Source organism: Citrobacter sp. wls829 (genome assembly GCF_005280825.1).
GTDB lineage: Bacteria > Pseudomonadota > Gammaproteobacteria > Enterobacterales > Enterobacteriaceae > Citrobacter > Citrobacter gillenii.
Genome location: NZ_SZWP01000066.1, coordinates 172,794 through 254,320, shown reverse-complemented (window position 1 = coordinate 254,320; position 81,527 = coordinate 172,794). Strand labels below are relative to the sequence as shown.

General features: G+C 52.9%; 78 protein-coding genes, 1 tRNA gene and 1 other annotated feature (1 of these 80 only partly in view). Of the genes, 42 read left to right on the top strand and 37 right to left on the bottom strand.

The window, feature by feature from the left end:
* The 3 genes from FDW88_RS13955 to FDW88_RS13945 form a co-directional block, all read right to left on the bottom strand.
* Positions 1-310, bottom strand: a 310-nt coding sequence (locus FDW88_RS13955) for a heavy metal-binding domain-containing protein (RefSeq protein WP_305764103.1), incomplete at its 3' end; no start/stop codon positions are given.
* A 75-nt stretch (positions 311-385) separates the two neighbouring features.
* Complete coding sequence (gene cusF / locus FDW88_RS13950; protein ID WP_137362776.1) at positions 386-733, bottom strand: cation efflux system protein CusF; 348 nt, start codon at positions 731-733, stop codon at positions 386-388.
* Between the two features lie 32 nt (positions 734-765).
* On the bottom strand, positions 766-2,148 hold the full coding sequence (locus FDW88_RS13945) for an efflux transporter outer membrane subunit (protein WP_137362775.1): 1,383 nt from the start codon (positions 2,146-2,148) through the stop codon (positions 766-768).
* A 181-nt stretch (positions 2,149-2,329) separates the two neighbouring features.
* Between FDW88_RS13945 and cusR the strand changes: the two genes are divergently transcribed.
* The 7 genes from cusR to FDW88_RS13910 all read left to right on the top strand — a co-directional run bounded on the left by cusR (position 2,330) and on the right by FDW88_RS13910 (position 7,350).
* Entirely contained in the window at positions 2,330-3,013 is a 684-nt protein-coding gene (gene cusR / locus FDW88_RS13940) for a copper response regulator transcription factor CusR (RefSeq protein WP_137362774.1), read from the top strand.
* Complete coding sequence (locus FDW88_RS13935; RefSeq protein ID WP_137362773.1) at positions 3,003-4,454, top strand: Cu(+)/Ag(+) sensor histidine kinase; 1,452 nt, start codon at positions 3,003-3,005, stop codon at positions 4,452-4,454. The genes cusR and FDW88_RS13935 overlap by 11 nt, the downstream gene beginning before the upstream one ends.
* A 144-nt stretch (positions 4,455-4,598) precedes the next feature.
* Complete coding sequence (locus tag FDW88_RS13930) at positions 4,599-4,925, top strand: copper-binding protein (RefSeq protein ID WP_137362784.1); 327 nt, start codon at positions 4,599-4,601, stop codon at positions 4,923-4,925.
* Positions 4,926-4,980: 55 nt separating this feature from the next.
* A complete protein-coding gene (locus FDW88_RS13925; protein WP_117342171.1) occupies positions 4,981-5,358 on the top strand; it encodes a DUF302 domain-containing protein in 378 nt (125 codons plus the stop codon).
* Between the two features lie 335 nt (positions 5,359-5,693).
* Positions 5,694-6,200, top strand: a complete 507-nt coding sequence (locus FDW88_RS13920) for a hypothetical protein (RefSeq protein WP_137362772.1) — start codon at positions 5,694-5,696, stop codon at positions 6,198-6,200.
* Between the two features lie 14 nt (positions 6,201-6,214).
* Positions 6,215-6,466 (top strand): membrane lipoprotein lipid attachment site-containing protein, encoded by a 252-nt coding sequence (locus tag FDW88_RS13915; protein WP_096757980.1) that lies wholly within the window; start codon positions 6,215-6,217, stop codon positions 6,464-6,466.
* An 80-nt stretch (positions 6,467-6,546) separates the two neighbouring features.
* On the top strand, positions 6,547-7,350 hold the full coding sequence (locus tag FDW88_RS13910) for an MBL fold metallo-hydrolase (RefSeq protein ID WP_137362771.1): 804 nt from the start codon (positions 6,547-6,549) through the stop codon (positions 7,348-7,350).
* 78 nt (positions 7,351-7,428) lie between these two features.
* Here FDW88_RS13910 and FDW88_RS13905 read toward each other — a convergent pair whose 3' ends face one another.
* Positions 7,429-9,873, bottom strand: coding sequence for a trimethylamine-N-oxide reductase 2 (locus FDW88_RS13905; RefSeq protein WP_096757982.1), 2,445 nt, complete (start codon positions 9,871-9,873; stop codon positions 7,429-7,431).
* Positions 9,874-9,894: 21 nt separating this feature from the next.
* Positions 9,895-10,989, bottom strand: a complete 1,095-nt coding sequence (locus FDW88_RS13900; RefSeq protein WP_137362770.1) for a NapC/NirT family cytochrome c — start codon at positions 10,987-10,989, stop codon at positions 9,895-9,897.
* A gap of 445 nt (positions 10,990-11,434) precedes the next feature.
* Here FDW88_RS13900 and uspF point away from each other — a divergent pair, with 445 nt between their 5' ends.
* Positions 11,435-11,863 (top strand): universal stress protein UspF, encoded by a 429-nt coding sequence (uspF, locus tag FDW88_RS13895; protein ID WP_096757984.1) that lies wholly within the window; start codon positions 11,435-11,437, stop codon positions 11,861-11,863.
* A gap of 158 nt (positions 11,864-12,021) precedes the next feature.
* On the opposite strand, the gene FDW88_RS13890 is transcribed toward uspF, so the two are convergent.
* A tRNA-Arg gene (locus FDW88_RS13890) sits at positions 12,022-12,098 on the bottom strand.
* A 39-nt stretch (positions 12,099-12,137) separates the two neighbouring features.
* Positions 12,138-12,317 carry a hypothetical protein gene (locus FDW88_RS13885; RefSeq protein WP_115259164.1) on the bottom strand — a complete coding sequence of 60 codons (180 nt, stop codon included), beginning with the start codon at positions 12,315-12,317 and terminating at the stop codon, positions 12,138-12,140.
* 37 nt (positions 12,318-12,354) lie between these two features.
* Between FDW88_RS13885 and fimW the strand changes: the two genes are divergently transcribed.
* From fimW to fimZ, 4 genes are all read left to right on the top strand, one after another.
* A complete protein-coding gene (gene fimW / locus FDW88_RS13880) occupies positions 12,355-12,948 on the top strand; it encodes a fimbria biosynthesis transcriptional regulator FimW (protein WP_115259165.1) in 594 nt (197 codons plus the stop codon).
* Positions 12,949-13,112: 164 nt separating this feature from the next.
* Positions 13,113-13,838, top strand: a complete 726-nt coding sequence (locus FDW88_RS13875; protein ID WP_137362769.1) for an EAL domain-containing protein — start codon at positions 13,113-13,115, stop codon at positions 13,836-13,838.
* A 22-nt stretch (positions 13,839-13,860) separates the two neighbouring features.
* Positions 13,861-14,583: a fimbriae Y protein gene (locus FDW88_RS13870; protein WP_117342166.1), complete on the top strand. Its 723-nt coding sequence runs from the start codon at positions 13,861-13,863 to the stop codon at positions 14,581-14,583.
* Positions 14,584-15,173: 590 nt separating this feature from the next.
* Complete coding sequence (gene fimZ, locus FDW88_RS13865; RefSeq protein ID WP_117342165.1) at positions 15,174-15,806, top strand: fimbria biosynthesis transcriptional regulator FimZ; 633 nt, start codon at positions 15,174-15,176, stop codon at positions 15,804-15,806.
* Between the two features lie 37 nt (positions 15,807-15,843).
* On the opposite strand, the gene sfmF is transcribed toward fimZ, so the two are convergent.
* The 6 genes from sfmF to fimA all read right to left on the bottom strand — a co-directional run bounded on the left by sfmF (position 15,844) and on the right by fimA (position 21,912).
* The gene (gene sfmF / locus FDW88_RS13860; RefSeq protein WP_137362768.1) at positions 15,844-16,362 is read right to left on the bottom strand and encodes a fimbria assembly protein; all 519 of its coding nucleotides are present in this window, start codon (positions 16,360-16,362) and stop codon (positions 15,844-15,846) included.
* Between the two features lie 10 nt (positions 16,363-16,372).
* Entirely contained in the window at positions 16,373-17,380 is a 1,008-nt protein-coding gene (gene fimH / locus FDW88_RS13855; RefSeq protein ID WP_137362767.1) for a type 1 fimbria D-mannose specific adhesin FimH, read from the bottom strand.
* Between the two features lie 13 nt (positions 17,381-17,393).
* On the bottom strand, positions 17,394-20,006 hold the full coding sequence (locus FDW88_RS13850) for a fimbrial biogenesis usher protein (protein ID WP_137362766.1): 2,613 nt from the start codon (positions 20,004-20,006) through the stop codon (positions 17,394-17,396).
* Positions 20,007-20,012: 6 nt separating this feature from the next.
* The gene (fimC, locus tag FDW88_RS13845) at positions 20,013-20,705 is read right to left on the bottom strand and encodes a type 1 fimbria chaperone FimC (RefSeq protein ID WP_137362765.1); all 693 of its coding nucleotides are present in this window, start codon (positions 20,703-20,705) and stop codon (positions 20,013-20,015) included.
* Positions 20,706-20,746: 41 nt separating this feature from the next.
* On the bottom strand, positions 20,747-21,265 hold the full coding sequence (gene fimI / locus FDW88_RS13840; protein ID WP_242461273.1) for a type 1 fimbrial protein subunit FimI: 519 nt from the start codon (positions 21,263-21,265) through the stop codon (positions 20,747-20,749).
* Positions 21,266-21,357: 92 nt separating this feature from the next.
* Positions 21,358-21,912, bottom strand: coding sequence for a type 1 fimbrial major subunit FimA (fimA, locus tag FDW88_RS13835; RefSeq protein ID WP_115259167.1), 555 nt, complete (start codon positions 21,910-21,912; stop codon positions 21,358-21,360).
* 574 nt (positions 21,913-22,486) lie between these two features.
* Between fimA and folD the strand changes: the two genes are divergently transcribed.
* The 3 genes from folD (at position 22,487) to FDW88_RS13820 (ending at position 24,216) form a co-directional block, all read left to right on the top strand.
* The gene (folD, locus tag FDW88_RS13830; protein ID WP_096757996.1) at positions 22,487-23,353 is read left to right on the top strand and encodes a bifunctional methylenetetrahydrofolate dehydrogenase/methenyltetrahydrofolate cyclohydrolase FolD; all 867 of its coding nucleotides are present in this window, start codon (positions 22,487-22,489) and stop codon (positions 23,351-23,353) included.
* A gap of 1 nt (position 23,354) precedes the next feature.
* Positions 23,355-23,567, top strand: coding sequence for a ribosome-associated protein YbcJ (ybcJ, locus tag FDW88_RS13825; protein ID WP_096757997.1), 213 nt, complete (start codon positions 23,355-23,357; stop codon positions 23,565-23,567).
* A gap of 124 nt (positions 23,568-23,691) precedes the next feature.
* The gene (locus FDW88_RS13820; RefSeq protein WP_096757998.1) at positions 23,692-24,216 is read left to right on the top strand and encodes a metal-dependent hydrolase; all 525 of its coding nucleotides are present in this window, start codon (positions 23,692-23,694) and stop codon (positions 24,214-24,216) included.
* 91 nt (positions 24,217-24,307) lie between these two features.
* Here the strand turns inward: FDW88_RS13820 and cysS are convergent, their stop codons facing one another.
* Complete coding sequence (gene cysS, locus FDW88_RS13815; RefSeq protein WP_115259170.1) at positions 24,308-25,693, bottom strand: cysteine--tRNA ligase; 1,386 nt, start codon at positions 25,691-25,693, stop codon at positions 24,308-24,310.
* A 259-nt stretch (positions 25,694-25,952) separates the two neighbouring features.
* Between cysS and FDW88_RS13810 the strand changes: the two genes are divergently transcribed.
* The 8 genes from FDW88_RS13810 (at position 25,953) to mnmH (ending at position 32,497) form a co-directional block, all read left to right on the top strand.
* Positions 25,953-26,420 carry a DUF6795 domain-containing protein gene (locus tag FDW88_RS13810; RefSeq protein WP_137362764.1) on the top strand — a complete coding sequence of 156 codons (468 nt, stop codon included), beginning with the start codon at positions 25,953-25,955 and terminating at the stop codon, positions 26,418-26,420.
* A gap of 119 nt (positions 26,421-26,539) precedes the next feature.
* A complete protein-coding gene (gene ppiB / locus FDW88_RS13805; protein ID WP_115259171.1) occupies positions 26,540-27,034 on the top strand; it encodes a peptidylprolyl isomerase B in 495 nt (164 codons plus the stop codon).
* Between the two features lie 2 nt (positions 27,035-27,036).
* Complete coding sequence (gene lpxH / locus FDW88_RS13800) at positions 27,037-27,759, top strand: UDP-2,3-diacylglucosamine diphosphatase (protein ID WP_137362763.1); 723 nt, start codon at positions 27,037-27,039, stop codon at positions 27,757-27,759.
* Between the two features lie 91 nt (positions 27,760-27,850).
* Positions 27,851-28,687, top strand: a complete 837-nt coding sequence (locus FDW88_RS13795; RefSeq protein ID WP_137362762.1) for a hypothetical protein — start codon at positions 27,851-27,853, stop codon at positions 28,685-28,687.
* Positions 28,684-29,625 carry a DUF1848 domain-containing protein gene (locus FDW88_RS13790; protein ID WP_137362761.1) on the top strand — a complete coding sequence of 314 codons (942 nt, stop codon included), beginning with the start codon at positions 28,684-28,686 and terminating at the stop codon, positions 29,623-29,625. The genes FDW88_RS13795 and FDW88_RS13790 overlap by 4 nt, the downstream gene beginning before the upstream one ends.
* Positions 29,626-29,740: 115 nt before the next feature.
* The gene (purE, locus tag FDW88_RS13785; protein WP_096758002.1) at positions 29,741-30,250 is read left to right on the top strand and encodes a 5-(carboxyamino)imidazole ribonucleotide mutase; all 510 of its coding nucleotides are present in this window, start codon (positions 29,741-29,743) and stop codon (positions 30,248-30,250) included.
* Complete coding sequence (gene purK / locus FDW88_RS13780; RefSeq protein ID WP_137362760.1) at positions 30,247-31,314, top strand: 5-(carboxyamino)imidazole ribonucleotide synthase; 1,068 nt, start codon at positions 30,247-30,249, stop codon at positions 31,312-31,314. Before purE ends, purK begins: the two co-directional genes overlap by 4 nt.
* Positions 31,315-31,411: 97 nt before the next feature.
* Positions 31,412-32,497 carry a tRNA 2-selenouridine(34) synthase MnmH gene (gene mnmH / locus FDW88_RS13775; RefSeq protein ID WP_137362759.1) on the top strand — a complete coding sequence of 362 codons (1,086 nt, stop codon included), beginning with the start codon at positions 31,412-31,414 and terminating at the stop codon, positions 32,495-32,497.
* Here the strand turns inward: mnmH and FDW88_RS13770 are convergent.
* The 6 genes from FDW88_RS13770 to ybbA all read right to left on the bottom strand — a co-directional run bounded on the left by FDW88_RS13770 (position 32,494) and on the right by ybbA (position 39,760).
* Entirely contained in the window at positions 32,494-33,153 is a 660-nt protein-coding gene (locus tag FDW88_RS13770; protein WP_137362758.1) for a methionine ABC transporter permease, read from the bottom strand. The genes mnmH and FDW88_RS13770 overlap by 4 nt on opposite strands.
* Positions 33,146-34,162, bottom strand: a complete 1,017-nt coding sequence (gene sfbB, locus FDW88_RS13765) for a virulence-associated ABC transporter ATP-binding protein SfbB (RefSeq protein ID WP_137362757.1) — start codon at positions 34,160-34,162, stop codon at positions 33,146-33,148. Before sfbB ends, FDW88_RS13770 begins: the two co-directional genes overlap by 8 nt.
* Before the next feature lie 62 nt (positions 34,163-34,224).
* Positions 34,225-35,055, bottom strand: coding sequence for a MetQ/NlpA family ABC transporter substrate-binding protein (locus FDW88_RS13760; protein ID WP_117342153.1), 831 nt, complete (start codon positions 35,053-35,055; stop codon positions 34,225-34,227).
* Positions 35,056-35,338: 283 nt separating this feature from the next.
* Entirely contained in the window at positions 35,339-36,472 is a 1,134-nt protein-coding gene (locus tag FDW88_RS13755; protein ID WP_135912438.1) for a porin, read from the bottom strand.
* A 190-nt stretch (positions 36,473-36,662) separates the two neighbouring features.
* Positions 36,663-39,077 carry a putative ABC transporter permease subunit YbbP gene (gene ybbP, locus FDW88_RS13750; protein WP_137362756.1) on the bottom strand — a complete coding sequence of 805 codons (2,415 nt, stop codon included), beginning with the start codon at positions 39,075-39,077 and terminating at the stop codon, positions 36,663-36,665.
* Entirely contained in the window at positions 39,074-39,760 is a 687-nt protein-coding gene (ybbA, locus tag FDW88_RS13745) for a putative ABC transporter ATP-binding protein YbbA (RefSeq protein ID WP_137362755.1), read from the bottom strand. Before ybbA ends, ybbP begins: the two co-directional genes overlap by 4 nt.
* Here ybbA and tesA point away from each other — a divergent pair.
* From tesA to FDW88_RS13730, 3 genes are read left to right on the top strand one after another with little or no spacing between them, the layout of a single operon-like run.
* On the top strand, positions 39,728-40,354 hold the full coding sequence (gene tesA, locus FDW88_RS13740) for a multifunctional acyl-CoA thioesterase I/protease I/lysophospholipase L1 (protein ID WP_212732608.1): 627 nt from the start codon (positions 39,728-39,730) through the stop codon (positions 40,352-40,354). The genes ybbA and tesA overlap by 33 nt on opposite strands.
* 28 nt (positions 40,355-40,382) lie before the next feature.
* Positions 40,383-41,153 (top strand): SDR family oxidoreductase, encoded by a 771-nt coding sequence (locus FDW88_RS13735; protein ID WP_115259179.1) that lies wholly within the window; start codon positions 40,383-40,385, stop codon positions 41,151-41,153.
* A gap of 59 nt (positions 41,154-41,212) precedes the next feature.
* Positions 41,213-42,067: a co-chaperone YbbN gene (locus FDW88_RS13730; RefSeq protein ID WP_115259180.1), complete on the top strand. Its 855-nt coding sequence runs from the start codon at positions 41,213-41,215 to the stop codon at positions 42,065-42,067.
* Between the two features lie 105 nt (positions 42,068-42,172).
* On the opposite strand, the gene fetB is transcribed toward FDW88_RS13730, so the two are convergent.
* Positions 42,173-42,952 carry an iron export ABC transporter permease subunit FetB gene (fetB, locus tag FDW88_RS13725; RefSeq protein WP_137362754.1) on the bottom strand — a complete coding sequence of 260 codons (780 nt, stop codon included), beginning with the start codon at positions 42,950-42,952 and terminating at the stop codon, positions 42,173-42,175.
* Complete coding sequence (gene fetA, locus FDW88_RS13720) at positions 42,939-43,616, bottom strand: iron ABC transporter ATP-binding protein FetA (protein ID WP_137362753.1); 678 nt, start codon at positions 43,614-43,616, stop codon at positions 42,939-42,941. The genes fetB and fetA overlap by 14 nt, the downstream gene beginning before the upstream one ends.
* Positions 43,617-43,748: 132 nt before the next feature.
* Here fetA and FDW88_RS13715 point away from each other — a divergent pair, with 132 nt between their 5' ends.
* Genes FDW88_RS13715 through FDW88_RS13700 form a run of 4 tightly spaced genes read left to right on the top strand, consistent with a single transcriptional unit; the run spans position 43,749 to position 47,972 of the window.
* On the top strand, positions 43,749-44,666 hold the full coding sequence (locus FDW88_RS13715; protein ID WP_096758014.1) for an SPFH domain-containing protein: 918 nt from the start codon (positions 43,749-43,751) through the stop codon (positions 44,664-44,666).
* Positions 44,663-45,115: an NfeD family protein gene (locus FDW88_RS13710; RefSeq protein ID WP_117342146.1), complete on the top strand. Its 453-nt coding sequence runs from the start codon at positions 44,663-44,665 to the stop codon at positions 45,113-45,115. The genes FDW88_RS13715 and FDW88_RS13710 overlap by 4 nt, the downstream gene beginning before the upstream one ends.
* A gap of 26 nt (positions 45,116-45,141) precedes the next feature.
* Positions 45,142-47,286 carry a hypothetical protein gene (locus FDW88_RS13705; protein ID WP_137362752.1) on the top strand — a complete coding sequence of 715 codons (2,145 nt, stop codon included), beginning with the start codon at positions 45,142-45,144 and terminating at the stop codon, positions 47,284-47,286.
* Positions 47,256-47,972 (top strand): DUF3142 domain-containing protein, encoded by a 717-nt coding sequence (locus FDW88_RS13700; RefSeq protein WP_137362751.1) that lies wholly within the window; start codon positions 47,256-47,258, stop codon positions 47,970-47,972. The genes FDW88_RS13705 and FDW88_RS13700 overlap by 31 nt, the downstream gene beginning before the upstream one ends.
* Here FDW88_RS13700 and cueR read toward each other — a convergent pair.
* Entirely contained in the window at positions 47,969-48,379 is a 411-nt protein-coding gene (cueR, locus tag FDW88_RS13695) for a Cu(I)-responsive transcriptional regulator (RefSeq protein WP_137362750.1), read from the bottom strand. The genes FDW88_RS13700 and cueR overlap by 4 nt on opposite strands.
* A 109-nt stretch (positions 48,380-48,488) precedes the next feature.
* Here cueR and copA point away from each other — a divergent pair, with 109 nt between their 5' ends.
* From copA to ybaK, 3 genes are all read left to right on the top strand, one after another.
* The gene (gene copA, locus FDW88_RS13690) at positions 48,489-50,990 is read left to right on the top strand and encodes a copper-exporting P-type ATPase CopA (protein WP_137362749.1); all 2,502 of its coding nucleotides are present in this window, start codon (positions 48,489-48,491) and stop codon (positions 50,988-50,990) included.
* Positions 50,991-51,143: 153 nt separating this feature from the next.
* Entirely contained in the window at positions 51,144-51,938 is a 795-nt protein-coding gene (locus FDW88_RS13685; protein ID WP_137362748.1) for a TraB/GumN family protein, read from the top strand.
* A gap of 201 nt (positions 51,939-52,139) precedes the next feature.
* The gene (ybaK, locus tag FDW88_RS13680; protein ID WP_137362747.1) at positions 52,140-52,619 is read left to right on the top strand and encodes a Cys-tRNA(Pro)/Cys-tRNA(Cys) deacylase YbaK; all 480 of its coding nucleotides are present in this window, start codon (positions 52,140-52,142) and stop codon (positions 52,617-52,619) included.
* A gap of 180 nt (positions 52,620-52,799) precedes the next feature.
* Here the strand turns inward: ybaK and ushA are convergent, their stop codons facing one another.
* Positions 52,800-54,452: a bifunctional UDP-sugar hydrolase/5'-nucleotidase UshA gene (ushA, locus tag FDW88_RS13675; RefSeq protein WP_135912446.1), complete on the bottom strand. Its 1,653-nt coding sequence runs from the start codon at positions 54,450-54,452 to the stop codon at positions 52,800-52,802.
* A 162-nt stretch (positions 54,453-54,614) separates the two neighbouring features.
* Here ushA and FDW88_RS13670 point away from each other — a divergent pair, with 162 nt between their 5' ends.
* A complete protein-coding gene (locus tag FDW88_RS13670; protein ID WP_115259189.1) occupies positions 54,615-55,835 on the top strand; it encodes an MFS transporter in 1,221 nt (406 codons plus the stop codon).
* A 225-nt stretch (positions 55,836-56,060) separates the two neighbouring features.
* Positions 56,061-57,740 carry a YbaL family putative K(+) efflux transporter gene (gene ybaL, locus FDW88_RS13665; RefSeq protein ID WP_115259190.1) on the top strand — a complete coding sequence of 560 codons (1,680 nt, stop codon included), beginning with the start codon at positions 56,061-56,063 and terminating at the stop codon, positions 57,738-57,740.
* A 104-nt stretch (positions 57,741-57,844) separates the two neighbouring features.
* Here ybaL and FDW88_RS13660 read toward each other — a convergent pair whose 3' ends face one another.
* Positions 57,845-59,149: an inosine/guanosine kinase gene (locus FDW88_RS13660; protein WP_096758024.1), complete on the bottom strand. Its 1,305-nt coding sequence runs from the start codon at positions 59,147-59,149 to the stop codon at positions 57,845-57,847.
* 153 nt (positions 59,150-59,302) lie between these two features.
* Here FDW88_RS13660 and aes point away from each other — a divergent pair, with 153 nt between their 5' ends.
* The gene (gene aes / locus FDW88_RS13655; protein ID WP_137362746.1) at positions 59,303-60,262 is read left to right on the top strand and encodes an acetyl esterase; all 960 of its coding nucleotides are present in this window, start codon (positions 59,303-59,305) and stop codon (positions 60,260-60,262) included.
* On the opposite strand, the gene hemH is transcribed toward aes, so the two are convergent.
* The 4 genes from hemH to FDW88_RS13635 form a co-directional block, all read right to left on the bottom strand.
* Entirely contained in the window at positions 60,259-61,221 is a 963-nt protein-coding gene (gene hemH / locus FDW88_RS13650; protein ID WP_137362745.1) for a ferrochelatase, read from the bottom strand. The two genes, aes and hemH, sit on opposite strands and share 4 nt — an antisense overlap.
* A gap of 222 nt (positions 61,222-61,443) precedes the next feature.
* A complete protein-coding gene (gene adk / locus FDW88_RS13645) occupies positions 61,444-62,088 on the bottom strand; it encodes an adenylate kinase (RefSeq protein ID WP_115259192.1) in 645 nt (214 codons plus the stop codon).
* Positions 62,089-62,253: 165 nt separating this feature from the next.
* A complete protein-coding gene (locus tag FDW88_RS13640; RefSeq protein ID WP_249354886.1) occupies positions 62,254-63,162 on the bottom strand; it encodes a glycyl-radical enzyme activating protein in 909 nt (302 codons plus the stop codon).
* 5 nt (positions 63,163-63,167) lie between these two features.
* Positions 63,168-65,459, bottom strand: a complete 2,292-nt coding sequence (locus FDW88_RS13635; RefSeq protein ID WP_137362744.1) for a pyruvate formate lyase family protein — start codon at positions 65,457-65,459, stop codon at positions 63,168-63,170.
* A 241-nt stretch (positions 65,460-65,700) separates the two neighbouring features.
* Between FDW88_RS13635 and FDW88_RS13630 the strand changes: the two genes are divergently transcribed.
* Together FDW88_RS13630 and FDW88_RS13625 are read left to right on the top strand one after the other, a co-directional pair.
* Positions 65,701-67,611 (top strand): fructose-specific PTS transporter subunit EIIC, encoded by a 1,911-nt coding sequence (locus FDW88_RS13630; protein ID WP_137362743.1) that lies wholly within the window; start codon positions 65,701-65,703, stop codon positions 67,609-67,611.
* Positions 67,612-67,648: 37 nt separating this feature from the next.
* Positions 67,649-68,335, top strand: coding sequence for a GntR family transcriptional regulator (locus FDW88_RS13625; RefSeq protein WP_137362742.1), 687 nt, complete (start codon positions 67,649-67,651; stop codon positions 68,333-68,335).
* Positions 68,336-68,393: 58 nt separating this feature from the next.
* On the opposite strand, the gene htpG is transcribed toward FDW88_RS13625, so the two are convergent.
* From htpG to FDW88_RS13595, 6 genes are all read right to left on the bottom strand, one after another.
* Complete coding sequence (gene htpG, locus FDW88_RS13620; RefSeq protein ID WP_117342134.1) at positions 68,394-70,268, bottom strand: molecular chaperone HtpG; 1,875 nt, start codon at positions 70,266-70,268, stop codon at positions 68,394-68,396.
* A 110-nt stretch (positions 70,269-70,378) separates the two neighbouring features.
* Positions 70,379-70,984, bottom strand: coding sequence for a recombination mediator RecR (gene recR, locus FDW88_RS13615; protein ID WP_096758029.1), 606 nt, complete (start codon positions 70,982-70,984; stop codon positions 70,379-70,381).
* Positions 70,984-71,313 (bottom strand): YbaB/EbfC family nucleoid-associated protein, encoded by a 330-nt coding sequence (locus FDW88_RS13610; protein WP_046276079.1) that lies wholly within the window; start codon positions 71,311-71,313, stop codon positions 70,984-70,986. The genes recR and FDW88_RS13610 overlap by 1 nt, the downstream gene beginning before the upstream one ends.
* A gap of 62 nt (positions 71,314-71,375) precedes the next feature.
* Positions 71,376-73,301, bottom strand: coding sequence for a DNA polymerase III subunit gamma/tau (gene dnaX, locus FDW88_RS13605; RefSeq protein WP_137362741.1), 1,926 nt, complete (start codon positions 73,299-73,301; stop codon positions 71,376-71,378).
* Positions 71,979-72,043: a sequence feature (DnaX frameshifting element), on the bottom strand. It overlaps the preceding gene by 65 nt.
* A 209-nt stretch (positions 73,302-73,510) precedes the next feature.
* Positions 73,511-74,062, bottom strand: coding sequence for an adenine phosphoribosyltransferase (gene apt, locus FDW88_RS13600; protein WP_096758032.1), 552 nt, complete (start codon positions 74,060-74,062; stop codon positions 73,511-73,513).
* A 194-nt stretch (positions 74,063-74,256) separates the two neighbouring features.
* Positions 74,257-74,634 (bottom strand): DUF454 family protein, encoded by a 378-nt coding sequence (locus tag FDW88_RS13595; protein WP_096759456.1) that lies wholly within the window; start codon positions 74,632-74,634, stop codon positions 74,257-74,259.
* Between the two features lie 69 nt (positions 74,635-74,703).
* On the opposite strand from FDW88_RS13595, the gene priC reads away from it, so the two are divergent.
* Both priC and rsmS read left to right on the top strand, forming a co-directional pair.
* A complete protein-coding gene (gene priC / locus FDW88_RS13590) occupies positions 74,704-75,231 on the top strand; it encodes a primosomal replication protein N'' (RefSeq protein WP_096758033.1) in 528 nt (175 codons plus the stop codon).
* Between the two features lie 14 nt (positions 75,232-75,245).
* A complete protein-coding gene (rsmS, locus tag FDW88_RS13585) occupies positions 75,246-75,407 on the top strand; it encodes a pleiotropic regulatory protein RsmS (protein WP_137362740.1) in 162 nt (53 codons plus the stop codon).
* A 46-nt stretch (positions 75,408-75,453) separates the two neighbouring features.
* On the opposite strand, the gene mscK is transcribed toward rsmS, so the two are convergent.
* Positions 75,454-78,819 (bottom strand): mechanosensitive channel MscK, encoded by a 3,366-nt coding sequence (gene mscK, locus FDW88_RS13580; protein ID WP_115259200.1) that lies wholly within the window; start codon positions 78,817-78,819, stop codon positions 75,454-75,456.
* 126 nt (positions 78,820-78,945) lie between these two features.
* Positions 78,946-79,590: a multidrug efflux transporter transcriptional repressor AcrR gene (gene acrR / locus FDW88_RS13575; protein WP_096758037.1), complete on the bottom strand. Its 645-nt coding sequence runs from the start codon at positions 79,588-79,590 to the stop codon at positions 78,946-78,948.
* Between the two features lie 141 nt (positions 79,591-79,731).
* On the opposite strand from acrR, the gene acrA reads away from it, so the two are divergent.
* Positions 79,732-80,925 carry a multidrug efflux RND transporter periplasmic adaptor subunit AcrA gene (acrA, locus tag FDW88_RS13570; RefSeq protein WP_096758038.1) on the top strand — a complete coding sequence of 398 codons (1,194 nt, stop codon included), beginning with the start codon at positions 79,732-79,734 and terminating at the stop codon, positions 80,923-80,925.
* A gap of 22 nt (positions 80,926-80,947) precedes the next feature.
* Positions 80,948-81,527: the beginning of an efflux RND transporter permease AcrB gene (gene acrB / locus FDW88_RS13565; protein ID WP_096758039.1), read on the top strand. 2,570 nt of this gene lie beyond the right edge of the window; only the first 580 of its 3,150 coding nucleotides appear in the window; its start codon is at positions 80,948-80,950; its stop codon lies off the right edge, out of view.

The window sequence follows — 81,527 nt, the reverse complement described above, 5'->3', positions numbered from 1 at the left end:
TATCACCACCGACTATTTGCAACAGTGCCCGCACCCCTGCGGCGGCGTCGCTCGCGGTCTCTTCATCGGCATATTTCGGGATCAGATCCATATCCATAAACGGCGATTTACCCGGCTTATCAAAACGGGTATTCGGATACATCGGGTCATACCAGAACAGGACTTTACGCGCTTCTTTTTGCGCATCGGGGCCACTGTCGGTCGGGACGTTTGCTGATGACAAATAAGGATAGATACCGACGGCAATAACCCCACCGACAATCATGCTGGCAAGAATAAGCGCGGTATTTTTAATATTTAAAGACGCCATAGTGATTTCCATTGCGCGAGTGTCTCACCCGCGTTCAGAGAAAACGGGTGAGAATAAAAGAGACCTGCGACTGCGTTATTGACTGACGTGAATATCACGTAATACAGAGAGATTTCCCTGTTGAACAAAGGTAAAGGCGACCTTATCGCCGGGCTTAATATCATCAGCCTTCGTTTCCGGGACCAGCGTAAATCGCATGGTCATCGCAGGCCAGTTCACCGCCGGAATAGGTTCGTGCTTGATGGTGATTTTTTTGCTCGCCATATCAATAGATTCAATCACGCCCGTGGCGCTGATGACTTGCTCCTGCTGGGTAGCGGGCTGCATATTCATCATCTCGCCATGCTGATGCTCATTGGCCTGAGCGTTAAACATGACCACAGACAACACAGTAAACAAAGCGGCGTTAGCGGTACTTTTCATGTCATATACTCCTGATAATTTATAATTAAATATCATTCAACCCAGCCGCCGCCTAAGGCAGCAAACAGCTTAATTTCATTAACCTGCTGGGCGTAATTAAGATCGAGCAGTGATTGCCGGGTAGCGAATAAAGAACGCTCTGCGTCCAGTACTTCGATATAACTCACTGCACCATGTTGATAGAGCGCTCTGGCGCGTTGCAGCGTGATTTGCAAAGAGTCCAGATAGCGCTGTTGAGCAGTAATTTGATCTGCCAGGCTTTGGCGCAACACCAGCGCATCCGCCACTTCTTTAAACGCGTTCTGGATTTTTTGTTCGTAATTCACCACCGACTGCTGCTGACGAATTTCGGCCAAATCGAGGTTTGACTGATTACGTCCGGCGTTAAAAATCGGAATATCGATTTTGGGTACGAAATTCCACATGCCGCTGGCGGCATTAAATAAGCTGGAGAGGTCACTGCTGCTACCCGATAGCGAACTGGTGAGGGTAATGGACGGGAAAAAGGCCGCCCGCGCAGCACCGATGTTGGCATTTGCCGCCATTAATGCATGCTCGGCTTCTAAAATATCCGGTCGCTGAAGCAGTATTTGCGATGGCAGCGATGGCGGCAGCGTCACCGCGTTGATATCACCGTGGCTGCGTGCCCGGTCATCCGGTAATTTCCCGTAGGTGCCAAGCAACAGTTGCAGCGCATTATTCGCCTGCGCCAGTTCGCCTTTACGTTTGGCGATATCGGCGCGCGTGCTTTCAATTACGCCCCGCGCCTGTTCCAGCGCCAGCACGTTGGTGCTACCGGTTAACAGTTGTTTCTCAACAAAAGCGTATGAACGCTGATAGTTTTGCAGCGTCTCTTCGGCAATTTTCAGCTGCGCGTAAGCCAGTCGCTGGTTGAAATAACTTTGCGAGACATTGGAAATTAATAAGATATGCACCGCCCGACGCGCTTCTTCACTGGCAAAGAAATTCTGTCGTTCGGCTTCACTCATATTTTTCAGGCGACCGAAGAAATCCAAATCGAAACTGAGATTCAGTCCGGCCTCAAATTCTTTCTGCGTGCTAGTTTCGCCTTTAAATTTGCCGCTATAGGTACCGCTGGAGCCAGCATTAAGCTGCGGATAGCGGTCTGCGTCCGTCACCCCATATTGTGCTCGCGCTTCCTGAACCTTGAGGGTGGCCATGCGCAGATCACGGTTATTCAGCAATGCCTCGCCAATCAGCGCTTTCACCTGATCATCAACGAAAAAGGTGCGCCAGCCCGTATCCTGGTATCCCTGTGGTGCCGGTACCAGCGCATTCTGGCTCAACGAAAATTGCTGCGGTATCGGCATTGCCGGACGCTGATACTCCGGCGCCAGCGAACAACCGGCCAGAATAAAAACAACGCTGAGAGTAAGAAGCTTAAATTTGCACATAGTTCTTTTCGTCCAAACCGGACTGGAATGTGAATTTATTACCGTGCACCTTACCGAATCGACTCTGTTTAAGCGGTGACAGGAAAATGACAAAGCTGTCATTTTCCCAATAACTCATTGCTATCCGATCCCGCTTCTCTAGAATTGAAACCCGCACAGCCAGTGGGTGAAGGAGAATGTGATGAAGATTTTGGTCGTCGAAGATGAGAAAAAAACCGGCGAATACCTGACGAAGGGCCTGACGGAAGCCGGTTTTGTTGTCGATTTGGCGGATAACGGCCTGAACGGGTATCACCTGGCCATGACCGGCGATTATGACCTGATCATCCTCGACATCATGCTGCCTGACGTGAACGGTTGGGATATCGTGCGTATGTTGCGCAGCGCTAACAAAGGCATGCCGATTCTTCTCCTCACCGCGCTGGGCACGATTGAACACCGGGTCAAAGGCCTGGAACTGGGGGCGGATGATTATCTGGTGAAACCCTTCGCCTTTGCCGAACTGCTGGCTCGGGTCAGAACGCTGCTGCGCCGTGGCGCGGCAGTGATTGTCGAAAGTCAGTTTCAGGTTGCGGATTTAATGGTTGATCTGGTCAGCCGAAAAGTCACCCGCAGTGGCACCCGCATTCCCCTTACCAGCAAAGAATTTACGCTGCTCGAGTTTTTCCTGCGCCATCAAGGGGAAGTATTACCCCGCTCGCTGATTGCCTCACAGGTCTGGGACATGAATTTTGACAGCGACACCAATGCGATTGACGTCGCCGTAAAGCGCCTGCGTGCCAAAATTGATAATGACTTTGAACCGAAGCTGATTCAGACCGTACGCGGTGTGGGGTATATGCTTGAGGTACCGGATGGCTATTAAACGCCTGCAGCGCCCTTTTTCGCTGGCCACGCGACTGACCTTTTTTATCAGCCTGGCAACCATCGCTTCGTTTTTCGCCTTCGCCTGGATAATGATCCACTCGGTAAAAGTCCATTTTGCCGAGCAGGATATCAACGATTTAAGAGAGATCAGCACCACGCTGGAACGGATCCTTAATCAACCCAACGAACCGGAATCCCGGCGGCTGGAAATCTTAAAAAACGTGGTTTCCGGTTACTCTAACGTTATTATTTCACTTGAAGATGCTAACCAAAAAGCCATTTTCCATTCACCTGGTGCGCCGGATCTGCGTCAGTTTATTGCCCATGCGAAACCGGATAAAAACGCCGGTAATAATAATGTCTTTTTAATCTCCGGCCCCATGCTACGCACGCAAAATCACGATCACGGAGAAAACACGCCCTCCAACTGGCGCATGATTCGTTTGCCGGTAGGCCAGTTAGCGGACGGCAAACCGGCCTGGACGCTGTATATGGCGTTATCAATAGACTTTCATCTGCACTATATTAACGATCTGAAAAACAAGCTAATTATGACGGCGTCGCTGATCAGCATGATGATTATTTTCATCGTATTGTTCGCCGTCTATAAAGGTCATGAACCGATCCGTAACGTCAGTCGCCGTATCCAGAACATTACCTCCAAGAATCTCGATGTCCGCCTCGATCCCCAGGCCGTACCGATAGAGCTGGAGCAGCTGGTCGGGTCGTTTAACCATATGATCGAACGTATCGAGGATGTGTTTAAACGCCAGTCTAATTTCTCAGCGGATATTGCCCATGAGATCCGCACCCCCATCACCAATCTGGTCACCCAAACGGAAATCGCACTTAGCCAGCCCCGTAGCCAGAAAGAGCTGGAAGATGTGCTCTATTCCAATCTCGAAGAGTTTGGCCGAATGTCGAAGATGGTGAGCGACATGCTGTTCCTGGCACAGGCGGACAATAATCAATTGATCCCGGAAAAGACGGCACTCAACCTGGCGGATGAGGTCGGTAAGGTGTTTGACTTCTTCGAGGCGTGGGCAGAAGAGCGCGAGGTAAGTTTACGCTTTGAGGGCCGCGCATGCTGGGTGTCTGGCGATCCGTTAATGCTGCGCAGAGCCCTGAGCAATTTGCTGTCGAACGCCATGCGTTACACTCCCAAGGGCCAGTCGGTGACCGTACGGGTAAAAGAGGCGGACGAACAGGTGCACATCATTGTCGAGAATCCCGGCACGCCCATCGCCGCGGAGCATCTGCCGCGACTGTTCGACCGTTTCTATCGCGTAGACCCATCACGACAGCGTAAAGGTGAAGGGAGCGGTATTGGCCTGGCGATTGTGAAATCAATTGTCGCGGCCCATCAGGGAAAGGTGGCGGTCACCTCTGACACCCGCGCCACCCGCTTTATTCTGACACTGCCAAAACACGCAAATTAGCCCTGCAGGGTGGCACGAATGTGCCATCCGCTGACCTGCTGGCATTTTTATTGATTCTCTGACGTAACCGTCATAATTCTGTCACCTCGCTGAGCGCGCCTGCTTATTATCATTTCTTCCGTAAACCCATACTGGAGAAATATGATGAACAAGATGTCTTCTTTTTTTGCTATTGCATTTTTTATCTCAGCTGGCGTGAATGCCGCAGAAAGTGTTGATACCCATCAACAGGCGGCGATGGCCCATGACATGATGAATAATAGCGATGCCTCTGCCCATCAGAAAATGGTGCAGGCACATCAGATACAAGTACGTAATAGTCAGTCCACTAAGGCCGTTGCGCCGTCATTTTCACAAATGGATGAGCATGAAAAAGCAATGGTTGTACATGAGTCAATGAATAACGGTCATGCGTTTTCACATCAGCAACAGGCAGAAAAACATCGCCAACAGATCCCCGCACAGGGATAACTCATGTACTATTCTGGATGAATAACACCACTCTCCCATTACGGATGGAAATTCCATGAATAAGCTATTCAGCGCCTTTGATTTTCAGCAAACACGTCAGCGCCTGCTGGCCAACATAAAATCACATGGCCTTGTTTTATTTGGCGAGTTTGATCATGCCAAAGCTGCTGCCGAGGTGGAATTAATACTTCCACCCACTACGGTACTTATTTTTGGTAACCCCAAAGGGGGTACAGCGCTAATGTTGCAGCATCCAGAATTAGCGCTCGACTTACCCTTCAGAGTATTAATTAGCCAGCAACCGGACGGGCTGGTTTGGGTCGGTTTTCATCCGGTCGAAACGCTGGAGAAATACGGGCTGGATACGCATGCTATTCAGGCACTAAAAAAACTGGAAAATCTTGTAGAACAAAGCATTGCCAGCATTGACTGAGTCACACACGCAGGCTTATTGTTCAATAAGTCTGCATTTCTCATTACCTCCTTCATTCTTTCTCTCCACGATTAATGTCAATATTAATATTCCATTAAATTGCACATCAAAAATTAAACAACCTCCAGAATAATAAATGAATTGTATACAATACGTAAAATACCTACGTATTATGTTGTATACCCCCATAATTTAACGCCCTCAGAAAATATAAATTAGGAATCCCCCTGGTATGCACCGTTAATATTTAATGGGAAACTTTCTTCGTCATAAACATGACAGCAATAAAATCAATATTCCTATAAATAAATTTAATGATGATAGTGAGTAACAGAATGAATAAACGTCTGCTGGCCATCTTTGTTCTGGGTCTGACAACCGCGACAACTGCATGCGCCATTACCCCAGCGATGCAGAAAAAATATGAACGCTCAGGCTGTACACAAATGAGTGAACTCAACGGTTGCGATGTGAATAAATCCTATGAGTGGAACCGCGATCACGGGTTTATCGACAATGCGGAAAACCATCATCGGCGCCATCATCGTCATGATGAAGACCGCCAGAACAGCGGTAATCAGGATAATCATGACCAGGCCGGTATCGACGGTAAGTTCACCGGTAATTACGTGGCTAAATTTGAAAACGGTCAACGCAGCGTTGATATTCACGTAGAAGATTCCGGCGTTTACATAAACGGCAATGAAGTACGCGATGTGAATACCTATAAAGATACGATGACCTTCCGCGTGGGGTATGCCACTTACACCCTGAAAGCGAACGGCCGCGGTAGCTGGAACGATAGCGACGCCGGTAACGCTGGCAAGATTGTGCGTGAATAACGGATGACACCACAATGAAAAAACTGATATCTGCACTGGTAATCATGGCCAGCCTGGCAGGCTGTGCTGAGCATCCGTACCTGTCTGCCGCAGCCGCAGGTGTAGGCGCTGCAGCGGTAGCCACGGCGATTGCTAACCACAAGAATCGTGAATCCAAACGCGATAAAGAGCATAAACGCCAGGAGCAGGAAGACAGAGAAAACCAGCACGCCTGGCGACATCACCACCGGCATGACGACGACAACGACCAGTACTATCGCCGCTGAGTAGCCCCGAAGAGCGCTGAGATCACAGCGCTCTTACCTTCTGTGCGTTACAGTATGATGCTTTAACGCCGGAGTCTGGTATGGCTTTAACCCTTACGGTATTGCTTGAAAACACGCGCGCTGCCGGTGCTGACAAATCATTGCAGGCAGCCCCTGGGTTAAGCCTGCTCGTCCAGGATGAAACAACCTCTGTTTTGTTTGATACCGGGCCGGATGACAGCTTTAAGCTGAATGCCGCGAGAATGGGCGTTGACCTGTCTCAACTTACCGCCGTGGTACTCTCGCACGGGCATTACGATCACTGTGGCGGCGTGCCGTGGCTGGCGGATAATACGCACGTCATCTGCCATCCGCACATTGCCTGCGAGCGTTATTCTGCAATCACCTTTGCCGGATATAGCCAAAAAATCAAAAAATTATCACGCGAGAATGATTACTCTCGCCTGCATATGACCTATACCCGCGAGCCATTCCCGATTAGTGAGCGCTTTCTGTGGTCCGGAGAAATAAACGTGTCGACGCCACAGGCTTACGGCGTTATTCAGGAGCAAACACCCCAACCGGATTACATCACCGACGAAGGCGTATTGATTTATCAGTCTGAGCGTGGACTGATCATTATTACCGGCTGCGGGCATCGAGGAATAGAGAACATCGTCCGCCATTGTCAAAACATTACGGGCACCACCAGGATCTACGCCCTGATCGGCGGCTTTCATTTACGCGCGGCGTCGCCGCAAAAATTGTGGAAAACGCGTCGGTTTCTCCGTCAACAAAAGCCCGAAAAGTTGCTCGGCTGTCATTGCACCGGTTCGTGGGGACGTTTTTGGCTGCCCGGAACAGACGCGCCAGCAACGGGAGATGTGATTGTTCTGGCTGAGTAAAAACGGCATACCCAATAAGGAAAACGGAAGCCTCGCGGCTCCCGTTTTATCTTCGTAACAGGAGTGAGTTAACTATCACTACATCGTAACGATAGCGGGCTCATCAAATACGGTCAGTTTTGGCGCTTCGCCGGTGTATTTTTCTGCATACACCAGACTGGTATTGCCTGCACAGCCATTCGCCAGTCTTGAGGTTGGAATATCTGCCGTCAATACGTTGGCGCCACCGTTTTTACAGATACCGTTTTCAATATCTGGCCAGGCCCCTTCATGAATACAGATGATCCCTGGTTTGATTCCATCGCTGACGTGCGCCCCAACCAGCACCTGTCCACGACCATTCCAGACGCGTACCAAATCCCCTTCGACGATACCTCTGGCTTTTGCATCGTCCGGGTGAATAGTCACCGGTTCGCGATTAGCAATCGCGTACTCTTTACGCAGCGCAGCGTAGTTCAGCTGGCTATGCAGACGATGCGCCGGATGCGCCGTCAGTAACTGCAGCTGATCCTTATCCGCAGAACCTTTCCACTCATCCGGTTCAATCCATGACGCATGCGGCGGACAGTCTTTGTATTTATAGCCCTCAATCGTTTTCGAGTAGATTTCAATCTTACCGCTCGGCGTACCGAGCGCGTTCATCACCGGATCGCTGCGGAAATCGGCGTAGCGCACATATTTGTTGTTCTTCTCATTTTCCCGCATTTCTATCAGTTTATTCTGCTGCCAGAATGCGTTGAACTGCGGCATAGCCACACGCTGGGCGCGGGCGGCTTTTTGCGCAACGTCGTAGAATTGCTTCAGCCACGCCATTTCGTCTTTGCCTTCGCTATAGACTGCTTTTCCGCCAGGCTTGAGCATTTCGGCCAGATCAGCAAATACGTCAAAGTCATTCCGCGCTTCAAATTGCGGCTCAATGACCTGCTTCATCGGCACCAGGTGCTGATTACTGTAATCACCGGTCATGGTCAGATCGTTACGCTCAAACGAGGTGGTGATCGGCAGGACAATATCGGCATGTTTGGCTGCGGCCGTCCAGTAACACTCCGAGATAACAACCAGTTCGGGCTTCTGCCAGGCTTTAATTAAGCGGTTGGTATCCTGATGATGGGTAAAGTTAGCGCCACCCGCCCACCAAATCATTTTGATCTCCGGGAAGGTCTGCTCTTTACCATTATGCTGATATTTTCCGCCCGGATTCTCCAGCGCTTCGACGATGCGCGCTACAGGCAGGTTCGTCACGGCATCAGAAACCGCCCAGTCATTTCCTGCTGACGAGCCGCCCTCAATTTTGGCCGAAATCGCCGGTAATACCCCGCCGGTACGCGTCGGGTTTCCACCGTTGGAGTAGTGATAAGAGAAACCAAAACCACCGCCTTCGGTACCAATTTGCCCGAGCATTGCCGCCAGCGTCACCAGCATCCAGTGTTTTTGCTCACCGTATTGCTGACGTTGGATCCCCCACCCAGCCATCAGCATGGTTTTGTTACTGGAGAAAATGTCTGCCAGTTTCTCCAGCTGTTCCGCAGGTACGCCACACACACCTGATGCCCATGCAGCGGTTTTCTCAATACTGTCGCTCTTGCCCAGCAGGTACTCTTCAAACTGCGGATATCCGGTGGTGTATTTTTCCAGGAACGCTTTGTCGTGGAGATTTTTCTTCACCAGAGTATGGGCAATGCCGAGCATCATCGCAACGTCAGTGCCCATGTTAGGCGCGATCCAGGTGGCATTATCCCCAAAGAATTCAATCGTTTCAGAACGCATCGGATCGATTGCGATGACGCTTTTCCCTGATTTCTTCAGCAGATTAAAATATTCGATACCTTGTTCGTCCGTACTGCTCCAGGCAATTTTTAATGTATTCAGCGGGTTCATACCCCACAGCACTACGACCTGGCTGTGTTCCAGCACCATAGGCCAGGTGGTTTGCTGTTCGTAGACTTCAACCGATCCTACAACGTAGGGCATGATGACCTGCGCGGCCCCGGTGGAATAATCCCCGGTATGCCCGGCATATCCACCCGCCATGCTCATATAACGTTGCAGCAACGTTTGTGCTTTATGCAAAACCCCGCTGGAGCGCCAACCGTAAGAGCCAGCAAACACCGCGGCTGGACCGTAACTACTGCGGATCCGGCTATGCTGTTCATGAATCAGTTTTAGCGCCTGCTCCCAACTTACCCGCACAAAAGGATCGCTGCCGCGTTTGCCGTCCGCTTTACCCGGATTTTCCAGATAGCTTTTGCGCACCATCGGATATTTTACGCGGATATTGGTGTGCACCTGGTCCGGCGCAGTTTGTTGTAATGAATTCGGTACTGTTTTCGGTAATGCACCTTTTGAAGAAACAACCTTGCCGTCTTTTACTTCCACATACACAGCTCCCCAACGTGCAGCCGTCAGGATTGCCCCGCCATTTTGGCCTTCCGCCCAGGCTGGCATCGGGATCACCGAAGAAATCGCCATAGTCCCGGTTGCCGCGCCAGCCGTCTTGATAAAGTCACGTCTTGTGAGTTTCATGATTTCTCCTGGTGTTATCGCTTATTTGTTCATGTCTTTCGCGTTGTACTGGAAGTAACGGCTCAGGATATCCAGTTCGTTTTCACTGATATTGGTGCGCGCGCCCATCCCCTTTGCCACTGAAGGCCAGGCGTTGAGCGTAAAGTGATTAGCAGGAATCGGTGCATGGCAACCTGCGCAATACACATTGTCGAGCTTGCGGGCGTAATCCCACATCGGTTCACGACTGGCGAGCGCGGAGCCACTCCATTCTCCTTGCAGAGCCACGTCCCGCCACGTATTGCCGTAGTCATCCTTTTTCCAGTCGGAGAGAACCTTGAGCGATTGCTGTCCTTTTTCACTGAGGCTTGCAAGGATCAAACGCTGCCCAGCCGCGTAGTAAATAACCTGTTCACTTCCCTGCATCTGGCTGCCGCGGATCTCCACCAGCCGTGAATTTTCCATTGATTTCAGTACCTGCATTTGGGTCGCCGGATAAACCGTTCCCAGATCACCGAGCGGGGTATTACTGACGGCATAAAGTTTTTCTGCCGTTGCAGGCGTGGAGGCAGACTGTGCCTTGAGCCCTTTTAGGGCACTGTCATCCATTTTTATTTCAGGAGGGAAATGAGCGACGCCTTTGTGGCAATCAATACAGGTTTGTTTTTCCGCAATCCCCATTTTGTGCATTTTCTGCGCATCGGCGCTTTGTGCAGCAAGATCCATCGCATCCATACTGTGGCAACTGCGACAAGTCGCCGAGTCGCTGGCTTTCAGTTGCGCCCACACGGTTTGCGCCATTTCCAGGCGATGTTCTTCAAACTTTTCTGGGGTATCAATTTTCTTAGTAACGAACTGATGATAAACATCTTTTGTTGCCCGGAGTTTGGCAACCAGGAAATCAAGTCCACCTTGTGGAATATGACAATCCGCACATTCAGCGCGAATACCTTTCTTATTTTGAAAATGGACCGAACCGGTATATTCCTCATAAGGCGCTTGCATCGTATGGCATGACAGACAAAATTCAGTACTCGACGTTTTATGTAATGTCCATTGCCCAGCCAAAACGATCACAGCCCCCAGAACAATGCACAGCAGCATTGTCCATAGAATAGTTTTATTTATTTTTCTCATTTTTCATTCCCACAGGCAACCTACCCTTTAATAGGTAGACAGTAATTACACTGGCTGGGTTACTTATTGATATTCATCAAGGCCAGAAGGAAATGAGAATCAGCAGATAGGCAAGTTTGAAGGCGATCGCATATTTATTACAACAGAGATTTTTCTTTAAAATTCAATATAAAAACAGAACAATAAACCTGGTGATAAGTTTAATAACCCATTATTAAATAAAATATCAGTGTAAAAAGTGGAAGACCCAGTCCAGGGGCATCTATCCCCCCCAAAAAACACTACGTTATATAAATAAATACATAATGGAAAGGAAAAAAATGAATCTCTTTCACCAGGTATGAGATCGAGAGATAAGCACCTATTCTTGATCTGGCTGCTTATTATACAGGTTATCAATTCGCTACACTCAGGATGGCGGTATAACAAACAAGAGGTGGTGAATATGTATCGTTCTATTCTGGTGCCGATTGATATCTCTGAAACCGATGTAACGCGTCAGGTGATCCCACAGGTCGAGGCGCACGCAAAAACCGCAAAGGTCCATTTTTTAGCCGTTATCCCTACTGTCCCATTCTACGCATCACTGGGATTGGCCTACTCCAATGAATTCCCGGACAGAAGTGGCATTCAAGCTAAGGCCACCGAAAAGCTGCAAGAGATTGTTAAACAATTCAACATTCCTGCCGGCAGGACGGAACTGCACGTCGTTTACGGCCCGCCTAAAGATCAGATCTTAAAGTTAGCGGAAGCGGTAGATGCAGAACTCGTCATCATCGGTTCGCATAAGCCGGGTTTTAGCACTTATCTGCTGGGTTCAACGGCCTCCGCCGTGGTGCGCCACGCAAAATGCCCGGTGCTTGTAGTGCGGTGACATGCCGACAAAAGACCATACATACGGGAGCGAATCAGCTCCCGTTCTTATTCGTTTCGGATTTCCTGAGTCTCGCAGAAAAAGTCAAATACGGAGCGAATGGCGGTTTGTTGCAATGGCGAATACGACAGGGATGATTAGAGAGGAATGCTGTAAAATGGTACGCCCTGTAGGATTCGAACCTACGACCTACGGCTTAGAAGGCCGTTGCTCTATCCAACTGAGCTAAGGGCGCATTGCGAAGTGAAAACTTCATGCGGATGAAACGCGTGAATTATACGGTCAGCGCCTGCTGAGTCAATGCCTTTTGTTCTGGTTGCTTGCGAAGTGTACGAATGGTGGTTTTTTCTGCTCGTCCACGGGTATCCAGGAAATCACCTGGTAACAACTGAGGCGCCGTAAAGCCCGGTTTAAGGTTAAATGTATTTAGAAAATTAATGATTTTGCTTAACATTCTCCTACACCCTTCCCTGCGGTTTAGGATCCCTTCAATGTTAAGTATCGCCATCAAAGACGAAAATAGTCACTTCGAACATGGTCTGAAAATCATCATTACTCGTCTGACGAATCAGTGGCGTCAGGAGATTTGCTTCTTGCCTGTCGACGATATCGATCGTGCAGACATCGCCTTTTTATCGCTGGATGAAGAGTGGCTCAGCGCGGGCTGTTACGAAATTCCCCGCCACACCCGTCACCAGCATCGGGTCATTATTTGCAGCAAATGCGATAAAGATAAGCTGATGTTCAGGCCCTGCCTGTACATGCTACCGCTGATTTATCGCGAAGATGATGTCGAAGAGATCGGCAAAAAAATGGTACTCATTTTGCAAAAACGCGCACTCCGTTCCAGCGTCCCTGCCACCATCTGTCACTACTGCACCACCCGCAACTTTTCCATTGCAGAGCGTCAGTTTTTAATGTTCCTCGCCAGCGGATATACCTCCGCCGAAACCGCACAGCTTCTTGCACTCAGTGAGGTAGAAGCGAAGGTAACGCGTCGGAGTATTATGAGAAAACTGCAGGTGAAAAATGAACAACAATTCTTAAGATACATCAGGGTTAACCTGAGTTTTCTACAAAATTGAACCGTTTCTTATGCGCTGGAAACTTTATGAGAAATGTCTCATGTGCAATTAAGTATATGCGCCTACTGCCCCCATTTCTATGCTGCCACAATAATGCCTATGTGTTATTTCCGGGGTAAAAATAAAACACTCTCGGTAATATTTGCTCCGCGTGGGAGAATATCATGATGCCGAGCCTGTTATTGTGCAACGATAAATATGAGTACGCACATCCTTCAATAAAAAATGATGCTAACGTTCTACTTTCAACACTGAAATTAGAACCCATTGTCGAGTTATCGACTTCGCACCGATACGGCTTTGAAGTCCTGACCCACCTCCCGCGAAAAATGAATAGCGAGAACTATTTTCGCCAGCTTTCTTTCGCACAACAACAAAGCCTGTTTTATCGCCAAATAGCCAACATCGTACATTATCAGCCCGGCTACGTTTATTCACTGAACCTGCCGATGAAGGCCTTTCTGAACTGGGCGTCATTTCATTGGCGTGATGTTACGTATCCACCTAACCTTGTCATCGAAATACAGGACCCTGCTACATTCCTTTTGCTCAATGTTGCTCAACGCCATGTGGCGTATAACGCTATGCAGCATGTTGAAGCGTCAGGCACCCCTATCTGGATGGATGACGTCAATGAAGAATTACTCATCGCATTCATTGAGGCTAATTGGCACCTGTCAGGCATTAAACTGGATAAAAATACCTTTTGGACACTGAGTAAAAAAACCAGCAGGCTCCAGCAGATCATTAAGAAAGGACAAGCAATCGCAAATCAGGTGATTGTCGAAGGGATTGAAACCCAAACGCACAAGGAAATTGCCCAGCGAGCCGGCGTAAAATTGGGGCAGGGGTATTTATGGCCCGCCATTTATCCAGGGCAGGAGAAATAAAACGGAAAGGAAAACAGGAAGGATGCGCAGCGTACTACGTCGGGAACGACATCGCCGTTTACAAAACACTCACTGTACCCATCAATATCATCACTGTGCGCCGCAGGTATTTGACCGGCTTGAGTATCTGGCACAAAAAATCAATTATACATTACCGGGAGACACTGTATCCCAGGCAATTATCACCACTGATTACTATCTCGCATTTACACTGAACCGCTATTTATTTTCAGGTACCCGTACGGCTGTTTTCCAGAATTTTGAGTCGGCGCTCGACAGTCTGCAATCCCCTGAATCCAGTCAGTTAGTGATTGATATGGAAGGATTGCCATTCTCGTATTTCGAGACGCTCCAACAGTTACGTCTGCTGGTTAAACAGCGTAATGACATACAGATTTTTTTATTACTCAACGATAATGACGAAAGTCTGGGTAAATTTATTGCCATGACCGGTCCTTTTTATGTTCTCCCCCGCCGTCAGCGCCTTGCAGACATACGTCACGCTTTATTATCGCCAAATCTAAATAATATTCATTCTTCGCGTTTAAACCTGGCTGACTGGGAGATGGTTTCATTACTATTGCAAGGTGAATCCTTAAAAAAGATTGCCTGCATACAAAACCGGCCTTACCACCGGGTTATCTATCGTCTGAATCAACTGATTACGTATCTCGGATTGCCACACCGCCAACGTTTTTTGCATCTGATACACCGTCTTAACGCTACCTCTCATCATTTAATTTAACACCATAAACCTTTGTGAAATAAGATTTTTTAGGAAATTACTTATTTATTACTGAGACGCCCCATGTAATTTTTACATAAATTTAATATTTACAACTAATCCTGGTATTATGCCTGCGGCGTGCAAAGCACTTAACCCTACGAACTCTGTGCATTACGTCGTAATGGCCATCTAAGACCTCCTTAACAAAACCTAAATAATCAGCCTGTTGTGTTGTTTTTAGTATTTTAAAAAAACTTTCAATCTGCCATAATTAAAACAGAAGGAAAATAATACTAACAATCGTAAGCATATTGGGTTCTTTCAGGATATCGTAACAGCCATTAAGAAGTTACTTACCGCAAGACTTTTCCGAATGAGTAGAGTAGGTATAATCCCTACTGTTTAATGATTAATTGTAAATTTTTTCTGGTGTGAAATGGATATTCCACACACTCATTGTTCTTACCAAGAACGGCTGAATAAACAAGGATGAAGTCTTATTTATTCGGTTCTTCTCGCAGAACAACCCTTGGCTATTTGACAATATTAATAACGCCTGATGTTTTATCAAAATCGCAAGATACACGAACAGTTTGAGGCATACAACAATGAAACCAGCATCCGTTATCATTATGGACGAACACCCTATTGTCAGAATGTCGATAGAAGTGCTGCTCGAAAAAAATAGTAATATCGAAGTGGTACTGAAAACTGACGACAGTCGTACAGCAATTGATCACCTGCGCACCTATCCTGTCGATCTCGTCATTCTGGACATTGAACTGCCTGGTGCCGATGGATTTACCCTACTCAAGAGAATTAAATCACTGCAGGAAAAGACGCGGGTTCTGTTTCTGTCCTCAAAATCTGAATCTTTTTACGCCGGACGCGCTATCCGGGCAGGTGCAAATGGTTTTGTCAGTAAACGCAAGGACCTGAATGATATCTACAATGCGGTGAAAATGATCTTATCCGGTTATTCTTTTTTCCCGTCAGATACGCTTAACTTTATTAATAACATTAATATACGTAAAGGAGAGCTGAATGACATGCCGCTTTCCAATCGCGAGGTCACGGTGCTACGTTATCTGGCAAATGGGTTATCCAATAAAGAAATTGCAGAGCAGCTATTACTCAGCAATAAAACGATCAGTGCGCACAAAGCCAATATCTACTCCAAACTTGGTTTGCATACCATTGTCGAGCTGATCGATTATGCGAAAATGCATGAATTAATGTAACACCACTCCCGACGAGATGACGTTCGGGAGTGAGTGGTCAGTTATAGTTGATCATAAACGTCGCATCAGCCCTGGCAAGTCCGGGCTGGACCCCATCCGCTAAGGCAATATAGTTGGCGAAAAAGGTCAGTGTGGCATTGCCATTTTCGTCAATACTCACCGTCTGGCTCGTCTGTTCGAGCGGCAACCGTGTACGATCGCTGTCATGCAGTTCAATCGCCACCTTTTGCGCCATCGCCGTATTATCCAGCGCCAGTAGCGTGGTACCCGCTGCCGGCGTACCGGAAAAGGTGATTGACGCCGACCCAGGCGGGCAGCCTTCCAGCTTTAGCGAAAAAGGAACCGGTTGGGTGGTATCACCACTGGTTTTTAACTGCTTTGTCGGCCAGGTACCGAGGTCCACGTATTTATTGCTGTCGCTGGCAATCACGGCACAGGTAAAGTCCACTACATTACCGCGCAACTCAATATTGATCTCACCCAACGACGTATCCGCCCGACTTAGCGAGGTAAACGACAGCAAGGCAGCAACCACCAACAGTATGCGGATGACCATTGCGCGCCTCTTAGTCATAATCTACTCGCAGATATCCACGGGCAGTAAATGGCCCTTCCGCCGGTTTATTGCCCGTCACGCTAACCGGCCACGCCCGGATACTGACGCTCGCCGCGGCGTTATCATCCAGGCGAAACGGAATGGTGCTGGACAGGTTGTTAGGTGTTAGCGGTACACCGCTGCTGTCGGCAACAATAAAGCCTAAATCGGCGTTGTCCGACACCATCATTTGCCCCGAAGATTTTTCAGCCTCCACGCGCATGGTCAGGTAGGCCTGCGCGGCAACATTGGTACATTTTATGGCCATCGTTTTAGTCTGCGGATTAACGCCTTCTGGCCGATTTCCAGCCCCAGCTTTGCTAAACAACGACGCGCCGATATCACCAAAATCAAACTCGACAACCTGTCCGGCATTCACTTCGCAGTTTTGCGGCACCTCGACCTTGCCGCTGTAGCTGATGGTGTATACCGGCACACTCAGGGCATCGCCGATGCTGGTCGTGACATAGACCCTAAACATCGTTTGGCGGGGGATTGGTACCATGTTAATAAATGAGCGGATCACTTTTAATTTGAATACCAGCTTTGAATCCATGACGCCAAAGGGTTTCTGCTTAGGTACGTTTGGGTGAGTTCCCATACGAATATCGTTACGTGGAGGATAAAACAGCCCGGCATAGCTGTCGGTGATACTCATAGCCCCCAACAGGTAATCATTCAGCTTCAAATACTGAAAGCCCCCTTCCGTACTTTGCACCGGGAGTTCCGTCACGTAGCTGCGGTAGGTGTAATTTACCGTCGTCCCCGCAGGACAGGTCGCATTAACCCCAACCCAACCGGACTTTTCCGGCAACGTCACGACCTGACCGGGGCGGTTATTACTGCTGTTAAAGACGTTCGACAGATCGTAAAACACATCCGTCGGCGTGCCATTCGAATTCTGGCAGATCGTGGCCCATGACGAATTTGCCAGCAGCAGTAAAGCGCTCCCGAGTAACCAACCAGTTTGTCGTTTCATCGTATTATTCCTTTCATGCCGACGGGCGTTCGCAGGTCACATTGGTGAGCGTTACCGCCTGTTTCAGGCTCTCCTCAGGCAAGGCATAGTGCGCCGTACAGCGCGCGTTCGCGCCTTCGCCCCACTGGATCAGCAACTCACCTTTTAGCGGCAAACCGCTCAGGTAGATTTGTCCATCGTCTCCCACCATGCTGGTTACGCCGCTGGCGGTTTCACGCACAATGGAGCCAAACGGCACCGGTTTACCCGCCTGTTGCGCCGTAATTAACGCGCGCACGCCGATACGTGTATCAAACGCCGCTCTTACCAGCGCCCCCTGTGTCGGTACTACGCTGCTGACGTTATTTTCCACATCGGTATGGTTGTTCATTGAATTGGTATCCAGCGCCACACGGTTATAGCGATAGACGGTGGCGTACGGCATGACCGCGTAGCCACGCCAGTCGGTCTGCACCCCGGTCTGGTTCTCTATCCTTACGCCCTCGGCGCCTGGTGCTTTGATCAGCACATTGGTATCGCCCAGCGGCTGGCTCAGGGTGATTCCGTCCGCATGCCCAATCACGCCGCCGGAGAGCTGCCAGTTATAGTCATGCTGGTCGCGGTCGTAGTTGTATCCCATACCCAGCGTGCCATAGGTCGCCTGCCAGTTTGCGCTGGCGCTACCGCTGTAACCGTTGGTGCTGCTGTGCCCCTGGTTTACGCTGTAGCTCAGGTTGCGCCCGTCAAGCAACGTCCCGCCAATCCCGCTCTGCCAGCTGTTTTGTCCGTTGCTATTGCGGTTAGCGTTGAAGGTGGCATAGGTGCGATCAAGCGCTTTATCGCGCGTGTAGCGTCGCCCGGTCAACAGGCTAAACGGCACCGACATATTGAAGGCCAGAATCCTGTCGGTGTCGGCAATCCCTACCGATTCGTTCCACGACCAGGAGAGCGAATAGCTAATCCCCTGCCAGCCGCTGGCGTAGCCGAGCTGATACCAGGTGTTGGTATCGGACGTATTCCAGTAAGTTTGCTGACTGCCTGAGACATACAGCGATCCGTAATCTCCGAGATTCTGCGAGATGTTGATCTGAAAACGGCCTTTTTTGCTGTAGCTCAGATTGTGATAGCTCTGGACCACCGGCACTTTATGGCGATTGCCTTCGCTGTCGTATTCGTACTCGTAACCTTCCATATTGCGATACGCCACGTCGTCGAGGGTATAAAACCCCCGGGTCGAATAGCGATATCCCAGTAACTGGAAGTTGGTGCCGACATTATTCAGTGATTTTGCGTACAGAAAACGCAGCGATTGCCCCTGGTGGGTGCTGTCATCCGCCAGTTGGCTGCGCGCATGGGTTAAATCGACGGAGACCGCACCCCAGTCGCCGAGGTTGCGCCCGGTACCGAACACCAGCGCGCGGTAACGAGAGGCCAACTGCGTGCCGCCATAGGCCGTATAGCCTTCAGGTAGCCCGGCGATTAACGTGCCCTGGACGAAAAACGGTGATGACTGCTGGCTGTTACCGCTGCGGAAATCCCCGGCCACCAGGTCGTATTTCAGTCGCCCTTCGCGCTGTAACAGTGGAACCGTGGAGTACGGGACGGTATAGCGCTGCTGGCTGCCATCTTTTTCATCTACCGTCACCTCCAGGTCACCGCTGGACGACGTCGGGTTAAGATCGGTAATCGAGAACGCCCCAGGCGACACATAGCTTTGGTAGATAACATAACCGTTCTGGCGAATGGTCAGTTTCGCCGCCGTACGGGCAATGCCGCGAACCGTTGGCGCGTACCCCTGCAAGCTATCCGGATACATGCTGTCTGACGAGTAGAGCCGCGCCCCGCGAAACCCGACGCTGTCAAAGACGTCGTTACCGGTGTTGCTGTCGCCCATCACCAGCTCACCTTTCAGCGGGATAATGGCGCGCTGAAGCCAGGTACCGATGTTTTTCCAGCTCTGCGAGTGATATCCGTCGCCTTTGGAATAGCTCCAGGCGCCGTTGTTTCTCAGCCGCCAGGGGCCATAGTTCAGGCCGCTCAACATGCTTAAGAAATAGCTGTCAGAATCGCTGCCACGACTGCCGGTAAAGCTGTAGTTCACCAGCGCAGCCGGGATCCCTTCATCCCATTCCTCAGGCGGAATATATCCCCGCGCGCTATTCAGCATACTGGCCTGCGGCAAGCTGATGTTCAGGCGCAGCGTAGAGAAATCGAAGGCGATTTCGCTGCCGGGGATAGCCTCGGGCAAATTAATACAGGTATTGTTCGGGTCCTGACTGAGCGCCGGAAACGCCGCCGTATTGACCCCCAGGCGCTTAACCCAATCGAGACCAAAACATGGCGTCAGCCCACCAGATTTCTCGCCGGTACTCGCCTTACTGGTGGCGAAATGAACATCCTGGGTGGCAATAAATTCATCATTACGCCAGATATCCACGCGGTAGACGCCCTCAGGCTGGTGATTCCCTTTTTCAAAACGCGACAAATCCGCCACGGACGCCGTATCCGCAGATAAAAATGCCGGGTTAAAATAGCTTTCCCCGTGGCCTGACAGCGGAAATAAGGCAGCCAGCGTGGACAACGCCACGCCCGCCAGCGGTGGCGTAATCCCCGGTAACCGGCCAGGTAAGTACGTTGTCTTATTCATCGTTTATCAACGCACGCTAACCGTTTTGGCAGGTGTCACTGCCCCGTAGTCATTAACCGTCTGGAACGTCACGCTGCCCTGAACGCCCGCAGGCAGCGGGATCTGCGCCGCGTTCTTCGGTGCCACCATGACGTTATCAACCTTCGTTTTTCCCACATTGAGGTTAACCAGCGTGACGTAATACGCTGACGGATTCGTAATTTTCAGCTGCGTGCCGGAACGGGAAAATTGCAACATGCCGGGCGCGTCTTCCGGTACCTGTGGCAGGTTATTTGGGCGGACAAAGAGTTTAATACGCGACAAAATCGCCAGTTGCAGAACGTTTTTACCCTCAAGGTTGTCTTTATTGACTGACGGGATCGCCTTCACGTTCATCCAGAACAGCGATTCGCGGTCTGTAGGCAGTGGCTGACCGGCATAGATAATGCGCAGCGTATTTTCACTTTTGGGCTCGCTGACAAACAGTGGAGGCGTCACCACAAAGGCTTTTTCTTTAACGCCTGCGCTATTCTCAATCCATGAATTAACCAGGAAACGTTCTTTAGTATCGCTATTGCTAATAGCCAGCGATGTTTGTTTAGCCTCGGCGGGATAAATAACGCGGGTAGCACCTAATGCAATTCCCCCAGCAGCCTGAGCACTGCAGGAAACAAATAAGGTGAGGAAAATAATAAAACCTGATTTAAGATAATTAAACATGGCTACAAATACCTTTGGTGTGATTATCGTTGGTAAATAAATCAGGGATAGACCAACGTAAACCACACGTCTGAACGAAGCGTTCCTGGCGTTATCTTTTCCGAGACAGCCCGATAGCGCGCGGTGAAGTGAAACGTCATTTCCTGCGTTAAAATTGGGGCGTAATGACGCGGCAGCGCATTCGGAATAATTTGTCGTTGCCCCTCATCAAATAATGCCAGGCCAATACCCGAGGCCGCAGACGCCTCACCGCTGGCCAGAAAGACCTGCGGATCTTCTGCAGGCGTGACGCCGGCAAACGCAATCCCAACATGGTCATAAACGTCGGCGCTGCAGGACGTTAAGCGCAGTGAAAACGGTACGCTGGTCGAGGCAAAGCTTCCCGGTTCGCCAAATGCGTTGGTGCGATACTGCCCCATCTGTACCCGCAAGTTCTGGCTATCGGTGGCCACCGTACAGGCCCCGTTGACCAGTTGCCCTCGCAGGTGAAGGCGACCGCTTTCCAGTATTACCGTGTGTGCAAGCGCAGGCATTACGCACAGCATTCCCGCCAGCGTCATGCCGTTGAAAATCAGTTGCCACATCCTTCGTCATCCCCGGATATTGCCTCATCCATTGAGGCTATCGTCTTCCTTGCGCCAATCAGAACGGCTTATTCGTACTTCATGATGAAGGTGGCGTCGGCGTTTGCCTGGCCTGGCGTGGCGCTTGCAGCGGTCGCTTTATAACGCGCGGAGAAACGCAGGGTGTTGGTGCCTTCTACCAGCGCCTGGGCAGTAGAGAAGGTGGCACCATCTGGCTTCAGCGCGGTAGACGCGTTGTCCAGAATTTCGATGCCTACACCGCCAGCCGTGGTGGTGTTATTCCCTGAAGATACCGCCAGCAGAGCTGAGTTGGAGGCATCCGCCTGACCCGAAAACGCCACAGCTGCCGTCGCGGCAACCGCAGGGTCGCAGTCGTTCAGCACGATGGAGAACGGAATCTGTGCCGTGGTATCGCCGATGGCTGCAAAGCTGGCAGTACGATATTGCCCTAATGTCACCACCTGATCGGCTGACTGTGTGCTTACCGCACAAGCTGCATTGACCAGTTCACCTTCAAAATGAACGGTACCGCCGCTCACGCTGACCGGATCGGCTGCGACTGCGGCCCCTGCAACTAACATCAGGCTGGCAATAACAGAAGTATTTATTAATTTACGTTTCATGGATTTCCCTTGAATTACACACATCCGGTTCCGGTATCCTGCCGGCTCCGTTTGAATCATTATCGACATAAAATGTCAGGCAAATTATCTCTGCATCCTGTAAAGATATATATCGAAAGAGAATTAATGATGCTTGACCCCAACTCTCCTGAGCGCGAGATTCACTAATTAATCTTTACGAATATGACAATTCGTCACAGGGATAAATTAAACATTTCAATTAATGAAAAATACCTGCAAATCCTTGTAATGGCCCTGGCTAATTCTTATTGGGATCTAAGAAATGTCTGGGTAAATATTACTTAAACACCACCACAATGGTACGTAACAGACTGGTTTATGACGCATTACCCATGAAAACAGAAGGGTGATGAGTTGTTTCACTAACGTTAAAATTAATTAGCGTACTCAGTAATTATTCCTGTCTTTACGATATTGACACCTCACCCGTTCGCACAGCGAGACGTTCCTAATCTCACCTAAAAATGCAAACGAAAACTGACAGCACGCCGCGCTTCTGACAAAATAGTGACATCCCCTTCGATTTAACGTAACAGACGGAATCCTCTCTCTGATGGCAGCAAAGATTATTGACGGTAAAACGATTGCGCAGCAGGTACGCTCTGAGGTGGCTCAAAAAGTTCAGGCGCGTTTAGCGGCTGGATTACGCGCCCCAGGCCTGGCTGTTGTGCTGGTAGGTAGCAACCCGGCTTCGCAAATTTACGTAGCAAGTAAACGCAAAGCCTGCGACGAAGTGGGGTTCGTCTCCCGCTCCTATGACCTGCCTGAAACCACCAGCGAGGCGGAACTTCTTGAGCTCATTGATACGCTCAATGCGGATGCCGCCATCGACGGTATTCTGGTCCAGCTGCCGTTACCGGCGGGGATCGACAACGTTAAGGTGCTGGAACGCATTGCACCGGATAAAGACGTCGACGGCTTCCACCCGTATAACGTCGGTCGCCTGTGCCAGCGTGCACCGCGCCTGCGTCCGTGTACGCCTCGCGGCATCGTGACCCTGCTTGAGCGTTACAACATCGATACCTACGGCCTGAATGCCGTGGTGATTGGCGCCTCAAACATTGTCGGTCGTCCGATGAGCATGGAGTTGCTGCTGGCGGGCTGTACCACCACGGTAACCCACCGCTTTACCAAAGATCTGCGTCGCCATGTAGAGCATGCTGACCTGCTGATTGTCGCCGTCGGCAAACCGGGTTTTATTCCCGGTGAATGGATCAAAGAAGGTGCGATTGTGATTGATGTCGGCATCAACCGTCTGGAGAATGGCAAGGTTGTTGGCGATGTGGTCTTTGAAGATGCCGCTGCGCGCGCCGGGTATATTACACCGGTGCCGGGTGGCGTTGGCCCGATGACGGTCGCCACACTTATCGAAAACACGCTTCAGGCGTGCGTTGAATACCATGATGTAAAGGACGTTTAAGATGGCCACATTTTCACTGGGTAAACACCCACACGTTGAACTCTGCGATCTGCTAAAGCTGGAAGGCTGGAGCGAAAGCGGCGCCCAGGCAAAAATTGCCATTGGCGAAGGGTTAGTGAAGGTCGATGGAGTAGTAGAAACACGAAAACGCTGCAAAATCGTTGCCGGACAGACCGTGAGCTTTGAAGGTCAAAGCATTAACGTCGTGGCATGATCCCAGGGCCGGATGGCGGTTCACACCACATCCGGTCCGTTCCCCCTGATTTTCAGATAATTAACTTCACCTTCACTTCACACCAGGCTGTTAGCCTATCGTTTTCTTATACGAAGCGACTATCATGCCAACCATCGTTACCCACGCAGCTGTACCTCTTTGTTTAGGATTGGGTCTGGGGCTCAAAGTCATTCCCCCACGCTTGTTGTTTGCCGGGGTTGTACTGGCAATGCTGCCTGACGCCGACGTCCTGTCGTTTAAGTTCGGTATTGCCTACGGCAACGTGTTCGGTCACCGCGGATTTACCCACTCGCTACTGTTCGCCTTCGCGGTGCCGTTACTGTGCATCATGATAGGTCGACGATGGTTTAAAGCCGGGCTGGTTCGCTGCTGGTTATTTTTGACGGTGTCGTTGCTGTCACACAGCCTGCTGGATTCGGTGACCACCGGAGGAAAAGGCGTTGGCTGGCTGTGGCCATGGTCAGATGAGCGCTTCTTTGCGCCGTGGCAGGTGATTAAGGTTGCGCCGTTCGCGCTGTCACGCTACGCCACGCCGTATGGGCATCAGGTGATTATCTCGGAATTAATGTGGGTGTGGCTGCCGGGAGCCGTCATGATGGGTGTGCTGTGGTGGTACAGACGTCACTAATAGTGCCTGATGGCGCTACGCTTATCAGGCCTACCGATCATTCCATCATAGGCCGGATGAGGCGTTAGCCGCCATCCGGCAATTGAGAGAATTACTTACGACGCCAGGTGGTGCCTTGTGGACCATCTTCCAGCACAATACCCATCTCGTTCAGACGGTCACGTGCCGCGTCGGCCGCCGCCCAGTCTTTCGCTTTACGGGCATCTAAACGCTGTTGGATAAGCGCTTCAATCTCAGCGACCTCACCGTCATCCGCCTGCGCACCGCTTTGCAGGAACGCTTCCGGATCCTGCTCCAGCAGGCCCAGCACGCCGGACAGCTTGCGCAGATGCGCGGCCATGGCGTTAGCCGCCGCCATATCTTCACCCTTCAGACGGTTGACCTCACGCGCCATATCAAACAGCACCGAGTAGGCTTCCGGCGTATTGAAATCATCGTTCATTGCTTCAATGAAACGCGCTTCAAAGGCATCACCACCGGCTGGCGCCACGGATTTGTCAGTACCGCGCAGCGCGGTGTACAGACGCTCCAGTGCAGAACGTGCCTGCTTCAGGTTCTCTTCGCTGTAGTTCAGCTGGCTACGATAGTGGCCGGACATCAGGAAGTAGCGAATGGTTTCGGCGTCGTAGTATTTCAGCACGTCGCGCACGGTAAAGAAGTTGCCCAGTGATTTGGACATTTTCTCACGATCAACCATCACCATCCCGGAGTGCATCCAGTAGTTGACGTATTCGCCGTCGTGCGCACAGGTGGACTGGGCAATTTCGTTTTCATGATGCGGGAACATCAGGTCAGAGCCGCCGCCGTGAATATCGAAATGGTTGCCCAGCTGTTTGCAGTTCATCGCCGAACATTCGATGTGCCAGCCCGGACGCCCTGCACCCCACGGGGACGGCCAGCTCGGCTCGCCCTCTTTGGACATCTTCCACAGCACGAAGTCCATCGGGTTACGTTTCACATCCACCACATCCACGCGGGCACCCGCCTGCAGCTGATCCAGATCCTGGCGCGACAGCTGACCGTAGTGCGGATCGGTCGGCACGTCGAACATCACGTCGCCGTTATCAGCCACGTAAGCGTGACCTTTGGCGATCAGCTGTTCGGTGATTTCAATAATTTCCGCAATATGATGCGTCGCACGTGGTTCGAGATCCGGGCGCAGGATATTCAGCGCGTCGAAGTCGTTGTGCATTTCCGCGATCATCCTGTCGACCAACGCCACAAAGCTTTCACCATTTTCATTAGCGCGCTTAATGATTTTGTCGTCGATATCGGTAATGTTACGCACGTACTTCAGCTTATAGCCGAGGAAGCGCAGATAGCGCGCAACCACGTCAAAAGAGACGAAGGTACGTCCGTGACCAATATGACAGAGATCATAAACAGTGATACCACACACGTACATGCCGACTTCCCCGGCATGAATAGGTTTGAATTCCTCTTTTTGGCGCGTCAGTGTATTAAAGATTTTTAACATCGAAGATTCCGTGTAGACGTGTGTGGATAACAAAGCCCTATAATACCTATAAATTGGCCCCGAAGCAGCACACTTTGCAAGGTGTTTGAGCACCAGACTGTATTGTCCCTTGGCTGATGGCCGAGTATCCGCAAACAATAAGATCGTCGCGAGTCAAGATAATGGGTACGCACCTGAATCCTGACTTTCGAAAACTTAGTGCCCGCGTATATTGTCCCCACGCAACAGAAAATTGCAGAACGCAAAAGGATTCGCGCCCATGTCAGTTACCCCATCCCGTATTGCACGCTGCGTTATCGCTACTCTCCCCTTTTTGCTCTGCGCCTGCGTTTACCATGATTATCCCGCCCCGCAAATTCAGGGCACGTTAACTCAGGCGGGCGAGCCGCTGGCCGGAATAGCGGTTTCGATAACTGAGTTCGACCACCAAATCGCCACAACACAGACCGACAGCAACGGGCATTTTTTACTCGTACCACAGGGTAACTGGCATGTGTTTATTCCCGTAGGACCACAGGATCGCCTGAGCAGTTGGACGCTGACCACAATCGACCACCAAGGACAAGAACTCAGCATTTACACCGGGCAGCGCTTTGGCGGGGTTTTCTCTGGCTATTCGGGGAATGACCGGGTGAAATTGAGCTGTAAGTTATCACCCGTGGGGGCGAAGAATAAACATCAGGAAGGTAATCCATTGTGCGAATCTATTCCCGGTAATGCCCCATGATTGCGGCGACTCACTCTCATTTTGCAAGGTGATCGAATCTTGCGGTTATGCTATAACACACCCCTAACTCTGACCCTGACCAGGGTCGAAGCACCACTCTATCGGAACAGGATGCAAAAATGGTTACTTTCCACACTAATCACGGCGATATCGTAATCAAAACGTTTGATGATAAAGCGCCTGAAACAGTTAAAAACTTCCTGGACTACTGCCGCGAAGGTTTCTATAACAACACCATTTTCCACCGTGTGATTAATGGTTTCATGATTCAGGGCGGCGGTTTTGAGCCTGGCATGAAGCAAAAAGAAACCAAAGAGGCTATCAAAAACGAAGCCAACAACGGTCTGAAAAACACCCGTGGTACGCTGGCGATGGCCCGTACTCAGGCTCCGCACTCCGCAACGGCGCAGTTCTTCATTAACGTTGCCGACAACGACTTCCTGAACTTCTCCGGCGAAAGCATGCAGGGCTGGGGTTACTGTGTATTTGCTGAAGTGGTTGAAGGCATGGACGTGGTTGATAAAATCAAAAACGTTTCTACCGGTCGCAGCGGCATGCACCAGGACGTACCGAAAGAAGACGTTATTATCGAAAACGTGACCGTCAGCGAGTAATCGTGGCGACACTGTTTATTGCAGATCTTCACCTCTGCACGGAAGAACCAGCGATTACCGCCGGTTTTCTGCGTTTTTTAGCCGGTGAAGCACGAACAGCCGATGCGCTGTATATTCTTGGCGATCTGTTCGAAGCCTGGATAGGTGACGATGACCCCACTCCGCTGCACCATGAAATCGCCGTCGCAATAAAATCGCTGGCTGATTCCGGCGTCCCCTGCTTCTTCATTCACGGCAACCGTGATTTTCTGCTCGGCAAGCGTTTTGCCCGCGAGAGCGGCATGGCCTTGTTACCCGAGGAAAAAGTGCTCGACCTGTATGGCCACAAGGTGCTGATCATGCATGGCGACACGCTGTGTACCGATGATGCCGGTTATCAGGCATTTCGCGCTAAAGTGCATCAGCCCTGGCTACAAACACTGTTTCTTGCTCTGCCGTTGTTTGTTCGCCAACGCATTGCCGCAAAGATGCGCGCCAATAGCAAAGCCGCCAACAGCAGCAAATCGCTGGAAATTATGGATGTGAATCCGCAGGCCGTGGTTACCGAGATGGAAAAACACCAGGTCCAGTGGTTAATTCACGGGCATACCCATCGCCCGGCGGTGCATGAACTGACAGCCAATAGACAACCTGCGTTCCGCGTAGTATTAGGTGCGTGGCACAGCGAAGGTTCGATGGTTAAGGTCACGCCCGACGACGTTGAGCTGATCGCGTTTGCGTTTTAATTCCCTTATTATCTATATTCTCATGATTTAGATCATCACTTCTACTATCTACAAAGTTATGCTGATTAAAATAAGTTAATAAGGGATTATTATGAAAATAGACCGTGATTTTATTCATGAGATAGTTAATAATTTTCATGGCAGCATTATGCTTGATGGAGATTTATGTGATTACTCTCATTTTTCACCTGACAATGAAAACTATGATGATAAAATACATCAGAAAATTTATGCTCTGAAATATATCCCTGCATATTATTTTGAATATTGCGTACTCGCATGGGAATTATCTGAGAGATTAATGAAAAATGACATCAAAAATATAAATATTTCTTCCTTTGGCTGTGGATTACATCCTGACTACTTCGCTCTTTTACATAATTTAAAGAATGTTAAATTTGATTACCATGGATATGATACCTGTCAGTGGACAACAAGAGAATTACTCCCCCCCTCCAATGACAACCTATATTTACATACAGTCTCGGCTTCAGCAATAACCCAAGACTCGATTAATAAAACAGATGTTTTCATTTTCCCTAAATCCCTCGGTGATATTGCCGAGAATATAGATATAAAAGATTTTTCTGCTAGAATTTCAAATTCAAAAAAAAACAGAGTTTTCTTTTTGAATTCTTTTATTACTGTAGACCATAAACTAAACAATCATCACACAGAAATATTCTCTCTTTTCCATAAAGAAATGTTAAAAAAAGGATTTATAACTTCAGACTCTAATGAAAGAACATATTACCGTGGTGACCATATATATCAAGGATTAAAAGGAATTGATTACTCGTTTGACTACCCGCAAAACATACAGCTTTGTGAAGATGTAGAAAAATACGATTGTAAATGTCGAGTTGTACACAACCCTGTACTAACAAATAGTTATATGAACTATCAAATCCTGGAATATTCGCGATGATCATCAGCGCCAGTCGCCGTACTGATATACCTGCATTCTATAGCGAATGGTTGATGAACCGTATTCGTACCGGTTTTTTACTCACCCGAAACCCATTCAATTATCATCAAGTATCTCGGGTATCCCTACGACCAGAAGACGTGGATGCTATTATATTCTGGACACGGAACCCAACGAAACTACTTCCCTACATTGACGAAATTATTGATATTGGGCATCGTTTCTACTTCCAGTTCACTATAACTGGCTATCCGCGCTTGCTTGAGACAAAAATGCTCAATCCACATAAAGCGATCGGTGTGTTCAAACAGCTTTCGGAAAAAATTGGGGCAGAGAAAATCATCTGGCGTTATGACCCTATCCTGCTTTCAAATATACTTCCTTTTGACGAACACCTTCGCCTGTTCAGCAAACTTGCGGATGAATTAGAAGGATATACTCGCCGCGTAGTAATTAGTTTCGCAGATATTTATCAAAAAACAGAAAGGAACCTTAAAACTATCGACTCGCTAATTTATAGCGATATTACACAAAACCATGAACTCTGCTTATCTCTTGCGCAACATTTTTCCGAAATTGCCCAGCAACATAGTCTATCTATTTATTCCTGCGCTGAAGAAATAGACCTTGTTAATCAAGGCATTCTACATGGAAAGTGTATTGATGAAGCGCTTATTAACGATTTATTTGGATTGTTATTACCCAATAACAAAGATCCCGGTCAGCGCGAAGCATGTGGTTGTATTAAAAGTATTGATATAGGGGATTATAATACCTGTATGCATGGCTGCAAATACTGCTATGCAACCTACAATCACAATCAAGCCAACAATAATTTCAAAAAACACAACCCCCAGAGCCCGTTTTTGCTGGGTAATGCTGACGATGTGGATCCCCATCTGTTAGAACCAGTGGCTTTTCAACAAAAATTGTTCTGACCTCTTTAAAATGCAGCTGCTCAGCACGCGCAATCGTTTTCCTTGTTTTTAAAACATGCTATTCTCTGTGGCCTCTAACGCAGTGTGAAGCACACCCACAGGAGTTTTCAGACGCATGTCTTCCCGCAATAATCCGGCGCGAGTCGCCATCGTGATGGGGTCCAAAAGCGACTGGGCTACCATGCAGTTCGCCGCCGAAATCTTCGAAATCCTGAATGTCCCGCACCACGTTGAAGTGGTCTCTGCCCACCGCACCCCCGACAGACTGTTTAGCTTCGCCGAAAGTGCTGAAGAGAACGGCTATCAGGTGATTATTGCAGGCGCAGGCGGTGCAGCACATCTGCCCGGTATGATTGCCGCCAAAACGCTGGTACCGGTATTAGGTGTTCCGGTGCAAAGCGCAGCGCTGAGCGGCGTAGACAGCCTGTACTCCATCGTGCAGATGCCGCGCGGTATTCCGGTGGGCACGCTGGCGATTGGTAAAGCGGGCGCGGCGAATGCGGCCCTGCTGGCGGCACAAATTCTGGCGACACACGATAAAGAACTGCATCAGCGTCTGCATGACTGGCGTAAAGCACAGACCGACGAAGTACTGGAGAACCCGGACCCGCGAGGTGCGGCATGAAGCAGGTTTGCGTACTCGGCAACGGTCAGCTAGGACTCATGTTGCGCCAGGCCGGTGAGCCGCTGGGGATTGCGGTCTGGCCCGTCGGGCTGGATGCCGAACCCGCTGCCGTTCCCTTTCAGCAAAGCGTGATTACCGCCGAGATTGAACGCTGGCCGGAAACTGCACTAACCCGCGAACTGGCGCGCCATCCGGCGTTCGTCAACCGTGATATTTTCCCGATTATTGCCGACCGTCTGACGCAAAAGCAGCTGTTTGACAAACTGAAGCTGGCTACCGCGCCGTGGCAGCTGTTGGCAGACAAAAGCGAATGGTCTGCGGTATTTGAAACGCTGGGAGAGCTGGCGATCGTCAAACGCCGCGTCGGCGGCTACGACGGTCGCGGGCAGTGGCGTTTACGCGCCCACGAAACAGAACAACTGCCGGATGACTGCTACGGCGAGTGTATCGTCGAGCAGGGTATTAACTTCTCCGGCGAAGTATCGCTGGTTGGCGCCCGCGCCCACGACGGCAGCACCGTCTTCTATCCGCTGACCCATAACCTGCATCAGGACGGCATTCTGCGCACCAGCGTCGCGTTCCCGCAGGCCAATGCCAAACAGCAGGATCAGGCCGAGGCGATGCTGTCTGCCATCATGCACGAGCTGGGCTATGTTGGCGTAATGGCGATGGAGTGTTTTATCACCCCGGAAGGCTTGCTGATCAACGAACTGGCCCCGCGCGTACACAACAGCGGACACTGGACACAGAACGGCGCCAGCATCAGCCAATTTGAACTGCACCTGCGCGCCATTACCGACCTGCCGTTACCTGTGCCGGTGGTGAACAGTCCGTCAGTGATGGTGAATTTAATTGGCAGCGACCTGAATTATGACTGGCTGAAACTGCCACTGGTGCATCTGCACTGGTATGACAAAGAGGTGCGCGCAGGTCGTAAGGTTGGTCACCTGAACCTGACCGACAACGATACCGCTCGCCTGAGCGCCACGATGGAAGCACTGATTCCCCTGCTACCGCCGGAATATGCCAGCGGCATTATCTGGGCACAGTCCAAACTGAAATAAGCCATTAATGCCGGGGGAATGGAATTTGTCCTTCCCCGGCCCCTCCTCTGGCGCGTAAAATCCCCTCCATTGCTGTTTTGTATTTTCAGGATTGAACATGAACGATGGAACGGACTATCGCGCGATTCTGCTCGCCGGTACGCCCTTAATCGATGTACGCGCCCCCGTTGAGTTTCAACAAGGCGCGATGCCGGGTGCAATCAACCTTCCCCTGATGAACGATGACGAACGTGCCGCGGTCGGGACCTGTTACAAACGTCAGGGACCGGACGCTGCGCTGGCACTGGGACATCAGCTTGTGAGCGGCGACACCCGCCAGCAGCGAATGAGTGCCTGGCAAGCGGCGTGTCGCCAACACCCTGAGGGAATTTTATGCTGCGCACGCGGCGGTCAGCGTTCACACATTGTGCAGCAATGGCTGCGTGAATCCGGCATTGACTACCCGCTGGTCAGCGGCGGTTATAAAGCCCTGCGTCAGGCTGCGATACAAATAACTGAAGAGTTGGTGCAAAAACCAATTGTCTTAATTGGCGGCTGTACCGGCAGCGGTAAAACGCAGTTGGTGCAATTGCAGCCAAACGGCGTGGATCTCGAAGGTCTGGCGCACCATCGCGGCTCTTCTTTTGGTCGCACGGTTGAGCCGCAACTGAGCCAGGCCAGTTTTGAAAACCTGCTGGCGGTCGAGATGCTGAAAACCGACAGCCGTCAGGACCTGCATCGCTGGGTGCTGGAAGATGAAGGCCGCATGATTGGCGCCAATCATTTGCCCGAGTGCTTGCGCGAGCGCATGAGCCAGGCCTCTATTGCGGTGGTTGACGATCCCTTTGAACTGCGCCTTGAGCGGCTGCGTGAAGAGTATTTTGTCCGCATGCACCACGATTTCACCCAAGCGTACGGGGAAACCCAGGGCTGGCAGGAATACAGCGAATACCTGCACCACGGTCTGTTCGCCATCCGCCGTCGTTTAGGATTACAACGTTTTGCGGAGCTGACCGAGCTGCTCGACGTCGCGTTGAACGAGCAACAGGCCAGCGGCAGCACCGACGGTCACATGGGCTGGCTGGTGCCGTTACTCAACGAATATTACGATCCGATGTATCGTTACCAGTTAGAGAAGAAAGCCGCGAAAATCGTCTTTCGCGGCACATGGCAGGAGGTGAATGACTGGGTTCAGACGCATTAATGCCGGTCGCGCTTATCCGCGCGTTTCGCCAGCCAGTCGCCCAGCACCTGAACAACCTGTACCAGAATAATCAGCGCCACCACGGTGACGATCATGACCTGGGTTTCGTAGCGGTAATAACCGAAGCGAATCGCCAGGTCACCAACGCCGCCGCCGCCAACAATCCCGGCCATCGCGGAATAGCCGATCAGGCTGACCAGCGTTATCGTCAATCCACGCAGCAGGCCGGCACTGGCTTCCGGTAACAGCACGGTACAAATGATGCGCATCGGGCTGGCGCCAAAGGCCTCCACCGCTTCAATAATGCCTTTATCGACCTCGCGCAGGGCGCTGTCCACCAGTCGGGCATAAAATGCAATCGCCGCTACCGACAGCGGTACCGATGCCGCAATCGGCCCGATGGTATTGCCGAGCAGAAACTGAGTTAACGGCAGCAGCAGCACCAGCAGGATCACAAACGGCACCGAACGGATGATATTCACCAGCACGGAGCTGAGCAGATACACAAAACGGTTCTGCCAGAATAAATGACGGTCGGTTACGAAGATTAAAAAACCCAGCGGCAGGCCGCCAACAATTGCCAGCACCGTTGAGATGCTCAGCATCTGGAAGGTTTCATTGAACGCCAGCGTCAAATCCGGCAATAAATCATCCACGAATCACCTCCACCTGTGCGGTACGTTGACGAATGTGCTCCACGGCGACATCGACCGCCGCAGGATTATGCGGCGCGGTCAGTTGCACCACCAAAATCCCCAGCGCCCGCTCGCCAATATATTCAATTTTGCCGTGCAGGATATTCACCGCCACGCCAAATTTCACTGCCACCTCGGACAGCACCGGCTGTTCTGCCGAATCGCCAATAAACAGAATTTTTAACAGCTGCCCCGGCAAATGTTGCCGCAGGCGATCCGGTAGCGTCAGGTTGAGCGTGTGTGATACCAGCTGTTGGGTAAACGCGTGCTGCGGATGGGCAAAAACATCAAACACCTCGCCGGACTCCACCACCTTGCCACCGGACATCACCGCCACGCGATCGCAGATAGATTTGATCACGTTCATCTCGTGGGTGATCAGGACGATCGTGATCCCCAGTTGGGCGTTGATCTGCTTGAGCAGTGCCAGAATGGTAGCGGAGGTTTCCAGATCCAGCGCCGAAGTCGGTTCATCGCAGAGCAGCACATCCGGGTGGTTGGCAATCGCACGGGCAATACCCACACGCTGCTTTTGCCCGCCGCTGAGCTGCACCGGATAACGGTTGGCCTTATCAGACAGTCCCACCAGGGCCAGGATCTCCGTCACGCGTGGGGCAATTTTACTGCCCTCCCAGCCTGCAGCCTTCAGGCTGAAGGCCACATTTTGCGCCACGGTGCGGGTATGCATCAGGTTAAAGTGCTGGAAGATCATGCCGATACGCTGACGCGCCTTGCGTAATTGACGTCCCTCAAGCGCGGAGATTTCCACGCCATTCACTTTTACGCTTCCCTCGCTCGGGCGCGTTAAGGCGTTCAGGGTACGCAGCAGGGTACTTTTTCCCGCGCCGCTGGTCCCAACAATACCGAATATCTCGCCTGCGCCGATCCGCAGGCTGACGTCATCAACCGCACGGGTTGACGGCCCACGGCCTGCGGCGAAGTCCACGCAAACCTTCTCTATCTCAATCATAGCCACCTCAGAAATGCGAAAAGGGCAGTCATCGCTGCCCTGTTAACCCATTGGCGCAGCGATTACTGGGCTGCCGACATCCATTCCGGTTTCTGGAAGGCGCTGTAAATATTTTTCGGGTCGTCAATCACCGCGCGATAAGCCGGTGATTTCACCGCCTCAACAATGTCTTTGGCGAACGGTTTATCCGCATCTTCACTGCGTACCGCGATGATATTTTTCAGGTTTTCATCCAGATTCTCTTGCTTCAACGCACTTGCGAGATCCAGTTTTGCGGCAACGGCGAAGTTACCGTTGACCAGCGCGCCGGTCACGCCGTCGAGCGTACGCGGCAACTGCGCAGCTTCCAGCGGTTTGAAAATCAGCCCTTTCGGGTTGCTGGCGATATCACGCTCGGAAGCTTTAGTGGGATCGATATTATCTTTAATGGTGATCAAATCGATAGATTGCAGGAAGCGCAGCCCGCGAGCCAGGTTGGTGGGATCGTTGGAAAGCGTAATCACGTCCCCTTTTTTCAGCTCATCCAGGCTTTTGATTTTATGTGAGTAGAACCCCATTCCGGCCGTCGGGACCACAATCAATTTGCTCAGCTTCAGGCCTTTGTCGGCAGTGAATTTGTCAAAGTACAGCGAGTGCTGGAACAGGTTAGCGTCAATGCTACCGTTGGAAAGCGCCATATTGGGCTGGACGTAGTCGCTGAATTCGCGCACCACCACCTTGTAGCCCTTTTCTTTCAGCGTCGGGGCAATAGCCTGTTTTACCATGTCACCATACGGACCCGGCGCGACGCCGAAAACGATAGTCTGTGGATCGCTATTGGCGTGAGCAAACTGTAAGCCGCAGGCCAGTAATAATGCTCCGGTCGCGATGCGTAAATTGTGGCGCAATCCCATAATCTCTCCATTTTAACGTTGTGATGTGGTATCTCACGCCGTTCATGCGGCGTTGTTGTTGTTGACCTGCCTAACAGGCTGATTGTTAACATGACACAGATCACAACCTGCTGTCCTTGAAATTATTTCATGATATTGCAGAGTGTGTAATTGAAGGGGAAGGCATGAAAAAAGCCGGATGGCGGCACAAGCACCTTATCCGGCCTACAAATAACTCGATTACGCTGCTCTCGTAGGCCCGATAGCACACGTGCATCGGGCATTCCGTTTGGCAGGTGTTCGATTAGAAATCGTAACGCAGACGCACCAGGTTCATGTCGCCCAGGTTGTCGGTGCTGGAGGTAAAGACGTGTTCGTAATCTACACGGAAGCCGTAGTCCAGCTGGAAGCTGATCCCCACGCCGTTGTCGGTGCGCAGGTAGTTACGGCCATTCACGTATTCAATACGATCGCCCATAAAGTAAGGCTGAACGGATTTCAGTGCATACTGGCCAACCGGGAAAGTGTAACCGGCAAAGTATTCCAGACCCCACGCGTCACCGGCAAAATAGTCGTTAACCGACACTTTCTTGGTGGTCATGAAGTTTTGATACCAGCCGCCACCCAGGGAGAAGGTCCAGTTGTCCGGTTTCCAGCTCAGCGCAGTACCCACGATGTTCTGATCGTACGTTTTGCTGCCATTGCCGCGCATTTCCGCACGGGTGTAGTTCCACGCCGTACCCCAGGTTAAGTCGTCGGTAATGTGGTAATCGGCACCCAGCGAGCCGCCGCCTTTACGTTTGTAGCGCAGACCGTTGTTCGGGTTGTAGTCATCGCTGAAAAGATAAGAGGCATAGAGATCTACATCGCCCACGGTTTTCTTATACTTCAGTGATTTACGCGTACGATATGAACCATCGTAGTCGCCATTAATCCCGTTACCTGGTGCCTGACCGATCATATCGTAGTCCCAGATATCTGTTTTCGCACCGACCACATCATAGTAAATGCTGTTCTGTTGACCGAAGGTCAGCGTACCCCAAGTCGCGCTCTTCAGCCCGGTGTACAACATACGACGCGTGGTGTCGTTGGCGCCGTCTGCATGGTGATTATCCCAGTCGAACATCGCCGGGAAGTTAACGCCCAGTTCGTAGTAGCTCACCCAACTGATGTCATCAAACAGATAGTAGTCTGCGGCAAAGCGGAAACGGGTACCGCCATCGAAACCGTTACGCTTGTAGCCATTCTTGCCATCGTCGCCCGCCATGTTCTGGAACTGGGGACGGATACTGCCACCGACGGTGAAGTTAAGACGGCTCAGCGGATTACCCGCCTGCGGATCTTGTTTCAGGACGGTGATTTCCGCCTGGGCGGCGAACGTCGTTAATGCCACTACTGCGCCGATCGATACCGCCAGCGCTGTTTTTTTTATAGTCATGGATTGTTTTACCTTGATAGATAGCCTGCCAATTATTCAGCACGCAAATATTAACGTTTATTAATACTCGCGTGTTGGCGGGTTTTTATTGTTCCGTGCGGTTAAATATCAAGGAGTTATCAATTTGTGCGGGATAACCGAAAAATACGCACCGGTGTAAAAACCGGTGCGTAATCATCACTAAAATGAATTAATTGTTAAACTGACGAAACAGGGCCTTGCCTTTTAGCAGACGTGCGCCGAGCCACCCACCGCATAATGAGAGCAGCAACGCCCCGCAAACCGGTAAGATGACCCACAGCCGCCAGTCAGGCTCCCACGGGAAATCAAACACGCGGGTTTGCAGAACCGCCAGCGCGGTTTCTGCGCCAATGGCCGCAACCAGCCCGGAGACCATCCCCAGCATGGCGAACTCGCACCAAAGCGTGGTGCGCAGCAATTTCTTGCCCGCCCCCAGCGTCCGCCAGACCACCAGTTCCTGATGCCGCTGACGCATGCCGACCTGCACCTGTGCCAGCAGCAGCAGCATGCCACAAGCGGTAACCAGCACCACCATCACCTCCAGCGCCCGGCTGACCTGTTCAAGCACCTGGCCAACCTGTTTGAGGATCGCGCCGATATCCAGCAGGCTGATGGTCGGAAACTCGCGGTTAAGCTGCGTCAGCATGCCGTTGCCATTTTCCCAACGGAAGCTGGTCAGCCAACTTTGCGGCTGCCCGTCCAACGCGCCCTGCGGGAAGATAAAGAAGAAGTTAGGCCGCAGGCTTTCCCAGTCCACCTTACGCAGGCTACTGACCGTAGCGCTGAAATCCTGGGTGTCACCCATAAAGGTCACGCGATCGCCAAGTTTGACGTTCAATCGCTCCGCCAGCCCTTCTTCCATCGACACTTCACCTGCTTTTGGCGGCCAACTTCCGGCGGTTAACGGGTTATGATCCGGACGGGTATCCTGCCAGGTCAGGTTCAGTTCGCGGTTTAGCGACTCATCCTGATTGCCTTCGGTTGCCTTGTCATTGATGGCGGTCAGACGCGCCCGCACAATCGGGTAGAACGACTCAGGGATCACCTGATGCTCGGACAGGAACGCCTTCAGCGGCCCCACTTGTTCAGTGGCAATATTGATGAGGAAATAGTTCGGGCTTTCCGGCGGCATTTGCTGCTGCCAGCGGTCGAGCAGATCGCCCCGTAACACCAGCAACAGCGCCAGTAGCATAAAAGAGAGCGAAAAGGCCGACAGCTGACTCAGCGTTGACCACGGCTGGCGCAGTAAACGACTGACCGCCAGACGCAGCGGCAGCGAGGTGAGCGTCAGGCCGCGCAGCAGGTTGAGCAGCATCCAGCCCAGCACGCCGCACAACAGCGCCAGCACCACCGCACCGGCCAGCACCGCCCACAGCAGCATGCTTCCGCCCATCAGCCCGGCCAGCAGCGCAACCACCACGATCGTCGCCACAGGCAAATAGATCTTCAGCGGCCAGACGTTGGCCACCACGTCGCGGCGCAGCACCCGCAGCGGCTGCGTGGCCAGCAGCAGACGATAGGGACGCAGCCCGACCAGCAGTGAAATGACGGTCATGGTGCCGAACGCCCACAGCCACGGCCACAGGCTGGCAGGCGGCAATTCACCCGGTAAAACGGGCCTGAGCAGCAGCACCAGTATGCGTTCAAACAGCAGACCACACGCCCCGCCGGTGATACCGGACAACGCCAACACCATCAGCCACTGGCCGACAATCAGCTTGCGTAGCTGCGCCCTGCCCGCGCCGAGCGTTTTTAGTATCGCCACCAGATCGTAGCGGCTGCGGCAGTAATGATTCATCGCCACGGCAACGGCGGCAACCGCCAGCAGCAACGTTAACAGTGCCGACAGCAGCAGGAACTGTTGCGAGCGTTCGAGAGATTTCCCCAACGCGCCTTCATCTTGTTCCAGCCCGTACCAACGCTGCTCCGGTTTTAACTGCGGCAACAGCCACTTTTCATAATCTTCCAACTGCTGCGGCGTGCCGCCAAATTTATAACGCCAGGTCACACGGCTTCCAGGCTGGACGGCCCCCGTTTTTTCGACATCGGCAAGATTCATCATCAGACGCGGTGCTATCTGAAACGGGTTAAACCCGGAATCCGGCTCCTGTACCACCTCGCCAGCAATACGCAGCGTGGCGTCCCCGACATCAATGGCATCACCGATTTTCAAATTGAGCAGCGCCATCAGACGCGGGGCCAGCAGCACCGAACCGGGCTGCGGTTTCAGCCCTGGCGGGTTGGTTTGCAGCGCGCCATACAGGGGGTACACGTCATCCACCGCTTTGACGTTCGCCAGTTGCGGAGTATCGGCGGCAAAGGTCATGGTGGCGAAGGTCAGCTGTTCGCCCACCTTCAGGCCGCGCTGTCGCGCCTCGTCAATCCAGGCTTTCGGCACGTCCCGCGAGCTTTGCAGCGCCCGGTCGCCCGCCATAAATTCGCGGCTTTGCTGGCTCAGCCCTTTTTCCATGCGGTCACTGATATTCCCCAGCGCCAGCACGCAGGCCACCGCCAGGCTGAGCGCCAGCCAGACAATTAATAATGAGGGCGAGCGCCATTCGCGCCAGAACCAGCGTGCAATCATGCCTCCTCCTGTAGCAGCCCGTTAACCAGACGTAAACGCCGGTCGCAGCGCGCCGCCAGCTGCGGGTCATGCGTGACCAGAATCAGGGTGGTGCCGTGTTCACGGTTGAGAGAGAACAGCAGATCGGCAATTTTGTCTCCAGTTTGCCGGTCGAGGTTGCCCGTCGGCTCATCGGCAAACAGCACGTCCGGGCGTCCGTTAAACGCCCGCGCCAGCGCCACACGCTGCTGCTCCCCGCCGGACAGCTGGGCCGGAAGGTGGTCAAGGCGTTTGCCTAACCCCAATTGCTCCAGCAAAGCTTTGGCTCCAGCCTGACTGCTGCCACTGTTTTCCCCGCGCAATAACGCGGGTAGTTCGACGTTCTCGAGTGCGTTGAGGGTCGGAATGAGCATGAAGGACTGAAAGACAAAGCCGACATGCTGCGCGCGCAGCTGCGCCCGGGCTTCTTCGTCCATACTGTGCAACGGTTGCCCGACCAGGCTGACTTCGCCGCTTGTGCCATCGTCCAGCCCGGCGAGGATCGCCAGCAGCGTGGATTTCCCCGAACCCGACTCACCAATCAGCGCAATGGTCTCGGCGCGTTTGACAACCAGTTCAACTCCGGTAAGGATGGATAGCTCCTGATCACCCTGACCGACGGATTTCTTAAGATGATGAACTTCAACAATGTTTTCCGCTGGCATTTGCCCTTCCTGTTCCTGGTTCTGTTAACTTTCCGCGCCGCCGCGGCGGACACGTTATTAATTCTGGGTGACAGCCTGAGTGCCGGATACCGAATGTCGGCCAGCGCAGCGTGGCCAGCGCTGCTGCATGACAAATGGCAAAACAAAACATCGGTGGTGAATGCCAGCATTAGTGGCGACACCTCACAACAGGGCCTGGCGCGTCTGCCCGCATTACTGCAACAACACCAGCCACGCTGGGTGCTGGTCGAACTGGGCGGCAATGACGGCCTGCGCGGGTTTTCACCTGCGCAAACTGAACAAACCTTGCGTAAAATTTTACACGACGTCAAAGCGGCAAAGGCCGAACCGCTGCTGATGCAAATTCGTCTGCCAGCCAACTACGGTCGCCGGTATAATGAAACCTTTAGCGCAGTTTATCCAAAGCTCGCCAGCGAGTTTGATATTCCTCTGCTGCCCTTTTTTATGGAAGAGGTCTATCTGAAACCCCAATGGATGCAGGATGATGGTATCCACCCTAATCGTGACGCCCAGCCGTTTATCGCCGACTGGATGGTGAAACATCTCACACCTCTAGTAAATCACGACTCGTAAAACAACGGAGATCCTGACAGGTAAAGTTATGCAAAAATCGGTCTTAATAACAGGATGTTCCAGTGGAATCGGCCTGGAAAGCGCGCTTGAGCTGAAGCGCCAGGGTTTTCAAATTCTGGCAGGCTGCCGCAAACCCGACGATGTCACACGCATGAACGGCATGGGATTCACCGGCATCTTGCTGGATCTGGACTCTACAGAAAGCGTGGATCGCGCAGCCGATGAGGTGATCGCCCTGACCGATAATCGTTTGTATGGGATCTTTAATAACGCCGGATTCGGCGTGTATGGCCCGCTGCCGACCATCAGTCGTGAGCAGATGGAACAGCAGTTTTCCGCCAACTTCTTTGGTGCGCATCAGTTGACCATGCGCCTGCTGCCCGCCATGTTGCCCCACGGCGAAGGGCGTATTGTGATGACGTCATCGGTGATGGGCCTGATCTCCACGCCGGGGCGTGGGGCCTATGCCGCCAGCAAATACGCGCTGGAAGCCTGGTCCGATGCACTGCGTATGGAGTTACGCCACAGCGGCATCAAAGTCAGCTTGATTGAACCCGGCCCTATCCGCACCCGTTTCACTGAGAACGTTAACCAGACACAGAGCGATTCCCCGGTAGAAAACCCCGGTATTGCCGCACGGTTTACGTTAGGACCTGAGGCCGTGGTCGCCAAAGTGCGTCATGCTTTTGAGAGCGATAAACCGAAACTGCGCTACCCCGTCACCCTGGTGACTTGGGCAGTCATGCTGTTAAAGCGCCTGTTGCCAGGTCGCGTAATGGACAAAATTTTACAGGGCTGAGTTGAAGCCAGCGCGTCTGCCCCCATGTAAAAACAAATCGACGAATAGAGAGTGACTCCATGTCCGTACAAAATATTGTCAATATTAACGAATCTAACCTGCAGCAGACCCTTGAACTGTCGATGACCACGCCGGTCCTGTTCTATTTCTGGTCTGAACGCAGCCAGCACTGTCAGCAATTGACGCCGGTGCTGGAAAGCCTGGTCGCGCAGTACAACGGTCAGTTTATTCTCGCCAAGCTGGACTGCGACGCCGAGCAGATGATCGCCTCGCAGTTTGGCCTGCGTGCCATCCCAACGGTGTATCTATTCCAGAACGGTCAGCCGGTGGACGGTTTCCAGGGTCCGCAGCCGGAAGAGGTGATCCGTGCGCTGCTCGAGAAAGTCCTGCCAAGTGAAGAAGAGCTGAAAGCACGCCAGGCCATCGAATTCATTGAAGCTGGCAACCACGCTGACGCACTGCCGCTGCTGAAAGAAGCCTGGCAGATGTCCAACCAGAGCAGCGAAATTGGCCTGCTGCTGGCAGAAACGCAAATCGCCCTGAACCGCTCCGACGATGCCGAAGCGGTGCTGAAAACCATTCCGTTACAGGATCAGGACACCCGCTATCAGGGTCTGGTCGCCCAAATTGAACTGCTGAAGCAGGCAGCGGACACGCCGGAAATCCAACTGTTGCAGCAGCAGGTAGCAGACAACCCGCAGGATGCCGCACTGGCCACCCAACTGGCGATCCAACTGCATCAGGTCGGACGTAACGAAGAAGCGCTGGAGCTGCTGTTCAGCCACCTGAGAAAAGATCTTGCTGCCGCTGACGGCCAGGCGCGTAAGACCTTCCAGGAGATCCTCGCCGCATTGGGCACCGGCGATGCGCTGGCGTCGAAGTATCGTCGTCAGCTGTACGCGTTGTTGTACTAATCCGCGTGATGTTGCCCGATGGCGCTTGCGCCTATCGGGCCCACAAATTCTACAAATACCGATCCCGTAGGCCGGATAAGGCGGTAGCCGCCATCCGGCTTCACATTACGTCTTCTTCAGATGCGTTACGACTAATTGGTGACGCGAATTATAGAACTTCCGATAGGTTAAATAGCAGGCGATAATGGTCGACAGGCTGGCGGTAGAAAGCAGCATGAAGGTCACCATAATCTGATATTTGATCGCTTTTACCGGATCGATACCGGCAAAGATTAACCCCGACATCATCCCCGGCAAGCTCACCAGACCGACGGTTTTCGCTGAATCAATGGTTGGGATCAACGACGCACGAATACTGTCGCGAATTAACGGCGCGGAGGCAATCTTCGGCGTGGCGCCGAGACTCAACTTTTCCTGAATTTGCTGCTGTTCGCTGTTAAATCGCTGGCCCAGATTGTTATAACACAGCCCGACCGCCACCATCGCGTTGCCCGCAATCATGCCGGAAATCGGGATCACCTGCATCGGCGTGAACGCAATGGAGCCTGACAGCACCAGTACCGCCAACGTCAGTCCGGCCCCTGCCGTTATTGCAATAAACGACGAGATAAAGGCGTTGCCGATATATTTACTGCGTTTTTGCGCGTTATAGGCGGCGTTAAGACAGATAAACAGCACCATCAATAAGGTCAGAATACTGTGATTCACGCCAAAGATATATTTCAGCACGTAGCCGACGATAATAAGCTGGATAACCGCCCGACATACGCTCCAGAGAATATCTTTTTCCAGCGCCAGTTTTTCTTTATGGCTAATCAGAATAGACACCACCACCAGCATCATCGCTAATGCCAGCGACTCATTGGTAATATTATGCTCGTTCATTGCGTGTTTCCTGCATTTCTCCGGCATGCGGTTGGAGGGTTATGACATTATCCGCATGATTAATTTCATCTTTGTCGTGCGTCACCCACAACACCGCCATATTTTTCTCGCGAACGTAGCGATGTATAAGCTCGTTTACATTCCGCTTATTGGTTTCATCCAGCGCGCTGGTGATTTCATCGAGCAGCAGAATTTTGGGCAAAAACTGCAAATTACGAATGAGCGAGACGCGTTGCTTTTCACCGCCGGACAGTTCATTGATGCCTTTTTTGAGGATCGTCTCGGGCAGCTCAAAGCGCGCCAGATCGTCGAGAAACGCCTCTTCTTGTGGGTGTTTATGCCGAATTTGCCACGGAAAAATGAGATTGTCGTAAACGGTGTCGCCAAACAATGCGGGGGTTTGCGCACAATACGAGACCTGCTGTCGATACGCTTCGGGTTTGAGCGTGGATATCTCCTTTCCCTCAAAGAGGATCTCACCGTTGCTTGGGCTAATTAACGAGGCCACAATCTTCAGCAATGTGCTTTTACCGCAGCCGGATGGGCCTGTTATAAGCTTAAATTCCCCGGCGTGGAGATTAAAACAGATATTATTGAGAATCTTCGTGTTACCCGCCTGCCAGCCGACATCGTTGAGCTGGAGCAAAATACTGCTTTCTTCCATTATCATTCCCTTTTCACCGCTTTCGTGCAGACAGTCTATCCCTGTAATTTATTATTGGGGAGCCACCTTGATAAATCGGGTATAATTTGACTTATCAGGCAGTAAAGGACAGCGTAACAGGAGGTTTTATCGATGCTCATTTTCATCCCCATTCTCATTTTTGTCGCGCTGGTGATTGTTGGCGCAGGCGTCAAAATCGTCCCTCAGGGATACCAGTGGACGGTGGAACGCTTTGGTCGTTACACCAAAACCCTGCAGCCAGGCTTAAGCCTCGTGGTACCGTTCATGGACCGGATTGGTCGTAAGATCAATATGATGGAGCAGGTTCTCGATATTCCGTCGCAGGAAGTTATCTCCAAAGATAACGCCAACGTGTCCATCGATGCAGTGTGCTTTATTCAGGTGATTGATGCGCCAAAAGCGGCGTATGAAGTCAGCAATCTGGAACTGGCGATCATCAACCTGACGATGACCAACATCCGTACCGTTCTCGGCTCGATGGAGCTGGACGAGATGCTTTCCCAGCGCGACAACATCAATACGCGTTTGCTGCATATCGTTGATGAAGCCACCAACCCGTGGGGCATCAAAATTACCCGTATTGAAATCCGCGATGTGCGCCCACCGGCCGAGCTTATCGACGCCATGAACGCCCAGATGAAAGCCGAACGAACCAAGCGCGCCTATATTCTTGAGGCCGAAGGGATCCGCCAGGCCGAAATCGTCAAGGCCGAAGGTGAGAAGCAGTCGAAAATCCTGAAAGCGGAAGGTGAACGCCAGTCCGCGTTCTTGCAGGCCGAAGCGCGCGAACGTTCCGCCGAAGCTGAAGCCCGTGCAACGCAGATGGTGTCTGAGGCCATTGCCGCCGGGGATATTCAGGCCGTGAACTACTTCGTGGCACAGAAATACACCGAAGCGCTGCAACAAATCGGTTCGTCCAATAACAGCAAAGTGGTGATGATGCCGCTGGATGCCAGCAGCCTGATGGGCTCCATTGCCGGTATTAGCGAACTGATTAAGGACAGCGCCAGCGAGCGGAACAAATCATGATTGCGATGATTCTGGTTCATCCACACCTCTTCTGGCTCAGCCTCGGCGGTCTGTTACTGGCCGCTGAGATGTTGGGCGGCAACGGCTATCTGCTGTGGAGCGGTGTGGCGGCAGTCATCACCGGTCTGGTCGTCTGGCTATTGCCGCTCGACTGGGCATGGCAGGGCGCGATGTTCGCCGTCTTAACGCTGCTGGCAGCCTGGCTGTGGTGGAAGTGGTTGGCAAAGCGTGTGCAGGAACAAAAACCGGCAGACAGCCATCTCAACCAGCGCGGACAGCAACTGGTCGGCCGCCGGTTTGTGCTGGAAACGGCGCTGGTGAACGGGCGCGGACATATGCGCGTGGGAGACAGCTCCTGGCCGGTCAGCGCGCGTGACGATTTGAGTGCAGGAACACAGGTTGAGGTGATTGCCGTTGAAGGCATTACCCTGATTATCAGAGCCTTATAACCCACATAATGACAGGAATAAAGATTATGGTCAGGAAGACATCCCTCGCCTTTGCCGTGTGTACCTTGCTGGCGGGTGCCCCACAGGCATTCGCCTCTTTTGATATGGAAGATTGCAAATGGAGCGATGCGAGCTGTCTGCTGAAAGGCATCCCGGTACTCAGCCCGGAAAACGACACCCGTGATAACCTGCTGCGTCTGTTGAGTCAGGAAAAATCATTCACCCTGCCGGTGCAGTCACTGCCTGCGGATGTTACCCGCTCCCGCGATTACTATTTTGCATATCATCCACAGTGGGATGAAATATCTCCGCCGCCAGCCGACGCCCCAGTGCAAAGCAAAGATGATGCGCTTGCCCGCCAGATGGCCGAACTGCAGATTACCGTCGAAGAGACAAACGCCGACGACGCAGAGCATGAGAACCGCCATGTGTCGAATACGACAGCCAGCGTCAGCCAGTTCTTTGCCGCACTGCTGGCGGATACTACGTTAACAGCTGAACAACGCCAGGCGTTAGCCCGGGCACGCCTGGGACTACTGTCCGGCGCGAGCGCTGAGCAAATTACATCCTCGCTTGCCACCATCCCTGCCGACGCCTCTGCGCAACAATACAAAACCTATCTGATCGCCGCCGCCCGTTTCTATGAAGGCGACTACGTCACTGCCGAACAGGATTTCACGCAGCTAGCCACCAGCAGTAGTCCGTGGCTGGCAGAAACCGCGCAATACATGCTGATGCGCACCGCGTTGAACAAGAGCAGTCAGAACAGCATTGGCCAATTCGGCGATTTTGATATCGCAAAAATTAACCGCGAAGACGCTACTCAGGCTCAAACGCTGGCGCAGGCCTATCTGCAGCGATTTCCCCAAGGGCTCTACGCCGACTCCGCACGCGGCATGCTGCGCCGGATTAACTGGTATTTACAGGCGTGGCCGCAGTTGGTCGGGTTGTATGAGCAGACGCTCCAGCAGTCGGCTGACGCACAGAAACTGCGTGAAATCATCATCGAATACGATAATGTTTTCGGTATGCAATTCTTTGAAGGCCCCGTGGTGGAGGCCTTCCCCGACGCGCCGCTGGTCAGCTATATCGAGTTGCTGCGCGCGCTGCGTCTGAACAACGACAACAAACCGACGCTGACGCAGGCCCAGCTTGATGCCAGCAAACCGGTGTTTGAAAAGGGGGGCAAACTCGCCCTGTGGCAGGATCTACAGCTGAATCTGTGGATGGCAACGGGCAATTACGCGGCCATTGTGCAGGCGGTGACACCGGCGCAAAAACTCCCCGCACACGACATTCTCGCCTTCAGTGAGCAAGTGATGTACGGCGAAGCGCTGATGGGGCAACAGCAGTGGCCCGCCGCCCGCGCGTTCTGGCAGCAGCTACTGAAAATCAGTCAGGACCCCGAACAGCAGCAGTATGTACAGGCCAAGCTGGCGGCAACGCTGGTTTACAGCGGCGACATTGCGTCTATTTTCGCCCCGGACAGCGCGGTGACGAACCTGCGTTTTCGTTCGCAGGTGTTAAAAGCACAGGCAACACCAGAGCTGCTGCGCCAGCAGGCCACTCGCGGCCCCAACAACGAAGAACGCACCATCGCCCTGCATACATTGTTGGTACGCGATCTCACCGAGAATCGTTTTAGCGACTGGTTGAACGACAAAAAGCTGGCTGGCGCGATTACGCCACCGGTGATTGGCGAGTCGTTTGCTGATGTGAATCTGAGTACCTTTGACTGGAACGGCGACGCCGCCCAGGCCGGTTACACCTGCCGTAGCCTCGATGAAACGGTCACTGTGCTAAGCAAAAAAGCGGATGATGCCCACGCGCTGAACTGCCTGGGGGAATTCTTCCGCACTTCGCAAACCCATGTTGCTCTGCAGGCAGACCGCGCCGGTAACGACGTGCTGGGCACGGCCATCTCACGCAAAGAGCCGTTCGGGCAGTTTGACCGCCAGCGTTATTATCAGCAGGTGATCGCTTCCCCCAACGCAGAAGTCGAAGACAAAAGTTTTGCGCTGTACCGGGCCATCATGTGCTATGCACCATCGGGTTATAACGAATGCGGCGGTGAAGAGGTGGACAAGTCGCAGCGTAAAGACTGGTACACACAGTTGAAGACGCAGTATCCAGGAAGCCCGTGGGCGCAAAAACTCAAATACTACTGGTAATTGCGCTGCTGAGCGGACAGGCTCAGGCCGCAGAAACGGTAGCTGCCCGTGAACATCAGGCCTTTTGGTTATGGTCCGGGGTAAAAGCCAGCCACGAGCTGCGGGACGCGCAAACGGTGTATCTGCACCAGGGGGAAGTGCTGACCCGCTCGGGCCAGGTGGTCTTTCAGCGTCTGGGTCTGCCGGTCAGCCGCCTGACCTTTCCGTCAATTTGGCTGACCGTGCGTTTTACTACCCTCGACGTACCGGATGCGATCCCGGCACGTATCGTGCGGCTGTTGCAGCGCTGGCAGGCCGCAGGCAACCACGTGGTCGGTCTACAGGTTGATTTTGACGCGGCAACCCATCAGCTCGCCGATTACGCCCGATTTCTGCAACAGCTGCGCCAACAATTGCCGCCGGAGTTCGCTCTTGGGGTAACCGGACTGCTGGACTGGGCCAAGACCGGCGATGTCGCCACGCTGAATGCGCTACCGGTTGATGAACTGGTGGTGCAGAGCTATCAGGGACGTCACACGGTAGCCAATTATCAGGCGTATCTGCCCGCACTCACCCGGTTACGCATTCCATTTAAGCTCGGGCTGGTACAACACGGTAGTCGGGATGTGCAGGCGGAAGCGCAGTTGGAGACATCACCATGGTTTCGTGGCACGGTGGTCTTTATGCTGCAACCACCACGCCTTTAGGCCTTCGCTTTGTGGCGGCAGCAGCCGGAGAGATTATCAATGATCGGGCATTCGGCGCTGTCATCGCCGGGACAGCTGTCCGCCAGCGCCAGCAAATGCGTGCGCATCGCCTGGAGTTCGTTAATGTGCCGCTCAATGTCCGCCACTTTTTCCAGGGTGCGCTTTTTCACATCCGCGCTGTGGCGTGCCGGATCGTTAAACAGGTTTACCAGTTCACCGCACTCTTCAAGGTTAAAGCCAACCTGCCGCGCCTGACGCAGCAACGTCAGTTCGTTCAGATGTTGTTGCGTATAGGTGCGGTATCCGTTTTCGCTGCGCAGCGGCGGCGTCACCAGCCCTTTCTCTTCATAAAAGCGGATAGCTTTACTGGTTAAACCGGTTTTTTTAGCAACATCGGATATATTCACATCTTCCCCCTTGACCTTCCCCTTGATGGAAGGTTTAACCTTTATAACAGTTAGTCAAAACGATTGCCAAGGTCAATAAACCACCGACCAATCATAGAGGATTATTGTTATGTCTCAAACCATCGACCTGACCCTGGACGGATTGTCCTGTGGTCACTGCGTTAAACGCGTCAAAGAAAGTCTCGAACAACGTCCGGACGTTGAGCAAGCGGATGTCACTGTTACCGAAGCACACGTTACCGGTAGCGCCAGCGCTGAAGCGTTAATTGAAACCATCAAACAAGCTGGCTATGGCGCAGAGTTAAGCCACCCAAAGGCTAAACCGCTGGCGGAGTCATCAATCCCGTCGGAAGCGCTGACAGCGGTCTCTTCTGAGCTTCCGGTAGCGACGGCTGAAGATGACAGCCAACAGTTGTTGTTGAGTGGCATGAGCTGCGCCAGCTGTGTTTCCCGGGTACAAAATGCGTTGCAAAACGTACCGGGCGTCACGCAGGCACGGGTAAATCTGGCGGAGCGTACTGCGCTGGTAATGGGCAGCGCTTCCGCCGAAGAATTAGTCCAGGCCGTAGAGAAAGCTGGCTACGGCGCTGAAGCCATCGAAGACGATGTTAAACGTCGTGAACGCCAGCAGGAAACGGCCGTTGCCACCATGAAACGCTTTCGCTGGCAGGCAGCCGTTGCGCTGCTGCTGGGCGTACCGGTGATGGTGTGGGGCATGATGGGCGATAACATGATGGTCACCGCCGATAACCGTAGCCTGTGGCTGGTCATCGGTCTGGCGACGCTCGCCGTGATGGTCTTCGCAGGCGGTCACTTTTACCGCAGCGCATGGAAAAGCCTGATGAACGGCACCGCCACCATGGATACCCTGGTGGCGCTCGGAACCGGGGTGGCCTGGCTCTATTCAATGAGCGTTAACCTCTGGCCGCAGTGGTTCCCGATGGAAGCACGCCACCTCTATTATGAAGCCAGTGCGATGATTATCGGTCTGATTAACCTCGGACATATGCTGGAGGCGCGCGCCCGTCAACGCTCCTCCAAAGCACTGGAAAAACTGCTCGACCTCACGCCACCGACCGCGCGCGTGGTGACAGAAGAAGGCGAAAAAAACGTCCCGCTGGCCGATGTTCAGGCAGGCATGTTACTGCGCCTGACCACCGGTGACCGCGTCCCGGTGGACGGTGAAATCACCCAAGGCGAAGCCTGGCTGGATGAAGCCATGCTCACCGGCGAGCCAATCCCACAACAAAAAGGCGAAGGCGACAGCGTCCACGCCGGTACGGTAGTTCAGGATGGCAGCGTGCTGTTCCGCGCCAGCGCTGTCGGCAGCCATACCACCCTGTCGCGCATTATTCGCATGGTCCGTCAGGCGCAAAGCAGCAAGCCAGAGATTGGCAAGCTGGCTGACCGCATCTCCTCGGTGTTCGTTCCGGTGGTGGTAGTGATTGCGCTGGTCAGCGCCGCAATCTGGTATTTCTTTGGCCCGGCACCGCAGATTGTCTATACGCTGGTGATTGCCACCACCGTACTGATTATCGCCTGCCCGTGTGCGCTGGGTCTGGCAACACCGATGTCGATTATTTCCGGGGTCGGTCGTGCCGCAGAGTTTGGTGTTCTGGTCCGCGACGCCGATGCGCTGCAGCGTGCCAGTACGCTTGATACCGTGGTGTTTGATAAAACCGGGACGCTGACCGAAGGGAAACCGCAGGTTGTCGCCATCAAAACTTTCGGTGATATCGATGAAGCGCAGGCCATCCGTCTGGCCGCAGCCCTTGAACAGGGTTCCAGCCACCCGCTGGCCCGCGCGATTCTGGATAAAGCCGGCGATGCGGCCCTGCCGCAGGTCAATGGGTTCCGTACGCTGCGCGGCTTAGGCATTAGCGGTGAAGCGGAAGGTCATAGGCTGCTGCTGGGCAACCAGACGCTGCTCCATGAACAGCAGGTGGTCACCACAGAGATGGAAGCTGAAATCACCGCGCAGGCCACTCAGGGGTCGACTCCGGTGCTGCTGGCGATTGACGGCAAAGCGGCCGCACTGCTCGCGGTACGTGACCCGCTGCGCAGCGACAGCGTGGCGGCACTGCAGCGCTTGCACCGCGCCGGGTATCGTCTGGTGATGCTCACCGGGGACAACCCAACCACCGCTAACGCTATTGCCAAAGAAGCAGGCATCGACGAGGTGATCGCGGGCGTTCTGCCGGACGGAAAAGCAGAGGCGATTAAACGCCTGCAAAGCCAGGGACATCAGGTGGCGATGGTCGGTGATGGGATCAACGATGCGCCAGCACTTGCCCAGGCCGACGTAGGGATTGCCATGGGCGGTGGCAGCGATGTCGCCATTGAAACCGCGGCGATTACGCTGATGCGCCATAGCCTGATGGGCGTGGCGGATGCGCTGTCTATCTCGCGGGCCACCCTGCGGAACATGAAGCAAAATCTGCTCGGCGCATTTATCTATAACAGCATTGGTATTCCCGTTGCCGCCGGGATCCTGTGGCCGTTTACCGGTACCCTGCTTAACCCAGTGGTGGCTGGGGCGGCGATGGCGCTCTCTTCCATCACCGTGGTAAGCAACGCGAACCGACTGCTGCGCTTTAAACCCAAAGAGTAACCCTGTGCCGGATGACGCTAACGCTCATCCGGCCTACAAAATGCAAATGATATCGTAGGCCGGATAAGACGCTTTCGCGTCGCCATCCGGCGATTCACGCATTGCACCTTCCCGGACCACGCGCTAGCATGGGATTTTTCAACGGGAGGTCGTATGGATCTGTTATACCGGGTAAAAGCATTATGGTCTGCACTACGCGGTCACCATTATACCTGGCCTGCTATCGACATCTCGTTGCCCGGTAATCGCCATTTTCATCTGATTGGCAGTATTCATATGGGCAGCCGTGAAATGGCCCCTCTGCCCGCCAAACTCCTGAAAAAGCTCTACCGCGCCGACGCGCTGATCGTCGAAGCCGATGTCTCCGGTGACGATGCGCCGTTTGCTAACCTGCCCACGTTTGCCGCTCTGGAAGACCGCATCAGCGACGAACAGCTCCGCCACGTGCAAAAAGTCAGCGCTGAGTTGGGCATTTCCCCTTCCCTGTTTTCCACCCAACCTTTGTGGCAAATCGCCATGATATTGCAGGCAACCCAGGCGCAGCAGTTGGGGTTACGTGCGGAATACGGAATTGATTACCAACTGCTGAAACAGGCGAAGCAGGCGCAAAAGCCGGTCATCGAGCTGGAAGGTGCTGCCAGCCAAATCGATCTTTTATGTCAGCTACCGGATAACGGTCTGGCGTTGCTGGACGATACCCTGACACACTGGCATACCAATGCCCGTCTGCTGCAACAGATGATGGGTTGGTGGTTAAAAACACCGCCGCAGAATAACGATCTCACGTTACCCAATACGTTCAGTCAGTCGTTATATGACGTCCTGATGCACCAGCGAAATGAGGCATGGCGGGACAAGCTTAACGCGTTGCCCGCAGGCCATTATGTGGTGGCAGTGGGCGCACTGCATCTTTATGGGGAAGGGAATTTGCCGGAGATGTTGCGATAAAAAAATGGCCAATATTTCTATTGGCCCGTCAAAGAGGAATTTCATCATTATTATTATGCCGACGCTTAAAGCATCGGTGTAGGTCGATTGTCGCTCAAAGTCAGCATCCTGCCAATACTATTGCGCAAGATGGTACTATTTTTTCGACCGCCATCAGGCGTATGCTTTAGTCGTATTTTGTCTGAGCCAGGAAAAATTGCTATGACACCCGCCGTTAACTTACTCGAAAAAAACAACATTTCGTTCCAGATTCATACCTATGATCACGATCCGTCAGAGACTAATTTTGGTGATGAAGTGGTGCGTAAACTGGGTCTGAATGCGGATCAGGTCTATAAAACGCTGCTGGTTGCCGTGAATGGCGATATGAAACATCTGGCCGTCGCCGTCACGCCGGTAGCCGGACAGTTGGATCTGAAAAAGGTCGCCAAGGCGCTGGGCGCGAAAAAGGTCGACATGGCCGACCCGATGGTGGCGCAGCGTACCACCGGCTATCTGGTGGGCGGCATCAGCCCATTAGGGCAGAAAAAAAAATTGCCGACGCTTATCGACGCCCCCGCCCGGACGTTTGACACCATTTATGTTTCCGGCGGCAAACGCGGGCTGGATATTGAACTGGCGGCGGACGATTTGGCCAAAATTCTGGATGCGAAATTCGCCGATATCGCACGCCGCGATTAACCTGTTTTGGAATGATTGCCTGATGGCGCGCAGCTTTAAGGCCTACAACTGAATACTCTACAGGGCGTTATTGGTGAAGGCAGTTTGGACTCGGCCAGCGCGCAGGAACCGGAGCGTACATGTAGTACGTGAGGATTCCGAGCACTGCCCGCGTTCAAAATGGCGAACAAAATAGCCCTGTTATTGCCAGCTAACTTCACCCTTCGGCTCAAACGCACTGGCATCCAACGGTGAATTCTTCTGCACATACTCTTTCAATACTTCCGCATCGATAAACCCGGTATTCACATAACCCGGTTTGTTATCAATTCGCGGATAGCCATCACCGCCGGTGGCGTTGAAACTCAGCGTCGCCATGCGATAGGTTTTGGCCGGGTCGACGGGCTCGCCGTTGATTTTCAAATCGTTAAGCTTGCCGTCCTTCGCCACAAAGCTAACGTTGGCAAATTGCGGATAGGCACCCGAGTCCGGCTTCATTTGCGCGACGGCGGTCAGATAGTCAACCACCTCTTTACCACTCATATCGGCATAGACCACTATGTTGCCAAACGGCTGAACCTTGAGCACGCTTTTATAGGTAATATCGCCGCCTTCAATGGAGTCACGGACGCCACCACCGCTCATCACGCCAAAATCAGCACCGGTGCGCGCCATTTGCGCCGCCAGTAGCAGACGCCCCATATTGGTCTGAACAAAACGGACTTTGCTGCGGTCTCCTTCCAGACGCCCATTAACGCTACCAATTTTGACCTCCAGCTGCGCTTTGCCTTTATTCTGGAACGGCGTTAGCAGGGAAAGCATTTGCGGGTTTTCAGCGATTTCCGGGGTGAAAAGTACGCGCTCACTTTTGCCGTTATCCCAGGTCACTTTCTTCTTCAGGTTTACCGGAATGAGTTGGTAGTTGACCATTTTCATTTCGCCGTTGCGGAATTCAAAGTCCGCGCGGCCTACGTATTTTCCCCACTCGTGCGCTTGGACGATCCAGATACCATTTTGTTTATCTGGCGCACACGGGGTACCTGGTACGTAATCCACCTGCTTTTTGTTTTCCGATGCCATGCACACCGGATCCTGTGAGTGACCACCCACAATCATCGCCAGCGCGCCTGCGGGCAGGCTACGCGCCATTTCCACATCGCCTGGAGCGTTGGAGCCGTGGTTGCCGTTGTCGTAATGCCCCATGTGCGTGGTGGCAATAATGACATCGGGCTTTTCACCCATATTGAGTTCCTGAATCACCAGCTTGGCTTCATCCGCAGGTTTACGGAACTCGATGTCGGTGAAGAACTCCGGGTTGCCAATTTTCGCCGTGTCGTCGGTGGTTAAACCGATAACGGCAATTTTTAAATCCTGGCGCTTAAAGATGGCCCAGGGTTTGAATAAACGCTCACCGGTGCTTTTCTGGTAGATGTTGGCGGAGAGGAGCGGGAATTTGGCCCATTTTTCCTGCTGTCGCAACACGGTCAGCGGATTATCAAATTCGTGGTTTCCCACCGCCATCGCGTCATAGCCAATCAGGTTCATGCCGCGAAAATCCGGTTCAGCATCCTGAAGATCGGACTCCGGTACACCGGTATTAATGTCGCCGCCGGAAAGTAACAGGACGCTTCCGCCCTCGGCTGCCACCTCATGACGAATACCGTCCACCAGCGTTTTTTGCGCCGCCAGTCCGTATTCGCCGTATTCGCTGCGCCAGAAGTGGCCGTGATGATCGTTGGTATGCAGAATGGTTATTTTATAGGTTTTATCTTTTTCGTAAGCCTGAGCAGGCTGACCTGCCAGCGCAAAGGCGGCAAATAATGCCAGCGCCACGCCCCGTTTCAAAAATTTCATGCTTCTCTCCCTGACCCAATATCAACCGCTGAAATTACAATGATATGAAATAATAGCCGAAAATGTTTTCAGAAATGAGACTTCCTTCAAACACCTTCCGCAGGTATGTTAGTCGGATAATAATTACACCTGTTCCTGTCTCATCATTACTGAAGTGGACCTATGGCTACCAATCAAACCGCTCAACCGCTCCCCGGCTCTGCTGCGCCGTCGCAAAAAGCACGCACCTCGTTTGGCATTTTAGGGGCGATCAGCCTTTCTCACCTGCTCAACGATATGATCCAGTCGCTGATCCTGGCGATTTATCCGCTGTTGCAGTCAGAGTTCTCGCTGAGCTTTATGCAGATCGGGATGATTACCCTGACTTTCCAGCTTACCTCCTCGTTGCTTCAACCGGTGGTAGGTTACTGGACAGACAAATATCCGATGCCATGGTCACTGCCTATTGGCATGTGCTTCACGCTGAGTGGACTGGTATTGCTGGCAATGGCCGGTAATTTCCATATGGTGCTGCTCGCCGCCGCGCTGGTCGGCACAGGTTCATCGGTGTTTCACCCGGAATCGTCTCGCGTGGCACGGATGGCTTCCGGCGGTCGCCATGGTCTGGCCCAGTCTATTTTCCAGGTGGGCGGTAACTTCGGCAGTTCTCTGGGGCCATTGCTGGCGGCTGTCATCATCGCGCCATACGGTAAGGGTAATGTAGCGTGGTTCGTGCTGGCCGCGTTGTTAGCGATTGTGGTACTGGCGCAAATCAGCCGTTGGTATTCGGCCCAACATCGGATGAGTAAAGGTAAGCCGAAAGTCGCCATCGTTAACCCGCTACCGCGCAACAAGGTGGTGCTGGCGATTAGCATCCTGCTGGTGCTGATTTTCTCCAAATACTTCTATATGGCGAGCATCAGCAGCTATTACACCTTTTATCTGATGCAAAAATTCGGATTATCGGTACAAAATGCGCAGTTCCACCTGTTTGCGTTCCTGTTTGCCGTTGCGGCAGGGACGGTTATTGGCGGACCGCTAGGTGATAAAATCGGTAGAAAATATGTCATTTGGGGCTCTATCCTCGGCGTAGCGCCATTTACCCTCGTTTTACCCTATGCAACGCTGGAATGGACCGGGATTTTAACCGTGATCATTGGTTTTATCCTGGCATCGGCCTTTTCTGCCATTCTGGTATACGCTCAGGAGCTGCTTCCGGGGCGTATCGGCATGGTTTCTGGGCTGTTTTTCGGTTTTGCCTTTGGCATGGGCGGCTTAGGGGCCGCGGTGTTAGGGCTGGTTGCCGACCATACCAGTATTGATTTGGTCTATAAAATATGTGCTTTCCTGCCTCTTCTGGGGATACTGACCATATTCTTACCTGATAACCGACATAAAGCCTGATTTTATGGCGGCCAAAAGTAAACTTTGGCCGCCATCACTTACAGTGACCATCAGCGTTTGCTCTATGCTCCCCCCCGCAGTTATCCGATCCGTGCTTTTTTACGACTAAATTCCTGTTTTCATCAAATTTCAATAATTATTCATAAACATAAACATTAAAATTGTCATAAACTATTACTCGTAATTAGGGTTTTCAGGATCACCACAGCAATCAAAGGAGACGGAATGCATCACGCCACCCCGCTTATCACCACCATTGTTGGCGGCCTTGTGCTCGCTTTTATATTTGGCATGCTTGCCAATAAACTGCGTATTTCTCCTCTGGTGGGATATCTGTTAGCGGGCGTTCTGGCCGGTCCATTTACACCTGGTTTTGTTGCGGATACCAAGCTTGCGCCGGAACTGGCAGAACTTGGCGTGATCCTGCTGATGTTCGGCGTGGGGCTACACTTTTCGTTGAAGGATTTAATGGCGGTAAAGTCCATCGCCATTCCCGGTGCGATAGCCCAGATAGCCGTGGCGACGCTGCTGGGTATGGCGCTTTCAGCTGTGCTGGGCTGGTCGCTGATGGTCGGTATCGTCTTTGGATTATGTCTGTCTACCGCCAGTACCGTGGTGCTACTGCGCGCGCTTGAAGAACGACAGTTGATTGACAGCCAGCGCGGGCAGATCGCCATTGGCTGGCTGATTGTTGAAGACCTGATGATGGTGCTAACGCTGGTTCTCCTGCCAGCCATCGCCGGTATGCTGGAAAAAGACAACGTTGGCTTTGCGTCACTGGCCGTTGATATGGGCATCACCATCGGTAAAGTAATCGCGTTTATCGCCATTATGATGCTGGTCGGTCGTCGCCTGGTGCCGTGGATCATGGCCCGTAGCGCCGCCACGGGCTCGCGTGAACTGTTTACCCTGTCGGTACTGGCACTCGCATTAGGTATCGCGTTTGGTGCCGTAGAAGTATTCGATGTTTCCTTCGCACTGGGCGCGTTCTTCGCCGGTATGGTGCTGAACGAATCTGAACTGAGCCACCGTGCGGCGCATGACACCCTGCCGCTGCGTGATGCATTTGCGGTGCTGTTCTTTGTTTCCGTCGGCATGCTGTTCGACCCATTGGTCCTGATCCAGCAACCGCTGGCTGTGCTGGGCACGCTGGCAATTATCATCTTTGGTAAATCCCTCGCCGCCTATTTCCTGGTGCGCCTGTTCGGTCACTCTCAGCGCACAGCGCTCACCATTGCCACCAGCCTGGCGCAGATTGGCGAATTTGCTTTTATCCTCGCCGGCCTTGGCATGGCGCTTAACCTGTTACCACAGGCGGGACAAAACCTGGTGCTGGCCGGGGCCATCCTGTCCATCATGCTAAATCCAGTGCTGTTCGCCGTGCTGGAAAAATACCTCGCAAAAACCGAAACGCTGGAAGAGCAGACGCTGGAAGAAGCTATCGAAGAAGAGAAGCAAATCCCGGTCGATATCTGTAATCATGCCCTGCTGGTCGGTTTTGGCCGCGTCGGTAGCTTGTTAGGTGAAAAACTGATGGCTGCGGGTATCCCGCTGGTGGTTATCGAAACGTCGCGGACTCGCGTGGACGAGCTACGTGAACGTGGGATCCGCGCGGTACTGGGCAATGCAGCCAACGAAGAGATCATGAACCTGGCGCATCTGGACTGTGCGCGCTGGCTGCTGCTGACCATCCCGAATGGTTATGAAGCCGGTGAGATTGTGGCTTCCGCGCGTGAGAAGTGCCCGACGATTGAGATTATCGCCCGCGCGCATTATGACGATGAAGTGGAATACATTACCGAGCGTGGTGCTAATCAGGTGGTGATGGGTGAACGTGAAATCGCGCGCACCATGCTGGAACTGATTGAAACGCCACCAGCGGGTAACGTTGCTACCGCCAGTTAATGTTGTGTGCCGGATGGTGCTAGCGCTTATCCGGCCTGCGGGTACACCGCATTATGCAGGCCCGGTAAGCAATAACGCCACCGGGCAATGTCGCGCAATACCGCTTAACGCTCCCAGTAAGCCTCTTCGAGGCTGTCTTCCTTCTCCGGCAATCCGCGCGTCAGGCGCGGTGAATGCTGGTTCAGCACCTGATAACTCACGCGATTAGCATATTTACACACCTGCGCTAACGAGGAATAGGTCAGCCAGGTGTACTTGTGCTTGCTGGAGTTCGGCACATTGCCGCGATGGTAGCTGTTTGCCGTAATATCATGCAGCAAGGCCGCCAACGCACCGTCACCCGCGCCGTTGGTGTTCATGATTTTCTCAGGGCCACCCATGTACGGGGCAATGTGCGAATAAATGCGCAACGGGTTGATACAGTCTTTATGGCGCATCGCGCGGCTGAACTCGTACTGGTTGAATTCGGCAATGGCGCCCGGCAGCAGCGGATGCTGCGTTTTGCGTTTGACCTCATCTTCCGTAAACCCAGCCATATACAGGCCCACCGGACCGGCGGTACACAGCACCAAATCCACCCAATCCAGCGCTTTGTCAGATGCCAGCAGCGGGTCATTCAGGCCGGTCAGCGCTTCGGCTTCTTCTTCGTTCATCGCCAGAATGGAGACATTCTCTTTCAAGAATTCCTGCCACCACTGCGGGTTATCCGCAATAACGAATTTGGTTCCTAAGGTCAGCACCACCGGGACATTGTGCTTTTTGGCGAACTCAATGGCCTTCATGGTCGCTTCCGGCATCGGCTCGCCCGGTTCGCAGCGCACCAGATATGAGGTCAGCACCAGCGCAGAGGCACCGGCAATCACCGACTCGGGAATGCTGTCCGCCCGCAGTTTGTTCATGTGACCGGGGCTGATGGCGAAGGTACGCTCGCCGGATTCGCCAATCAGCGTGAAGCAGCGACCAATCGGCCCGTCAACGCCCTGCAGGTAGTTCAGATCGGTACGGCTGGAGGTATTGCATAAATAGCGATACGCGTAGCTACCAATCTCAATGTTGCTACACATGACGCCCAGCAATACAGAGCGGTCATCCGCCAGTACCGAATAGTTGTGCATGGTGTTACCGATGGTTCCGCCCGCAAACTGATGGGTGATTAAATTTTCACGCACCAGTTCCTGATAGAGCGCCTCAGCAACATCATCAGCAATCACCAGAGAATGCCCGGCGCTTAATCCATAACGCTTCACAAAGTCGTCATCGACTTTGGCTTCTATATCCACCAGAGTCTGGTCGATACCGACGACCCAGGCGGCGCTGGTCTCGTTTTCAGGCTGAATTTGTTGCAGCAACGGATCGCGCGCGCTGACGGGAAAATAGTGTTTGGATTTGCGTTTGCCGGGAAATTTCATGGTCGATTTTACGGGTGGTTAACTGAGCGATGCATGGTAGCACATTCCCTCCTGCGCGCGCGACGCGGTGCTAATTTTCAATATCGGGCGGTGAGATCGCAGTTTATCTGCCGTTAATTTCTACAATACATCACCTTTTGCAAGGAGCGTTTTATGCAGCCGGAAAACAAGATCCCCGTCCTCGACCTTATTTCAGACGAAATGAAAAGCGTGGTGAACTTTCATCGCGATGACCTGCCGCCGTGGCCCGCCGCGGATGATTTCGTTGCCCAACGCCAACACTACGTGCACGAGCGTCAGTTCTGGAATGCCGATGCTCCGCAGATGAGTACCCGGGAGTGCATCATTTCTACCGCGTGCGGCCCGGTGGCGACGCGGATTTACTCCCCCCAACCCCATAGCCAGGCCACGCTGTACTATTTGCACGGCGGCGGTTTTATTCTCGGTAATCTGGATACGCACGATCGCATTATGCGCTTGCTGGCGAGTTACACGCGCTGCACGGTAATTGGCATCGACTATTCACTTTCGCCGGAAGCGCGCTTTCCACAGGCCATCGAAGAAATTGTCGCGACCTGCCAGTACTTTCATCACCATGCCGCTGACTATGCGCTGAACGTAGAGAATATCGGTTTTGCTGGTGATTCCGCGGGCGCCATGCTGGCACTTGCCAGCGCACTGTGGCTACGCGATAAGCAAATTGCCTGCGGTAAGGTCGCGGGCGTGCTGTTGTGGTACGGGCTGTACGGTTTACGGGATTCGCTCAGCCGACGACTGATGGGCGGAGAATGGGATGGCTTAACGCGAGACGATCTGCAGATGTACGAAGACGCCTATCTACACAGCGTCGATGAGCGCGAGTCGCCGTACTATTGTTTATTTAACAACGATCTCACCCGCGATGTGCCGCCGTGTTTTATCGCCAGTGCAGAGTTTGACCCGCTGATTGACGACAGCCGCTTACTGTTCCAGACGCTCCAGGCGCATCGGCAGCCCTGTCAGTACAAAATGTACCTCGGCACGCTGCACGCCTTCCTGCATTACTCGCGGATGATGAAAACCGCCGACGATGCCTTGCGGGATGGCGCGCGTTTCTTCAGAGCGCAGCTTTAGCGATAGGCAGCGGTCAGTTTCAGCATCATTTCGATGTGTTCCGGTGCGTCATTCAGTGCCGGAATATATTCGTATTTCTGCCCGCCCGCTTCGAGGAAAATCTCCCGATTTTGCTCGGCGATTTCTTCCAGCGTTTCAAGGCAATCAGCAGCAAATCCCGGACACATGACCTGGATATGTCGGGTTCCTTTTTCCGCCAGCATTTTGAGCGTTTCGTCGGTATACGGCGTCAGCCATGGTTCCCGACCGAAGCGTGACTGGAAGGTCATCATCACCTTTTCCGGCGGCAGCCCTAACGCCGACACCAGCTCCCGCGTGGTATCGCGACAGCGTTGCGGGTAATCATCGCCTTCATCAGCGTAGCGCTGTGGAATACCGTGGTAAGAAAGCAGCAGTAAATCGGGTTCGCCGTGCCGGGCAAACGCATCTCGGGCGCTTTTGGCCAGCGCATCAATATACGCGCTGTCGTCTGCATAATCGCGAATAAAGGAGACGCCGGGGATCGCACGCTTGCGCGCTAAAATGCGCGCCAGTTCATCCCACACCGCGGCCACCGTTGAGCAGGAGTATTGCGGATACAGCGTTAACACCACAATGTGCTCAACGCCGCTCGCTAGCAGTTCGTCGACCGCGCTTTTCAGCGAGGGGGAACCGTAGCTCATCCCCAGCGCAACCGGCGTATCCGGCAGGCATTTTGCCAGCGCCTGTTGCTGACGGCGGCTGTAGACCATCAGCGGCGAGCCTTCATCCATCCAGACTGACTGGTATAGCTTCGCGACGCGCGGCGCGCGCAGCGGCAGGATCACTCCGCGCAGCAGCGGCCACCACAGCAGACGGGGAGTATCGACCACGCGTGTGTCGCTTAAAAACTGGCGCAGATAACGTTTAACTGCTTCGGGTGTGGGGGCATCGGGGGTGCCGAGATTTGCCAGCAGGATACCGGTTTTCGTCTGACGCATTACCGCCTCGTATTGATTCAAATTGTTGATAATTGTAGCGGAAAAGCGAGGAAGAAGAACTAATTGCTGCGAGAGGTAAGAATATGCCTGATGGCGCTAACGATACCGGTAGGCCGGATAAGGCGTTTACGCCGCTATCCGGCACCGATTGCCTGATGGCGCTGCGCTTATCAGGCCTACGAGATAATGGCAGGCCTGATAAAGGGTTCACAACGCTAAAACTTAACCGAGGATTTTTTCCAGGTCAGCGCGAACAGCGGCAACAGCCTGCGTACCGTCAACTTTCGCGTATTTGGTTTGACCCGCTTCAGCTTCTTTCTGGTAGTAACCAATCAGCGGGGCAGTCATCTGATGGTATTCAACCAGACGCTTACGCACGGTCTCTTCCTGGTCATCTTTACGGGTGGTCAGTTCATCGCCGGTCACATCGTCTTTGCCTTCAACTTTAGGTGGGTTGAATTTGATGTGATAAACACGGCCAGATGCCGCGTGAACGCGACGACCAACAATACGGTCAACGATCAGTTCGTCCGGTACCGCGAATTCCAGAACGTAATCCACAACGATACCCGCTTCTTTCATGGCGTCAGCCTGCGGAATAGTACGTGGGAAGCCGTCCAGCAGGAAACCATTACGGCAGTCTTCCTGTGTAATACGCTCTTTGACCAGCGCGATCACCAGCTCATCGGTCACCAGTTTACCGGCGTCCATGATGTCTTTCGCTTGTTTGCCCAGCTCGGAGCCAGATTTCACGGCAGCACGCAGCATATCACCGGTGGAGATTTGCGGAATACCATATTTCTCCATGATGAACTGAGCCTGAGTCCCTTTACCCGCGCCCGGAGCGCCAAGCAGAATGATACGCATTACAAAAATCCCCTTAAAGGTTGTCGATATTTTAAAAAAGCGCTAAACGATACCACCATCACGCAATTGGCTCAAGAAAGGCGCTTGACGCTGAAACGTTTAACAGCAGGATATCGTGAAATATCATTAATTGCGTACGCTATATTCTACCCAAACACCCCGCGCTTACCCCCGACGCACGGTCTTTCCTGCGTTCTGATTCAATTTTTCCAGTGCCTGTGCCACCGTTGCCTCATCCGGTACGCTAATCGTGCATACCGGGATCTGTCCAAGCTCACGATGTTTCGCCATGCCGAGATTATGGTAGGGCAATATTTCACTGTGCAGGATAGCCGCATAGCGTTCGGTTATCGTGCGGATCGCCGCCAGATGCGCATCATTGAGGTTATATCCCGGAATCAGCGGGCAGCGCAGGATCACCTGTGCGCCAATCTCATTAAGCGTGTCCAGCGTGCTCTCCACCACGTGTTTCGCAATACCGGTATGGGCTTTATGTGCACGCGCGTCGGTCACTTTGTAATCGAGAAGAAACAGATCCACCCACGGGGCGATTTCGCGATACCGCTCGGGACGAGAGGCGCCGTTCGTTTCAAGACAGACGTGCAAACCGGCGGTTTTCGCCGCTTTTGCCAGCGCCAGCGCAAAGGGAAACTGGAACATCGCCTCCCCGCCGGACAAGGTTATGCCGCCCCCGGTTTTGTCAAAGTAGGGTTTATCCTTGATGACCTCTTCAAGGATCTCAGTCACCTTCCGGGTCTGCCCATAGATTTTAAGCGCCTGCGCCGGACATGCCTCAACGCAGCGTCCGCACGCCTGACAGGCGGCATAATCTATCTCATGCCGCCCTTGGGAAAACTGGTGGCATCCGTGCGGACAGACCTCTGCGCAACGCTGACATTGCAGGCACTTATGTTCCAGAAACGCCAGCTGCTTTTCGGCTCTCAGCGACTCCGGATTGTGGCACCAGACACAGCGCATCTGGCATCCTTTCAGAAAGACGGTGGTGCGGATCCCCGGCCCATCGTGCAGTGAAAATTTCTGAATATCAAAAACCGTGCCCGCTTCGCTCATCATCCACCTCAGTCGTTCAGCGTACGGTTCAGGATTTCCTGCTGTACATCTCGGTCCAGATTGACAAAACGCGCGCTAAAACCACCGACGCGAACAATCAAATTAGGGTAGTTTTCCGGGTGTTGGTACGCCGCCTCCAACTCCCCCTTACCCACCACGCTGACCATCAACTGCGGCCCGCCGCGCTCAAAATAAGAGTGCATCAACGCCTCCACCAGCGGGCGACGGGTGTTGAATAACCCTTTGCTGAATTTAATGTTTTGTACCGAACCAGCGTGATATTTTGCCTCCAGTTTCAGCAGTGAGTTCAGCATCGCCGTCGGACCATTTTTATCCGCCCCACTCTGCGGGTTGTTGGCGTTGCTCATATAAATACCTTTATGCCGCCCATCGGCTGAAGCGCTGGTTGCACGCCCCCATTCGGTATTCACCTGATTGTTGATGATCACCACCAGATAGCTGTCCAGCCCTACTCGCCTCGCCGCATCGCGTACGCCGGTACAAACATAGCGATGCATCATCACCGCCAGGTCATCCGCCGCATTGTCATCATTACCAAACTTGGTCGCCGCGATCAGTGCCCGCTTGAGGTCGTCATAGCCCACGAAATCCGCTTTCAGCGCCGCAATCAACGTTGTGTAGTCATAACGCTGCTCGGTAAAAATAACCTGTTTGATTGCCGCCAGTGAATCTGCCGCATTGGTATTGCCATAGGTTTCGTTAGTACCGCCGAGGTAGCGCACGCCGCCGTCAAGCAGCGCCTTATCGCGCGCCACGCAGTCTGCCGTCAGGATCGAGGTAAACAAGAAGCCGACCTGTTCATTCATCACCCGATACGACAACGCCTGAGCGTGCGCCGTGATATCAATGTAGTAATCCAGCAACCGCTGGTAGTTATTCAGCACGTCATCAAAGCACGATATCTGTTCTGGCGGGGTTAACGCCACACCGCCGCTTTTTTGTTTACCATCCCAAAAATCGATGCCGCCACTGAGCGAGATATTGAGAATTTTAAGCAGGTTAATACAGGTATTCGGCGTGCCTACACTTCGCCCGGCCAGCACAAACTCGCCGCAGCCAAAAGGAACATACTGCTCGGCCTCCGTTTCCCCCACCTGCATCGCGTCCATCACCGCCGGAATATTGACGTCATCGTTATACAGAATGGGATAGGTCAGGCCGGTGCCAATCACCGTCAATGCCTGTTGCCAGATTGCGTTGTCCATTCCCTGATAAATACGTAAAGTAAATTGCGGTTCCGTATCACCATTTTCCTCAACGGCTTGGATCGCCAGTCGACAATAGACATCCGCATTTTTCGGGTTACGCCGCCCTTTCCCGCCAACCACCACGCGACCATTCACCGTGGTTTTCCGCGCTTCAATCAGGCGGTAGTGGGAACGGATACACGCAATGGCCTGGCGTTCGCTTAGACGTCCGGCGTCAAGATCGGCCACCAATAAATCACCCAGGTAGTCATCCATACGGCCATAATTCACCACGCCAGCACACAGGCTGTAGAGCCAGCTCAGTTCAATCCCCTGGATGAAAGTTGCAGGTTTGTCATGACGAATAGCGCCCAACTCGCGCATTAACAGCAGCAGATGCTTGCAGCGCTCCACATCCGTGCATTCCACCATCTCATCGGCAGCTATTTCAATGTGACGGTCAATCACCTGCTGCAAAATGCCCAGTACGTCCTTGAAAGATTGCTGTAACTGCACCGCGGCCTCATCCCCGGCGCGTTCAGCCTGCAGTTGCTGCTGTTCGATGCGTTGCAGCAACCCACCGATCCCAAGCGTCATCAACTGCGGATAATCCAGATACATGCCGCTTAAACGCGCCGTCGCAATCGCCGGAAAGTTAACGTCAACGAATTTGCCGAGCGTGTCATCGGTCAGCGCCTGGCGAAAATAGACGGAACGGGTGTCATGCTCGCGCCAGAAGCGCTCAAGCACATCGATTCGGTATTGTTGGTCGGGGAACTCCAGCATTTTCCGCAGTTCGTCCAGCCGGGCAAAATTGCAGTAATGACCCACACCGCCAACGGAGGTGACGCAGCCAAAACCAATCGGCAGCGCATCGACGCGTCCCAGGATCAGATCGTCAGCACAGGGACGGCGGAACAGCGTGGGGTAAAGCGCCTGCAGACAGCGGACCTCGCGCTGAAAACGCTCCGGGGTTGACTGAAACGCCTCGGTGTAGGCCTCCATAATCGCGAGTTGTTCTTCCGGGCTTTTTTCGCACGGGATCTTTTTATTCACATCAACTTGTTCGGCGATAATCGCTTGTTTGCTCACGGCCCTGCCTCCAAAAGAAACGTCCCCTATTAACTTGTAATTACAAATTACGATCTTTGACCTAAATCAAAAATCAATAAACGAACAAATCATCATCAATCACATTGTGTGAAACAGCCTGCATAACCGAAATAACAGTCAAATACGCATCTAAAGAGATGATCAATATCAAGATAATTTCGCAGGTAAACTTTTAGCCTTTGCGAAAGTTGTAAATACAAATAATCATAGAGAGTCTACTGTGAAGATAAACGACCTTGTTCAACCGGCGTTGATTTGTCTGGATCTCAAATCAAACCAAAAAGACGCGGCACTTGCTGAACTCGCCGACCTGTTATTGCGTGCGAATAAAATTCGCGACACCGACGCGTTTCTCCAGGAGGTATGGGCACGAGAAGAGACCGGGAATACTGGATTTGAAGGCGGCGTTGCGCTGCCGCACGCACGTTGCGACAGCGTTTTATCACCGGCGGTGGCGATAGGTATCAGCCGTCAGGGCATTGATTATGGCGCGGAAGATGGCCAGCCGACACATCTGATCCTGATGATCGCCTCAGCAAAACAGGCCAGCACTGCGCATATCGATGTGTTGGCACAGATCTCTTCACGTCTGGTCGAAGAGGACAGCGTCAGGCAGATCCTGGCCTGTCAGGACGTTCAGGCGGTCGTGGACTATTTCTGCCAACAAGAGGCGTGTCACGAAAAGGTTAGTGCTGAGGCCTCTCGTGGGCTGATTATCGGCGTAACCGGCTGCCCGGTGGGTATCGCGCACACTTACCTGGCCGCTGAGATGCTGGAAAAAGCCGCTGCGGAAATGGGTTATGAAGCCATTGTTGAAACCAACGGCTCTATTGGCGTCAAAAATGCACCCAGCGACGCTGATATCGCCCGGGCTGACGCCATTGTCGTCGCCTGCGATAAGCAGGTCGATTTGGACCGTTTTAATGGCAAAAAGGTGGTGATTACCGGGGTCAAAGCGGCCATCAAAGATGCACAGGGATTGATTCACCAAGCCCTGGCGGCACAGCCTTACCAGGCGAGAGCCACAGCGAAGACCCAGACGTCGAGCACCACGGTACGCAGCCAGTTGTACAAGTCTCTGATGAATGGGGTCTCCTATATGATCCCGTTTGTGGTCACCGGCGGGTTAATGATTGCCCTCGCGCTGGCACTGGGTGGCGTGCCGACACCGTCCGGACTGGCTATCCCGGAAGGAAGCCTGTGGAATCAAGTACTGAATGTCGGCGTCGTTGGCTTCACGCTGATGATTCCGGTCCTCGCCGGGTATATTGCATTCGCCATTGGCGAGCGGCCCGCCCTGGCTCCAGGGCTTATCGGCGGCTGGATTGCCAATACCGGTTCGTTTTACGGAGCCAGCGCCGGCTGCGGGTTTATCGGTGCAATTATTGCCGGACTGCTGGTGGGCTATTTCATCCGCTGGCTGACCCACCTTTCATGGCACAAAATGCTGCTGCCGCTGGTGCCTATCATGATCGCGCCGATTGCGGGCACCGCCTTCATCGCCGCATTATTTATCTTTGTTATTGGTGCACCAGTTGCTGATCTGATGGCCTTCCTGAATCATCTGCTGACCAACCTTTCCACGGGTAATATTATTATAATCGGTCTGGTGATGGGGCTAATGCAGGGCTTTGATATGGGGGGACCGTTTGGCAAAGTGGTCTTCATGTTCAGCGTGGGTCTTATCGCCCAGGGGCAAACTCAGTTTATGGGCGCGCAGGCAGCGGCCATTCCGGTTGCGCCACTGGGTATGGCGCTGGCGGCCTTTATTGGCAGACGCTTTACGTTATTTGATGACGAGGAGTTCGAAAACGGTAAGGCGGCAGCGGCGATGGGACTGGTCGGAATTTCTGAGGGCGCGATTCCCTTTGCCGCCCGCGATCCGCTGTCTGTTATTCCAGCCAACATGATTGGCTCTGCGGTGGCATGCATCCTCGGTTTTGTTTTCGGATTACATTGCAATGTCGCACATGGTGGGCCAATTATCGTGCTGCTCGGCGGTTTCGATCAGCCACTGATGGCGTTGATCGCAATGAGCGGCGGCATTATCACCACAGCCGCAATTGCTATTGTGCTCAAACGACTTAGAATGGCGAAAAAGCAGCAATTACTCGTTCAATCGCAAGCCTAACCAAGGGCGCGTCGTCAGACGCGCCAGAACGGACGCCATGAAGTATCTTGATATCTACCTGTTGTTAAGAGAGAAAATCCTCAAAGGGGAATACGCTGCCGGTGAACCGGTCGAAGGTGAACATGCGCTGGCAGAACGCTATGGCGTCAGTCGACCGACTATTCAGAAAGCCGTTGCGCGGCTGAAAAGAGAGTCATTTGTCCATACCCGGCAGGGTTCAGGGACCTTCGTGAACCCGCCGGAGTTTTATCAGGACAACAATGTCATTACCTTATCAGAGCGTATACACCGCGATCAGACGCTGGACAACGTGGTACTCAGTTACGACGCACTTTCGAGCGATCCCGAGATCGCCGCGCTTTTCGACTTACCATCAGATACACCGCTGATCCACTATCGTCGCATGCGCATCATCAACCAGCAGCCGACTATCATTGAAGAAACCTGGATGCCGCGGGCGTTGTTCCCGGCGTTCACTGAGGAAAACTGTCGCCAGTCGGTGCTGCACTATATTGAGCAAACCTGCGGCTACGCCATCAGTCACGATGTAAAAATCTGGTCGGGGAAAATACTCAATGCAGATGAAGCGTGGCTGTTACGTTTACCGGAAGGACAAATCAGCCTGTGTATTAAGCACAAAGTCTATTTGCAAAGCGGCGAGCTGGCACAGTACACCCAGGAAACGCTGGCAACCAATAGCGTAACCACGGTGTCGATGCGTTAAGCATAAAAAAGGGCAACCTGCGTTGCCCTTTTACGGTAATGCTCAATCTGTGGTGAAATTACGACACCAGCAGCTGGTTCATGCGACGGATAAACTGGTTAGGATCTTCCAGCGTGCCGCGTTCTGCGAACAGCGCCTGATCCAGCAGCAGTTCAACCCACTCTTTAAACTGCTCATCATCCTGGGTATCCGCCGTGCGTTTAACCAGCACGTGGTCCGGGTTGAGTTCAAAGATGTATTTCACTTCCGGCACGGCCTGGCCCGCAGCGGCAAACAGCTTCGCCATTTGCGTGCTCATTTCGTCCGCATCGGTGGTTACGATAGCCGGTGTGTCGGTCAGACGGTGCGTCAGGCGCACTTCTTTCACGCGATCGCCCAGCAGGTTTTTCACGCGCTCAACGAACGGGGTCAGCGCTTTTTCAGCTTCTTTTGCCGATTCGTCGACTTCATCCGCCAGTTTGTCGATAGACTCGTCAGCTTTAGCAACGGACTGGAACGGCTTGCCGTCGAACTCGGTCAGGTAGTTCATCATCCACTCGTCGATGCGATCGGACAGCAACAGAACTTCGATGCCTTTCTTACGCAGCAGTTCCAGGTGCGGGCTGCTCTTCGCCGCCGCATAGCTGTCAGCGGTGATGTAGTAAATCTTCTCCTGTCCTTCTTTCATCCGCGACACGTAGTCTTCCAGCGACACGGTCTGTGCAGAAGAGTCGGTGTGCGTAGAAGCAAAGCGCATCAGCTTGGCGATGGTTTCCTGGTTGGCGTGGTCTTCCGCCGGACCTTCTTTCAGGACCAGGCCAAACTGTTTCCAGAAGGTCTGGTATTTTTCTGCATCGTCTTTCGCCAGTTTTTCCAGCATCTGCAGTACGCGTTTGGTCAGCGCGCTGCGGAGGTTACGGGTGACGGTGCTGTCCTGCAGGATCTCACGGGACACGTTCAGCGGCAGATCGTTGGAATCTATCAGACCGCGCACAAAACGCAGGTAGTTCGGCATGAACTGCTCGGCGTCGTCCATGATGAACACGCGCTGGACGTACAGCTTCAGACCGTGCTTGTGATCGCGGTTCCACATATCCCACGGGGCCTGCGACGGGATGTACAGCAGGCTGGTGTACTCCTGCTTACCTTCCACACGGTTGTGGCTCCAGGTCAGCGGGTCGGTGAAGTCATGGGCGATGTGCTTGTAGAATTCGTTGTACTCGTCGTCTTTGATTTCCGACTTGTTACGCGTCCACAGCGCCTGAGCCTTGTTGATTTTCTCCCAAGAAACCACGGTTTCACCGTCTTTCTCTTCCTGTTTTTCAATCTCTACCGGCAGGGCGATATGGTCAGAATATTTGCTGATGATGGAGCGTACACGCCAGTCATCGAGGAACTCATCTTCCCCTTCACGCAGGTGCAGGGTGATTTCGGTGCCGCGATCGTCTTTGGTAATGTCGGCCACGGTGTATTCACCTTCGCCCGCAGACTCCCAGAACACGCCGTTCTCCGGCTTGTCGCCCGCTGCACGGGTGCGCACGGTGACTTTGTCAGCCACGATAAATGCAGAATAGAAACCAACCCCGAACTGGCCGATCAACTGGCTGTCTTTCGCCTGATCGGAACCCATAGATTCGAGGAAAGATTTGGTACCGGATTTAGCAATGGTCCCCAGATGATCGATAACGTCATCGCGGTTCATCCCCACGCCGTTGTCGGCGATGGTCAACGTACGCTTATCTTTATCGAAGGAGACACGCACGCGCAGTTCACCGTCACCTTCATACAGGTCCGGGTTAGACAGCGCACGGAAACGCAGCTTGTCTGCCGCATCGGAGGCGTTAGAGATAAGCTCACGCAGGAAGATTTCTTTATTGGAATACAGAGAATGGATCATCAGGTGCAGAAGCTGTTTTACTTCTGACTGAAAACCACGAGTTTCTTGTCCTTTCATGTAGATCTACCTCAACAATGCCATTTTTAATGGTAAAAACACGTTGAGAGTGAAATGGGGACAGGGAATGATAATTTCAAGCGGAAACCGCCGTCGCGGCTTCCGTTTGTTCAGAATTTAATCTTATGACGCCCGGCAAGAGAGTGCGACAGCGTGGTGCCATCGACCATTTCCAGCTCACCGCCAACCGGTACGCCGTGGGCGATACGGCTGGCTTCAACGTCATATTGCATGCACAGCTCGGCAATGTAGTTGGCGGTAGCCTCGCCTTCGACCGTCGGGTTGGTCGCCAGGATCACTTCATTGATGTGCTCAGACGCCAGTCGCTGCTCCAGACGATCAAGCCCGATATCATCAGGCCCGATGCCATCCAGCGGCGACAGGTGTCCCATCAGCACGAAATAACGGCCGGAAAACTGCCCCGTTTGCTCAATGGCGTAGATGTCCGCAGGACTCTCTACCACGCAAATTTGGCCGTTTTCCCGGCGACGCGGATTCGCACAGATGTTGCATACTTCTTGTTCTGTGAAGGTGCGGCAATCAGCACAGTGGCCGATTTCCGACATCGCCTTCGTTAACGACTGCGCCAGACGCATCCCGCCGCTGCGATCGCGCTGAAGTAGCGCGAACGCCATGCGCTGCGCTGACTTCGGGCCAACGCCCGGTAGGCAGCGCAGTGCTTCCATAAGCTGAGTTAACAGCGGGCTGGTTTGCATCAGAACGGCATCTTAAAGCCAGGCGGCAGCTGCATACCAGAGGAAACGGAGGCCATTTTCTCTTTCTGGGTTTCTTCAATGCGACGAGCCGCATCGTTGAATGCCGCAGCAACCAGATCTTCCAGCATGTCTTTGTCGTCTTCCAACAGGCTTGGGTCGATTTCTACACGACGGCAGTTATGCGCGCCGTTGATGGTCACTTTCACCAGACCCGCACCCGATTCGCCGGTCACTTCCAGCTTGGCCACTTCTTCCTGCATCTGCTGCATTTTTTCTTGCATCTGCTGGGCCTGTTTCATCAGGTTACCCAGACCGCCTTTACCAAACATAGGCTTCTCTCTCAATCACGTTAAGGGATGACAACCATAAAACCATGGAAAATGGCTTACGATCAAATGGGGCGAATACTCTCTTCGTCCAGCTCCGCATCGAAGAAACGACGCAGCGTCTGAATGTTATTATCCGCAATAATTGACTCACGCGCCTGCGCAAGTTTTTCTTCATAAATGGCCTGACGCCACTCCAGCGGCGTGCGCACCGCAGGATTATCATCTTCAACGATGGTCAATTCAACCGCTGAGCCCGTTAAGCTGCTCAATGCTTCAGCAAGTCGTTGCTGCGCACCGCTGGAATTGAGGTGCCGCTGCGTGGAACGCAGGTGCAGGCGAACCTCGTTGCCATTCTCTTCTTTCCAGGCATTGAGCGCCACCTGCTCCACCAGCTTAGGCAATGAAAGCTGACTGACCTGCGCGGCCCACGGGTCGCGTTCAATGGCTTCCGCCGCCAGTTTTGCCGCCAGTTCCGGTGTTTTTTCATGTTCCAGCGCTTTTTTCAGCGCCTTTGGCGTGGCAACAACTTCTTTGACTTCTGCAACCGGATTGGTCGTCTTCCAGCGATAGGCTTCTTTTTTCGCCGGTGCCTTCTCCAGCGTAGAGGCCGCCGGGCGCGCCTGAACGCGTTCCGTCACCGACGCCAGTCTTTCCAGCGCAGCATTATTCACCGGCCGCGCGCGGGATGCGGCTGCCGGTTCACTCTTTTTTGCTTTGGTCGCTCCCTGAGCACGCTGCAGCTGACTACGCGCAGCCAGCACCTGGCTGGTTGCCTCAGACAACGGCACGTCCTGATGCGCAGGCGCAGGTTGTTGCTCCGGGGCCTGTGTCGGTGCCATGATCGCGGTAGGAGCCGCGGGTGCAAACGACTGGCGAGGGACTTCGGGTTCCGGTAGCGGGACGCGCGGGTGAAAAGCCAGCGCCCGCAGCAGCGTCATTTCTACGCCCATACGCCTGTCCGGCGCATACGGCAGCTCTTTACGTCCAATTAACAGAGTCTGGTAATACAGCTGAATATCGGTCGGCGGCACGGTCCGCGCCAGTTCGCGCATACGTTGTTCAATGGCGGCCATATCGCTACCGAGCGCGGAAGGCGTGAGCTGAACCATCGCAATTCGGTGCAGCAACGCCAGCATCTCAACCAGCAGCGCTTCCCATTCAATACCACGCGCGGCAGCGTCATTAACCAACGTCATGGCGCGTTCGCCATTCCCGGCAACCACCGCCTCAACCAGAGACAGCGCTTGATCGTCGTCAAGCGTACCGAGCATGGTACTCACCGCCTGAGTTGAGACCTGGCCGTCGCCGCTGGCAATCGCCTGATCGGTCAGGCTTAGCGCATCGCGCAGGCTCCCGTCCGCCGCGCGCGACAGCAGCTGCAGTGCACGCGGTTCGTGGGTGATGTGTTCCTCATTGAGGATATGCTCAAGCTGATGGCGGATCTGCTCAACGTCCAGCGCTTTAAGATGAAATTGCAGACAGCGCGACAGGATAGTGACCGGCAGCTTCTGCGGATCGGTAGTCGCCAGCAGGAACTTAACGTGCGCTGGCGGCTCTTCGAGCGTTTTCAGTAAGGCGTTAAAACTGTGGCGCGACAGCATGTGCACTTCGTCGATCAGATAGACCTTGAAGCGTCCACGTGCGGGCGCGTACTGGACGTTATCCAGCAGGTCACGGGTATCTTCAACCTTGGTGCGCGACGCGGCGTCAATTTCAATCAGATCGACAAAACGTCCCTGCTCGATTTCACGGCAGTTGTCACACACCCCGCAAGGCGTGGCGGTAATGCCGGTTTCACAGTTGAGTCCCTTCGCCAGCAGACGGGCGATAGAGGTTTTACCGACACCACGGGTGCCGGAAAAAAGATAAGCATGATGAATACGCCCTAACGACAAGCCGTTAGCCAGTGCCGTCAGCACATGTTCCTGGCCGACGACGTCAGCAAAGGTTTGTGGGCGCCATTTTCGGGCTAAGACCTGATAACTCATTGGCAGGCTCTGAAAGGCTGGAGGGTGGATTCACAGGGGAGTAATGCTAACACAACCTCGCAGCGACGGCGAGGTTGACACGTTATATTCGGGCGTTATCGTTGCAGTCAGTTTGGTTTCGGGCAGCGCACAGAAACCGGAGCGTACACGTAGTACGTGAGGATTTTGAGCACTGACCGGGGCCAAAATGGCAAAAAAGATAGTCCGACTTAGTGGCCCGGGAAAGGGACCAGGCTGTAGCAGGTCAGCCCTTGTTTTTCCAGGCGCTGTTCGCCACCCAGATCGAACAAATTGATGATGAACGCCGCATCGGTCACTTCACCACCCAGACGGCGGATCAGCTTCACGGTCGCTTCGATGGTTCCGCCGGTCGCCAGCAGATCGTCTACAACCAGAACTTTGTCGCCCGGTTTGATAGCATCAACATGGATTTCCAGCTGATCGGTGCCGTATTCCAGCTCATAGCTTTCAGCAATTACTTCGCGTGGCAGTTTATGGGGTTTACGCACCGGAACAAACCCGACGCCCAACCCCAGGGCGACTGGTGCGCCAAACAGGAAGCCGCGCGCTTCGGTGCCGACAACTTTCGTGATACCCGTATTTTTGTAACGCTCAACCAGCAGTTCAATGCTGAGTGCGTAAGCTTTCGGGTCTTCCAGCAAGCTGGTGACATCGCGGAAAAGAATGCCCGGTTTTGGGTAGTCGTTGATGCTTTTGATGCTATCTTTGAGAAACTCAAGCTGCTGTGCAGTTGCGGTCATAAGTTTGTGCCTGATTGATACGGTATTACTTCACGGCGCACTATATACTCCATCCTCGACGCGTCTTGAATGATTTTTTGTATATATAAAGAGCAAAGGTTACATCTGTTTAACCTTTGAACGCCTGCGCCCGTGCTCGAAAACGGTCAAATTTACTGGCTGCGGGAGACAATTGCAACAGCGATTATTATGCTTCAGTGCTTTTGTTGCTCTTCATCAATCACCGGGATCCGCCACATAAAAATCAACAAGCAGGCGAGAATAACCAACAGCAGTCCGCGTACCCACATCATCTCAACCAGCCACAGCGAAACGCCAAACGTCAGCAAAATAAACACAATGGCGCGCGGCTTTGCCCCTGACGGCATCGCACGGTGTTTCTGCCAGTGGCGCAGATAACCGCCGAACCATGAACGGTACAGCAGCCAATCGTGAAAACGCGGCGATGAGCGGGCAAAGCACCAGGCGGCCAGCAGCATAAACGGTGTTGTGGGCAACAGGGGCAAAACCACCCCCAGCGTGCCTAACACTACCGCTATCCAGCCAATGATGATTAGAATAATGCGTCGCATAATATCAATACTTAACACAGAGAATCGCTACTTTAGCATAACGGTTCTCATTTTCATCGGAGTGTTATCGTGAAAACCGCCCTGCTGCTTCAGACGCTCGAAAGCCAGCTCAACAGCCTGCGGCAGCGTTGCGCCCCTCTTGCGCATCACGCAACGCTTAGCGCCCGTTTCGATCGCCAGCTTTTTCGCACCCGCAGCACACGGTTACAGGCCTGCCTGGATGAAGCCGATGCTAACCTGAGCGCGTTACGCCATGCCGTTGAACACCAGCAGCGTCCCCAGGTAGCCTGGCTGGCTGAACATTTAGCGTCTCAACTGGAAGCCATTTCCCGTGAGACCGCCACCTGGTCGCTCAGAGAATGGGACAGCGCGTCGCCAGGGCTTGCCCGCTGGCAGCGCAAACGCGTTCAACATCAGGAATATGAGCGCCGACTGGTCGAGATGACACGCGAACGTAAGGCCCAACTGGCTCGGGCAACTAATTTTGAGGAGCAGCAGCGCCTGCTACGAGAAGTGGAAGCCTTCGAGGCGCGTCTGGCACGCTGTCGCCATGCGCTGGAAAGAATAGAAAACGTGCTCGCACGTATCACCCGTTAATCGTCGGAGAATGTATGTCACTTGAAAGCGCCCCGGACGAAGTCAAACTGGCCGTCGATTTGATTGTCTTACTTGAAGAGAATCAGGTTGCGCCTGAAACCGTGCTGAAAGCACTAGAGATCGTTAAGCGGGATTATGAAACGAAACAGCTCACATCATCCAAAAAAGAACGGTAGCAGGATTGCCTGATGGCGCTGCGCCATCAGGCAATCACATTTCCTATTAGCCTACTGAAGGCGTCGGATCATCACCGTTGATGATGTCGCGCTTAACTTCAGTCACAGTATCCCCTTTGGCGTTGTGCAGGTGCACTTCGAGTTGGTTAAAGGCGATATCAATGTTGTTTTCACGGCACAAGCGGTCAACCGCGCGGTTAAGTTCATCAACCGTGTGGCTGCGGTCGCGCAGTTCACGGACATACAGACGCAGTTCGTGATCCAGCGTGCTGGCACCGAAGGCGGTGAAGAACACGGCTGGCTCAGGATCGTGCATCACTTTCGGGTGTTCCATTGCCGCCTGCAGCAGCACTTTCTTCACTTTATCGAGATCTGAACCGTAAGCGACCCCAATGCGGATCACCAGACGCGTGGTGGTATCTGAAAGCGACCAGTTGATCAGTCGCTCGGTCACAAACGCTTTGTTCGGGATGATCACTTCTTTGCGATCAAAGTCGGTAATGGTGGTCGCACGAATACGAATCTTACTGACTGTTCCGGAATAAGTGCCAATCGTGACGGTATCGCCGATACGCACCGGGCGTTCGAACAGAATGATCAGACCCGAGACAAAGTTACCAAAGATTTCCTGTAAGCCAAAACCGAGACCGACCGACAGAGCAGCGGCCAGCCACTGCAATTTATCCCACGATACGCCGAGCGACCCGAAGACCGTCATCGCACCGATGGCAATGATCGCGTAGTTGAGGATTGTGGTGATCGCATACGATGCGCCCTGGCGCATTTTCAGGCGCGACAGCACCAACACTTCCAGCAGACCCGGTAAGTTGCGGATCAGCGCCCAGGCCACCATTGAGGCAATAATCGCAAACAGCAGGCTGCCCATAGTGACATCTTTCACCACCGCGGCACCGGCTTCTGTGCCGTTGTAATGCCAGAGCGTGATACTGTCGAGATAGCTGAACACGGTGATCAGATCGGACCATATAGCCCAGAACAGCACGCCAAACAGGGCCACCATCAGCAGCATGGTAATACGCAGCGTTTGCTGGTTGACCTGCTCCAGCGCAATGGTAGGTTCTTCCTGCGGCTCGGCGCCTTCGGCCCCTTCTTTCACCAGGTTCTCACGACGGGCAAGTGCACGACGCCAGGCAATTCGGCGCGCCGCAACGCTCAATCCGCGCAGCACCGTCTGGTACAGCAGGTTCCAGATGATCACCAGATATACGGTCTCAATCCAGCGACCGGATAAACGCAACGTGGTATAGAAATAACCGGTCGCCGTCAGCACCATTAGCGCGATCGGAATAATCGACAATACGGTTATCGTCACCAGGCGCAGACCGTGAGATTCCTTATCACGCCAGCTCTCACGACACATTGGCCATACCAGGAAGGCAATAAGTAGCAAGTTAAAGAAAATAACAATCTGCCCAAGCACATCATCCATCAGATTGAGAGGCGAAAGCTCAGCGACCACCGACCAGAAATTCAGCGGCAGCAGTGCCAGGCTAATACGCACAATCTGGCGACGCCAGTGGCTGGTCTGTTTCGCGGGCATGCCGAAGTGGCGGATCGCCACGCCGTCTTTTTCCAGCACCTTCCAGCACAGGCCAAACACCAGCCAGAAGACGGCCATTTTCTTGCTAAATGCCCATAGCAGATCGCTGACGTTCAGTTGCATAGTCAGCAGAATCAAGCCCACGGCAAGGATAATCAGGCATGCCGGCAAGGCGCGAATCAGATCGATCAGTATCGCTTTAGGTGTGTTGAGCTGGCTGTCATTGCGCAAGTTACCCACCGCGGCGGCGAGTTTCGCCTGGTACGCTTTCAGCCACTTCAGGCGCCAGCGGATAAGCCCGGCTACCAACAGCAGCGGCAAACCGGCCAGGAATGCGATAAACACCGCCGGCCAGGCTTTTTCCCAGTTCACGGTGATTTTCATCGATTTAAACTGGTCTTTGAGCGTTTGCGGGAAGGATTTCACCCAATCCCAGTCCATTGGGCGGTTGCTGTTAACCCAGAAAATTTGCTGAGTGAGGATGCTCTTGAGGTTCTTCGACACGCTCATTAACTGCTGCTGGTTGATCTGCAGGTTAATCGCCATCATCAGCTGATTTCCCAACTGCTTATTCAGCTGGTCCAGCAGTTCACGGCGCATATCCACAACCTGCAGCAGCGCATCATGAACTTCGCCGTTCACTTCATTGCTGTGCCCTTCTTCCAGTTTGGCAACGAAGGCATCATTCTGGAACAGTGCATCACGCTGCTGGTTAACTTCAAATTGCTCCAGACGCAGATCGGCAATGCGGTTAGTCATATCAGCAAGTTCGTCTGCCGACGGCAGCGTTTGCTGCTGCTGATACAGAATGCGCGATAGCAGCAGACTGCCCTTCAGCACAGCGATTTGTTCTTTAATATTGCGTTCCGATTGCAGCGCACGATCAAGCCAGTTTTTGACTTTAATGTTTTGCTGCATCAGTGAGTTGCCGTTTTCCGTGGCGGAAATCAGGCGCTGGCTAAGCTGATGGTTAATATCCAGTTCCTGTTTTACCAACGGATTGGTCTGGATACGATCCGCTTCATCTGGCGTCACTGCTTCCTGCGCGGTTTTTTCGGTTAACGTCAGACGTTTGCTGTTCACCGCTTCCTGCAGCAACTGGAGCTGATGTTCGAGCCTGTTGGTGTTGGACGTCACGTAATCCCGTTGTTTTTGCAGGGTATCCTGCAAAACTGTGTTGCCCTCCAGGCTTTTACGCTGCTGGTCGATTTGCGCATTCAGCAACGCCTGCTGCGCCTGAAGCAGCACCTGCTGGCTGGGGCGTAATGCCGCCTCGCCAACGCTGGTTCCATCCAGGCGATTGCGGATTTGCTGCATTTGCTGCGAGGCGGTGTACATCGCGTTTTGCACGCGCTCAGGCTGCGTCTGCAACGAGACCAGTTGGCTGTTATAAGCGGCCAGATCGTTTTGCGCGCTTTGCAGGTCATCCAGCACCTGGGCGACGCGCGACTCGAGTTGTCGCAGAGAGAGCGCGCTCAGGGTTTTTCGCGTTTCATCGTCATTATCGACATCGCTGAGCGAATTTAACGCCGCCGTCGCCTCGCGCATTTTTTCCGGCGCCTGGGCCACTTTCTGGCGTAGTTGAACGGTCTCGTCCTTCACGCGCTCAATTTTATCGAGCGTGGCGAGGGTATCGATGAGATCCTGCTGAACCAATTTATCCTGCGCAGAAAGGTCTTTTTGTTTATTCAGCGTGTCTAGCTGGCTCTGAATATCCGCTTTCGTCGGCAGTTCGCCATTCTGTTGCGCTCGCGCAAATGCTGATGACTGGCAAGACAGCAATAGAATGAAGAAAATAATGGTAATAGCAATGAGATGCTGTGAACGTTTATAAAGCTGCAACATAGTCATGAGGATGAATGTTTCTAACCAGAAAAGTGACCGAAAATAGTCAAGCAGCTAGAATATCACGGCTGTGATGGACAAAATAGCGGGGGTGAAAATGTCCAGGAAAATTCCTGGAGTGAAACCCTCTGGTCAGCAGGTCTCAGGCACGCGAAGCGTAGGGCACAGCAGACACATTTCCAGCAGCACAGCGACATATTCACGCGCGTCTTTTTTCAGATCAAAAGACTCTGGTGCAAATAACCAGTTTTCTAAAATGCCGGAAAGATAGCTGCGCAGTAACACCGCCACACGACGCGTGTTCAGATTCTCCGGCAACATTTTTGCGTTCATACAGTTGCGAAGGGTTTGCTCGATGCGATCATAGTTTTCAAGACACAGGCTACGTTGTGCCAACTGAACAGAGGCTATTTCCCCGACAAACTCGCATTTGTGGAATATAATCTCCATCAGCAAACGCCGGCGTTCTTCTGTCACGGTAGCTTCAAGAACGTAAACTAAAATTTCTCTTAATACTGATAGTGGATCGTCAGGGAATTTTGCCTGATACTCAGACTCTAGTTCATCAATATTGGGTTTTGCCAGCTCCCAGATTTCACTGAATAAATCCGACTTGTTTTTGAAATGCCAATAGATTGCACCACGCGTGACGCCAGCGGCTTTTGCGATCTCTGCAAGCGAGGTGGAAGAGACCCCTTGTTGCGAGAACAAACGCAGAGCAACATCGAGAATGTGTTGACGCGTTTCCTGCGCTTGTTGTTTGGTTTTTCGTGCCATATGTTAGTGAATTTACAGGCGTTAGATTTACATACATTTGTGAATGTATGTACCATAGCACGACGATAATATAAACGCAGCAATGGGTTTATAGGCTTTAAGCCATTGATCAATTTGAAATCGGACACTCGAGGTTTACATATGAACAAAAACAGAGGGTTAACGCCTCTGGCAGTCGTTCTGATGCTCTCAGGCAGCTTAGCGCTAACAGGATGTGACGACAAACAGGCCCAACAAGGGGGCCAGCAGATGCCAGAGGTTGGAGTTGTGACGCTCAAAGCTGAACCTCTACAGATAACAACTGAACTCCCGGGTCGCACCAGTGCTTTCCGCATTGCAGAAGTTCGCCCTCAGGTTAGCGGCATCATCCTGAAGCGTAATTTCACAGAAGGCGGTGACATTGAAGCGGGAGTGTCTCTCTATCAGATTGATCCTGCTACTTACCAGGCCGCATATGAAAGTGCAAAAGGCGATCTGGCTAAAGCGCAGGCGGCAGCTAATATCGCTCAGTTGACGGTGAATCGTTATCAGAAACTGTTGGGTACCAAGTACATCAGTCAACAGGAATACGATACCGCCAAGGCCGATGCGCAACAGGCAAATGCGGCCGTTATTGCCGCGAAAGCCGCAGTAGAAACGGCGCGTATTAACCTGGCGTATACCAAAGTCACGTCGCCAATTAGCGGCCGTATTGGTAAGTCTGCCGTTACGGAAGGTGCTTTGGTGCAAAACGGTCAGGCGACCGCGCTGGCAACCGTACAGCAGTTGGATCCGATCTATGTCGACGTCACACAATCAAGCAACGATTTCCTGCGACTGAAACAAGAGCTGGCGAACGGCAAGCTGAAGCAAGAGAACGGTAAAGCGAAAGTGGAACTGGTGACCAGCGACGGCATTAAATTCCCGCAGTCCGGTACGCTGGAGTTTTCTGACGTGACAGTTGATCAGACCACCGGTTCTATCACGCTGCGCGCCATCTTCCCTAACCCGGATCACACCTTACTGCCGGGTATGTTCGTCCGTGCTCGTCTGGAAGAAGGGATCAACCCAACGGCAATACTGGTTCCGCAGCAAGGCGTAACCCGTACACCGCGCGGTGAAGCCAGCGCGTTAGTTATCGGTGCTGATGACAAAGTGGAAACCCGCCAGATTGTGGCAGCACAAGCAATTGGCGATAAATGGTTGGTCACAGAAGGACTTAAGCCAGGCGACCGCGTGATTGTCACGGGGCTGCAAAAAGTACGTCCAGGCGCGCAGGTAAAAGCGCAGGAAGTCACCGCGGATAACAACCAGCAAGCCGCAAGCGGTAGCCAGCCTGAACAGTCCAAGTCTTAACTTAAACAGGAGCCGTTAAGACATGCCTAATTTCTTTATCGATCGCCCCATATTTGCGTGGGTGATCGCCATTATCATCATGTTGGCAGGGGGGCTCGCGATCCTCAAATTGCCGGTAGCGCAATATCCAACTATTGCACCGCCTGCAGTGACGATCTCCGCGACCTACCCTGGCGCTGATGCGAAAACAGTACAGGATACTGTTACGCAGGTTATCGAACAGAATATGAACGGTATCGATAACCTGATGTACATGTCCTCCAACAGTGACTCCACGGGTACCGTGCAGATCACCCTTACCTTCCAGTCAGGTACGGATGCGGATATCGCACAGGTGCAGGTACAGAACAAACTGCAGCTGGCGATGCCGTTACTGCCTCAGGAAGTTCAACAACAAGGGGTTAGCGTAGAGAAGTCTTCAAGTAGCTTCCTGATGGTTGTCGGTGTTATCAACACCAACGGCACCATGACCCAGGAAGATATTTCAGACTACGTGGGCGCTAACATGAAGGACGCCATCAGCCGTACTTCAGGTGTGGGTGACGTTCAGCTGTTCGGTTCCCAGTACGCAATGCGTATCTGGATGGATCCGAACAAACTGA

What these genes read in the sequence shown, in the direction of transcription:
- FDW88_RS13915 (WP_096757980.1), top strand. Translation starts at nt 6,215, where the DNA reads ATGAAAAAACTGATATCTGCACTGGTAATCATGGCCAGCCTGGCAGGC.
- recR (WP_096758029.1), bottom strand. Translation starts at nt 70,984, where the DNA reads ATGCAAACCAGCCCGCTGTTAACTCAGCTTATGGAAGCACTGCGCTGC.
- rsmS (WP_137362740.1), top strand. Translation starts at nt 75,246, where the DNA reads ATGTCACTTGAAAGCGCCCCGGACGAAGTCAAACTGGCCGTCGATTTG.
- ushA (WP_135912446.1), bottom strand. Translation starts at nt 54,452, where the DNA reads ATGAAATTTTTGAAACGGGGCGTGGCGCTGGCATTATTTGCCGCCTTT.
- FDW88_RS13595 (WP_096759456.1), bottom strand. Translation starts at nt 74,634, where the DNA reads ATGCGACGCATTATTCTAATCATCATTGGCTGGATAGCGGTAGTGTTA.
- FDW88_RS13905 (WP_096757982.1), bottom strand. Translation starts at nt 9,873, where the DNA reads ATGAAACTCACAAGACGTGACTTTATCAAGACGGCTGGCGCGGCAACC.
- FDW88_RS13710 (WP_117342146.1), top strand. Translation starts at nt 44,663, where the DNA reads ATGATTGCGATGATTCTGGTTCATCCACACCTCTTCTGGCTCAGCCTC.
- ybaK (WP_137362747.1), top strand. Translation starts at nt 52,140, where the DNA reads ATGACACCCGCCGTTAACTTACTCGAAAAAAACAACATTTCGTTCCAG.
- FDW88_RS13945 (WP_137362775.1), bottom strand. Translation starts at nt 2,148, where the DNA reads ATGTGCAAATTTAAGCTTCTTACTCTCAGCGTTGTTTTTATTCTGGCC.
- FDW88_RS13625 (WP_137362742.1), top strand. Translation starts at nt 67,649, where the DNA reads ATGAAGTATCTTGATATCTACCTGTTGTTAAGAGAGAAAATCCTCAAA.
- purE (WP_096758002.1), top strand. Translation starts at nt 29,741, where the DNA reads ATGTCTTCCCGCAATAATCCGGCGCGAGTCGCCATCGTGATGGGGTCC.
- acrR (WP_096758037.1), bottom strand. Translation starts at nt 79,590, where the DNA reads ATGGCACGAAAAACCAAACAACAAGCGCAGGAAACGCGTCAACACATT.
- fimI (WP_242461273.1), bottom strand. Translation starts at nt 21,265, where the DNA reads ATGACGCTGGCGGGAATGCTGTGCGTAATGCCTGCGCTTGCACACACG.
- fimC (WP_137362765.1), bottom strand. Translation starts at nt 20,705, where the DNA reads ATGTTTAATTATCTTAAATCAGGTTTTATTATTTTCCTCACCTTATTT.
- FDW88_RS13925 (WP_117342171.1), top strand. Translation starts at nt 4,981, where the DNA reads ATGAATAAGCTATTCAGCGCCTTTGATTTTCAGCAAACACGTCAGCGC.
- FDW88_RS13850 (WP_137362766.1), bottom strand. Translation starts at nt 20,006, where the DNA reads ATGAATAAGACAACGTACTTACCTGGCCGGTTACCGGGGATTACGCCA.
- FDW88_RS13885 (WP_115259164.1), bottom strand. Translation starts at nt 12,317, where the DNA reads ATGTTAAGCAAAATCATTAATTTTCTAAATACATTTAACCTTAAACCG.
- ppiB (WP_115259171.1), top strand. Translation starts at nt 26,540, where the DNA reads ATGGTTACTTTCCACACTAATCACGGCGATATCGTAATCAAAACGTTT.
- fimA (WP_115259167.1), bottom strand. Translation starts at nt 21,912, where the DNA reads ATGAAACGTAAATTAATAAATACTTCTGTTATTGCCAGCCTGATGTTA.
- acrA (WP_096758038.1), top strand. Translation starts at nt 79,732, where the DNA reads ATGAACAAAAACAGAGGGTTAACGCCTCTGGCAGTCGTTCTGATGCTC.
- fimH (WP_137362767.1), bottom strand. Translation starts at nt 17,380, where the DNA reads ATGAAACGACAAACTGGTTGGTTACTCGGGAGCGCTTTACTGCTGCTG.
- FDW88_RS13820 (WP_096757998.1), top strand. Translation starts at nt 23,692, where the DNA reads ATGCCAACCATCGTTACCCACGCAGCTGTACCTCTTTGTTTAGGATTG.
- uspF (WP_096757984.1), top strand. Translation starts at nt 11,435, where the DNA reads ATGTATCGTTCTATTCTGGTGCCGATTGATATCTCTGAAACCGATGTA.
- FDW88_RS13810 (WP_137362764.1), top strand. Translation starts at nt 25,953, where the DNA reads ATGTCAGTTACCCCATCCCGTATTGCACGCTGCGTTATCGCTACTCTC.
- fimW (WP_115259165.1), top strand. Translation starts at nt 12,355, where the DNA reads ATGTTAAGTATCGCCATCAAAGACGAAAATAGTCACTTCGAACATGGT.
- htpG (WP_117342134.1), bottom strand. Translation starts at nt 70,268, where the DNA reads ATGAAAGGACAAGAAACTCGTGGTTTTCAGTCAGAAGTAAAACAGCTT.
- ybbP (WP_137362756.1), bottom strand. Translation starts at nt 39,077, where the DNA reads ATGATTGCACGCTGGTTCTGGCGCGAATGGCGCTCGCCCTCATTATTA.
- cusF (WP_137362776.1), bottom strand. Translation starts at nt 733, where the DNA reads ATGAAAAGTACCGCTAACGCCGCTTTGTTTACTGTGTTGTCTGTGGTC.
- FDW88_RS13735 (WP_115259179.1), top strand. Translation starts at nt 40,383, where the DNA reads ATGCAAAAATCGGTCTTAATAACAGGATGTTCCAGTGGAATCGGCCTG.
- mscK (WP_115259200.1), bottom strand. Translation starts at nt 78,819, where the DNA reads ATGACTATGTTGCAGCTTTATAAACGTTCACAGCATCTCATTGCTATT.
- FDW88_RS13670 (WP_115259189.1), top strand. Translation starts at nt 54,615, where the DNA reads ATGGCTACCAATCAAACCGCTCAACCGCTCCCCGGCTCTGCTGCGCCG.
- FDW88_RS13900 (WP_137362770.1), bottom strand. Translation starts at nt 10,989, where the DNA reads ATGAGAAAAATAAATAAAACTATTCTATGGACAATGCTGCTGTGCATT.
- FDW88_RS13870 (WP_117342166.1), top strand. Translation starts at nt 13,861, where the DNA reads ATGCGCAGCGTACTACGTCGGGAACGACATCGCCGTTTACAAAACACT.
- copA (WP_137362749.1), top strand. Translation starts at nt 48,489, where the DNA reads ATGTCTCAAACCATCGACCTGACCCTGGACGGATTGTCCTGTGGTCAC.
- folD (WP_096757996.1), top strand. Translation starts at nt 22,487, where the DNA reads ATGGCAGCAAAGATTATTGACGGTAAAACGATTGCGCAGCAGGTACGC.
- FDW88_RS13715 (WP_096758014.1), top strand. Translation starts at nt 43,749, where the DNA reads ATGCTCATTTTCATCCCCATTCTCATTTTTGTCGCGCTGGTGATTGTT.
- fimZ (WP_117342165.1), top strand. Translation starts at nt 15,174, where the DNA reads ATGAAACCAGCATCCGTTATCATTATGGACGAACACCCTATTGTCAGA.
- fetA (WP_137362753.1), bottom strand. Translation starts at nt 43,616, where the DNA reads ATGGAAGAAAGCAGTATTTTGCTCCAGCTCAACGATGTCGGCTGGCAG.
- FDW88_RS13935 (WP_137362773.1), top strand. Translation starts at nt 3,003, where the DNA reads ATGGCTATTAAACGCCTGCAGCGCCCTTTTTCGCTGGCCACGCGACTG.
- FDW88_RS13930 (WP_137362784.1), top strand. Translation starts at nt 4,599, where the DNA reads ATGAACAAGATGTCTTCTTTTTTTGCTATTGCATTTTTTATCTCAGCT.
- FDW88_RS13610 (WP_046276079.1), bottom strand. Translation starts at nt 71,313, where the DNA reads ATGTTTGGTAAAGGCGGTCTGGGTAACCTGATGAAACAGGCCCAGCAG.
- adk (WP_115259192.1), bottom strand. Translation starts at nt 62,088, where the DNA reads ATGCGTATCATTCTGCTTGGCGCTCCGGGCGCGGGTAAAGGGACTCAG.
- purK (WP_137362760.1), top strand. Translation starts at nt 30,247, where the DNA reads ATGAAGCAGGTTTGCGTACTCGGCAACGGTCAGCTAGGACTCATGTTG.
- FDW88_RS13660 (WP_096758024.1), bottom strand. Translation starts at nt 59,149, where the DNA reads ATGAAATTTCCCGGCAAACGCAAATCCAAACACTATTTTCCCGTCAGC.
- ybaL (WP_115259190.1), top strand. Translation starts at nt 56,061, where the DNA reads ATGCATCACGCCACCCCGCTTATCACCACCATTGTTGGCGGCCTTGTG.
- FDW88_RS13685 (WP_137362748.1), top strand. Translation starts at nt 51,144, where the DNA reads ATGGATCTGTTATACCGGGTAAAAGCATTATGGTCTGCACTACGCGGT.
- FDW88_RS13875 (WP_137362769.1), top strand. Translation starts at nt 13,113, where the DNA reads ATGATGCCGAGCCTGTTATTGTGCAACGATAAATATGAGTACGCACAT.
- cusR (WP_137362774.1), top strand. Translation starts at nt 2,330, where the DNA reads ATGAAGATTTTGGTCGTCGAAGATGAGAAAAAAACCGGCGAATACCTG.
- FDW88_RS13730 (WP_115259180.1), top strand. Translation starts at nt 41,213, where the DNA reads ATGTCCGTACAAAATATTGTCAATATTAACGAATCTAACCTGCAGCAG.
- tesA (WP_212732608.1), top strand. Translation starts at nt 39,728, where the DNA reads ATGATGAACTTCAACAATGTTTTCCGCTGGCATTTGCCCTTCCTGTTC.
- FDW88_RS13795 (WP_137362762.1), top strand. Translation starts at nt 27,851, where the DNA reads ATGAAAATAGACCGTGATTTTATTCATGAGATAGTTAATAATTTTCAT.
- FDW88_RS13705 (WP_137362752.1), top strand. Translation starts at nt 45,142, where the DNA reads ATGGTCAGGAAGACATCCCTCGCCTTTGCCGTGTGTACCTTGCTGGCG.
- FDW88_RS13640 (WP_249354886.1), bottom strand. Translation starts at nt 63,162, where the DNA reads ATGATGAGCGAAGCGGGCACGGTTTTTGATATTCAGAAATTTTCACTG.
- sfmF (WP_137362768.1), bottom strand. Translation starts at nt 16,362, where the DNA reads ATGGTCATCCGCATACTGTTGGTGGTTGCTGCCTTGCTGTCGTTTACC.
- mnmH (WP_137362759.1), top strand. Translation starts at nt 31,412, where the DNA reads ATGAACGATGGAACGGACTATCGCGCGATTCTGCTCGCCGGTACGCCC.
- ybcJ (WP_096757997.1), top strand. Translation starts at nt 23,355, where the DNA reads ATGGCCACATTTTCACTGGGTAAACACCCACACGTTGAACTCTGCGAT.
- hemH (WP_137362745.1), bottom strand. Translation starts at nt 61,221, where the DNA reads ATGCGTCAGACGAAAACCGGTATCCTGCTGGCAAATCTCGGCACCCCC.
- cysS (WP_115259170.1), bottom strand. Translation starts at nt 25,693, where the DNA reads ATGTTAAAAATCTTTAATACACTGACGCGCCAAAAAGAGGAATTCAAA.
- apt (WP_096758032.1), bottom strand. Translation starts at nt 74,062, where the DNA reads ATGACCGCAACTGCACAGCAGCTTGAGTTTCTCAAAGATAGCATCAAA.
- aes (WP_137362746.1), top strand. Translation starts at nt 59,303, where the DNA reads ATGCAGCCGGAAAACAAGATCCCCGTCCTCGACCTTATTTCAGACGAA.
- ybbA (WP_137362755.1), bottom strand. Translation starts at nt 39,760, where the DNA reads ATGCCAGCGGAAAACATTGTTGAAGTTCATCATCTTAAGAAATCCGTC.
- sfbB (WP_137362757.1), bottom strand. Translation starts at nt 34,162, where the DNA reads ATGATTGAGATAGAGAAGGTTTGCGTGGACTTCGCCGCAGGCCGTGGG.
- FDW88_RS13790 (WP_137362761.1), top strand. Translation starts at nt 28,684, where the DNA reads ATGATCATCAGCGCCAGTCGCCGTACTGATATACCTGCATTCTATAGC.
- dnaX (WP_137362741.1), bottom strand. Translation starts at nt 73,301, where the DNA reads ATGAGTTATCAGGTCTTAGCCCGAAAATGGCGCCCACAAACCTTTGCT.
- fetB (WP_137362754.1), bottom strand. Translation starts at nt 42,952, where the DNA reads ATGAACGAGCATAATATTACCAATGAGTCGCTGGCATTAGCGATGATG.
- FDW88_RS13910 (WP_137362771.1), top strand. Translation starts at nt 6,547, where the DNA reads ATGGCTTTAACCCTTACGGTATTGCTTGAAAACACGCGCGCTGCCGGT.
- FDW88_RS13755 (WP_135912438.1), bottom strand. Translation starts at nt 36,472, where the DNA reads ATGACTATAAAAAAAACAGCGCTGGCGGTATCGATCGGCGCAGTAGTG.
- FDW88_RS13760 (WP_117342153.1), bottom strand. Translation starts at nt 35,055, where the DNA reads ATGGGATTGCGCCACAATTTACGCATCGCGACCGGAGCATTATTACTG.
- FDW88_RS13920 (WP_137362772.1), top strand. Translation starts at nt 5,694, where the DNA reads ATGAATAAACGTCTGCTGGCCATCTTTGTTCTGGGTCTGACAACCGCG.